Source organism: Albimonas donghaensis, from assembly GCF_900106695.1.
Lineage (GTDB): Bacteria > Pseudomonadota > Alphaproteobacteria > Rhodobacterales > Rhodobacteraceae > Albimonas > Albimonas donghaensis.
The window spans coordinates 281,616-393,632 of sequence record NZ_FNMZ01000004.1; the positions used below are offsets into that span (position 1 = coordinate 281,616).

General features: G+C 71.3%; 98 protein-coding genes and 1 other RNA gene (1 of these 99 cut by a window edge). 42 read left to right on the plus strand and 57 right to left on the minus strand.

The genetic code is table 11. From position 1 onward, the window contains the following. Window positions 1-69 precede the first annotated feature (69 nt). Entirely contained in the window at window positions 70-2,001 is a 1,932-nt protein-coding gene (locus tag BLV24_RS13395; RefSeq protein ID WP_092682558.1) for a DNA polymerase III subunit gamma/tau, read from the minus strand. 302 nt (window positions 2,002-2,303) lie between these two features. Continuing rightward, an RNA gene (ffs, locus tag BLV24_RS13400) (signal recognition particle sRNA small type) lies at window positions 2,304-2,400 on the minus strand. 146 nt (window positions 2,401-2,546) lie between these two features. Here ffs and nudC point away from each other — a divergent pair. Both nudC and BLV24_RS21620 read left to right on the plus strand, forming a co-directional pair. Continuing rightward, window positions 2,547-3,599 (plus strand): NAD(+) diphosphatase, encoded by a 1,053-nt coding sequence (gene nudC, locus BLV24_RS13405; protein ID WP_245710559.1) that lies wholly within the window; start codon window positions 2,547-2,549, stop codon window positions 3,597-3,599. A gap of 143 nt (window positions 3,600-3,742) precedes the next feature. Beyond that, on the plus strand, window positions 3,743-3,925 hold the full coding sequence (locus BLV24_RS21620) for a hypothetical protein (protein WP_143040312.1): 183 nt from the start codon (window positions 3,743-3,745) through the stop codon (window positions 3,923-3,925). Window positions 3,926-4,218: 293 nt separating this feature from the next. Here BLV24_RS21620 and BLV24_RS13410 read toward each other — a convergent pair whose 3' ends face one another. Then, on the minus strand, window positions 4,219-5,073 hold the full coding sequence (locus tag BLV24_RS13410; RefSeq protein ID WP_092682560.1) for a prephenate dehydratase: 855 nt from the start codon (window positions 5,071-5,073) through the stop codon (window positions 4,219-4,221). A gap of 248 nt (window positions 5,074-5,321) precedes the next feature. On the opposite strand from BLV24_RS13410, the gene BLV24_RS13415 reads away from it, so the two are divergent. The 3 genes from BLV24_RS13415 (at window position 5,322) to BLV24_RS13425 (ending at window position 7,647) form a co-directional block, all read left to right on the plus strand. Further along, a complete protein-coding gene (locus BLV24_RS13415) occupies window positions 5,322-5,828 on the plus strand; it encodes a c-type cytochrome (RefSeq protein WP_245710561.1) in 507 nt (168 codons plus the stop codon). A 372-nt stretch (window positions 5,829-6,200) separates the two neighbouring features. Beyond that, on the plus strand, window positions 6,201-6,587 hold the full coding sequence (locus BLV24_RS13420) for a DUF2852 domain-containing protein (RefSeq protein WP_092682562.1): 387 nt from the start codon (window positions 6,201-6,203) through the stop codon (window positions 6,585-6,587). A 232-nt stretch (window positions 6,588-6,819) separates the two neighbouring features. Continuing rightward, on the plus strand, window positions 6,820-7,647 hold the full coding sequence (locus BLV24_RS13425; protein ID WP_092682564.1) for an arginyltransferase: 828 nt from the start codon (window positions 6,820-6,822) through the stop codon (window positions 7,645-7,647). 47 nt (window positions 7,648-7,694) lie between these two features. Here BLV24_RS13425 and BLV24_RS13430 read toward each other — a convergent pair whose 3' ends face one another. The 9 genes from BLV24_RS13430 to BLV24_RS13470 all read right to left on the minus strand — a co-directional run bounded on the left by BLV24_RS13430 (window position 7,695) and on the right by BLV24_RS13470 (window position 17,769). Next, window positions 7,695-8,882, minus strand: a complete 1,188-nt coding sequence (locus tag BLV24_RS13430) for an FAD-dependent oxidoreductase (RefSeq protein WP_176954748.1) — start codon at window positions 8,880-8,882, stop codon at window positions 7,695-7,697. A gap of 139 nt (window positions 8,883-9,021) precedes the next feature. Further along, on the minus strand, window positions 9,022-9,408 hold the full coding sequence (locus BLV24_RS13435; RefSeq protein ID WP_218133409.1) for a PaaI family thioesterase: 387 nt from the start codon (window positions 9,406-9,408) through the stop codon (window positions 9,022-9,024). A gap of 79 nt (window positions 9,409-9,487) precedes the next feature. Next, complete coding sequence (locus tag BLV24_RS13440; RefSeq protein WP_092682568.1) at window positions 9,488-10,339, minus strand: protein NO VEIN domain-containing protein; 852 nt, start codon at window positions 10,337-10,339, stop codon at window positions 9,488-9,490. Between the two features lie 109 nt (window positions 10,340-10,448). Next, complete coding sequence (gene acs / locus BLV24_RS13445; RefSeq protein WP_092682570.1) at window positions 10,449-12,404, minus strand: acetate--CoA ligase; 1,956 nt, start codon at window positions 12,402-12,404, stop codon at window positions 10,449-10,451. A 118-nt stretch (window positions 12,405-12,522) separates the two neighbouring features. After that, window positions 12,523-13,293, minus strand: coding sequence for an ABC transporter ATP-binding protein (locus BLV24_RS13450; RefSeq protein ID WP_176954763.1), 771 nt, complete (start codon window positions 13,291-13,293; stop codon window positions 12,523-12,525). A 2-nt stretch (window positions 13,294-13,295) separates the two neighbouring features. Further along, window positions 13,296-14,057 (minus strand): ABC transporter ATP-binding protein, encoded by a 762-nt coding sequence (locus tag BLV24_RS13455; protein WP_092682574.1) that lies wholly within the window; start codon window positions 14,055-14,057, stop codon window positions 13,296-13,298. Window positions 14,058-14,064: 7 nt separating this feature from the next. Further along, a complete protein-coding gene (locus BLV24_RS13460; protein ID WP_092682575.1) occupies window positions 14,065-15,240 on the minus strand; it encodes a branched-chain amino acid ABC transporter permease in 1,176 nt (391 codons plus the stop codon). Window positions 15,241-15,244: 4 nt separating this feature from the next. Beyond that, window positions 15,245-16,273 carry a branched-chain amino acid ABC transporter permease gene (locus tag BLV24_RS13465; RefSeq protein ID WP_092682577.1) on the minus strand — a complete coding sequence of 343 codons (1,029 nt, stop codon included), beginning with the start codon at window positions 16,271-16,273 and terminating at the stop codon, window positions 15,245-15,247. A 152-nt stretch (window positions 16,274-16,425) separates the two neighbouring features. Next, window positions 16,426-17,769: a substrate-binding protein gene (locus BLV24_RS13470; RefSeq protein WP_092682579.1), complete on the minus strand. Its 1,344-nt coding sequence runs from the start codon at window positions 17,767-17,769 to the stop codon at window positions 16,426-16,428. A gap of 371 nt (window positions 17,770-18,140) precedes the next feature. Between BLV24_RS13470 and BLV24_RS13475 the strand changes: the two genes are divergently transcribed. Together BLV24_RS13475 and BLV24_RS13480 are read left to right on the plus strand one after the other, a co-directional pair. Further along, complete coding sequence (locus tag BLV24_RS13475) at window positions 18,141-19,712, plus strand: short-chain fatty acyl-CoA regulator family protein (RefSeq protein WP_092682581.1); 1,572 nt, start codon at window positions 18,141-18,143, stop codon at window positions 19,710-19,712. 247 nt (window positions 19,713-19,959) lie between these two features. After that, a complete protein-coding gene (locus tag BLV24_RS13480) occupies window positions 19,960-20,589 on the plus strand; it encodes a thiamine phosphate synthase (protein WP_176954749.1) in 630 nt (209 codons plus the stop codon). Between the two features lie 102 nt (window positions 20,590-20,691). Here BLV24_RS13480 and BLV24_RS13485 read toward each other — a convergent pair whose 3' ends face one another. The 3 genes from BLV24_RS13485 to BLV24_RS13495 form a co-directional block, all read right to left on the minus strand. Beyond that, on the minus strand, window positions 20,692-21,618 hold the full coding sequence (locus BLV24_RS13485; protein WP_092682585.1) for a lysophospholipid acyltransferase family protein: 927 nt from the start codon (window positions 21,616-21,618) through the stop codon (window positions 20,692-20,694). Next, on the minus strand, window positions 21,615-22,397 hold the full coding sequence (olsB, locus tag BLV24_RS13490) for an L-ornithine N(alpha)-acyltransferase (RefSeq protein WP_092682587.1): 783 nt from the start codon (window positions 22,395-22,397) through the stop codon (window positions 21,615-21,617). Before olsB ends, BLV24_RS13485 begins: the two co-directional genes overlap by 4 nt. A gap of 165 nt (window positions 22,398-22,562) precedes the next feature. Then, window positions 22,563-22,736, minus strand: coding sequence for a DUF3553 domain-containing protein (locus tag BLV24_RS13495; protein ID WP_092682589.1), 174 nt, complete (start codon window positions 22,734-22,736; stop codon window positions 22,563-22,565). Window positions 22,737-22,790: 54 nt separating this feature from the next. Between BLV24_RS13495 and BLV24_RS13500 the strand changes: the two genes are divergently transcribed. After that, entirely contained in the window at window positions 22,791-23,474 is a 684-nt protein-coding gene (locus tag BLV24_RS13500; protein WP_176954750.1) for a histidine phosphotransferase family protein, read from the plus strand. Between the two features lie 349 nt (window positions 23,475-23,823). Here BLV24_RS13500 and BLV24_RS13505 read toward each other — a convergent pair whose 3' ends face one another. The 3 genes from BLV24_RS13505 to BLV24_RS13515 are packed head-to-tail and all read right to left on the minus strand — an operon-like array spanning window position 23,824 to window position 25,948. Further along, window positions 23,824-24,351, minus strand: a complete 528-nt coding sequence (locus BLV24_RS13505) for a gamma carbonic anhydrase family protein (protein WP_092682593.1) — start codon at window positions 24,349-24,351, stop codon at window positions 23,824-23,826. Continuing rightward, window positions 24,351-25,052 carry a guanylate kinase gene (gene gmk, locus BLV24_RS13510; protein ID WP_092682595.1) on the minus strand — a complete coding sequence of 234 codons (702 nt, stop codon included), beginning with the start codon at window positions 25,050-25,052 and terminating at the stop codon, window positions 24,351-24,353. The genes BLV24_RS13505 and gmk overlap by 1 nt, the downstream gene beginning before the upstream one ends. Next, entirely contained in the window at window positions 25,049-25,948 is a 900-nt protein-coding gene (locus BLV24_RS13515; protein ID WP_092682597.1) for a YicC family protein, read from the minus strand. The genes gmk and BLV24_RS13515 overlap by 4 nt, the downstream gene beginning before the upstream one ends. A gap of 441 nt (window positions 25,949-26,389) precedes the next feature. On the opposite strand from BLV24_RS13515, the gene BLV24_RS13520 reads away from it, so the two are divergent. Then, window positions 26,390-27,151, plus strand: coding sequence for a PAS domain-containing protein (locus BLV24_RS13520; protein ID WP_176954751.1), 762 nt, complete (start codon window positions 26,390-26,392; stop codon window positions 27,149-27,151). Between the two features lie 211 nt (window positions 27,152-27,362). On the opposite strand, the gene BLV24_RS13525 is transcribed toward BLV24_RS13520, so the two are convergent. The 3 genes from BLV24_RS13525 to BLV24_RS13535 all read right to left on the minus strand — a co-directional run bounded on the left by BLV24_RS13525 (window position 27,363) and on the right by BLV24_RS13535 (window position 29,545). Further along, window positions 27,363-28,160 (minus strand): DUF1638 domain-containing protein, encoded by a 798-nt coding sequence (locus BLV24_RS13525; protein ID WP_218133410.1) that lies wholly within the window; start codon window positions 28,158-28,160, stop codon window positions 27,363-27,365. Between the two features lie 117 nt (window positions 28,161-28,277). Beyond that, the gene (locus tag BLV24_RS13530; protein WP_092682601.1) at window positions 28,278-28,985 is read right to left on the minus strand and encodes a cobalamin B12-binding domain-containing protein; all 708 of its coding nucleotides are present in this window, start codon (window positions 28,983-28,985) and stop codon (window positions 28,278-28,280) included. A gap of 128 nt (window positions 28,986-29,113) precedes the next feature. Beyond that, complete coding sequence (locus BLV24_RS13535; RefSeq protein WP_092682603.1) at window positions 29,114-29,545, minus strand: SufE family protein; 432 nt, start codon at window positions 29,543-29,545, stop codon at window positions 29,114-29,116. A 273-nt stretch (window positions 29,546-29,818) separates the two neighbouring features. Between BLV24_RS13535 and BLV24_RS13540 the strand changes: the two genes are divergently transcribed. Continuing rightward, complete coding sequence (locus tag BLV24_RS13540) at window positions 29,819-30,397, plus strand: hypothetical protein (protein ID WP_092682605.1); 579 nt, start codon at window positions 29,819-29,821, stop codon at window positions 30,395-30,397. A gap of 117 nt (window positions 30,398-30,514) precedes the next feature. Here the strand turns inward: BLV24_RS13540 and rnd are convergent, their stop codons facing one another. Continuing rightward, window positions 30,515-31,681, minus strand: a complete 1,167-nt coding sequence (rnd, locus tag BLV24_RS13545) for a ribonuclease D (protein WP_092682913.1) — start codon at window positions 31,679-31,681, stop codon at window positions 30,515-30,517. 76 nt (window positions 31,682-31,757) lie between these two features. Continuing rightward, window positions 31,758-32,552: a sulfotransferase family 2 domain-containing protein gene (locus tag BLV24_RS13550; protein ID WP_092682607.1), complete on the minus strand. Its 795-nt coding sequence runs from the start codon at window positions 32,550-32,552 to the stop codon at window positions 31,758-31,760. Between the two features lie 254 nt (window positions 32,553-32,806). Here BLV24_RS13550 and BLV24_RS13555 point away from each other — a divergent pair, with 254 nt between their 5' ends. Beyond that, a complete protein-coding gene (locus BLV24_RS13555; protein WP_176954752.1) occupies window positions 32,807-34,444 on the plus strand; it encodes a helix-turn-helix domain-containing protein in 1,638 nt (545 codons plus the stop codon). Here the strand turns inward: BLV24_RS13555 and aspS are convergent. The 5 genes from aspS to BLV24_RS13580 all read right to left on the minus strand — a co-directional run bounded on the left by aspS (window position 34,428) and on the right by BLV24_RS13580 (window position 39,419). Beyond that, a complete protein-coding gene (gene aspS, locus BLV24_RS13560) occupies window positions 34,428-36,209 on the minus strand; it encodes an aspartate--tRNA ligase (RefSeq protein ID WP_092682611.1) in 1,782 nt (593 codons plus the stop codon). The two genes, BLV24_RS13555 and aspS, sit on opposite strands and share 17 nt — an antisense overlap. 148 nt (window positions 36,210-36,357) lie before the next feature. Beyond that, window positions 36,358-36,753, minus strand: a complete 396-nt coding sequence (locus tag BLV24_RS13565) for a hypothetical protein (protein WP_092682613.1) — start codon at window positions 36,751-36,753, stop codon at window positions 36,358-36,360. Next, entirely contained in the window at window positions 36,750-37,460 is a 711-nt protein-coding gene (locus tag BLV24_RS13570) for a CPBP family intramembrane glutamic endopeptidase (RefSeq protein WP_092682615.1), read from the minus strand. The genes BLV24_RS13565 and BLV24_RS13570 overlap by 4 nt, the downstream gene beginning before the upstream one ends. Window positions 37,461-37,711: 251 nt before the next feature. Continuing rightward, a complete protein-coding gene (locus BLV24_RS13575) occupies window positions 37,712-38,428 on the minus strand; it encodes a YiaD family glycine zipper/OmpA-like lipoprotein (protein WP_143040313.1) in 717 nt (238 codons plus the stop codon). A 361-nt stretch (window positions 38,429-38,789) separates the two neighbouring features. Further along, window positions 38,790-39,419, minus strand: a complete 630-nt coding sequence (locus BLV24_RS13580) for a nucleotide-binding protein (protein ID WP_092682617.1) — start codon at window positions 39,417-39,419, stop codon at window positions 38,790-38,792. A 254-nt stretch (window positions 39,420-39,673) separates the two neighbouring features. Here BLV24_RS13580 and BLV24_RS13585 point away from each other — a divergent pair, with 254 nt between their 5' ends. The 5 genes from BLV24_RS13585 to BLV24_RS13605 all read left to right on the plus strand — a co-directional run bounded on the left by BLV24_RS13585 (window position 39,674) and on the right by BLV24_RS13605 (window position 44,880). After that, window positions 39,674-41,041 (plus strand): DUF1800 domain-containing protein, encoded by a 1,368-nt coding sequence (locus tag BLV24_RS13585; protein ID WP_092682619.1) that lies wholly within the window; start codon window positions 39,674-39,676, stop codon window positions 41,039-41,041. Between the two features lie 15 nt (window positions 41,042-41,056). Then, the gene (locus BLV24_RS13590; RefSeq protein WP_176954753.1) at window positions 41,057-42,247 is read left to right on the plus strand and encodes a DUF1501 domain-containing protein; all 1,191 of its coding nucleotides are present in this window, start codon (window positions 41,057-41,059) and stop codon (window positions 42,245-42,247) included. 180 nt (window positions 42,248-42,427) lie between these two features. Beyond that, entirely contained in the window at window positions 42,428-43,150 is a 723-nt protein-coding gene (locus tag BLV24_RS13595; protein WP_092682621.1) for a GNAT family N-acetyltransferase, read from the plus strand. Window positions 43,151-43,559: 409 nt separating this feature from the next. Beyond that, entirely contained in the window at window positions 43,560-44,171 is a 612-nt protein-coding gene (locus BLV24_RS13600; protein ID WP_092682623.1) for a nitroreductase family protein, read from the plus strand. A 4-nt stretch (window positions 44,172-44,175) separates the two neighbouring features. Then, window positions 44,176-44,880, plus strand: a complete 705-nt coding sequence (locus BLV24_RS13605) for an EI24 domain-containing protein (protein WP_245710563.1) — start codon at window positions 44,176-44,178, stop codon at window positions 44,878-44,880. Window positions 44,881-44,915: 35 nt separating this feature from the next. Here the strand turns inward: BLV24_RS13605 and BLV24_RS22875 are convergent, their stop codons facing one another. From BLV24_RS22875 to mce, 3 genes are all read right to left on the minus strand, one after another. Further along, a complete protein-coding gene (locus BLV24_RS22875; RefSeq protein WP_281242924.1) occupies window positions 44,916-45,041 on the minus strand; it encodes a hypothetical protein in 126 nt (41 codons plus the stop codon). A gap of 166 nt (window positions 45,042-45,207) precedes the next feature. After that, complete coding sequence (locus BLV24_RS13610) at window positions 45,208-45,504, minus strand: DUF1467 family protein (protein WP_092682627.1); 297 nt, start codon at window positions 45,502-45,504, stop codon at window positions 45,208-45,210. Beyond that, window positions 45,501-45,905: a methylmalonyl-CoA epimerase gene (gene mce, locus BLV24_RS13615; RefSeq protein ID WP_092682629.1), complete on the minus strand. Its 405-nt coding sequence runs from the start codon at window positions 45,903-45,905 to the stop codon at window positions 45,501-45,503. The genes BLV24_RS13610 and mce overlap by 4 nt, the downstream gene beginning before the upstream one ends. Before the next feature lie 374 nt (window positions 45,906-46,279). Here mce and BLV24_RS22880 point away from each other — a divergent pair, with 374 nt between their 5' ends. Next, window positions 46,280-47,602, plus strand: coding sequence for a calcium-binding protein (locus BLV24_RS22880; RefSeq protein ID WP_092682631.1), 1,323 nt, complete (start codon window positions 46,280-46,282; stop codon window positions 47,600-47,602). A gap of 181 nt (window positions 47,603-47,783) precedes the next feature. Beyond that, window positions 47,784-48,806, plus strand: coding sequence for a ketol-acid reductoisomerase (ilvC, locus tag BLV24_RS13625; RefSeq protein ID WP_092682633.1), 1,023 nt, complete (start codon window positions 47,784-47,786; stop codon window positions 48,804-48,806). A 237-nt stretch (window positions 48,807-49,043) separates the two neighbouring features. On the opposite strand, the gene BLV24_RS13630 is transcribed toward ilvC, so the two are convergent. Beyond that, a complete protein-coding gene (locus BLV24_RS13630) occupies window positions 49,044-49,235 on the minus strand; it encodes a hypothetical protein (RefSeq protein WP_092682635.1) in 192 nt (63 codons plus the stop codon). Between the two features lie 312 nt (window positions 49,236-49,547). Here BLV24_RS13630 and BLV24_RS13635 point away from each other — a divergent pair, with 312 nt between their 5' ends. Both BLV24_RS13635 and BLV24_RS13640 read left to right on the plus strand, forming a co-directional pair. After that, window positions 49,548-50,174 (plus strand): hemerythrin domain-containing protein, encoded by a 627-nt coding sequence (locus tag BLV24_RS13635; RefSeq protein WP_092682637.1) that lies wholly within the window; start codon window positions 49,548-49,550, stop codon window positions 50,172-50,174. A 208-nt stretch (window positions 50,175-50,382) separates the two neighbouring features. Further along, window positions 50,383-52,422 carry a calcium-binding protein gene (locus BLV24_RS13640; protein WP_092682639.1) on the plus strand — a complete coding sequence of 680 codons (2,040 nt, stop codon included), beginning with the start codon at window positions 50,383-50,385 and terminating at the stop codon, window positions 52,420-52,422. A 37-nt stretch (window positions 52,423-52,459) separates the two neighbouring features. Here BLV24_RS13640 and BLV24_RS13645 read toward each other — a convergent pair whose 3' ends face one another. Next, complete coding sequence (locus tag BLV24_RS13645; RefSeq protein ID WP_092682641.1) at window positions 52,460-52,996, minus strand: DUF4864 domain-containing protein; 537 nt, start codon at window positions 52,994-52,996, stop codon at window positions 52,460-52,462. 121 nt (window positions 52,997-53,117) lie between these two features. Between BLV24_RS13645 and BLV24_RS13650 the strand changes: the two genes are divergently transcribed. From BLV24_RS13650 to BLV24_RS13660, 3 genes are all read left to right on the plus strand, one after another. Next, window positions 53,118-53,546: a YeeE/YedE family protein gene (locus tag BLV24_RS13650; RefSeq protein WP_176954754.1), complete on the plus strand. Its 429-nt coding sequence runs from the start codon at window positions 53,118-53,120 to the stop codon at window positions 53,544-53,546. A gap of 11 nt (window positions 53,547-53,557) precedes the next feature. Continuing rightward, window positions 53,558-54,001 carry a DUF6691 family protein gene (locus BLV24_RS13655; RefSeq protein ID WP_092682645.1) on the plus strand — a complete coding sequence of 148 codons (444 nt, stop codon included), beginning with the start codon at window positions 53,558-53,560 and terminating at the stop codon, window positions 53,999-54,001. Window positions 54,002-54,079: 78 nt separating this feature from the next. Further along, window positions 54,080-54,874, plus strand: a complete 795-nt coding sequence (locus BLV24_RS13660) for a hypothetical protein (protein WP_092682647.1) — start codon at window positions 54,080-54,082, stop codon at window positions 54,872-54,874. 770 nt (window positions 54,875-55,644) lie between these two features. On the opposite strand, the gene BLV24_RS13670 is transcribed toward BLV24_RS13660, so the two are convergent. After that, window positions 55,645-57,231, minus strand: coding sequence for a lysine--tRNA ligase (locus BLV24_RS13670; protein WP_092682651.1), 1,587 nt, complete (start codon window positions 57,229-57,231; stop codon window positions 55,645-55,647). A gap of 320 nt (window positions 57,232-57,551) precedes the next feature. On the opposite strand from BLV24_RS13670, the gene BLV24_RS13675 reads away from it, so the two are divergent. After that, window positions 57,552-57,992: a tellurite resistance TerB family protein gene (locus tag BLV24_RS13675; protein ID WP_092682653.1), complete on the plus strand. Its 441-nt coding sequence runs from the start codon at window positions 57,552-57,554 to the stop codon at window positions 57,990-57,992. Between the two features lie 184 nt (window positions 57,993-58,176). Here the strand turns inward: BLV24_RS13675 and BLV24_RS13680 are convergent, their stop codons facing one another. Further along, window positions 58,177-60,276 (minus strand): D-alanyl-D-alanine carboxypeptidase, encoded by a 2,100-nt coding sequence (locus BLV24_RS13680; RefSeq protein WP_092682655.1) that lies wholly within the window; start codon window positions 60,274-60,276, stop codon window positions 58,177-58,179. A gap of 183 nt (window positions 60,277-60,459) precedes the next feature. Further along, window positions 60,460-61,080 carry a nicotinate-nucleotide adenylyltransferase gene (locus BLV24_RS13685; RefSeq protein WP_281242925.1) on the minus strand — a complete coding sequence of 207 codons (621 nt, stop codon included), beginning with the start codon at window positions 61,078-61,080 and terminating at the stop codon, window positions 60,460-60,462. A gap of 192 nt (window positions 61,081-61,272) precedes the next feature. Here BLV24_RS13685 and BLV24_RS13690 point away from each other — a divergent pair, with 192 nt between their 5' ends. The 7 genes from BLV24_RS13690 to BLV24_RS13720 all read left to right on the plus strand — a co-directional run bounded on the left by BLV24_RS13690 (window position 61,273) and on the right by BLV24_RS13720 (window position 71,475). Beyond that, window positions 61,273-62,238 carry a bifunctional helix-turn-helix transcriptional regulator/GNAT family N-acetyltransferase gene (locus BLV24_RS13690; protein ID WP_092682659.1) on the plus strand — a complete coding sequence of 322 codons (966 nt, stop codon included), beginning with the start codon at window positions 61,273-61,275 and terminating at the stop codon, window positions 62,236-62,238. A 229-nt stretch (window positions 62,239-62,467) separates the two neighbouring features. Beyond that, on the plus strand, window positions 62,468-64,135 hold the full coding sequence (gene ettA, locus BLV24_RS13695) for an energy-dependent translational throttle protein EttA (protein ID WP_092682661.1): 1,668 nt from the start codon (window positions 62,468-62,470) through the stop codon (window positions 64,133-64,135). 24 nt (window positions 64,136-64,159) lie between these two features. Beyond that, on the plus strand, window positions 64,160-64,993 hold the full coding sequence (locus tag BLV24_RS13700; protein ID WP_092682663.1) for a GIY-YIG nuclease family protein: 834 nt from the start codon (window positions 64,160-64,162) through the stop codon (window positions 64,991-64,993). Between the two features lie 394 nt (window positions 64,994-65,387). Beyond that, window positions 65,388-67,040, plus strand: coding sequence for an ABC transporter substrate-binding protein (locus BLV24_RS13705; RefSeq protein WP_092682665.1), 1,653 nt, complete (start codon window positions 65,388-65,390; stop codon window positions 67,038-67,040). A 184-nt stretch (window positions 67,041-67,224) separates the two neighbouring features. Then, window positions 67,225-68,175: an ABC transporter permease gene (locus tag BLV24_RS13710; protein WP_176954755.1), complete on the plus strand. Its 951-nt coding sequence runs from the start codon at window positions 67,225-67,227 to the stop codon at window positions 68,173-68,175. A gap of 20 nt (window positions 68,176-68,195) precedes the next feature. Continuing rightward, entirely contained in the window at window positions 68,196-69,347 is a 1,152-nt protein-coding gene (locus BLV24_RS13715; protein ID WP_092682667.1) for an ABC transporter permease, read from the plus strand. 4 nt (window positions 69,348-69,351) lie between these two features. After that, on the plus strand, window positions 69,352-71,475 hold the full coding sequence (locus tag BLV24_RS13720; protein ID WP_092682669.1) for a dipeptide ABC transporter ATP-binding protein: 2,124 nt from the start codon (window positions 69,352-69,354) through the stop codon (window positions 71,473-71,475). A gap of 261 nt (window positions 71,476-71,736) precedes the next feature. Here the strand turns inward: BLV24_RS13720 and BLV24_RS13725 are convergent, their stop codons facing one another. The 3 genes from BLV24_RS13725 to BLV24_RS13735 form a co-directional block, all read right to left on the minus strand. After that, on the minus strand, window positions 71,737-72,213 hold the full coding sequence (locus tag BLV24_RS13725; protein ID WP_092682671.1) for a hemerythrin domain-containing protein: 477 nt from the start codon (window positions 72,211-72,213) through the stop codon (window positions 71,737-71,739). A 232-nt stretch (window positions 72,214-72,445) separates the two neighbouring features. Then, on the minus strand, window positions 72,446-73,507 hold the full coding sequence (locus BLV24_RS13730; protein WP_092682673.1) for an alcohol dehydrogenase: 1,062 nt from the start codon (window positions 73,505-73,507) through the stop codon (window positions 72,446-72,448). A 25-nt stretch (window positions 73,508-73,532) separates the two neighbouring features. Next, window positions 73,533-74,315: a glucose 1-dehydrogenase gene (locus BLV24_RS13735; RefSeq protein WP_092682675.1), complete on the minus strand. Its 783-nt coding sequence runs from the start codon at window positions 74,313-74,315 to the stop codon at window positions 73,533-73,535. Window positions 74,316-74,793: 478 nt separating this feature from the next. On the opposite strand from BLV24_RS13735, the gene BLV24_RS13740 reads away from it, so the two are divergent. Continuing rightward, window positions 74,794-75,726, plus strand: coding sequence for an alpha/beta fold hydrolase (locus BLV24_RS13740; RefSeq protein WP_176954756.1), 933 nt, complete (start codon window positions 74,794-74,796; stop codon window positions 75,724-75,726). A gap of 61 nt (window positions 75,727-75,787) precedes the next feature. On the opposite strand, the gene BLV24_RS13745 is transcribed toward BLV24_RS13740, so the two are convergent. The 4 genes from BLV24_RS13745 to BLV24_RS13760 form a co-directional block, all read right to left on the minus strand. After that, window positions 75,788-76,501, minus strand: a complete 714-nt coding sequence (locus tag BLV24_RS13745) for an ABC-type transport auxiliary lipoprotein family protein (RefSeq protein WP_092682679.1) — start codon at window positions 76,499-76,501, stop codon at window positions 75,788-75,790. Further along, window positions 76,498-78,744 (minus strand): MCE family protein, encoded by a 2,247-nt coding sequence (locus BLV24_RS13750; RefSeq protein WP_092682681.1) that lies wholly within the window; start codon window positions 78,742-78,744, stop codon window positions 76,498-76,500. Before BLV24_RS13750 ends, BLV24_RS13745 begins: the two co-directional genes overlap by 4 nt. Before the next feature lie 89 nt (window positions 78,745-78,833). Next, window positions 78,834-79,637, minus strand: a complete 804-nt coding sequence (locus BLV24_RS13755) for an ABC transporter ATP-binding protein (protein ID WP_092682683.1) — start codon at window positions 79,635-79,637, stop codon at window positions 78,834-78,836. Further along, window positions 79,637-80,767, minus strand: coding sequence for an ABC transporter permease (locus tag BLV24_RS13760; protein WP_092682685.1), 1,131 nt, complete (start codon window positions 80,765-80,767; stop codon window positions 79,637-79,639). Before BLV24_RS13760 ends, BLV24_RS13755 begins: the two co-directional genes overlap by 1 nt. 499 nt (window positions 80,768-81,266) lie before the next feature. On the opposite strand from BLV24_RS13760, the gene BLV24_RS13765 reads away from it, so the two are divergent. The 3 genes from BLV24_RS13765 (at window position 81,267) to BLV24_RS13775 (ending at window position 85,230) form a co-directional block, all read left to right on the plus strand. Beyond that, on the plus strand, window positions 81,267-81,884 hold the full coding sequence (locus tag BLV24_RS13765; protein ID WP_092682687.1) for a hypothetical protein: 618 nt from the start codon (window positions 81,267-81,269) through the stop codon (window positions 81,882-81,884). Between the two features lie 122 nt (window positions 81,885-82,006). Then, window positions 82,007-83,992, plus strand: a complete 1,986-nt coding sequence (locus BLV24_RS13770; RefSeq protein WP_092682689.1) for an acetoacetate--CoA ligase — start codon at window positions 82,007-82,009, stop codon at window positions 83,990-83,992. A 107-nt stretch (window positions 83,993-84,099) separates the two neighbouring features. Then, window positions 84,100-85,230: a DUF3616 domain-containing protein gene (locus BLV24_RS13775; protein WP_092682691.1), complete on the plus strand. Its 1,131-nt coding sequence runs from the start codon at window positions 84,100-84,102 to the stop codon at window positions 85,228-85,230. 104 nt (window positions 85,231-85,334) lie between these two features. Here BLV24_RS13775 and BLV24_RS13780 read toward each other — a convergent pair whose 3' ends face one another. The 13 genes from BLV24_RS13780 to BLV24_RS22010 all read right to left on the minus strand — a co-directional run bounded on the left by BLV24_RS13780 (window position 85,335) and on the right by BLV24_RS22010 (window position 101,606). Next, on the minus strand, window positions 85,335-86,642 hold the full coding sequence (locus tag BLV24_RS13780; RefSeq protein ID WP_092682693.1) for a TRAP transporter large permease: 1,308 nt from the start codon (window positions 86,640-86,642) through the stop codon (window positions 85,335-85,337). Further along, window positions 86,635-87,171 carry a TRAP transporter small permease gene (locus BLV24_RS13785; protein WP_092682695.1) on the minus strand — a complete coding sequence of 179 codons (537 nt, stop codon included), beginning with the start codon at window positions 87,169-87,171 and terminating at the stop codon, window positions 86,635-86,637. The genes BLV24_RS13780 and BLV24_RS13785 overlap by 8 nt, the downstream gene beginning before the upstream one ends. 93 nt (window positions 87,172-87,264) lie before the next feature. Continuing rightward, on the minus strand, window positions 87,265-88,422 hold the full coding sequence (locus tag BLV24_RS13790) for a C4-dicarboxylate TRAP transporter substrate-binding protein (RefSeq protein ID WP_176954757.1): 1,158 nt from the start codon (window positions 88,420-88,422) through the stop codon (window positions 87,265-87,267). 70 nt (window positions 88,423-88,492) lie between these two features. Beyond that, window positions 88,493-89,650: a C4-dicarboxylate TRAP transporter substrate-binding protein gene (locus BLV24_RS13795; protein ID WP_092682699.1), complete on the minus strand. Its 1,158-nt coding sequence runs from the start codon at window positions 89,648-89,650 to the stop codon at window positions 88,493-88,495. Window positions 89,651-89,800: 150 nt separating this feature from the next. Beyond that, window positions 89,801-91,144 carry an acyl-CoA dehydrogenase family protein gene (locus BLV24_RS13800; protein ID WP_092682701.1) on the minus strand — a complete coding sequence of 448 codons (1,344 nt, stop codon included), beginning with the start codon at window positions 91,142-91,144 and terminating at the stop codon, window positions 89,801-89,803. A gap of 4 nt (window positions 91,145-91,148) precedes the next feature. Beyond that, window positions 91,149-91,532 (minus strand): DUF6285 domain-containing protein, encoded by a 384-nt coding sequence (locus tag BLV24_RS13805; RefSeq protein WP_092682703.1) that lies wholly within the window; start codon window positions 91,530-91,532, stop codon window positions 91,149-91,151. After that, window positions 91,532-92,566: a phosphotransferase family protein gene (locus tag BLV24_RS13810; RefSeq protein ID WP_245710564.1), complete on the minus strand. Its 1,035-nt coding sequence runs from the start codon at window positions 92,564-92,566 to the stop codon at window positions 91,532-91,534. The genes BLV24_RS13805 and BLV24_RS13810 overlap by 1 nt, the downstream gene beginning before the upstream one ends. Window positions 92,567-92,568: 2 nt before the next feature. Beyond that, the gene (locus BLV24_RS13815; RefSeq protein ID WP_092682705.1) at window positions 92,569-94,140 is read right to left on the minus strand and encodes a fatty acid--CoA ligase; all 1,572 of its coding nucleotides are present in this window, start codon (window positions 94,138-94,140) and stop codon (window positions 92,569-92,571) included. A 290-nt stretch (window positions 94,141-94,430) separates the two neighbouring features. Beyond that, the gene (locus BLV24_RS13820; protein ID WP_092682707.1) at window positions 94,431-96,905 is read right to left on the minus strand and encodes a CaiB/BaiF CoA-transferase family protein; all 2,475 of its coding nucleotides are present in this window, start codon (window positions 96,903-96,905) and stop codon (window positions 94,431-94,433) included. Window positions 96,906-97,211: 306 nt separating this feature from the next. Further along, window positions 97,212-98,342, minus strand: a complete 1,131-nt coding sequence (locus BLV24_RS13825) for a C4-dicarboxylate TRAP transporter substrate-binding protein (protein WP_176954758.1) — start codon at window positions 98,340-98,342, stop codon at window positions 97,212-97,214. Between the two features lie 128 nt (window positions 98,343-98,470). Continuing rightward, on the minus strand, window positions 98,471-99,616 hold the full coding sequence (gene dctP / locus BLV24_RS13830; protein WP_092682711.1) for a TRAP transporter substrate-binding protein DctP: 1,146 nt from the start codon (window positions 99,614-99,616) through the stop codon (window positions 98,471-98,473). A gap of 128 nt (window positions 99,617-99,744) precedes the next feature. Further along, window positions 99,745-101,058, minus strand: a complete 1,314-nt coding sequence (locus BLV24_RS13835) for a TRAP transporter large permease (RefSeq protein WP_092682713.1) — start codon at window positions 101,056-101,058, stop codon at window positions 99,745-99,747. After that, entirely contained in the window at window positions 101,055-101,606 is a 552-nt protein-coding gene (locus BLV24_RS22010; RefSeq protein ID WP_176954759.1) for a TRAP transporter small permease, read from the minus strand. The genes BLV24_RS13835 and BLV24_RS22010 overlap by 4 nt, the downstream gene beginning before the upstream one ends. 615 nt (window positions 101,607-102,221) lie before the next feature. Here BLV24_RS22010 and BLV24_RS13845 point away from each other — a divergent pair. Next, window positions 102,222-104,912, plus strand: coding sequence for a winged helix-turn-helix domain-containing protein (locus BLV24_RS13845; protein ID WP_143040315.1), 2,691 nt, complete (start codon window positions 102,222-102,224; stop codon window positions 104,910-104,912). 57 nt (window positions 104,913-104,969) lie between these two features. Here BLV24_RS13845 and BLV24_RS13850 read toward each other — a convergent pair whose 3' ends face one another. Continuing rightward, window positions 104,970-105,812 carry an IclR family transcriptional regulator gene (locus tag BLV24_RS13850; protein WP_176954760.1) on the minus strand — a complete coding sequence of 281 codons (843 nt, stop codon included), beginning with the start codon at window positions 105,810-105,812 and terminating at the stop codon, window positions 104,970-104,972. A gap of 172 nt (window positions 105,813-105,984) precedes the next feature. Here BLV24_RS13850 and BLV24_RS13855 point away from each other — a divergent pair, with 172 nt between their 5' ends. The 6 genes from BLV24_RS13855 to BLV24_RS13880 all read left to right on the plus strand — a co-directional run. Then, window positions 105,985-107,526: an ABC transporter substrate-binding protein gene (locus BLV24_RS13855; protein ID WP_092682719.1), complete on the plus strand. Its 1,542-nt coding sequence runs from the start codon at window positions 105,985-105,987 to the stop codon at window positions 107,524-107,526. Between the two features lie 107 nt (window positions 107,527-107,633). Beyond that, a complete protein-coding gene (locus tag BLV24_RS13860) occupies window positions 107,634-108,551 on the plus strand; it encodes an ABC transporter permease (protein WP_092682721.1) in 918 nt (305 codons plus the stop codon). A gap of 103 nt (window positions 108,552-108,654) precedes the next feature. Further along, complete coding sequence (locus BLV24_RS13865) at window positions 108,655-109,494, plus strand: ABC transporter permease (RefSeq protein WP_218133424.1); 840 nt, start codon at window positions 108,655-108,657, stop codon at window positions 109,492-109,494. Further along, window positions 109,491-110,480 carry an ABC transporter ATP-binding protein gene (locus BLV24_RS13870; RefSeq protein WP_092682725.1) on the plus strand — a complete coding sequence of 330 codons (990 nt, stop codon included), beginning with the start codon at window positions 109,491-109,493 and terminating at the stop codon, window positions 110,478-110,480. Before BLV24_RS13865 ends, BLV24_RS13870 begins: the two co-directional genes overlap by 4 nt. A gap of 68 nt (window positions 110,481-110,548) precedes the next feature. Continuing rightward, window positions 110,549-111,508: an ABC transporter ATP-binding protein gene (locus BLV24_RS13875; protein WP_092682926.1), complete on the plus strand. Its 960-nt coding sequence runs from the start codon at window positions 110,549-110,551 to the stop codon at window positions 111,506-111,508. Between the two features lie 16 nt (window positions 111,509-111,524). Next, window positions 111,525-112,017, plus strand: partial view of an amidase gene (locus BLV24_RS13880; RefSeq protein ID WP_092682727.1) — the start only. 935 nt of this gene lie beyond the right edge of the window; 493 of the gene's 1,428 nt are visible here — the first part of the coding sequence; its start codon is at window positions 111,525-111,527; its stop codon lies beyond the right edge, outside the window.

A 112,017-nucleotide genomic window follows, 5' to 3' on the forward strand; every position in this document is an offset into this window, starting at 1 on the left:
AACCTCGCGCGGCGCGGCAATGTCGGATCGCGGATCGAATGCCCTGCGGACGGCTCCGCGAGGCGCGGATCAGGGGCGTTCCTCGAAAACGTCGACCGGGTCCCAGCCCTCCCAGTCGTCGTCGTCCGGGGTCTCCTCCCATTCCGGGGCGGTCTGGGTCTCCTCCGCCGGGGCCTCGGCGCCGAAGGCGCGGGTGGCGAGGATCTCGGCCTCCGGAAAGGCGTCCATGGCGGCGCGGACCAGCGGGTGTTCGCGCAGGCGGGCATGCAGGTCGTCGCGCTCGGCGTCGCGCTGCTCCGCGACCGTGGGGGCGCCGCCGGAGGCTTCGACCGACACCATCCAGCGGGCGCCGGTCCACAGGCGCAGACGCTCGGCCAGGTCGGCGGCGAGGCTCTGGGGCGCCGAGGGCGACGGCTCGAAGGCGATGCGTCCGGGCTGGTAGGACACGAGCCGCAGCCCGGTTTCCACCGTCACCAGAAGCCTTGCGTCGCGCTTTTCGCGGATCAGGGCGAGCACGTCGTCGAAAGCGGGCAGCGCGGCGACGGCGGCGGAGACCTCGGGCTGCGGGGTCGGCGCCGGGGCGGCGTCGCGCGGTTCCGGCGTGGCGGAGGCGAGCGTCGGGCGCGGAGCCTCGGCGCGGGGCGCGGAGGCCTGCGCCGGCGCATGGGCGGCGGCGGGCGCCGCGACCGCCCGGAAGGCCCCTCCCGACGCCTGGGCGCGGGCGCCGCCGCCATTCCCTCCGCCGCCGCCCCCGCTGCCGCCGCCGCCGCTGCCGCCGCCGCCGCCCGGAGGCGACCCGGGCGCGGCGCCGGCCGGGGCGCCGCCCTCGGCGGTCAGACGACGGATCAGGTCCTCGGGGCTCGGCAGATCGGCGACATGGGTCAGGCGGATGATCGCCATCTCCGCGGCCATCATCGGGTTGGAAGCGGCCGCGGCCTCCTCCATCGCCTTGAGCAGCATCTGCCAGGCGCGGGCGAGCGGGCGCAGGGCGAGGCGCTCGGCATAGTCCCTGGCCCGCGCCCGGGCGTCCGGCCCGGCGGTGGGGTCGTCGGCGGCTTCCGGCGTGATCTTGGCGATGGAGATCCAGTGCGTGACCTCCGCCAGATCCCGCAGCACCGCCAGCGGATCGGCGCCTTGCGCATATTGCTCCGACAGCTCCGACAGCGCCGCGGCGCAGTCGCCCCGCATCACCGCCTCGAACAGGTCCAGCGTGCGCCCCCGGTCGGCGAGGCCGAGCATGGAGCGGACCTCATCCGCCGACGTCTCCCCCGCCCCGTGGGCGATGGCCTGATCGAGCAGGGAGAGCGCGTCGCGGGCCGACCCTTCCGCCGCCCGCGCGATCAGGGCCAGCGCGTCCTGGGCGACCTGCGCGCCCTCCTTCTCCGCGATGCCGGAGAGATGGGTCATCATCACCTCCGGCTCGATCCGGCGCAGGTCGAAGCGCTGGCAGCGGGAGAGGACGGTGACCGGGACCTTGCGGATCTCGGTGGTGGCGAAGATGAACTTCACGTGCTCGGGCGGTTCTTCGAGCGTCTTGAGCAGCGCGTTGAAGGCGGAGGTGCTGAGCATGTGCACCTCGTCGATGATGTAGACCTTGTAGCGCGCCGAGGCCGCCCGGTAGCGCACCGCGTCGATGATCTCGCGCACGTCGCCGACGCCGGTGCGCGAGGCGGCGTCCATCTCCATCACGTCCACATGGCGGGATTCGGCGATGGAGACGCAGGGCTCGCAGACCCCGCAGGGGGAGACGGTGGGGCCGCCCCGCCCGTCCGGCCCGATGCAGTTCAGCCCCTTGGCGACGATGCGGGCGGTGGTGGTCTTGCCCACCCCGCGCACGCCCGTGAGGATGAAGGCATGGGCGATGCGGTCGCTTTCGAAGGCGTTGCGCAGGGTGCGCACCATCGCCTCCTGCCCGATCAGGTCGGCGAAGGTGGCGGGGCGGTATTTGCGGGCCAGCACCTGATAGGCGGGCTTCGCCTCGGGAGACGCGTCGTCGGCCATGTGGGCTCCGGCCTCGATGGGGGCGGGTCCGGCGGGGGCCGGGCGCCCCGGAAGGGGTTGAGGCGGAGGGTATGGGGCGGGCGGGCGGAGGGCAAGGCGGCGAGGGCGCCGCGTCCGAGGTTCCGCGGGTTCGGGCCGGGCGCCCGCGGCGCGCTGAAGCGGGGGCGCGGGTGGCGACGGGCGCGGGGCGGCGGGCGCGGTCAGCAGAGGCGCGGTCAGCAAAGGCGGGGGGGGATGCGCGGCGCGGCCCGGAAGCCCGGCCCCGGACACGACAAAGCCGCCCCCGAGGGAGCGGCTTTGAGGGTGAGAGGCTGGAACGCGACCCAAGCGGGACTCGTTGCGGCTGCTTCCTTCCGGACCTGACCGGGTTGGCGAGGCGCCTGCCCACGCCAACCTCTCAAGCCGGGAGATACTGAAGACGGCCGCCGATTTCAAGCCCTGCGGGTCGGGTTTCGCCCGCCGGCCTCACCCGCCCCCGCCTTGCGCGTTCCCGACGGACCGGTCCATATGTACGCAAAGCGAATGACAAGGGGAGAGCCCGGACGATGAGCGAGACCACGCCCGCGAAGATGCCGGAGCCGATGATCCCGGAACACGAGATCACCTTCGCCGGAGGCGTCCGCGACCGCGCCGACCGCATCCGCGACAACGCCGTCATGGTCCGCCGCTTCTGGGACGATTCCGCCGCCCGCGTGCTGCCGCTGTGGCGCGGCAAGCCCCTGCTGGTGGAGCCTGAGGGCCCGGACGGGGCCGAGCCGCAGGCGCCGGTCAGCCTCGGCTGGCTGCCCACCGATCACCCGGTCCTGGAGGGCCTGGAGCTCGACCCCGTTCTGCTGGGGCTGGACGATCCCGAGGGGCGCCCCTCGGGCCGGTTCGCCGTGGATTTCTCCGCCTGGTCGGACCCCGCCGCCCCCGACGGCCCGCCGTCGAGCTTCCGCGACCCCACCGCCAACCGCCACCCGGACCTGCCCGCGGATCATGTCTTCGTCGACACCCGCATGGCGATGGCCCGGCTGACCACCCAGGACGCCGCCGACGTGGCCGCGGCCAAGGGGGTGCTGGAATGGCACCTCTCGCACCCGTTCTGCGCCAAGTGCGGGTCGCGCTCGAAGATGTCCCATGCCGGCTGGCGGCGCGACTGCCCCGCCTGCGGCGCCCAGCATTTCCCGCGCACCGACCCGGTGGTGATCATGCTGGTCGTGCGCGGCTCCCGCGTGCTGGTGGGTCGCCAGCAGGCCTGGCCGAAGGGCATGTTCTCCCTGCTCGCGGGCTTCATGGAGCCGGGCGAGACGCTGGAGGCCGCCGTGCGCCGCGAGGTGGACGAGGAGGCGATGATCCGCGTGGGCCGGGTCGCCTATGTCGCCTCGCAGCCCTGGCCCTTCCCCGCCTCGCTGATGTTCGGCTGCGCGGCGGAGGCGCTGGACGAGGACATCCGCATCGACCCCAAGGAGCTGGAATCGGCCATGTGGGTGGAGAAGGACGAGATGCGCGAGGCGCTGGCCGGCCGCCATCCGGTGATCGCCCCGGCCCGGCACGGCGCCATCGCGCGTTTCGTGCTGGAAGCCTGGGTCGAGGGCCGGATTCCCGATTTCGGCTGAGCGCCGCCGGGCGTTTTTTCCGCGCCGCCGGGTTCACAGAGCGCCGGCTCCCCCCTAGGTTGCGTATCCGGGCCGGTCTGCGGGCCTTTCCGCGGGCCGGTCCGGATATCGATGACCAGACCAGATGGAAGGGAGACCCCGCCATGCGTATGGAAGATGTCGAGATCCAGGCCCGCTCGCTCTATGAGCAGCTGGGCCCCCGCGCGATCGCCACCGCCGCCCAGCGCGCCGTGCGCCATGAGGAGATCGGCGAGGCCGAGGAGGCCGAGCGCTGGCGCCGCATTCAGGCCCGCCTGACCGAGAAGCGCGGCGCCCACCAGAGCTGACCGCCGCGAACGCCCTTCGGCCCTCGCCGCGTCGGCAGCGCCGCGCCGGGGCGGGCCCTCCCGACCCGGGCGCCGGCCGCGCCTCCCATGTCTGACCCCTGGGAGGCGAACCCCGAAGCATGGCGTTCCCGCATGGCGCTCCGGCAGCGGACATGTCTCACGTCGCGCGACGCTCACGACGCGCGACGGCGTTCGGGCTCTGTCCGCAAGCACGCGACCCGGAGCCGGGGGCCCGACGCCCCCCCCGAGCCCCCCGGCTTCCGCCCGGTCCCATCCCGGAGCGCGGCGTTGGATCAGACCTTCTTCACCCGCTCCCGGTAGGGATGCGACGGGTAGACGCCCAGGATCCGGCGATGCGAGGTGAAAAAGCCCAGCTCCTCCATCGCGTTGCGCACCGAAGGGTCTTCGGGATGCCCCTCGATGTCGGCCAGGAACTGCGTGGCGGTGAAGGACCCGCCGGCCATGTAGCTCTCCAGTTTCACCATGTTCACGCCGTTGGTCGCGAATCCCCCCATCGCCTTGTAAAGCGCGGCGGGCACGTTGCGGACCTCGAACAGGAAGGTGGTCAGCACCTTGGGAGCGGAAGGTTCGGCCTCGATCTTCTGGCGGCTCATGACCAGAAAGCGGGTGGCGTTGTTCTTGTTGTCATGGACGTCGCGGGCGAGGATCTCCAGCCCGTAGATCTCCGCCGCCAGCTCGGAGGCGAGCGCCGCGCGCCCCGGCTTCGTGGCCTCCGCCACCATGCGCGCGGAGCCGGCGGTGTCCGCCCCGGTGATCGGGCGGATGCCGTGACGGCCGAGGAAATCCCGGCACTGCCCCAGCAGCACGGTGTGGGACATGGCCTCGGTCACGTCCTCCAGCCTGTCCCCGGGGCGGCCCATCAGCTGGATGGCCACGGGCACGAAGGTTTCGCCGATGATGAACAGGCCCGAGCCCGGCAGCAGCGCGTGAATGTCGGCGACCCGGCCATAGGTGGAGTTCTCCACCGGCAGCATGGCGAGTCGGGCCTCGCCGGAGCGCACCGTGGCGATCGCCTCCTCGAAGGTGGCGCAGGGAATCGGCTCGAGGTCGGGATAGGCCTGGCGACAGGCGAGATGCGAGTAGGCTCCCGGCTCTCCCTGGAAGGCGATGCGGTCTTGCTGGCTCATGGTCTCCCGCTTCGGGCGTGATCCGCCGCCGATGCAAGACGTCTTGCAACGGATTGGAACCGCCCTCTTTCCGGTCAATGGGTCGCGCCTTATACGCCTTGCGGGCGGGGTCGGGAAGCGGCTAGGAAATCGCAACCCAGCCGCGCCCCGGGCGCGACCGCTCCGACCCTGCGCGCCTGTCGCGGATGGGGTCGACCTGGCGGCCCCCGGCGGAAGCGGGGCCAGGACTGAAAAGGGGTCAGGACGCTATGGACTCGATGGAGATCAACAAGATCATGGGAGCCGTGGTCGGCTCGCTGCTGATCTATCTCGGCGTTCAGTTCTTCGCCGACCAGATTTTCCACCCCGCCGGACACGGCGATGAACACGACTACGCCTATGCCCTCGAGATCGAGGAATCCGGCGGCGGCACGGAAGAAGAGCAGGTCGATTTCGGCGCCCTTCTGGCCGAGGCCGATCCGGCCCGCGGCGAGCGGGTGTTCGGCAAGTGCAAGGCCTGCCACAAGCTGGACGGCACCAACGCCACCGGCCCGCATCTGGACGGCGTCGTGGGCCGCGCGGTCGACGCGGTGGACGGCTTCGCCTATTCCGGCGCGCTGGAAGCGGTGGTCGACACCTGGTCGCCGGAGAACCTGCAGCACTTCCTGGCCAACCCGCGCAAGTTCGCGCCGGGCACCGCCATGGGCTTCGCCGGCCTTCCGAAGATCGAGGACCGCGCCGCGCTGGTCGCCTATCTTCAGACCCAGGGCGGCTGACGCCGCCATCGCGGCCCGCGCCTTCGCGGATCGCCTTCGGATCGAAAACGCCCGCCGGTTCCCCCGGCGGGCGTTTTCCGTTTTCGCCGTCCTGTTCCGCCCGCGCCCCGGATCGCCCTGCGATCCGGCGGCCCGCCGACCCCGCCCCGCTTCGGGCGGGCGAGGCGGGCCGCCCTCCCTCCCCGCGCTCCGGCCCCCGCCACGCGCCCCGCACACGCGTGCGACGGAGCAGTCCGGGTCATGCGTGGAAAATTCGAGGGCGCCTCTTGCAAGGCGGCCCGGATCGCCCATCTATGTAAATGTGATTTACATTCACATCGCGCCATGGGGGCGCATCGTGCCGCCAAGGCGCATCGAGACACGGGGATAGCAATGGACAGGATCAAGGATCTTCTGAGACGAGGCGAGGCCACGCTGGACCACTGGGGCAAACCCGGCTGGATCGGCGCGATGGTCTTCCTCTTCATCCTGGCGTGGCCGCTGGGCCTCGCCTTTCTCTTCTACATGATCTGGAGCGGACGTATGGGCAAGGGCTGCAACTCGCGCTGGAAGCGCAACCGTCACGGCGCCTATCAGTCGAGCGGCAACGCCGTGTTCGACAGCTACAAGGAAGAGACGCTCAAGCGGCTCGAGGAAGAGCAGACCGCCTTCCAGGACTTCATGGAGCGGCTGCGCCGCGCCAAGGACCAGGCCGAGTTCGACCAGTTCATGGACGAACGCCGCCGCGGGCCGGCGCCTTCCGGCGAAGCCACCGCCTGACGCGCCCGCCCCAAGCGGGCGACGCCGCGCCCGGCGACCCTCGCGGTCGCCGGGCGCGCGCGCGTTCGCAGCCCCCCCGACGGCGGCAAAGCCCCGACGCCCGGTCCGTCGATCCGTGTCGCCCGCGACGCAGGGCGCCCGCCGCCATCACCCATGGGATCGCGGCGATGATGACGAGACGGTGACCCCCTGCTAGGGTCGCGACTCGACGCCCCATTTCGCGCAGAGGTCCATGAGCCACCATCAGGGAAAGATCGCGCCGCAGTTCTTCGTGACGGCTCCCCAGCCCTGCCCCTATCTCGAGGGCCGGGCGGAACGAAAGCTCTTCACCACCCTGCGCAATCCGGACGCCGCCGCGGTCAACGACTTCCTGTCGCTGCGCGGCTTTCGTCGTTCGCAGGGCGTCGTCTACCGGCCCTCCTGCGCCGGCTGCAACGCTTGCCTGTCCACGCGAATCCCCGTCGACGGCTTTCAGCCCGGCCGCACCCATCGGCGGGTGATCGCGCGCAACGCCGATCTCGCCCGCGTCGCCGTGGGCGCGCAGGCGACCGAAGATCAGTACGAGCTCTTCCGCCGCTATCTCGACCATCGCCACGCCGATGGCGGCATGGCCGAGATGGACGAGTTCGAGTTCTCCGCCATGATCGAGGAGACGCCGGTCCGCACCCGCGTCGTCGAATACCGCCGCGCCCCGGATCGCGAGGCCGGGGAACGCGGGCCCGACGTGCTGGTGGGCGCCTGCCTGACCGACGTGCTCTCGGACGGGCTGTCGATGGTCTACTCGTTCTTCGATCCGGCGGAGGAGCGGCGCTCGCTCGGCACCTACATGATTCTCGACCATCTGGAGATCGCGCGGGCCGCGGGTCTGCCCTATGTCTATCTCGGCTACTGGGTCCCGGGTTCGCCGAAGATGGATTACAAGGCGAAGTTCCGGCCCTTCGAGATCTACCAGGCCGACCAGTGGAAACGCGTCGACGCGCCCGAGACGGTGAAGGCCGAGGTGCATCCCCTGGCCGTCGACCCGATCGCCGAGCAGGTCGCCAAGCTGATGAACGGCTGAGGCGGCTCGCCCCCTCCCCGTCGCGCCCCCCTGCTCGGCCGCCCGTCTCAGCCTTCCGGGCCGAAGCCCGAATCGTAGCCCTCCGCCGCCAGGTCGCCGCCCAGCGCCAGCAGCGCGCCCAGTCGGCCGATCTCGTCCGAGCATTTGGCGCCCGAGCCGTTGCCCACCGTCACCGCATAAAGACACTCTCCCGCCTGATGAATCAGCGGCGCCTTCCAGGCGTTGAACGAGGTCACGCAGGCGGCCGAGCCCAGCGAGGCGTAGCGCAGCCCCGGCATCAGCTCGCACAGCATTTCGGTGAGCTTGTCGCGCACCGCGAGGTCGCCTTCGGTGCGGAACCACTCCGCGATCTCGGCATCCGTGGTCAGGGGCTGATCCATCGGGTCGCCGCCGATCTTCATGTACCACCTGCCATCGGGATAGGGCAGCGGCGGCAGCAGATAGGGGGCGGCGCGGGGATCGTCGGGCTCCCATACCAGGGTGGGCATGGCGGCGAGGCGCGCGCGCTCGGCTTCGTCGATCTCCAGCAACGCCACGGTTCGGGCGTAGACGTCGATCTTCGGACGCTGGGGCAGCAACTCGCGGGACCAGGCGCCGGCGGCGATCACCGCTCTGGGCGCGCGGAACACGACCCCGTCGGCGCAGCGGACGCTCGCCTCGCCGGCGGTCTCGTCGATGGCCACGACGTGGGAGGCATGGCGCGCGGCGCCCCCCGCCGTGGCGAGCGCGATCTGGGCGCGGACCAGCGCCCGCGGGTCGATGCAGCCGGCGCCGCTCGGCTCATGCAGGGCGACCGTGCCTTCGGGGAAGGCGAAGAAGGGGAAGGTCTCCGCCAGCGCCGCGCCCTCGTAGCGGACATGGGGGATGGATTGCGCCTCGGCCACCGCGAGCGTGCTGGCCATGAAACCGGTGTTGGAGCCGTCCAGCGGCCCGGCCATCATGCCCCCTGTCTCGCGGAAGAAGGGGATGCCCGAGGCGGCTTCGATCCCCGCATAGCGCCCGATGGCGCGGCGCGACAGGCGGGCCCAGTCGCCGCGCGCGTCCAGCGCCCGCGTGATGCGCCCCGAATCGTGGTGGCTGGCGAAGGGGGCGGCGTGGGTGGCGCGGGACACCGGCTCGTCCGGGCCGAGCAGCAGGACCTTCGCCCCGGCCTCGGTCATGTGGCGGGCGCAGGCGGCGCCCATCATGCCGGCGCCGATGACGATGGCGTCGAAGGTGTCGGGGGTTGCGGTCATGGGGATCTCCGGCGCGGACGGGCGCGGGGATGCGGCCCGAGGGATCATCATGGCGATGGGCGCGGCGGCGGAAAGGGGGCGCGTGGGGGAAATCCCGCGCCTGGCGCCGAGGCCACCCCGCCCCGCCCCGCGCCGCCTGTCAGAGCACCAGCTGCGTCTGGGTCACCAGCGCCACGTCCTTGCCGTCGGCCCGCGTTATCCGGGTCTGCCAGACCGAGAGCCGGGCGCCGATCTTCACCGGGGTGGCGACGGCGGTGACGGTCTCGCCCTCCGGCCCGGCGCCGAGGAAGTTGGTCTTCGATTCGATGGTGGTGGTGCTCTTGCCCTCGGGCAGGTTCAGCACGGCGCCGATCGCGCCCACCGCATCGGCGAAGGCCATCACCGCGCCGCCATGCATGATGTGACCCGCGGTGCAGAGATCCGGCCGGATCACCAGCGTCGCCGTCACCTTGTCCCTGGTCGCCTCGACCACCTCGACGCCCATCAGCTTCGAGAACGGCATGCGGTCGGCCATGTTCGCGGTCATCTCGCCACTCCTCCCATGTTGTTTCGGCCATGGGAGGGCGCCCCGCGCAGCGAAGCAATGACCTTGCAGGTCATCGCGATCAGCCGAATTCGGCCCGGTAGCTGGTGGCGATCAACGACACATGGTTTTCGAGCGGCGGCCGCAATTCGAACGCGCCCGGCTTGCGGTCGATATCGTGCAGACGCATCAGCACCCAGGCGTCGCGGCGCGCCTCGGAGACCCGCAGCTCGTTGCGCGAGATGTGGAAGGGCGTGCGGTTCCAGCCGCGCGTGGTCTTCACCTCGATCAGCCGCGGGCGGCCGTCCTGCTCGAAGCTCTCGATGTCGTAGCCCGCGCCATCGCCCCGGGTCTGGGAGGTCCAGTCCACGCGGCGCGCGAGGTCGTCCCGTCCGACGGTGCGCAGGGCGGCGCGCTCATGCTCCAGCGCCATCTCCTCCCCGGCCCTGCCCAGCGCGCGGTTGCGCTCGTCCCGCTCCGCCGCCCCGAAGCGGCGCGCCGTAGCTTCAGCTTGCTCGGCCTCCTTGGGTTGAGCTTGATTGGTCAGAGTAGGCGCAGCGCGGAACAAAAGCGTGGGAAACTCCGCGAAGCCGGCGGTGCCGCCAATTCGCATCGCAGCATCCCATACCGGCGGGCGTTCAACCCAATCCGGATGAAGCGCGAGCCAGCGGGCGACAGCGTCTTCGAGCGATCTCTGGTAGTTGAACAGCGGCTTGTAACCGGCGATTCGTGTTTCGCCTGCTGACTGAAGAATGGCGCTGATGTTACGGTGCTTGTATTCGATCGCAGTTTCCGGCCGACCGATACGTGCGCAAAGCTCCCGCCTGTGCTCGCTCTTGTTGAGCCGCCGCCCCGCGCGTTCCTCTTCAAGCATGGCGAAGTAGTCCGCCACCGTCAGGTCATTGTCGTTGTCGCTCCAGGGTCCATCGCTCATTGTGCCAAATCAGGACAATGGGCATTCTAGGTCAACGAAAAAAGCGCCCCCGACGAAAAAGGCCGGCCGCGTGGATCACGCGGCCGGCCCGGTTCGGAGGCGGGAACGCTCAGGCGCTCGCGGCCTGCTTGTGGACCGAATTCGCCACCAGGTCGTCGACCACCGCCGGCTCCGCCAGGGTCGAGGTGTCCCCGAGATTGCCGGTGTCGTTCTCGGCGATCTTGCGCAGGATGCGGCGCATGATCTTGCCGGAACGGGTCTTGGGCAGGCCCGGCGCCCACTGGATCACGTCGGGCTTGGCGATGGGGCCGATCTCGGTCCGGACCCAGTTCGCCAGCTCGGTCTTCAGGGCGTCGGAGGGCTCGACCCCCTCCATCAGCGTCACGTAGCAGTAGATGCCCTGCCCCTTGATGTCGTGCGGATAGCCGACCACCGCGGCCTCGGCGACCTTCTCATGGGCGACGAGGGCGCTTTCGACCTCCGCCGTGCCCATGCGATGGCCCGAGACGTTGATCACGTCGTCGACCCGCCCGGTGATCCAGTAATAGCCGTCCTCATCCCGCCGGCAGCCGTCGCCAGCGAAGTAGTAGCCCTTGAACATCTCGAAATAGGTGGAGATGAAGCGCGCGTGGTCGCCCCAGATCGTGCGCATCTGGCCGGGCCACGAGTCCTTGATCGCCAGCACGCCGGAGACCGCGCCCGAAAGCTCGTTCCCCTGGTCGTCCAGCACCACCGGCTCCACCCCGAAGAACGGGCGGGTCGCCGAGCCGGGCTTCAGCGGCGTCGCGCCGGGCAGCGGGGAGATCAGGATGCCCCCGGTCTCGGTCTGCCACCAGGTGTCGACGATGGGGCATTTCCCCTTGCCGATGACCCGGTGATACCAGGACCAGGCCTCCGGATTGATCGGCTCGCCGACCGAGCCGAGGATGCGCAGGGACGACAGATCGCATTTCGTCACCCACTCGTCGCCCTTGCCCATCAGGGCGCGCAGGGCGGTCGGGGCGGTGTAGAAGATCGAGACCTTGTGCTTGTCCACCACCTGCCAGAAGCGCGAGGCGTCGGGGAAGGTGGGCACGCCCTCGAACATCAGGGTCGTGGCGCCGTTGGCCAGCGGCCCGTAGAGGATGTAGCTGTGCCCGGTGACCCAGCCCACATCCGCCGTGCACCAGTAGACCTCGCCGTCCTTGTAGTCGAAGACGTGCTCATGGGTCATCGCGGCGTAGACGAGGTAGCCGCCTGACGTGTGCACCACGCCCTTGGGTTTGCCCGTGGACCCGGAGGTGTAGAGGATGAAGAGCGGATCCTCGGCGTCCATCTCCTCGGGCGGGCAATCGGCGGAGGCGGTCTCGGCCAGGTCCTCGTAGCGGAAATCCCGGCCCTCGACCCAGTCGATCTGGCCGCCGGTGCGGGTGCAGACCAGCAGCTTGACCGAATCCTTGCAGCGGCGCAGCGCCTTGTCGGCATTGGATTTCAGCGCCGTGGCGCGGCCGCCGCGGGGGGCGTGGTCGGCGGTGATGACCAGCCTGGCCTCGGAATCGTTGACCCGGTCGGCCAGCGCGTCGGGCGAGAAGCCCGCGAAGACCACCGAATGGATCGCGCCGATCCGCGCGCAGGCGAGCATGGCGTAGGCCGCGACGGGGATCATCGGCAGATAGATCACCACCCGGTCGCCCTTGCCGACCCCCAGCCCCTTCAGCACGTTGGCGAAGCGCGATACCTCGTCCTTGAGCTGGGAATAGGTGATGTGCTGCGCGGCCTCGGACGGATCGTCGGGCTCGAAGATGATGGCGGTCTGGTCGCCCCGGGTCGCGACATGGCGGTCGATGCAGTTGGCGGCCACGTTCAGCGTGCCGTCGTCGAACCAGCGGATCGAGACGTCGGGGTAATCGTAGTTGACCGCCTTCACTGTCGAATAGGGGCGGATCCAGTCGATGCGCCGCCCGTGATCGTCCCAGAACGCGGCGGGGTCCTTCACGGAGGCGGCGTACATCGCCTCGTAGCTCTCCGCGGTCACCGAGGCGCTCTTGGCGACGTCGGGGGACACCGGAATCACGGTCTCGGTCATGGGGCGTGGTCCTCCTGAATGTCTCTCGGACGCGCGCCGTCGGGCGTCGCGCGCCCATTCGTTAACGGATGGGGCGGTTGAGGTCGCCCCATCCTTTAGGGTCAGATGGCCCCTCGGCTCAGATCGCCAGATATTCCTGGCGCAGCGCGGCGTCGTTGAGCACCGCTTCGGCGGTTCCGTCGAACACCACCTGTCCCATGTCGAGAATGATCGCACGGTCGGCAAGCTGCAAGGCGGCGATGGCGTTCTGTTCGACGATCACCGTGGTGATGCCCAGTTTCTTGATCTCGGCCAGCGTGCGCTCGATCTCCTGCACGATCACCGGAGCGAGGCCCTCATAGGGCTCGTCCAGCAGCAGCAGCTTGATGTCGCGCGCCAGCGCCCGGCCGATGGCCAGCATCTGCTGCTCCCCGCCCGAGAGGGTCACGCCCTCCTGCATCCGACGCTCGCCCAGACGGGGGAAAAGTTCGTAGATGCGTTCGATCGACCAGCCGATGGGCGGCGCGATCTGGGCGAGCCTGAGGTTCTCCTCCACCGTCAGGCCGGCGATGATGCGCCGGTCCTCGGGCACCAGGGCGATGCCGTGCTGGGAGGCCTCGTGCGCCTTCATCGAATGCACGGGCTTGTGGTCCAGCCAGATCTCCCCGTGCTTCAGGGCCGGGTCGTCGAGCCGCGCGATGGTGCGCAGGGTCGAGGTCTTGCCCGCCCCGTTGCGGCCCAGAAGGGCGACGATCTCGCCCTCGTGGATGTTGAAGTTCACGCCCTGCACGATGTAGCTCTCGCCATAATAGGCGTGCAGGTCCCAGGCGGAGAAGTAGGCCGGCGGCGTGCCGGAGCTGCGCGGGTTCGGGGTTTTCCTGACCGCGGCGAAGGCGGCGTCGTCGACGATGCTCACAGGTGCGCTCCTCCGAGATAGGCTTCCTGGACCTTGGCGTTGCCCTTGATGTTCTCGGGCGCGTCCTCGACGATCACGTGGCCCTGCGCCAGCACCGAGATCCGGTCGGCGAGGCTGAACACCACGTGCATGTCGTGCTCGATCACCACCTTGGTGATGTTGCGCTCGGAGCCGATGCGCTTGAGCAGGTCGATGGTGGCGTTGGTGTCGGCCCGCGCCATGCCGGCGGTGGGCTCGTCCAGCAGCAGCAGCCGGGGCTCCTGCACCAGGCACATGGCCATCTCCAGCCGCCGCTTGTCGCCGCGCGACAGCGACCCGGACGGCATGTTGCGCCGGTCCGCCATGGCCACGTCGGCAAGCGCGCGCTCGGCCTTGTCGCGGATCTCCGCCTCCCGGCTCAGCGGGTGCCAGCCATGCAGGCGGAAGGCGCCGTCGCGCTGCGCCAGCGCCGGGATCATCACGTTCTCCAGCACCGTGAGATCCTCGAAGATCTCCGGGGTCTGGAACACGCGGGAGACGCCCGCCTGGTTGATCTCGTGGGGCTTCTTGCCGATCAGGCTCTGCCCCGCGAAGGTCACCGTGCCGGTGTCGGGCACGAGACGCCCGACGAAACAGTTGAGCAGCGTGGACTTGCCGGCGCCGTTGGGCCCGATGATGGCGTGGACCGTGCCCTCCATCACCGTGAGGTTGACGTCATCGAGCGCCTTGAGGCCGCCGAAGCGCTTGTTGACGCTCTGAACTTCGAGGATCGGGGTCATGGCGCCCTCACTCTGCGGGGGCGGGACGCGACTGCGCCTCGCCGGACTGCGGGTCCGCCTTGGAGCGGGAGGTGAAGAGCCGGCCGATGCGCTGGGCGCCCTCGATCAGCCCGCCGGGCAGGAAGGTCACGATCAGCATGAAGATCAGGCCGAGCGTCAGGTGCCAGCCCTCCCCGACGAACAGCCCGAGCACCGCGGAGACCGCGTTGTTGAGCCCGTCGGGCAGGAAGGCGAAGACGCCGTGCAGGGTCGAGTCGTTGATCGCCGAGAAGATGTTCTCGAAATACTTGATCAGCCCCGCGCCCAGCACCGGCCCCAGCAGGGTGCCCGCGCCGCCGAGAATGGTCATCAGCACCACCTCTCCGGAGGCGGTCCACTGCATCCGCTCGGCGCCCGCCAGCGGATCCATCGCCGCCAGCAGCCCGCCGGCCAGGCCCGCGAACATGCCCGAGATCACGAAGGCCGCCAGCGTGTAGGGCTTGGTGTCGAGCCCGGTGTAGCTCATCCGGTTCTGGTTGGACTTCACCGCCTTCAGCATCATCCCGAAGGGCGAGCGGAACAGGCGCATGGAGATCCAGAAGCTCAGGATCAGGATCAGCGCGCAGACGTAGAAGCCCATGTTGAACTGCAGGGTCATGCCGGCGAGCGACGTCTCCCAGGTCGAGATCATGTCCAGCCCGAAGAGATTGGAGGCCGGGGCCTGCCCCTCCGCCGCGGCGTCGAGGATGCGGGGGTCGGACAGCGTGATCTGAAGCCCGGTCTCGCCATTGGTGATGGGCGTGAGCACCGAATAGGCGAGGTTGTAGCACATCTGCGCGAAGGCCAGCGTGAGGATCGAGAAGTAGATCCCCGACCGGCGCAGCGAGATGAAGCCGATGACCAGGCTGAACAGCCCCGCCACGATCACCGAGAAGATGACGGCGGGAATGATGTTCATGCTCAGCAGCTTGAACATCCAGACCGCGGCGTAGGACCCGACGCCCAGGAAGGCCGCATGGCCGAAGCTGAGATAGCCGGTCAGGCCGAACAGGATGTTGAAGCCGATCGCGAAGATCCCGTAGATCGCGAATTTCTGCAGGAGGTCCGGGTAGCCCGCCCCGAAGGGGGCGAGGATCACCGGGCCGGCGAGCACCGCGATCGAGAAGACGATCAGCAGCAGGGTGTCGGAGGTCTTGGTGTTCATGGGATCAGGCCTCCATCACGCCCTTGCGGCCCAGCAGGCCCCGGGGGCGGGTGAGCAGGATGACGACGGCCACCAGGTAGATGATGATCTGGTCGATGCCGGGGAGGATCTGCTTGACCTCGTTCATCGAGGCGAAGCTCTGCAGGATGCCGAGCAGAAAGCCCGCGGCGACCGCGCCGGGCAGCGAGCCCATGCCGCCGACCACGACGACCACGAAGCTCAGGACCAGGAAGTCCATGCCCAGGTGGTAGTCGGGCGACAGGATCGGGGTGTACATGACCCCCGCCAGCCCCGCGACGACGGCGGCGAGCCCGAACATCAGCGTGAAGCGCTTGTCGATGTTGATGCCCAGCAGGCCGACGGTTTCACGGTCCGCCATGCCGGCGCGGACCACCATCCCGAAGGTGGTGAAGCGCAGGAAGCAGAACACGGCGCCCAGCACCGCCGCGGCGAAGAGGAAATAGACCAGCCGCCACAGCGGATAGACGATCACGCCGGCCTCCATCCCGAAGGCGGCGCCGAAATCGGCCATGCCGGACAGGGTGTCGGGGGCGGGCTGGGGAATCGGGTTGGCGCCGAAGAAGGCCTTGATGATCTCCTGCAGCACGATGGCCAGGCCGAAGGTCACCAGGATCTGGTCCGCATGGGGGCGCTTGTAGAAGTGGCGGATCAGACCGCGCTCCATCACCAGGCCCACCAGGAACATGAAGGGCAGCGCCAGCGCGATCGAGACCGGCACCGACCAGTCGATCAGCCAGGTCCCGGCGTCGCCGAACCAGGCCTCCGCATAGGGGGTGCGCAGCTCCAGCGGCGTGCCCCAGGCGGTCTTCTCGGTGTCGGACAGGACGATCTTCTGGAGGGTCAGCAGCTTGTTGATGGTCACGGCGCAGAAGGCGCCCAGCATGAACAGCGCGCCATGGGCGAAGTTCACCACGCCCAGCGTCCCGAAGATCAGCGTCAGACCCAGCGCGATCATCGCGTAGGCGGAGCCCTTGTCGAGCCCGTTCAGAATTTGGAGTAGAATCGCGTCCATCGCGCCGGCTCCCGTTGGCTGGCCCGTTCGTGGGGGTCACCGATTTCGCGGGGTGGGGATCGCCGGCGACGGGGAGGAGATCCGCGGCCGACGACCCCCGATGACGCCGACCGCGCGAGGGGCGCGGCCGACGTTTCGCACTCAGGCGCGGATCACGCGCCCGGGTTGCACTTGCCCAGCTCGCCGCCGGCGAACATGGGATGGTCGACCGGGTAGGTCACCTGCTCGGCCGGGGTGACGTCCACGACTTCCAGAAGGTCGAACTGGGAGGTCGGGTTGTCCTTGCCCTTCACGACCAGCACGTCCTTGAAGCACTGGTGATCGCCGGCGCGATACAGCGTCGGGCCATTGCCCAGGCCGTCGAACTGGTAGTCCTCCAGCGCCTCGGCGATGGCGCAGGGGTTGAACGACCCGGCGCGCTGGGCCGCGTCGGCGTAGAGCAGGGTCTGGCAGTAGGTGGTGTGCGCGGCCTGGGACGGCGGGAAGCCGTATTTCTGACCGAAGGAGCGCACGAAGGCCTGGGAGCCCGCGTCCTGCAGCGACCAGTGCCAGTTGGTGGAGCCGAAGATGCCCTTCACCGCCTCGCCCGCGCCCTGCGCCATGAGGCGGGAATAGAGCGGGACCACGATCTCGAACTGCTTGCCGTTGACCTGCTTGTCCTTAAGGCCGAACTGCACCGCCTGGGTCAGCGAGTTGACCATGTCGCGGCCGTAGTGGTTCAGGATCAGCACGTCGGCGCCCGAGTTCAGCACCGGGGTGATGTACTGCGAGAAGTCGCCCGCGCCCAGCGGGGTGCGCACCTTGTTCACCGTCTCCCAGCCGAGCCCCTCGGTGGCGGCGGCGATCGACTCCTCCTGGGTCCAGCCCCAGGTGTAGTCGGCGGTCAGGTGATAGGCCTTGCGGTCGGCCCCGTACTGGGCCTTGAGCACCGGCGCCAGCGCCGCGCCCGACATGTAGGCGTTGAAGAAGTGGCGGAAGCCGTTGGCCTTCTTGTCCTTGCCGGTGGTGTCGTTGGAATGGGTGAGGCCGGCCATGAAGATGACGCCCATCTCCTGGCACAGGCCCTGCACCGCGATGGCGACGCCCGAGGACGAGCCGCCGGTGATCATGATGGCGCCGTCACGCTCGATCATGCGCTTGGCCGAGGCGCGGGCCGCGTCGGACTTGGTCTGGGTGTCGCCGGTGACGAACTCCACCTTCTTGCCGTTGATGCCCGAGCCGCTCAGCGCCTTGGAGGAGAAGGTGGCGAGCATGCCGCCGTCGCCGCCGCCGTTGAGATGCTCGACCGCCAGCTCGTAGGCCCGCAGCTCGTCCGCGCCCTCCTCGGCGTAGGCGCCGGTCTGGGGGACGTTGAAGCCGAGGGTGACCGTGCCGCCCGTCGGCTCGTTGGTATAGGCGTAGGCCGGGCGCGACCAGACCATGGGCGCTGCGATGCCGGCGCCCGCGACCGCGGAGGTCTTGAGCAGGCCGCGGCGGCTGATGGTGAATTTCGTCATGTAATCCTCCCGTTGAGGACCGGGTTTCGCGACCCGGCCAGTTCCGTTCCGATCAGCGTCCCGGGACGCTGATCGCCGGGGGTCCTGGCCTGCCGACGCCGCGGTCGCCTCCCTGGCTCGCGGCGTCGGCGCGTCGGGGCTCGAACCCGGGGCTGACCATGGGCCGAGTTGTTCAAGATGTCAACAAGTGCCTGTTATTGTTGGATTTTTTTGTTGATTTTTGACGTGCTGCACATGCGAACTTGTCAATTCTCAACTTGCGGCATAAAAAAGGCACGCGGCGCAACGGCTTGCGCCCTGCAAGATGAACGGGCCGGCCGGCCGTTTCGCATCGCAACAGGAACTCGCCCCTGGCGGGAGGACCCGCGCCCATGCCCACCACCATGATCGGCCTGCGAATCCGCGAACGCCGCCGCGCCGCGGGCCTGCGCCAGGTGGAGCTGGCGGAGCGGATGGGAATCTCCGCCTCCTATCTCAACCTGATCGAGCGCGAGAAGCGGCGCGCCTCTCCCGACCTGGCGGCGCGGGCGGCGCGGGCGCTGGGGGTCGATCCTTCGGAGCTTGACGGCGCGGTGGAACGGCGGCTCGCCGACCGCATGGCGGAGATCGCGGCGGACCCCGAATATTCCGACCTCGGGCTGGACGCCGACGCCGCCCGCGACCTGCTGGGCCGTCATCCGGGCTGGGGGCGGGCGCTGGCCCGGGCCTGGGCCTCGCGGCGGGAGGCGGCGCGCACGGTGGAGGCGCTGTCGGACCGGCTGACCCATGACCCGTTCCTGTCGGATGCGGTGCACCGGATGCTGACCCATGTGGCCGCCATGCGCTCGACCTCCGAGATCCTGGAAGGCGTGGACGACATCGAGCCCGCCCAACGCCGGCGCTTCCACGAGATCCTGCTGACCGAATCCACCCGCGCCTCGGAAGTTTCGGAGAACCTCGCCCGCTTCTTCGACGCTGCGCATCAGGGGGCGGAGGCCTCGACCCCCGTGGAGGACGTGGAGGAGGCGTTTCTGGATGCCGGCAATCGTTTCGCCTCGCTGGAGCCGCCGGAGCCGGTCGGCGGGGCGGACGCGCATCCCGAGGCGATCTACGGGGCCCTGCGCGCGACCCTGCCCGGGGGCGGCGCCGCGGTGGCCCCGCCCGAGGCGCCCCCGGTGGTCCGACGGCGCGCGCTGGGCGAGGCCGTGGCCCGCCAGCGGCTGGCCGGCGCCATCGACGCGGAGATCGACGCCCGCCCCCGCCTGCGCGACGGCGCGGCGCGGCGGCGGGCGGAGGCGGCGCTGATCGAATACGCGGTGGACGCGATGCTGATGCCCGTGGCGCCCTTCGCCGAGACGGGCCGGCGCCTGGGCTGGGACCTGGACGCCATGGCGGCGAGCTTCGGGGTCAGCTTCGACGCCGCCGCGCGCCGTCTGACCTCGCTGGGCGGGGTCGCGGCGACGGGCGTCGGTTCGGGCGGCGTCGGCTCCGGCGGCGGTGGGGCGATCGGCGGCGGTTCGGGGGGCGGCGGTTCGGGGGGGGGGGGGGCGCCCTCGCTCGCCACCGGCGCGCCGCGGGCGGCCTATGTGCGGATCAACGCGGCCGGGGTGGCGCTGCAACGGCGCCTGCTGCCCGAGATCACCCTGCCCCGCCACGGCGCGGCCTGCCCGCTCTGGGCGCTTTACCGCGCGCTCTCCCAGCCCGGCGTCACCCTGCGCCAGCTCGCCGAGTTCCCGTCGGGCGAGCGCGCGGTGTTCGTGGCCCGGGCCGAGCCGCCGGAGGCCCCGGCCTGGGGCCGCCCGCTCCAGCAGCAGGCGAGCCTGATCGCCCTGCCCGGCGAGGCCGCCGCCGCCACGGTCTACGCCCCCCGCCCGCGCGAAACGCCGGAGCCGGTGGGGCCCAACTGCCGTGTATGCGCCCGCGAGGATTGCCGCTGGCGCGCCGAGGATCCGGTGATCGGCTGAGGGGGCCCGCGGGCCGGCCTGTCCTTTCGCCCCGATGGCCCCCCGCCCCCCAATGGCCCCGCCCCCCGGATGGCCCCCCCCGGATGGCCCCGGCGCGTCCGATGCCCCGGCGCCCCGGAGGCCGCGCCCCGAAACGGGGCGCGGCCGGGCGAGCCGGAGGGGGCTCGACGCCCCCTCCGGCTCGATTTCGCGCGACGCCCGCCGCTCGCCTCTTCCCTTCCGCCCGCGTCCGCGCTATCGGCCCGCCATGACCCAAGAGCCTGAAGACGCCGCCCGCCTGATCCTCGTCACCCCGCCCCGCGCGGCGCTGGAGACGTTGACCGCCGCCCTGCCCGACGCGCTGGCCTCCGGCCTGGTGGCGACGGTGCGGCTCGACATGCCCGGCGCGCCGGAGGACGAGATCCGCCGCGCCGCCGACGCGCTGCGGGTGATCTGCCACGCCGCCGACGTCGCCCTGGTGATCCGCGACCATTTCCGGATGGTCCGGCCGCTGGGCCTCGACGGCGCGCAGGTGGACCTGAAGGGCGCGTCGCTCAAGAAGATCCGGGCGGAGATGGGCGAGGACGCCATTCTCGGCGTCGCCTGCGGAACCTCGCGCCATGACGGCATGGTGGCCGGCGAGGCGGGGGCCGACTACGTGCTCTTCGGCCCGTTCCGCGCGCCCGAGGGCCTCGGCGCCGGCGAGACCGCGCCCATGGAGCTGTTCGAGTGGTGGGGCGAGATGATCGAGACCCCCTCGATCGCCGAGGGCGGCGTGACCGTGGAGGACGCGGGCGCGCTCTCCGCCCATGCCGATTTCATCGCGCCGGACGTCTCGGTCTGGGACGGCGATCTCGTCGCCAACCTGCGCCGTTTCCAGGCCGCTCTGGACGACTGACCTCCCGCGCAAGGCGAGCGTGGAGCGACCGCGGGGGGCATCGAGCCCCCCGCGCCCGCCCTCGCGCGAGCGCTCGGTCAAACGGCGCCGGCGCGCGGCAATTCAGCGGTCGGCGGGTTGCGGGGGCTGCGGAATGCGGGCGACCACGCCGGCGTTCACCGCCTCCCAGCTCCTGATCGCCAGGGCCTTGCGGTCGGGCATGTCGGCGATGCGGATGGGGTCATGGAAGACCACGTCGGCCTCGCCCCCGAAGCTCAGCGTCAGCACCGACCAGACATGCGAGCCGAAATCCATGTCCCGCCACCAGCCGTAGAACACGTCCGGCAGGCCGGATTTCGGGTTGGGCCGGTAGATCACGCTCACCGGCTGCACCCAGGCCACGTCGCGCAGCTCGGGCGCGGTCAGCGCGGCGAAGAGCGTCGAGCGGAAGGGCAGCACCCGGCGTCCGTCGGTGGACGTGCCCTCGGGGAAGAACAGCAGCCGCTCGCCGGCCAGCATCCGGGCGCGCAGTTCGGCCTCCTGAGCGCGGGCGGCGGAGCGCTTGCGCTCGATGAACACCGTCCCGCATTGCTGGGCGATCCAGCCGACGCCGGGCCAGCCCCGCACCTCGGCCTTGGAGACGAAGGTCAGCCGCGCCGCGCCCACCAGCACGAAAATGTCGGACCACGAGGCGTGGTTGGCCACCAGCGCCCCGCCATGGGCCATCGGCGTGCCCTCGACCCGCACGCGCAGGCCGACCAGCCGCCCCACGACGCGGCCCCAGAACCGCTGCACGACGACCCTGCCGCGAAAGCGCGGCGCCAGCCGCTCCACGCCCTTCAGGCCGAGGTAGAGCCCCAGCAGCACCGCGGTGACCAGCACCGCCGCCAGCAGCCGCGCATAGGCGGCCAGCTTGCGGAGCGGCCCCGGGCGCGGCAGCTCCGGCGGCTCGGGGCCGAGCCACTGGAAATCGTCGCCGGTCTGCTTCGAAGCCTTCCCCGACCCCACGGGAGGCGCGGCCGGCGCGGCCGTTTCCGGCCGCTCGCTCACGCGCCCTTCTCCCGCCCGTAGAAGTCGCGATAGCGCGCGACCATGCGGGTCGTGTCCATCAGCAGGCACACGTCGACGGTGTTGAAGTCGTGATCCACGAAGGCGCCTTCGCCCACCGAGCCGCCGAGCCGCAGATAGGCCTTGATCAGCGCCGGGATCTGGCGCGTGGCCAGCTTGCGGTCCACCGCCTCGGCCGGCATGCGGTTCATCTCGGTATAGCTTTCCTCCAGCGCCCGGACCCGCAGGTCCTCGGGCGCCAGGTGATTGTGGTGCAGCAGGCTCAGCGCATGGGCCAGCGGCTCGGGATCGGCGCCGTGGAAGGACGCCACGCCGAACATGATCTCGATCCCGCGCGCGGTGACGTATTCGCCCAGGCCCGTCCACAGCAGGTGCATCGCCGCCCCGCCGCGCACTTCGGCGCCGACGCAGGAACGGCCGAGCTCGACCACCTCCCGGTCCAGCCGCTCCAGCTTGCCGAGGTCGTATTCCGTGGCCCCGTAAAACCCGATTCCGGCCCGGGCGCGTTCCCGGGTCATCAGACGGTAGGCCCCCGCGACCCGATCCAGCGGATCGTCCGAGGCGCTTTCGTTGTCGATCAGGACCAGATGTTCGAAATGCGCGTCGTATTCGTCGATCTCGCGACGCAGCGCGCGCTCGTTGTCCTTGGCCGAGGCCCCGAGCTCCTCGACGAAGACGCGGTATCGCAGGCGCTGGGCGCCGGCGATGTCGATCTCGTCCCGCGCAAGGCGGACCGTGAAGCGACCGGCGTCGATCTCCATGCGGCAAGCTCCTGTCTGCGCCGGTCTGCGGCGCGCGCGCGGACCATATGGAAAGGCGCTTCCCGGCGCAACGGCCCGCCCTGCGGTCGGTTGACGGATTCGTGACGCCGCGCCGCCACGCCCCAGACGCGAGTCATTGACCCGCAGCACGCCCTGCGCGAGCATTCAGTCGTCGAACAGCAGTTCCAGCTCGACCCGGGAGCCGTCGATGACCTGCTTGCCCGCGTGCTCGAAATTCACCGTGATCCGCCGGCCGATCACGGATTGCACCTGTCCGACGCCCCAATCCGGGGCCGCGGGAAGGCGCACGCGGGCGCCGGGTTCGAGGAATTCATTCATTTTTAACCTCGTGGGCCCAGCGTCCGGCCGTTACGTTTCAAGGAGATGCGCGACATGACCGACGCCGCCCCCCTGCGCCCGCAGAACGTGAGCGCCGCCCTGCCCGACCCGGCGGAATTCGGCGCGATGCTGTGCTCGCGCATATGCCATGACCTGATATCCCCCGTCGGGGCGATCGGCAACGGGGTGGAGCTGTTGCAGGAGCTTGACCGCGGCGCGACGGAAGGGGCGGAGCTTCAGCTGATCGGCCACAGCGCGCAGATGGCCTCGGCCAGCCTGCAGTTCCTGCGCATCGCCTTCGGGGCGGCCTCGCCCGGGGACGTGATCGGCATGTCGGCGGTGCAGCGCACGGCGCGGCTGTGGTTCTCGTTCCAGCGGCCGGAGCTGCTCTGGGTCGACGCGGGGGGGGAGACGACGCGATCCTGCGCAAGGTTGCTCTTCAATTTCCTGCAGATAGCCGCATCCAGCCTGCCGCGGGGCGGGGAGGTGTCGGTGGTCGCCACCCGGGATTCGGCGGGGGAGAGCCTGCTGGAGGTGACGGCGGCGGGCCCGGTCGTGTCCCCTTCGCCCGAGGCCGGGGCCTGGCTTGCGGGCCGGGCGACGGAGACGCCTGCCGGGCCGCGCGACGCCCATTACCTTGCCGCCGCGGCCCATGCCCGGGCGGCGGGCACGGTGATCTCGCTTCACAAGGACGAGACCTGCCTGCGCCTGACCGCCGACATGCCCCCGGGGGTCTGAGCCGGTGGCGGCGGCGGCCCCGTGGGGCCCTCGAAAGGGCTGGAAAGCCGGAAGCCGCGGCAAGGAAGCGACATCCGCTCGCCCGGATCGCGAGCGCGCGGGGCGCCGATTCGCGTGGACCAAGGTCCGCCGTGGGGCGGCGCGGCGGCATTGACGAACGGCGCCTTTCACCGAACCGGCGAAGACAGGCCGACGCGCCCTGTCCGGAGACATGACTTGGGGGGGCCGGCGCCCCGCCCCCTTCACCCGGGGCGCCGCGCAGCGTCGGCCTGGGGTCTTCACGGTCGTGTCCGGCGCCTCGTCGGACGGAAGGCCGGGGCGGCCGCCGCCCCGGCTCCCGGCGCCCGGCTCAGACCTCTTCCAGCGTCTCGCGGAAGTGGCGCATGTTCTCGCGGTAGCGCTCGGCGGAGGCGCGCAGGCCGTCCTTCTCCTCGTCGGTCAGCTCGCGCACCGGCTTGGCGGGGGCGCCCAGCGCCATCCAGCCGGCGGGGATCTCCTTGCCCTCGGTGACCAGCGCGTTGGCGCCGATCAGGCAGCCCTCTCCGATCACCGCGCCGTTCAGCACCACCGCGTTCATTCCGATCAGCGACCCGTCGCCCACGGTGCAGCCATGCAGGATCGCCTTGTGGCCCACGGTCACGTCGGCGCCCACGGTCAGCGGCACGCCCGGATCCGCGTGCAGCACGCAGCCGTCCTGGACGTTGGAGCCCGCGCCGATGGTGATCCGCTCCTTGTCGCCGCGCAGGACGGCGTTGAACCAGATCGAGGCGCCTTCGGCCAGCGTCACCGCCCCCATCACCTGGGCGCCCGGGGCCACCCAGAAGTCACGGTCCTCGGGCAGTTCGGGCTCCACTCCGTCGAGGGCGAAAATGGGCATCAGCTTCTCCTGTCCTGGAATTCGCGGTTCAGACCCTGCACGAAGCCCACCAGCCCCGGCCGGCGCGCGCGGCGCAGGCGTTCGGCGGCGAGGATGCGGCGGATCTCCTGCTCGCAGCGGTCGAGATCGTCGTTGATCAGCACGTAGTCATAGGCGTCCCAGTGGCTGATCTCGTCGCGGGCGCGGGCCATGCGATGCGCGATCACCGCGTCGGGGTCCTGGGCGCGAGCGCGCAGCCGGCGCTCCAGCTCGGCGATGGAGGGCGGCAGGATGAAGACCGAGGCCACGGCCTCGCGCAGCGCCGAGTTGCGCAGCTGCTGCCCGCCCTGCCAGTCCACGTCGAACAGCACGTCGCGCCCGGCCTCCAGCGCCGCTTCGACCGGCGCGCGGGGGGTGCCGTAGAAGTTCCCGAAGACCTCGGCATGTTCCAGCAGCTCGCCGGCTTCGACCATCGCCTCGAACTGCTCGCGCGTGCGGAAATGGTATTCGCGTCCGTCGACTTCGCCCGGCCGCGGGGCGCGGGTGGTCGCGGAGATCGAGAAGGAGAATTCCGGATCGTCGGCCAGAAGCCGGCGCGAGATCGTCGATTTCCCCGCCCCGGAGGGCGAGGACAGGATGAACAGGATGCCGCGCCGGGTCTCGGCCTGGCGACGGGCCTCGGCGACGTCGGAAGCGGGGGCGGAAGCGGGGGCGTCGGTCATTCGATGTTCTGCGCCTGCTCGCGCATCTGGTCGATGACGGTCTTGAGCTCCAGCCCCGCCTCGGTCAGGAACGTGAAGTCGGCTTTGGAACACAAGGTGTTGGCCTCCCGGTTGAACTCCTGGACGAGGAAATCGAGCTTGCGGCCCACCGGCCCGGCGGCGGCCAGCAGCCGTCGCGCGGCCGTCGCATGGGCGCGCAGGCGGTCGAGCTCCTCGCGCACGTCGCCTTTCACCGCCAGCAGCGCCAGTTCCTGGGCGAGCCGGTCGGGGCTGAGCTCCGCCGGGGCGCCGGCGGCCTTCAGCGCGTCGATCTTGCGGGTCAGGGCGGGGCCGGCTTCGGCTGCACGGGCGTCCGCCGCGGCCTCGGCCTGGTCGGCCAGCGCCTCGACCCGGTCGACCTGGGCGGCGAGGATGTCATGCAGGGCGGCGCCCTCGGCCTCCCGCGCCGCGATCAGGGCATCGAGCGCGGCCTCCCCGTCGGCGAGGATCAGCGCGTCCTGGGCGGCGCGGGCCTCGGGGCCGGCGTCGGCCTCGTCCTCGGCGGGCTCCATCACGCCCGGACGCAGGATCAGCGCGTCAGGGGCGATCGGGGCGACCGCGAGCCCGACGGAGCGCGCCGCTTCCGCCGCCTCCATCGCGGCGGAGAGCCAGGCGCCCAGCGCGGCGCGGTTGATTCGCATCGCCGGCTGACCCGTATCGCGCGAGATCCGCAGCGAGGCCGAGACCGAGCCGCGCCCCAGCCGGGCGGCCGCCGAAGCGCGGAAGGCTTTCTCCACGCCGTCGCGTCCCTCGGGCCCTTTCCAGCGCAGATCGAGGCCCCGTCCGTTGACCGAGCGCAGCTCCCACCGCCAGGCGGCGCGTCCATCGCCGCCCTCGAGGCTCGCGAATCCGGTCATGCTCTGCACCTGCGCGGCCCTCCGAACGCCAGCCCCGCGCCCCTTGGCGGGCGCGCGTGGCGGACCATAACGGCCCCCCGCCAAGGGGGCAATCGCGCGGCCCATCCCCTTAGTTTCATTGGGCGAGCCGCCGGGGTCTCAAAGGGCCGGCCCTCAGGCGCCAAAGGTCGAGACCACCGCGCAAAGGTATAGTCCGGGCCCATTAACGATGATCGCCGGGACGTTAACCCAACGCTCGCTCGGTATATCGACAGATTTGGGTAAAAGTTTCCTTGAAGCGAGCGGGTTCGGTCGCCGCGGCGGGGGCGTCGCGGCCATCCCTGAAAGGGGGGAGGCGGAACCTGGAACGGGACCAAGGGCCGTGACGCCGGGGGCGTCTGCATTGGCACTGGATGGGGTTAAACGAAAATGATACGAAATTATCGGAAAATCGATAGCGTCATGGAAAACCCGAACACCCAGACTCTGTATCGCTACTGGAACGAACTCCGCGCGGGGCGTGATGCGCCCGGCCGGTCGGAGGTCGATCCGCGTCGCATTTCCGGCTCTCTCGAAACCATGTTCATTCTCGAAGCCCGCGACGACGGGCAGATGCGGTTCCGCCTGGCCGGCACCCGCCTGTGCGAATGGCTGGGCATGGAAGCGCGGGGCTGCATGGCCGAAGCGGTGATGGCGCCGGGGCATGAGCAGGAGCTCTCCGACCTGGCCCGCCGGGTCCTGCGGTCGCCGGGCGTCGGCGTGATGCGGCTTCGGGCGGTGGACAACGCCGGCACCGACTGGTCGGGCGAGGCGCTTTTGCTGCCGCTGCGCTCGGAGCTGGGGGATCTCGCCCGGGTGATGGGCTGCGTGAACCTCGACGCGGTGGACCGCCGGCGCAAGCCGCAGCCGCCGCTGCGCCTGCGCAGCCTCGGCAGCCGGCTGACGCCGATCGAGATCGATCCCGGCCTCGCCGCGCAGGACGCGTCCGCGCGCATGGCGGCCGATCCGCTGGGCGCCCTGCGCGCCCCGGACGGCGGCAAGACCGGCGGCCCGTCCCGCGGCTTCGCCGAAGCGCCCGCCGGTTTCGGCCACGCCCCCCGCGAGGACGCGGTGGAGCATCGCCCGCAGCTCACGGCGATCGAGGGCAATCCCTCGGCGCCCCGTGACGCCGACCCGACGGCTCCGCGCCGCGGACGGCCCAACCTTCGCCTCGTCAAGGACTGACCGGGACGAAGCGGGCCGGGACGTCCCGTCAAGGGACCTGACCCCCGATCATGCCGTCGTGGCGGCGCGCGTCCCTCTGGGGGGGATGAGCGCTGGTGTGTGGACGGCCGGCATGGTTGACCCGTAAGGGATGAGGCGGCGCGCTATTGGGGAAGCGAGGCGCCTCGCGCGATACGCCGCGTTGTCCCGGCCCGACCCGAATGCGCGTCGCTCAGTCCGAAGCCGGCTGGGCGGCGCGCGCCAGGAAATCACTCAGATCACCGTAGCCGGTGAGGCGACGCTCGTGCAGAAGGCCGAGCCGCGCCGCGGCTTCGCGGCCGAGCCGCTCCAGCTCCGGGTCCTCGACCTGGGCGAGATGGACCAGCCGCTCGTAATTCCCGAACAGCATGTCCCGAAGCTCCGGCCGCCGGTCGAGCCCCATGGGCCGCCAGACGAAGGCGTCGAACTGCCGGACCAGGAAATCGGTCAGGTAGAAAGCGGTCATCTCGGCGTCGCCGCGGGCCGCGAAGGCCGCGTTTCCGTCGAAAAAGCTGTAGCAATGGGGGCCGGGGATCATCTCCACCCCCAGCGCGTCGCAGCGCGCCTGCAGCCGGCCGCCGGTGCCGCAATCGGCGTAGACCACGAAGGGGTCGCGGGCGGCGGCGCGTTCCTCGGCCACGGCGCGGGCGACTTCGTCGGGGATCAGCTCCGGGCGCAGATGCAGCTTTGCGGGCAGGCAGCGCAGGTGCAGATGGGTCCAGCCGTTGACCCGGATCAGCGCCAGGATCTCATGCGCCAGCGCCCCGCAGGCGATCAGCGAGGCGCCGCCCGAAGCCGGGCTCGCGGCCGGCGCGTCGCAGCCGGTCTCGGTCAGGGCGTCGTCGGCGGGCGCCCCGGCCTGCGCCGCCTGCCGGGCGGCCCGCGTCCCGGCCGCGGCATGGGCGGCGGCCCGTGCCGCGGCGCGCCCGCCGGCCCCGCCCCGGCGGGCGGGGCGGGCGGCGGGACCGGGGGGCTCGGCGTCCTGGGTCATGGCATCCCTCCTGCGCCGCCCGCCCCCGAAGGACGCGGACGGCGCGGAGACAGGGTTGGCGAGACCGGGCCGGAAAGCTCGGTCAGGAGGCTCAGTCGGGCGTTCAGTCGGGCGGGCTCAGTTGGCGTGCGCCTGGTTGTGCTTGCGCGCGGCGACCAGGGTCTTGGCCGTCTCCACCGCCACGGCCGCGTCGCGGCAATAGGCGTCGGCGCCGATGGCCCGGCCGAATTCCTCGTTCAGCGGCGCGCCCCCGACCAGCACCACGTAGTTGTCGCGCGTGCCGTTGGCCTTCAGCTGGTCGATGACCACCTTCATGTAGGGCATGGTCGTGGTCAGCAGCGCCGACATGCCGAGGATCTGGGCGTCCTCACGCTCCAGCGCCTCGATATAGGCCTCGGCGGCGTTGTTGATCCCGAGATCCACCACGTCGAAGCCCGCGCCCTCCATCATCATCGACACCAGGTTCTTGCCGATGTCGTGGATGTCGCCCTTCACCGTGCCGATCACCATGGTGCCCATCTTCGGGGCCCCGGTCTCGGCCAGCAGCGGACGCAGGATGTTCATGCCGGACTTCATGGCGTTGGCGGCCAGCAGCACTTCGGGCACGAACAGGATGCCGTCCCGGAAATCGTCGCCCACGACCTTCATGCCCGCGACCAGCGCCTCGGTCAGCAGCCGGTAGGGCGTCCAGCCCCGTTCGAGCAGGATGTTGACGCCCTCCTCGATCTCGTCCTTGAGACCGTCGTAGAGGTCGTCGTGCATCTGCTGGACCAGCTCGCCGTCATCGAGCTCGCTCAGGACGATATCGTCATCTTCATCGGCCATGGAGCGCCCTTCCTGTCCGCCGCCCAACGCCCTGCCAATCTAGGGCCGGCGCGGGCTCCGCGAGAGGTCAAACACGACGCAACAATCGGGCATTGGCGACGCCGCGGGCGCTCCGGCCGCCTTCGGGGTCAGCCCTGGGCGGCCTGGGCGGAGGCCAGATCCCGCAGGCGGGTGATCATCGCGCGCAGTCCGTTGGAGCGCTGGGAGGACAGCGCCTGGTCGAGCCCGAGCCGCGCGAACTGGGCCTGGGCGTCGGTGGCGAGGATCTCCGCGGCCGGCCGGTCGGCGAGCAGCGTGTGCAGCAGCGCGATCAGCCCGCGCACGATCAGCGCGTCGGAATCGCCGGTGAAGCCGAGCGCGCCGTCCGGCCCGATCCTGGGCGCGATCCAGACCTGGCTGGCGCAGCCGTCGACCTTGGTCTCCGGGCCCTTCAGGGCGTCGGGCATGGGGGGCATCTTCTTGCCCATCTCGATGACGTAGCCGTAGCGGTCCTCCCAGTCCTCCAGGAACTCGAAGTCGGCGACGATATCCTCGAAAGCGGCGGGGGGGGCGACGGTCATGGCGGGCTCCTTGTTCCCGGCTCACGTAGTCCGGGCGGGCCCCCGCCGCAAGCGCCGCGCCCGGGCGAGGACGGGGGACGCCGGGAGGGACGGGAAATCGGGGGGAGGCCGGGGCGCCCCGCCCTCTCCGCGAAGCCGCCGTGAAACGGACGCGGGGCGCCCCCTTCCCTTTCGCCGCGCCCTGTGGCGTGATGCCGGCCGCTCCGCGCCGCCCCCGCCCTGTCGCGAGATGGGCGAGCGCGAGAGACCGAACAACCGATGAGGAGACGCCGCATGACCACCGCGCCACGGGACGAGCATCACGGCCTGACCGCGCCGTCCGGGCCGTCGGGGCCGTTCGGGCGCCGCGGCGGCCGCGCGCGGACGCGACGGCTGCTCGCGGCCGGACTGGCCGGAGCCGCGGCGCTGACGGCGGCGGGCTGCGAGACGATCAGCGAGAACACGCCCGATGTCGGCTTCACCCTGCTGGAGCCGAGCCAGAAGCCCAAGCCGGAAGCCCCCGACGTGATCGCGGAGGCCATCCGCCGCCCGGTGGCCGAAGTCGGCGCGCTGGAGCTTGGAAAGATGCGCAACGGCACGCTGCTGACCGCCCATGGCGCGGCCCCGACCATGGGCTGGTTCCAGCCGGCGCTGCTGCCCCGCGGCGACGGGCCGAGCCCGGACGGGTTCCTGGAATTCGACTTCGTGGCCGCGCCGCCGGAGCTCAACGGCGGCGCCGCGATGCCCGTCGGCACGCCCGTGCAGCGCAGCCTGCGCGCGGATCGCCCGATCCTCGATTCCGCGCTGGCCGGCGTGGCGGGGCTTCGGGTCTATTCCGCGACCGGCGTCGCCGCGGTGCGCCTGGCGCCCTGATCCCGGGGCCAGGCGCGCGGGGGGCGGCGGCGCCTCCTCTCTCTCCGAAAACGCGAAAAGCCGCCGGTCGCCCGGCGGCTTTTCGCGTCTCCTCCCCCCGGCGTCGCGCCGGCGGGGTCAGTCGTCGAACTCGACGATCTCCACTCCGCCCCCATGGGCGCTGAGCGCGATCTCCCCGCGCTTGAGCTGCAGGGCCAGCTCCCCGAACGCCGCCCGACGCCATCCCGACAGGGCCGGCACCTGGGGCTCGTCCTCCCCCGCGATGGCGGTCAGCTCGTCCGACGAGGCCAGCAGCTTGGGCGCCACGCCCAGATCCTCGGCCCGGCTCTTGAGCAGAACCTTGAGCAGGTCGACCAGCGCCTCCGAGGTCTTGCGGGTCGGGCGCGGGGCCTCCTTGGGGGGCAGCGCGTCCTCGGGCGTCTCCATGCCCTTGCGCACGGCCTCCAGGATCTCCGCGGCCACGTCGCCCTTGCGGCCTTCGCGCTGCAGCAGGCGCAGGCGCGACAGCTCCTCCGCCGTGCCGGGGCGGGCCGAGGCCACCTCCAGCAACGCGTCGTCCTTCAGCAGGCGCGACCGCGGCACGTCCTTCTCCTGGGCCCGCCGCTCCCGCCACTCCGCCAGGGCCGCGGCGACCGCGAGGAACCGGGGCGAGGAGGAGCGGGTCTTGAGCCGACGCCACGCCTCCGTCGGCTCATTGCGATAGGTGTCGGGATTGGTGAGAACCGCCATCTCCTCCGCCACCCAGGCGGCGCGGCCGGTGCGGTTGAGCCGCGCCTCCAGCACCTCGTAGATCTGGCGAAGATGGGTGACGTCGGCGAGCGCGTAGTCCAGCTGCTTTTCCGACAGGGGCCGGCGGGCCCAGTCGGTGAAGCGCGACGACTTGTCGAGCCCCTCCTTGCAGATCTTGCGGACCAGCGTCTCGTAGCCCACCTGATCGCCATAGCCGCAGACCATGGCCGCGACCTGGGTGTCGAACAGGGGCGTGGGGATCAGGTCGCCCAGCTTCCAGAAGATCTCCAGATCCTGGCGGGCGGCGTGGAACACCTTCACCACGGAGGTGTTCTTCATCAGCTCGAACAGCGGCGCGAGATCCATGTCCGCGCCGGCGATCGGGTCGATCAGCGCGGCGCAGTCCTCATCGCCCGGATAGGCGACCTGGGCGAGACAGAGTTGCGGCCAGTAGGTCCGCTCCCGCAGGAACTCGGTGTCGACGGTGATGTAAGGGTGTTCGGCGCAGCGCGCGCAGAACGCGACGAGCGTTTCCGTGTCCGTGATAACCAGCATCGCCTGCGTCGCCATCCTCCGCGCGTGCGTTCCATCCTGAAATCCGTCAGACGCTATAGCCTGCCCGCGACGGGGTTCACAAGGCGTGAAACTCTTCCGTCACATGGCGGACCAGCGCCGCGTCCCCGGGGTTGAGCGCCCGGATGCGCGCGACCAGCGCTTCGGGCAGGTCCGCAAGCCCCGCCCGCCCCTTCGTCGCCCGCGTCACCGGCAGGGGGGAGAGCGGTCGGCCCAGCGCCTCGGCGATGCGGTCCATGAAGGCGGGAAGCTCGGGCACGGGGGCGGCGAGCCACAGTTTCTCGTCCACCGCGCGGCGGGCCGCGTCCGCGTCGGGGCGCCCTCCGGCGAGCTGCCGGCACTGGTAGTCGCGCTGGTATTTCTCGGGGGCCTTCTCGATCGCCGCCACGAAATCCTCCAGCGGCAGGTCGTAGAGCGCGTGGTCCAGGCAGTCCGAGCGCGCCCGGTCCCGCTTCTTCGCCATGAACGCGTGGTCGGAGACGAAGCGGTCGGCCGGGTCGCGCACCACGGTGATGTAATGCTTGGGCCGCGGCGAGGGCGGCTCGGTCCCCAGGATCATGTGGGCGGCGAAGAAGGCCTGATCCTCGGCCAGATGCACCGGCCGCCCCGTCGCGCGCCGGGCGAGGATGGCGAGGTCCTCGCCCAGGTTGATGGCGGCGCGGCGCAGGGGGCCATGGATCGCGAGCACCCCGGTCTCCGCCCGCTCGGCCGAGCCCCAGTGGGTCCGGTGCGGCGGATGGGCGCCCAGCGCCTCGAACAGCACCGAGGCGAGCGCGGTGCCGGCGGTCTTGCGGATGTGCACGAACACGATCTGGTCGGTTTCGGGGTTCGGCGTGACCTTGCGGTAGAGCATGTTTCGACGTTCCGGGCGCGGTTTCCCCGGTTGTGCCACGGGCGGCGGCCGGGGGCCAGCACCCCCCTTGCATTACCGATACTGACGACCTATGTTTCGGTAACAAACCATAACCTCAGTGCCGGAACTCAGCCAATGCTGCCCCTCCCTTGGTATCTGCTCCTCGCTACTGCTTTTCAGACCCTTGGCTCCCTTCTCGATGCGCTGCAGAACCTCGGTATCTTGTAACTTCGCAGCATCGAGAGATCTTCAGAGTGTCGGATTCGAATGGCGAGAGCTTTGGCCAGCGCTTCGGAGCGCTGGTCCTAGCTGCGCGTGAAGCGAAAAACTGGTCACAAGAGATGCTGGCTGCCGAGGCTCTCGGAAATCCAGATCGAAAAGGCGCCGTATCGCAGCTTGAGACGGGCAAGGTGCCGAAGCCCCGCTACGGTACCGTACGGAACTACGCTAGGGCGCTCGGCCTGACCGACGCGCAGATCGAGGCCTGCCGCCCGCCCGACTCGCCCGAGCCGAACCGGACGGTCACGGACGAACTGCGGCTGTCCAAGGAGATGCTGAAAACCTTAGCTTGGGATTTTGGCCATGCGAACCCGCGCGCCGCGGTGGCGGAGTACGAGGCGTTCCTGCGCGACAAGGCGACGGAACTGCGGGCGCTGCAATCGCGGATCGAGGCGATGGGCGCGGCGGAGGGGCGGATCGCCAACCTTATGGGCGCGGCGGAGGGCGCGCTGGAGGCGGGCGATTTTCCGGAGGCCGACCGCCTGCTCGCCGACGCCGAGGAGATCCAGCAGACCGAGCACACCCTCGTCCAGGTCCGCAAACAGGCCCACATCCGCGAGACCCGCGGCGACGCGGCCCTGCTGAACAACGACGCAGGCACGGCGTTCGTCCACTACGACGCCTCCGCCGCGATGTTCGATCCGTTCGACAGGTTGGAGGGGGCGGAGCGGCGCCACCGGCTGGCGGAACGCCTGTATCGGCATGGGCTGCGCTTTGGCGGATCAGGCCTGCAGGGCTCCGAGGCGCTGCTGCATCTCAACCTGGACACCTACACCGAAACCGAAACGCCGGTCGAATGGGTGAAAACCCAGAACAGTCTCGCCATCGCCCTCGGGACCCAGGGTGCCCGCGCCGGCGGCGAGGCGGGGATGCGCCTCCTCTCCCGCGCCGTCGAGGCCTGTGAGGCCGCCCTGCGCGTCTACACCGAGGAAGCCCATCCGGTGCAATGGGCCATGACGCAGAACAACCTCGCCATCGCCCTCCGGAGCCAGGGCGAGCGCGCCGGCGGCGAGGCGGGGATGCGCCTCCTCTCCCGAGCCGTCGAAGCGTATGAGACCGCCCTGCGCGTCTACACCGAAGACGCCCATCCGGTGCAATGGGCCATGACGCAGAACAATCTCGCCAACGCCCTCCGGAACCAGGGCGAGCGCGCCGGCGGCGAGGCGGGGATGGGCCTCCTCTCCCGGGCCGCCGAGGCCTGTGAGGCCGCCCTGCGCGTCTACACCGAGGACGGCCATCCGGTGGACTGGGCCATGACGCAGAACAACCTCGCCATCGCCCTCAAGACCCAGGGCGCGCGCGCCGGCGGCGAGCCGGGGATGCGCCTCCTCTCCCAAGCCGTCGAGGCCTATGAGGCCGCCCTGCGCGTCTACACCGAGGACGCCCATCCGGTGGACTGGGCCATGACGCAAGAGAATATCGGGCGCGCCTTCATGGCGATGGCCGAGGCGGCGCCGGGGGAGGCGGAGGCGCGGTTGCGCGCGGCGGTGGCGGCGTTCGACCGGGCGTTGACGGTCTTCGATCCGGAGACGATGTCCTTCAGATACGAAGCGGCGACCTCGGCCCGCGCCGAGGCCGCCGCGCGTCTGGAGGCGCTCAGTCCCGCGGGATGACGCGGAGGCCGAGTTCGCGGAGCTGCTCGTTGGTCGGGGCCGCGGGGGCGCCCATCATCAGGTCCTCGGCCTTCTGGTTCATCGGGAACATGATCACGTCGCGCAGGTTCTCCGCCCCCGCCAGCAGCATCACGATCCGGTCCACCCCCGGCGCGATCCCGCCATGCGGCGGCGCCCCGAACTTGAACGCCGAGATCATGCCGCCGAAGTTCTCGTCCACGAACTCCCGGCTCTGCCCGGTGATCTCGAAGGCCTTGTACATGATCTCCGGCTTGTGGTTCCGGATCGCGCCCGACGACAGCTCCACCCCGTTGCACACGATGTCATACTGGTAGCCCAGCACCGAAAGCGGGTCGTCGCCCTCCAGCGCCTCCATCCCGCCCTGGGGCATGGAGAACGGGTTGTGCGAGAAGTCGAGACGCCCGGCTTCCTCGTCATATTCGAACATCGGGAAGTCGACGATCCAGGCGAGCTCGAACCGGTCCTCGTCCAGCAGCTTCAACTCCTTGCCGATGACGTTGCGCGCGCGCCCCGCCACGTCGAGGAAGGAGGACGGCTTGCCGGCCAGGAAGAAGGCCGCGTCGCCCAGCCCGAGGCCCAGCTGCACGCGGATCGCCTCCGACCGCTCCGGCCCGATATTCTTGGCGAGCGGGCCGGCGGCGACGGTCTCGCCCCCTTCCTCGCGCCAGAAGATGTAGCCCATGCCCGGCAGGCCTTCCTTCTGCGCCCAGGAGTTCATCCGGTCGCAGAACTTGCGCGACCCGCCGGTGGGGGCGGGGATGGCGCGGACCTCGTTCCCCTCGGTCTCCAGCATCTGCGCGAAGATCTTGAAGCCGGAGCCCGCGAAGTGCTCGGACACCACCTGCATCTCGATCGGGTTGCGCAGGTCGGGCTTGTCGGAGCCGTATTTGAGCAGGGACTCGGCGTAGGGAATGCGCGGGAAGGTCCCGGTCACCGGCCGGCCGCCGCCGAATGTCTCGAACACGCCGCGCATCACGGGCTCGATCGCCTGGAAGACGTCTTCCTGGGTCACGAAGCTCATCTCGATGTCGAGCTGGTAGAACTCGCCCGGGGACCGGTCGGCGCGGGGGTCCTCGTCGCGGAAGCACGGCGCGATCTGGAAATAGCGGTCGAAGCCGGCCACCATGATCAGCTGCTTGAACTGCTGCGGCGCCTGGGGCAGCGCGTAGACCTTGCCCGGATGCAGACGGGACGGCACCAGGAAGTCGCGCGCGCCCTCGGGCGAGGAGGCGGTGAGGATCGGGGTCTGGTATTCCAGAAAGCTCTGATCGGTCATCGAGGACCGGAGGTGCGAAATCACCTTCGAGCGCAGGATGATGTTGTTGTGCAGCTTCTCCCGGCGCAGGTCGAGGAAGCGATACCGCAGGCGGGTCTCCTCGGGATATTCGACATCCCCGAAGACCGGCAGCGGCAATTCGCCCTCGACGGCGCCCAGCACTTCCATGTCGCGGGCGTAGACCTCGATGTCGCCGGTATCGAGCTTGGGGTTCTTCAGGTCCTCGGCCCGGGCCTTGACCGTGCCGTCGATGCGGATCACCCATTCGGCGCGCACATCCTCGATCCCCTTGAAGGCGGGGCTGTCGGGGTCGGCGATGACCTGGGTGATGCCGTGATGGTCGCGCAGGTCGACGAACAGCACGCCCCCGTGGTCGCGGACCCGGTGGACCCAACCGGAGAGGCGGACCTCCTGGCCGACATGCTCGGCACGGAGCGCGGCGCAGGTATGGGAGCGGTAGGCGTGCATAGGGGGCGTCCTCGGGCGACGGTCGGAACAAGGGCTCGACGGTGGCGGTCGGGTTCCATGCTGGCGGGCGGAATGTCAAGAGCGCAGGGGCCGCTTCCGCCGCCGCGCAGGCGTTTCGGGCGCGGGCGGAACACGGGCGCCGGGCGGCTCAGTAGCGGAAATCCCACTGGTCCAGGTGGACCCCGGCGGCGCCGCGGAGGATGACCTCTCCGCCCTCGAAGGCCAGCGCCAGGTCGCGGCCCTGGATCGAGGGGGTCAGATCCCAGGGCGTCAGGCCGAGCCCTTCGAGGTTGATGACGTCGCGCCCCTTCTCGAAGTCGAGAATGAAGCCGCGGCCGCCGGTCAGCCGGAACTCGAACCGGTCGTCGGCGGCGAGACGCGCGAGCGCGTCCGGGATGTCGGCGGCCTCGGGCGGCTCGGCCCCGAGGAGGGCTTCGGGGGGGGCTTCGGGGGCGGCTTCGGGCGGCTCGGAAGCGTCCCGCCGCGCGGAGGGCCCGTCCGTCTCCGGCGCTCCGGCCCAGTCGGCATGGCGGCGGCGGGTCACGGGCTCACCGCGCCATGATAGAAGAAACGCCCGAGGCCGGAGGTGAACAGGATCATCCCCGCCAGCGCGTGCAGCACCACGGCCCAGAGCAGGTTCCCCCGCGGCCGCGACAGCCACGCCATGGCGAAGATCGCCCCGCCCGAGACGGTCAGCGCCAGCGCCACCCAGTTCCACAGGAACAGATGCGCGAGCCCGAAGACCAGGCCGTTGACCGCCACCGCCACCCGCCGGTCGGGAAAGAGCGCGCCGTAGCGGCGGAAGAACAGGGTGCGGAACAGGATCTCCTGCGGCAGGGCCGACAGGAAAGGGTAGAGCAGCATGATGGTCAGCCACAGATCGGGCGCGCGGCGCGGCAGCCCCAGCATGGCGTGAGGCATCAGCCAGGCGACCAGCCCGAAGGCGAACGCCGCCGTCACCGCGACGAAAGCCGCGGTCAGCAGCGCGCCCGTCCGCCCCGGCCCGAAGGCCGGGCCGCGCAGCAGCTCCGCCCATCGGAAGCCCGGCGTGATCGCCAGCAGAACCAGCCCCGCGACGGACGACCCGATCAGCACCGTCCACATCATGCTCGGCGTCAGGGCGAAGGCGAGCAGCAGCGGCAGGCCGAGATAGAGCGCCCCGAACTCGATCGCGAGCCGGTGGCGGCGCCCTCCGCCGTCGCCCGGCGCCGTCGCCGCGGCGGCCTCGGCGGAGGCGAGCCCGACGCTCATGCGCGGGCTTTCGACAAACGGAGCGGTCGCGCGGTCGGGGTCATCGGCGGGCCTTTCCTGCTCGGCCTGCCGGCGGGATCGCGGGCGGCGCGTGGGGATAGAGGTATTTCATGGCGGCCCCGGCGCAAGGCCGAGGCGCCGCGCATCAACGCGAACGCCGCCGACCGGGGTCCGGTCGGCGGCGCTTTGCACGATCCGTCAGGGCGAACCGGAGGCAGGCCCCCCGATCAGCCCTCCGATCAGCTCTCCGATCAGCTCTCTGTGGCGGGCACGATCTTGATCTCGACCCGGCGGTTGGCGGCGCGGCCGTCGACGGTCTCGTTGCTGGCCACGGGCTGGGTCTCGCCCATGCCGGCGGTGGCGATGCGGGCGTTGGCGACGCCGCGCTGGATCAGCTCGGCCGCGACCGAGCGGGCGCGGCGCTGCGACAGCTGCATGTTGTAGGACGCGTCGCCGGTGGAATCGGTGTGGCCGATCACGTCCACATAGCTCGACGGATACTTGTTGAGCGTGCGGGCCACCCGGTTCAGCGGACGCTTGAAGTTGTTGGTGACCTTGTCGCTGTCGGTCTGGAAGGTCACGCCGCCGGGCAGCGTCACCAGCAGGGCGTCGCCGGTATTGGTCACGGTGGCGCCGGTGCCTTCCAGGTCCTTCTGGAGCTGCCGCTCCTGGCTGTCCAGGTAGGTGCCCGCGGCGGCGCCGGCGAGCATGCCGATGCCCGCGCCCACCAGCGCGTTGCGGCGATCGTCGCCGCCCACCAGCAGCCCGGCCGCGGCGCCGAGCCCCGCGCCCAGCGCGGCGCCGGTGCCCTGGCGGCGGGTGACGCCGTTGTCGTTCACGGTCTCGGCGCAGCCGGCCAGCAGGGCCGCGGCGCACATCGCCATGCCGGCGACGCGCAGCGAACGGCGCGAACGGGCCGGAGCGGCGACGGCGGGGGTTCGAGCGGGGACGGCGAGGGTGTCGATCATGCGTAGGCTCTCCTGTCGCGTCATTCGGTTCTGTCGCCGGACGGCGACCGCCGCCTTCTCCGCCCCCCGGCCCCACGTTGGGGATTGGGGGAGAAGAACGGCAGGGGGCGCGGTCCGGGCGCTCGGGGCAGTGACACCCCAAATAAGGCAAGCGAACGGCGGCTCAACGGCGCCGAGCGGGTAATCCCACGGACCTCATGGGGCCGGCGGCCACCGGAGGCCGGAATTTTCGCTTATTTATCAGTATGCTGCCATGCGCCACGTCTCTGCGTCGCCACGCGAAGAAAACACGAGGGGGGATCGGGCGGAAAGACCGGGGGGAGGCGCCGCCCCCCCGGCCCTCATCCCGCCCCGCCCCCGCTCAGCCGGTCAACGCGTCGAGGATCGGGGTCCACTGGTCGCGCAGCGGCGCCAGCGCCCGGGTCGGCCGGTCGAAGATCGACAGGCCCTGCGCCGCTAGATCCCCATAGGCCGAGCGGTCCGAGATCCGCGCCAGCGGCGGCGAGCCCAGCTCGGCGAAGGCGGCGTCCAGCTCGTTCGCCGCCCGGGTCCGCGCCCGCACCCGGTTGGCCACGAGCCGCACCATGGTCTTGCCCTTGCGGATGCGCTTGAGGTCCTCGATGTCCTTGAGGAACCGCCGCGTCGCGTCGAGGTCGTAGAAGGAGGGCGCCAGCGGGATCAGCACCGCCCTGGCCTCGGCCACCAGGTCGGCGGCCCTGGCGCCCCGCAGCGCGCCGGGCGCGTCGATCACCAGCCAGTCGAGCCCCTTGGGCCGATCCCCCGCCGCCGAGGCCTTGGTCCAGTCCAGCGCCGTGATCGGGGCGGCGTCGGCGGGCCGGCGCTTGGTCCAGCGCAACGCCGATTTCTGCCGGTCCGCGTCGGCGAGCCCGACCGAGGCCCCCCGCCTCGCCAGCGCGGCGGCCAGCGTGGTGGCGAGCACGGTCTTGCCGCAGCCGCCCTTGAGGTTGGCGATCAGAACCGTGCCGGTCATGCGCCCGCCCTCCCGGTCATCCGGGGGGGTCGTATCGTCGCTCGCGGGATCATGCCCGTCCTCCCTGGCTCGGACCCGGAATGCTCCCGGCCCGGCGGCGACCCGACCGGCCGCGCGCGCTCCCTCGTGAAATCGCCTGATTTCCTCCACAGGCTGACCCCAATGACCTATCATTCGCAACCCGTGCCGGCGTCCCCCGAAAGACGCCCGCGACAATCCTCCCAGCGGATGCCCGCGACAATCCGGAGCCGCCGATGACCCCGCCGCGTGACGCCGTCGCCGCCCTGCGCTTCGGCCTCGGCTTTCGCCCCGGCCAGAACCCCGAAGCGGAGCCCGCGGCGATGGTCGCCCAGCTCGCGGCGCTGGCCGGCGCGCGGCCGCTGGTCGGCGACGCCGAGACCCTCGCCCTGCGCAAGGAGCTGATGGAGTTCCGCCGCATCCGCGCCGCGACCCGCGGCAAGGCGGTCGGCGACGACATGCGCGCCCGGCTGGAGGAGGAGCGGCGCGAGCTGCGCCTCGCGGTGGAGGACGCGCTGCTGGCCTCCATGGGCCGCGCGGTCGCCACGCCGCACGGTTTCGCCGAGCGCATGGCCCGCTTCTGGCGCAACCATTTCGCGGTCGCCATCAAGTTCCGCGGCCATGCGCCCTACGTGGCCGGGTACGAGGATCAGGCCATCCGCCCGCATGTGGCGGGGCGTTTCGCGGACATGCTCAAGGCCGTGGTCCGGCATCCGGCGATGCTGATCTACCTGGACCAGTACAAGTCCGCCGGCCCCAATTCCCGCGCCGCCGAGCGCCGGGAGCTCGGCCTGAACGAGAATCTCGCCCGCGAGATCCTGGAGCTGCACACGCTCGGCGTCGGCGCGGCCTACGGGCAGGCGGATGTCGACGCGCTGGCGCGGCTGCTGACCGGATTCGCGGTGCGGACCAGGGGGCGGAGCTACGAGTATCGCCGCGCCTGGGCCGAGCCCGGGCGGTTCGAACTGCTTGGCCGCGCCTGGGAGGGCGGGTCCGAGGCGCAGACCCTCGCCGCGCTCGACGCCATCGCGTCGCATCCGGCGACGGCGAGGCGCCTGTCGCACAAGCTCGCCCGGCATTTCCTGGCCGACGAGCCGCCCGAGGCGCTGGTCAAGGCGCTGGAAGCCGCGTGGCGCGACAGCGACGGCGACCTGACGGCGGTGTCGCGCGCGCTGGTCTCGCACCCGCTGGCCTGGTCCTCGCCCTTCGCCAAGGTCCGCCAGCCGCAGGAGGCGGTGATCGCCGCCCTGCGCGCCGCCGGCGCGGGTCCCGCGGATATCGGCCCCGGACGCGCCTATGGCCGGGGCCTGACGCTGGGCGCCGCGGCGCAGATGGGACAGGGGCTGTTCGACATGCCCGGCCCCGACGGCTGGCCCGAGGAAGGCGCCGCCTGGATCACCCCCGGCGCCATGGCCAAGCGGCTGGACTGGGCGACGCGGATGGGCGCGGCGATGGCGGATGCCGGGCTGGACCCGCGCGACCTGGCCCGCGCCGCCCTGCGCGGCGCCCTGTCGGAGAAGACCGCCTGGGCCATCGCCGCGGCCTCGCAGAAGCGCGAGGGCTTCGCGCTGCTGCTCGCCTCGCCCGATTTCAACCGCCGCTGAAGGAAGCGCAAGGAGATGACCGATATGGACCTCACCCGACGCGCCCTGCTTCGCGGCGGCCTGACGCTGGGCTGCTCGGCGGCGGCCTTCCCGCTGATGACCCGCGTGACCTTCGCCGCGGCGCCGGGCGACAACCGGCTGGTGGTGATCGTGCTGCGCGGCGCGCTGGACGGGCTGGCGGCGGTGGAGCCCTACGGGGACCGCGACCTCGCCGCCATGCGCCCGACGCTGACCACCGCCGGCAAGAAGGGCTCGGTCGATCTCGACGGGCGCTTCGCCATGCATCCGGCGCTGTCGCCGCTGGCGCCCCTATGGGGGGCGGGAGAGCTGAGCTTCGTGCACGCCGTCTCCACCCCCTATCGGGACAAGCGCAGCCATTTCGACGGCCAGGACCTGCTGGAGAACGGCGGCGGGCGGGCCGACGGGGGCATGACCTCGGGCCGCGACGGCTGGCTGAACCGGGCGCTGGGGCTGCTGCCCGGCGCCAAGGCGCAGACCGCCATCGCGGTGGGGCGGGAGAACATGCTGCTGCTCGACGGCGACAATCCGGCGCTGAGCTGGTCGCCGGACAGCGACCTGGCGCTGACCCCGCAGGCGCTGGACCTCTACCGCATGATCTCGGCGCAGGACCCGCTGTTCGACGCCGCCGCGCGGGAGGCCGCCGCGCTGGACGCCGAGCGCGACATGGCCGGCGGCGAGGCGGCGCGGCGGGTGGATGCGGCGAGCCTCGCCGCGCTGTCCGCCGACATGCTGCGCGGAGAGGCGCGGATCGCCGCCTTCTCGCTGGGCGGCTACGACACCCATCGCGACCAGGACCGCACCATCCGCAAGCCGCTGGGCCAGCTGGCGGAGGCGATCACGACGCTGAAGGCCGGGCTCGGCCCGATCTGGGAGCGGACGGCGGTGATGTGCGTGACCGAGTTCGGCCGCACGGCGCGGGAGAACGGCAGCCGCGGCACCGATCACGGCACCGGCGGGCTGATGGTCTATGCGGGCGGGGCGCTGTCGGGGGCGAAGGTGCACGGGGACTGGCCGGGGCTGAAGCCCTCGGATCTTTACCAGGACCGCGACCTGGCGCCCACCGACGACCTGCGCCGCCACGCGGCCTGGACCCTGCGCGGGCTGTTCGGGATGGAGATCCCGGCGCTGGAGCGCGAGGTGTTCCCGGGCGTGAGCATGGGGTCGGAGTCGCGCATTCTGGCATGAGGGGGGGCGGGCCGTCGGGGGCGTCGAGCCCCCTCCGCCCCGCGCCCCGCTGCGCGGGGCGGGCGCCCCGTAGCGGAGGGCGCGCCCGATTGACCCGGCGGCGCGGCGCGCGCCTTATGCGCGTCGCGCCCACGCCCCCGCCGCCTCTCATCCGCCGCCTCTCATCCGGACCTTGCCCCCATGCCCGACGCCAACGCCTACGGCCAGCCGGTCGGCGACCTCCTGCCCGACTGGACCCCGCCGCCCCCGCCCCCGCATGAGACGCTGACCGGCCGGTGGGCGACGCTGGAGCCGCTCGACGCCGCGCGTCATGGGCCGGAGCTCTGGTCCGCGGCGCGGGCCGAGACCGACGGCTCGCGCTGGACCTATCTGCCGGTGGGGCCGTTCACGGACGAAACCGCGTTCCGCGCGCAGTTGGAGATCCAGGCGGAGAGCCGGGATCCGCTCTACTTCGCGATCCGCTCGGCGGCGACGGGGCGAGCGGAAGGGTTCTGCTCGCTGCTGCGCATCACCCCGGCGGCGGGGTCGATCGAGGTCGGCTTCATCTGGTACGGGCCGCGCCTGGCGCGCTCCCCGGCGGCGACCGAGACGCAGTATCTGCTGGCCCGGCGGGTGTTCGGGCTGGGCTATCGGCGCCACGAGTGGAAATGCGACGCGTTCAACGCGCCCTCGCGGGCGGCGGCGCTGCGCTACGGGTTTTCGTATGAGGGGTTGTTCCGGCAGGCGGTGGTGGTGAAGGGGCGCAACCGCGACACCGCGTGGTATGCGATGACCGATGGCGACTGGGCGGGGCTGGCGCCGGCCTACGAGGCCTGGCTGGACCCGGCGAATTTCGACGCGCAGGGCGGGCAGAAGCAGGCGCTTTCCGCGCTGACCGCGCCGCTGTTGTCGGCCCGCGGCTGAGCGGACGAGACCCGGAGCGGAACCGGAGCGGAACCGGAGCGGAACCGGAGCGGAACCGGAGCGGAACCGGAGCGGAACCGGAGCGGAACCGGAGCGGAACCGGAGCGGCGGGGGCGTCGAGCCCCCGCCGCCCCGCGCCCCGCTTCGCGGGTCGGGGCGCCGCCCTCGCCGCGGGCCCGCAGGCGGGGACGGCCGGGAGGGGCGATGCGAAGCGCAGCGAAGCGAGGGCCGCCCGCGCCGTCACCGGCCCCCCCCTAGCCGCACCCTGCCCCTCGCCGCGCCCCCCGCCGCGCCCTTGACAGCCGGCCCGCCCCGACCGACCTAGACCCCTGAGCCATTCCCGACCGGGCCGCCCGCGCGCCTGCGCCAGCCACTCCCGTCCGTCGCCCTCCCGACCTCCGGAGCCTCCATGCAAGACGCCGCCGACACGCGCCCCGACCCGACCATCGCCCCCGATCCGGCGGCGCTCGCCTTCCTGCTCTCGCGCCGCTCGCGCATCGCCAAGACCCTCGCCGCCCCCGGCCCGGATCGCGAGACCCTGCGCACCATCCTCACCGCCGCCGCCCGATCCCCCGACCACGGCAAGCTGGAGCCCTGGCGCTTCATCGTGCTGGAGGGCGGCGCCTCCGCCGCCATGGGCGCCCTGACGCGGCGCCTGGGCGAGGCCCGCGGGCTCGACCCCGACCGTCTCCACCGCGCCGCCGAGCCGTTCGAGATCGCGCCCGTGACCCTCTGCGTGGTCGCGGCCCCGAACGCCGAGGCCTCGGTGCCCGAGGTCGAGCAGATCCTGTCCGCCGGCGCCGTCTGCCTCGCCGCGCTCAACGCCGCGCTGGCCTCGGGCTGGGCGGCCAACTGGCTGACCAACTGGATGGCCTTCGACCGGGAGTTCCTGGAGACCGGCCTCGCTCTCGCCCCGCATGAATTCGTCGCGGGCTTCCTGCATATCGGCACGCCCACCGTGGCCCCCAAGGACCGCCCGCGGCCCGACCTGGAGGCCAAGACCGAATGGCGCGAGGACTGACCACGTGATCGGCGATTTCCTCAAGGCCATCGGCCAGCTCGGCGATCCGCGCTTCCTGCGGGTGTTCGGCATCTCGGTCGCGCTGACGCTGGCGCTGCTGGTCGGCGCGCTCTTCGGCTGGTCGTGGCTGGTGGGGATGATCCCGGACGCCGACCTGACCCTGTTCGGGGCGGACCTGAGCTTCCTGGACGGGCTGGCCGCCGTGCTGGCCTGGACGGCCGGCGCCATCGGGGCGGTGTTCCTGATGTTCCCGGTGGCGGCCGTCTTCATCGGCCTCTTCCTGGAGGACATCGCCGACGCGGTGGAGGCTAGGCACTTCCCCCACCTTCCCCCCGCCGGCCGCATGGGCTGGGGAGAGACGCTGGCCGACGGCCTGGTCTTCGCCGGCGCGCTGCTGCTGGCCAACCTGGTGGGGCTGGTCTTCTACCTCTTCGCCGGACCGCTGGCGCCCTTCGTGTTCCTCGCGGTCAACGGTCTGCTGCTGGGCCGGCAGTATTTCGAGCTGGTGGCGGCGCGGCGCATCGGCGCCAGGGCCGCCCGCGCGCTGCGCAAGCGGCATGCCGGCCCGATCTGGCTGGCCGGCGGGCTGATGGCGCTGGGGCTGTCGGTGCCGCTGATCGGCCTCGCCATCCCGGTGCTGGGGGTGGCGAGCTTCACTCACATGTATCACCGCATCGCCGCCAACCCCTCGGAGACGGGGCGCGCATGATCCCTGAGCGCCGCCCCCGGATCGGGGGAAGCGCGTCAGGAGCCGACGGTGGGCGCGGGCTTTTTCTGAGAGCTGCAACCCTCGGTGGCGGAGGCCGGAAGCGCGGCGGTCAGGGCCGCGGCGATACCGGCGCAGACGACGGCGAGGCGAAGGATCTTCATGGCGGCGCTCCCATCAGGACGTGGACATTGACCCTAGGGTAGCACGGCGATCCGCGCGCCGCGATCACGGGCTCGGGAGCGTTCGCCCGTTCGCGCCGGCGCTCGCCCGCCCCCCCGCGAAGGGCCCCGCTGCGGAAGGCCCCGCCGCGAAGGGCGCCGCCCCGCCTTACTGCGCGGCGGGGGCGGCGTCCCAGGTCGGCTTGATGTCGGACACGAAGTCCAACTCGTCCAGCGTGTAGCCGCCATAGGCGATGAACAGCACCACCGCCAGCCACAACGGCGCGGTGACCGCGGTGGTGATCCACAGCTTGCGCTTCAGCCGAAGGTTCGCCGGCGCCGAGGCCGGGGTCCCCGGCACCACCTCGCCCATGTCGCCCTGGCTGCGCATGCCGAGGGGCAGCGAGATATAAAGCGTCATGAACCAGATCACGGCCCAGAGCACGATCGCGCCGGTGATGGTCATACCTGTTCAAGCTCCGTCAGGGTGCCGTTGAAGTCCTTGGGATGCAGGAAGATCACCGGCTTGCCATGGGCGCCGATCTTGGGCTCCCCGTCGCCCAGCACCCGGGCGCCGGCGGCCTTCAGATGGTCGCGGGCGGCGATGATGTCCTCGACCTCGTAGCATACATGGTGGATGCCGCCCGACGGGTTCTTGTCGAGAAAGCCCTGGATCGGCGAGTTCTCTCCCAGCGGGTAGAGCAGTTCGATCTTGGTGTTGGGCAGTTCGATGAAGACCACGGTCACGCCGTGATCGGGCTCATCCTGCGGCGCGCCGACATCGGCGCCCAGCGCGGTGCGGTATTGCGCGCAGGCGGCCTCGAGGTCGGGCACGGCGATGGCGACATGGTTCAGGCGGCCGATCATGCGGGGGCTCCTCCGGGGGCGTGGTCTTTCTGGCTCGGTCTTGTTTCCGGCTGGAAGTACGGTTGCGCGCGCCCGCGCGCAAGGCGGTGCAGCGTCACGGCTGCGCGGGGAGCGCGGAGGGCCGATTCGCCGCCGCTCGGCGCGCCCCGCGGCCCCGCGGCCCCGAGCCCCTAAAACCCTAAAACCCTAATCAAGCGCCGATTGCCCGGCCCCCGTCGCCGCCCTAGGGTCCGCCCGCGGCATCGAGGGGCCGGGGAGGTTTCGGGGCGGACGGTCCGTCCGACCGTCCGGCCAACGGGCGGGCCGACGGTCCGGCCTACGGGCGGGCCATCGTCCGGTCGGGCGCCCTGCCCCTGCTCGAAAGGCGCGCTGCCATGCCTCCGTCCCGTCTCAGGTTCCAGGTCTTCGCGCCGCTGGACAGCCCGGTCCAGCAGCTGGTGTCGGAGCGACTGGCCTCCGCCTGGCTCTGGCATGGCGACTCCCTGGGATACGCGGCCAGCTTTCAGCGCTTTCCCCTCTCCGACCCCATGGGGACGACCCTGCGCGTCGAGTCCCCGGGCATCCTCTGGCGGATCGGCGGCTTCACCGGCGCCGCGCCCATCGACGCCATCCATCTGTCGCGGAGCCCGACGCAGGCCCCCACCGGGCCGGGCGACGCGCGGATCACCGGCTTCGCGATCAGCCCGGACGGGTTGCAGGCGCTGCTCGACGACGCGCAACTCGGCCCTCATGACGACATCGCGGGGGCCATCTCCTCCGCTCTTTTCGACGGCCGGGCCCAGAGCTTCCGTGGCGGCGGCGAGAGCGACGTGGCCGCGGGCGGGCGATTGGGCGACCGCATCCGCACCGGAGGGGGCGACGACATCGTGCAGGGTTCGGCAGGCGCCGACCGTATCCGGATGGGACGGGGCGAGGACGATGTGCTGACCTATGCCGGGTTCGACGGCCCCGCCCTGCGCTATGCCGACGGCGTGGCGCGGCTCGGCGGCGACCGGCAGACCGTCCGGGGGGCGGAGACCGTGGTCGCCACCGCCCGCGACGACCGCATGACCGGCGGCGCCCGCGACGACCGTTTTTTCGGCGGGCCGGGCGACGACCGCATCAAGGGCGGCGGCGGAAGCGATTCCCTGCATGGGGAAGACGACGCCGACCAGCTTCGCGGGGGCCGCGGCGCGGACGCCCTGTTCGGGGGCGCGGGCGACGACGCCCTGTTCGGCGGGCGCGGCCCGGACCGGCTCCATGGCGGCGGAAGCGCGGAGGACGCGGCGCTCTCCGGCGACGACCGGCTGTCCAGCGGACCGGGCGACGACCTGCTTCAGGGCGGCGACGGCGCGGACCGGCTGCGCGGCGGGACCGGGAACGACGCGCTGGACGGCGGCGCCGGCGACGACCGGCTGGAAGGCGGGCCCGGCGACGATGTTCTGACCGGCGGCGCGGGCGCCGACATCTTCCAGTTCCGCGCCGGCGATCCGGGCGCGGATACGGTCACGGATTTCGGCCCCGGCGACGCGCTGCTGCTGCGCGTCGCGACCGCGGCCGCGGCCGCGCCCACGGCCTCCGCCGACGGGCGCGGCTCGGTCTTCGCGCTCGGCGCGGGCATGGCGGTGGTCGAGGGCGTCGCGCCCGAGGCCTTCGCCCCCGCGGAGGCGGTCGGGGACCCGATCGCCGGGGACGGCTTCCTGGCGACGCTGATCTGACGGCGCCCCGCCGCGTGCTCCGCCCGCCCGCCAGCGCCAAACTGCGCCGATCCCGCCCTTCCCGGCCCGTCGCGGCTGGACAAAGCGTCGCCCCTCGTCTACGCCGCGCACGGAAATTGCGGCGGGACGCGCCCGCACGCAGCGAACGGAAATCAAAGCCCGAAAAGCGAGGGGGAGACCCATGCGCGTCTATTATGATCGCGATTGCGACATCAACCTGATCAAGGACCTGAACGTGGCCGTGGTCGGCTACGGCTCCCAGGGCCACGCGCATATCCTCAACCTGAAGGATTCCGGCGCCAAGAACATCGCCGTCGCGCTGCGCCCCGGCTCCGCCTCCGCCGCCAAGGCCGAGGCCGAGGGCCTCGCGGTGAAGTCCATCGACGAGGCCGCCAAGTGGGCCGACGTCATCATGATGGCCATGCCCGACGAGCTGCAGGCCGAGACCTACTACAAATACATCCACGACAACCTGAAGGACGGGGCCGCCATCGCCTTCGCCCATGGTCTGAACGTGCATTTCGGCCTGATCGAGCCGAAGCCCGGCGTGGACGTGATCATGATGGCCCCCAAGGGCCCCGGCCACACCGTGCGCGGCGAGTTCACCAAGGGCGGCGGCGTGCCCTGCCTGGTGGCCGTTCACCAGAACGCCTCCGGCCGCGCGCTGGAGATCGGCCTGTCCTATTGCTCGGGCATCGGCGGCGGCCGCTCGGGCATCATCGAGACCGACTTCAAGGAAGAGTGCGAGACCGACCTGTTCGGTGAGCAGGCGGTGCTGTGCGGCGGCATCGTCGAGCTGATCCGCATGGGCTTCGAGACGCTGGTCGAGGCCGGCTACGCCCCCGAGATGGCGTATTTCGAGTGCCTGCACGAAGTGAAGCTGATCGTGGACCTGATCTACGAAGGCGGCATCGCCAACATGAACTACTCGATCTCCAACACCGCGGAGTTCGGCGAATACCACTCGGGCCCGCAGATCCTCCCGCGTGAGGAGACCAAGGCCCGCATGAAGAAAGTGCTCACCGACATTCAGGACGGCGCGTTCGTCTCCGAGTGGATGCGCGAGTACAAGGCCGGCGCGCCGATGTTCAAGGCGATCCGCCGCAACAACGACGCCCACCAGATCGAGGAAGTCGGCGCCAAGCTGCGCGGCATGATGCCCTGGATCGCCGCCAACCGCATGGTGGACAAGGCCAAGAACTGATCCGGGCCCGCATCCGGACCGGCGCGGCGGGGGCTTCGCGGCCCCCCCGCCTCGGTCCGGGCGCGTCAAGGTTCGGCGAGGGTCGGTTCGGCGAGGGTCAGGCATGAAAACGGCGCGCCCGGGTTTCCGGGCGCGCCGTTTTCATGCGGGGCGACTTTCATGCGGGGCGACGGCGCCCCGGCGGCGGCTCGGCGCGACGCGCGCCCGGATCAGCCCGTCGGCCTCATCGCGAAACGCTCATTCCGCGCGCGTGCAGGTCCGGCCCTGGGCGCCGACCAGCGACCCGCGCCGCGCGAGGGCCACGCTGAGCGTCGCCGCGCCGCCGCCCGCGACATAGCTCATCGCCGCGATGGCCAGGCCGGCCTCGAGCGCGAACGCCAATATGACCGCGACGAGGCCGGATAAGACGCCTAAAAGAACACAAGCCATGGTCGGATCCGATACTGATACGCGGGCGGACCGGGGAGATACGCACAGGCCCCCGACCGAGCGGCCGACCAAGCCGCCAGCCCCAAGGCTAGGGGGCGGCGGATGAACCTCACCGTAACATTAACGCTCCGGAGCAACGTTTCGCCTTTTTTGAGCGAGGTTTCCGGAATCGCATCCGGCGCGATACGGCGCATCTTCTCCATTTCAGGAACAATCCGTGTCCTTGGCCGCGCCCCCCCGAGCCGATAGGCTTCGCAGGCTGCCCGCCTGCGCGCCGCGCCTGTCCGAAAGTCGCCCCCATGCCGTTCCGCGATGACTGACGAGCCCGTCGACACACCCGACCCCGGAGCCGACCCCGGTCCCGAAACCGGGCCCGGCGGCGACACCGGCCTCGCCACCCGTCCCGGCTTGCCCGAGGACCTGCGCTACCTGCTCGGCGCGTATCCGCGGCGGATCTGGGGCGACCATCCCAATTTCGGCCCCGTCACCAGGTTCTACCTCGACCGTCACGCCATGTTCCGCGAGGCGATGAGCGTCATGCAGCGGCTGACCGACGAGGCGCTGGACGGCGCCCGCCCCCCCGAAGCCTGGAGCCATGACTTCGGCCGCATCGCCGGCTTCTTCCTCAACCAGCTGCATGAACATCACCATATCGAGGACATCCACTACTTCCCCGCCCTGGTGCGGATGGAGCCCGGCCTGAAGCGCGGCTTCGACATCCTCGACCGGGATCACCACACCATCCACGACGCGCTGGACCGCTTCCAGGACGGCGCGACGGCGGCCCTGCGCGCGTTGCAGGCGGCCCCCGCCGACCCCAAGCGACCGATGGCCGATATCGGGGCCGAGCTGACCCGCATGGACCGGCTGCTGGTCCGCCATCTCTTCGACGAGGAGGAACTGGTGATCCCGACCATGCTCCACCGCGGCGAGGTGTGAGCCGGTTGCGCGGGCGCGGGCCCGGCCGCGCGAACGAGTCCTAAATGTAACGCTGCGTCGCCTCGGCGGCCCCGGCGGCCGCGGCCGTGACGATCGGCCTTGTTCGCGCGGGCCGGACGCCGATAATCCGAGGGATCAGGGGGGCGCGCACGGGCGCCTGTTTTCGGCGGAGCCGGCTCCGCCAGGATCAATCGGGAGCACCGGCGACATGGCCGATTTCATCGTCACCACCGGCGAGGACGTTGTCGACGACACCGACAACCGCCTGTCCCTGCGCGAGGCCTTCGCGCAGATCAACGCGGCCGACTCCGCACAGCGCCAGCGCATTCTCTTCGCCGACGGCGTGGACCGGGTCGAGATCTTCGACGAAGGCCTGTTCCTGAACGCCCCGAACCTGGTGATCGACGGCGACGCGGACGGCGATGGCATCGGCGACGTCACCCTGACCGGGGAGGTCGAGGGCGCCTTCATGATCGGCGCCGCCGGCGACGCCGCGCTGACCCTGCGCGACATCGCCTTCGAGGACGTGACGGTGGTCGCCCCGGACGTGGCGGACGGCCGGGACGGGGCCGATGGCGCGGACGTGAACGGCGCCCGCGGCCGGGCCGGCGCCGAGGGCGACGGAGGCCGGTTCCTCGGCCTGATCAAGGCGGCCGGAGACTTGGCTCTGGACGGCGTGCGGATCTCCGACGCCGCCATCCTGGGCGTGGATGCCGGCGATGGCGGCGACGGCGGCGACGGCCAGGACCGCAACGCCCGCCCCCGCGCGGATGGCGACGGCGCCGACGGGCGCAATGGCGGGCACGGCGGCGACGGCGGCGATGGCGGAACCGGCAACAACGTGGCGGTGATCGTGGCCAACGGCGCGCTTTCGGCGACCGACAGCGGCATCGACGACTCCGTGCGGCTGATCGCCGGCGACGGCGGGAACGGCGGCGAGGGCGGCGCGGGGGGCGACGGCGGCGCCGGGGGCGCGGGCGGCGGCCAGTCCAACATCGCCGGCGGCGATGGCGGCGACGGGGGCGACGGCGGTCTGGGCGGGGACGGAGGCGACGGCGGCGACAGCGGCGCCGGCGGCTACGCCATCGCCGGGATCTACTTCACCGGCGAGGCGGATGATCTCGACGTCTCCGGTCTCGCCATCGGCGGCGGCATGGACGCGGCCGCGGGCGCGGCCGGCGACGAGGGCGAGGGCGGGTCCCGCGGGCGCGGCGGCGAAGGCGGGGCCGGCGGCGCCGGGGGAACCTTCGCCGACAACGGCGCCAACGGCCGGGCCGGCGCCGACGGCGATGCGGGCGCCGACGGGCAGGCCTTTTTCGCCGGCGCCTCGGTGGCCGGCGTCTTCCCCCAGATCGACGGGGTCGAACCCGCCGACGCGCTGGTCTACGCCGCCGGCCTCGGCGGCCCGGTGACCGAGGGCGAGAGCCTGACCTTCGCGCTGGTCCGCACCGGCGCCTCCGACGTCGCCATCTCCGTCACCTGGACGCTGGAAGGCGGCGAGGGCTTCGGCGCCGGCGACGTATCGGCGCTGACCGGAGTGGAGACGTTCGAGGCCGGCGGCCCCGACGTGATCGAGGTCGAGATCTCGGCCGTGCTCGACGACGTCCGCGAGGATGACGAGCGCTTCGCCTTCGTCATCTCCGAGGTCACGCCGGCCGAGGGCTCGGACGACGCCGTGGCCATCGGCACGGAGGCGGTCTCGGCCCTGATCGAGAACGCCCGCGGCGCCCCGCAGGAGGTGCTGACCGGCGGCCGGGGGCGCGACGTGCTCAAGGGCTCGCGGCTGGACGAGGACCTGCTGGGCTTCGGCGGCCGCGACAAGCTGGTCGGCGCGCGGGGGGAGGATCTGCTGAAAGGCGGCCGGGGCAAGGACAAGCTCAACGGCGGCGGCGGCGACGACGTGCTGGTCGGCGGGCTGCACCGGGACAAGCTGATCGGCGGGCGCGGCGACGACATGTTCGTCTTCGAGGCCCTGCGCCATGCGGGGCGCGACGGCAAGGGCGACAGGATCGTCGACTTCGGCCGCGGCGGCGACCTGATCGACCTGTCGGGCATCGACGCCGACGCCATCGCGCGCGGCGACCAGGCCTTCGCCTTCATCGGAGCCGGGGATTTTTCGGAGACCGCAGGAGAGCTGCGCCAGAACGGCGACCTGATCGAAGGCGACGTGAACGGCGACGGCGCGGCGGATTTCGAGCTGCGCCTGCTCAACAGCGTGGTGATGACCTCGGACGATTTCGTCCTTTGACCCCGCGGTCCGGGGCGCGCGCCCCGGACCGTTCGCCTCAGGCGCCGGCCTCGGGCGCCTGGCGCAGGCGCACCCCGTCGATCCGCCAGGCGCCGTCGATGCGAATCATGTCGTAATCGGCGACATAGGTGGTCCCGTCCGCCGCGGTGATCACCACCGCCTGCCGGTAGCCGTCGCCGATGCGGTCCAGCCGCGCGAAGGCGTATCCGCCGGGGCGCCAGACCATCGGATAGGCCTCGCGCACCATGCGCCCGAAGTTCTCGGGAGACCCGAACATCCGCCGGATATTGGGCGAGGCGTAGCCGAAGGCGCGGGGCAGGTCCTCGGCCCGGAAGGCGTCGAACTGGCGGTCGATGGCCTCGCGGATGCGCGCGGCGGCCGCGATCTCCTGGGCCGGCGCCCGTGAGGCGGGGAGCGTGACGGCGACGCCCGCGGCCGCCGTCAGCAGCGCGGCGCCGAGCCCGCGCAGGGCCTGCCGTCGGCTCGGGCTGCGGGCGACGCCCGGACCGGCGAGCGCTCCGGCGGGCGCTTCGGGGATCCGGTCGGGGATCTGATCGGGAACGGGGTCGGTCATCTCGGCCTCCTGCGCGACGGCGCTTCGATTTAGAATGGAGCGAAATCACGTCACGGCAAGCTTGCGATGCGCCGGGCCTGCCCGTATATATTCTGAATATCGAATTTGTGGAGACGTGGCGATGTCGCCGGACTGGATCAACGGATTGCTGGGCGGCGCGATGATCGGCGCCTCGGCGGGCCTGCTGCTGCTGGCCAACGGCCGCATCGCGGGCGTCAGCGGCATCGCCGGCGGGCTGGTGGACCGCGTGCTGGGCGGCGCCGGCGCCCGGCTCGTGACGGCGGAGAACGCGCTTTTCGTGCTGGGCCTGCTGGTCTCGCCGGCGATCTTCGCGCTGCTGGGCGGAGAGATCGCGATCGAGCTCGTCGCCGGCGGCCCGGCCCTGGTGGTCGCGGGGCTGCTGGTGGGCTTCGGCGCGCGGCTGGGCTCGGGCTGCACCTCGGGGCACGGGGTCTGCGGGTCGGCGCGGCTGTCGCGCCGCTCGATCGTGGCGATGGCCACGTTCATGGCGACCGCGGTGGCGACCGTGGCGCTGGTCCAGGTCTGGTGAGGAGCGACGCCATGCGGATGATCGCGGCTTTGGCGGCGGGTCTGGTCTTCGGGCTGGGGCTGCTGGTTTCGGACATGGCCAACCCCGCGCGGGTGCTGGCTTTTCTTGATGTCGGCGCGATGGCGGAGGGGGTCTGGGACCCGACGCTGGCCTTCGTCATGGCCGGCGCCATGGCGGTCAGCGCCACGGCCTGGGCCCTGGCTCGCAAACGGCCGGAGGCGGTCTGCGGCGGCGCGATGCCCGGGCCGGCGCGGCAGGTGATCGACGCGCGTCTGATCGGCGGCTCGGCGCTGTTCGGGATCGGCTGGGGGCTGGCCGGGATCTGCCCGGGGCCGGCGCTGACGGCGCTGGGGATCGGCGGCGGCGGCATGGCGGTGTTCGTCGCCGCGATGCTGGTCGGCATGGCCGCCTTCGGGGCGCTGGAGCGGCGCGCGCCCCGGGCCGGAAACGCCTGAACCGGCCCGGCTGGAAACCAACGCTTAACCATATTTGGACACCATGGCCCGGTCCTCGGCAGAAGGCGGAGACCAGCCATGCGATTCCCTCGGGTGCAGCCCCTCGGCGCCCGCCTCGCCCTGCGGCGGGCGCCGTTTTCAGCCTGGTTCACGGCATGGTTCGCGGCCTGGGCCTTGGCTGCGGGCCTCGCCGCCTTTCTTGCGGTCATGCCCGGCGGCGCGGCGGCGGGGGCGTGGACGGCGCGGGAAGGCGCCTCCTTCACCTCCATCAGCAACGGCATGGACCCGGACGGACGCACCGGCTTTCGCCGCGACCTTTATTACGAGCATGGTTGGGCGGAGGCGGTGACCGTCGGCTTCAACGTCAATCAGCAGCAGACCTGGCATGACGAAGCCTTCTCGGGCCGGGTCGAAGGCTTCCTGCGCCAGCGTATCTGGGAGGGGGCGAAAGGCGACGTGGCGGCCGTGCAGGTGGAGTTCGGGGGCGGCATCGGCAAGGCCGAGATCGACGATCGCCCGGACAGCGCCGCGCGGGTCCTCTACGGCCGCGGCTTCGGCGGTCCGCTGGAAGGGGCATGGGTCGAGGGCTCGCTGGGCTGGCGGCGGGAGACCGGGGGCGACTCGGACCGGGCGCTGGCCGTGGCCGCGGCGGGGCTGCACCTGACCCGCGACACCATGGCGATGACGGCGCTGGAGGCGGACATGCGCGGCGACCGCGCCTCGGAGGACTGGGAGGTGCTGCGTCTCACCGCCACCGTGGCGCATGAGTTCCGCCCCGGCGCCCGCATCGCCTTCCGGATGGCGACCCCGCTGATCGGCCGACGGATGGAGGAGGGCGTGAACCTGCGCATCGGAGTCTGGCGGAATTTCTGAAGGCCTGCGCCGCGGCGCCCTCGGCCCTGGCGATGCCGGGATGGGGCGTCCCGCCCGGGCCCGGCCAACGACGGCTGCGCGCCGAACGTATCGACATTCCGGGCGGCGAGGCGGCGAGGCCGCGAGGCCGCGAGGCCGCGAGGCCGCGAGGCCGCGAGGCCGCGAGGCCGCGAGGCCGCGAGGCCGCGAGGCGGCAGACCGCGCTCAGGTCCGTGGCGCAAGAGGGCTCGTCGCTCCGATTCGCGCAGTCGCCGGCCCCGCCCGCTGTCGCCGGCCCCAGCTTGCCTTGCTCGCTGGCCGCCTGCCCCGCCCCGCCCCGGCTCGCCCCGCCCCGGCTCGCCTTGCCTTGCCTTGCCTTGCCTTGCCTTGCCTTGCCTTGCCTTGCCTTGCCTTGCCTTGCCTTGCCTTGCCTTGCCTTGCCTTGCCTTGCCTTGAGGATCCGCCACCTGGTCGAAACGCCAAGTCGAGAACAGCATGATCCCCGCCTTGAAGCGAAGATGCGCCCCAGGGGACCGGCACGGGCTGTCCGCATGAAGACAGCCGCTCGGGCTTTTCACGGCCGCCGGTCCCATGTCCGAGCGGTCCGCGGCCCGGCCGTCACCGTCCTCAAGCGCGCATCTCGATCAGCCGCCCCCCCTGCGGGCCCAGGCGAGGCCCCCCAGGCTCACCCGGCCTCCCCCGAAACGCAAACGGCCCGCCTGAAGGGGGCGGGCCGCGCAGGGTCTTCGGGATCGGCCCGCGCCCCCGAAACCGGGGACGGGACGGGCGGCTCAGGCGGCCGCCAGCAATTCCCCGGCCAGCGCGCGGTCGATCAGGTCCGCCGTCTCCGTCACGCCATAAAGCGCCACGAAACCGCCGAAACGCGGGCCCTGGCTCGCGCCCAGAAGCACCTCGTAAAGCGCCTTGAACCAGTCGCGCAGCGGCTCGAACCCGTGGCCCTTGCCGATCTCGAACACCAGGTTCTGCAACTCCGCCGCATCGGCCTCGCCCTCCCAGCCCCGCAGCCGCGCGGCGAGGTCGGCCAGCGCCGCCCGCTCCCGCGCATCCGCCTCACGGAACACCTTCGAGGGCTTCACCTTGTCGTGGTAGTAGGCCACCGCCCGGCCCACCGCCGCGTCCAGTCCGGGATGCGTCTCCGGCGCGGCTTCCGGCGCATAGCGGCGGATGAAGCCCCAGAGCACCTCGCGGTCCTCCGCCCCCGACACCGAGGCGAGGTTCAGCAGCAGCGGGAAGCCCACCACCATGTCGTCCGCCGGCGGCCGCCCGTGATGGATATGCCAGGCCGGGTTCGACACCTGCCCCGACAGCTCCTGGTCCGGATAGGCGCGCAGGTGCTGGTGGTATTCCTCCACCGTCTTGGGGATCACGTCCCAGTGCAGGCGCTTGGCGGTCTTGGGCTTCTGGAACATGAACAGCGACAGGCTCTCGGGCGAGGCGTAGGCCAGCCATTCCTCGATCGACAGCCCGTTGCCCTTGGACTTGGAGATCTTCTGCCCCTCGCCGTCGAGGAACAGCTCATAGCCGTAAAGCTCCGGCGCCGGCCCGCCGACCGCCTTGCAGATCTTCAGCCCCAGCGCGGCCGAGGGGATCAGGTCCTTGCCGTGCATCTCGTAGTCGACGCCCAGCGCCATCCAGCGCATCGCCCAGTCGGGCTTCCACTGCAGCTTGCAGGCGCCCCCGGTGACCGGGATCTCCACCCGCTCGCCATCGGGCTCCTCATAGACGATCGTCCCCTTCTCCACGTTGCGCTCCAGCGTCGGGACCTGGAGGACGTGGCCGGTCTTCGGCGACACCGGCAGGAAGGGCGAATAGGTCGCCTGCCGTTCGGCCCGCAGGGAGGGGAGCATCACCTCCATCACCTTGTCGAACCGCTCGAGGATCTGCAGCAGGGCCGCGTCGAAGCGCCCCTCGCGGTAATAGTCGGTGGAGGAGGCGAATTCGTAGTCGAAGCCGAAATCGTCCAGAAACGCGCGCAGGCGGGCGTTGTTATGCGCGCCGAAGCTGGGATGCGTGCCGAACGGATCCCGCACCCGGGTCAGGGGCAGGTTGAGATCCTCTTCCAGCATCTCGCGGTTGGGCACGTTGGTCGGCGCCTTGCGCAGGCCGTCCATGTCGTCGGAGAAGCACAGCAGGCGGGTCGGGATGTCGGAGATCGCCTCGAACGCCCGGCGCACCATGGTGGTGCGGGCGACCTCCCCGAAGGTGCCGATATGCGGCAGGCCCGAGGGGCCGTAGCCGGTCTCGAACAGGACATAGCCCTTTTCGGGCGCCTTTTTCTCGAACCGTTTGACGAGTTTGCGCGCCTCTTCGAACGGCCAGGCCTTGGAGGCGAGGGCGGCGGCGCGCAGCTCGGACATGATGACGGTCCTTCGAGAAAGAAACGGGATTTCGCAGGCGCCCCCCATACGGCCGCCCCGCCCCGCCCGTCAACTGCGCGTTGCGCGCAGGGGGCGCAGCGGGCGGTGGGGGCGGCGGGGTGAGCGGGCGGCGAAACCGGCCCCCCCGCGCGGACCCGCCCCCGGCGGCGTCCCCCGGCCCCATGCCCCGGGGGGGGAGAGCGCGCGCGCCGCAGCCTCCGCGCCTTGCCGGGGCCGGGGGGCGCGCCCTATGTTCCGTGCGACGCGCCGCGGCGCCCGGCCTCCGGGCGCGCCCAACGACCATCTCGCACGAGGCTCCCATGTCCCTGTTCACGCCCCAGGACGCGCTTGTCGCGACCATGGTGACCACCTCCGCCGCCGATGAGCGGATCAGCTCGAACGAGCTGCTGTCGATCGAGCGCACGGTGGCGGCCCTGCCCGCCTTCGCGGGCTACGACAAGGATCGGCTGGCCTATGTGACGCGGACCGTGTTCGACATGCTGTCGGAGGATGACGGGCTGGACGCCATCCTGGGCATGATCATCGAGGCCCTGCCCCGCGCGCTGAACGAAACCGCCTACGCCTTCGCCTGCGATCTGGCGGCGGCGGACGGCACGGTGAAGATGACCGAGCTGCGCTGGCTGGAGATGCTGCGCCACGAGCTGGGCGTCGGTCGTCTGGCCGCGGCGGCGATCGAGCGCGGCGCCCGCGCCCGCCACCAGCGCATCCCCGAAGAGCCGGCGGAGAGCGTCGAGCTCTGATCCGCGGAAACGTCCCGGTCGGGCGCGGTTTCGGGGGGCGGAAGCCGGCCCTCGACCCGCCCGCGAGTGGCGGCGCGGCGCCGGGCCGGCCCTGCGAGGGGGCGCCGAGGGGCGCCGTCTCCCGCGGCCGAGGACGCCGCCCAGAAGACAAGCGGGCGGATCATCCGGTGGATAGGCCGGCGGGTCAGTAGGCCGCCGCCCAGCCCCGGACCATCTTGCGCTCCATCTCCCGCGCCCGGCCGAGCCAGCCGCGCGAGGGGCCGGAATCGTTGGTGTCGGCGAGACTGTCGCGCCGGGCCAGGTCTTCCGAGAAAATGGCGAAGGCCAGTTTCCGCCCCGAGGCGGCGTCGATGTAGCCCGCCAGCCCCCGCACGAAATACATGGTGCCGGTCTTGGCCACGGCCGAGGCGGAGGCCGGGACCTTGGTCTCGCCCTTGCGCGGGTCGAGCCGGTATTCCTTGATCAGCGGACGCAGCGCGCCGGCGCGCGCGCGGCCGTCGCCGAACCGCTCCACCGCCCGCAGGAACGCGGCGGTGGCGACGGGGCTGACCCGGCTGTCCTCCGACAGGCCCGAATGGTTGCGCAGGTCGAGCGCGATCCCCGACGCGGGCCCGGCGGCGTCGGGCGTCTTCGAAAGCCCCGCGGCCGAGACCGGGCCCGCGACCCGCGCCGGCCCCGCGGCGGCGCCCCGGGCCAACATGGTCGCGGCGATCCCCGCCGACAGCGCCGGACGCGCGGACCCCGGCCCGGCCAAGGCCAGCCCGGCGCCGGAGCCGCCCATGCCGGTGGCCGGCCCCGCGCCCGCGCCCGCGCTCGCGCTCGCGACCCGCAGCGGCGCTTCGGGCGCGGCGGGCGGCGGCGACGAAAGCCCCGCCCCCGCCGCGGCCCGCGACCGGGCCCAGCGCGACATGGCGGCCCCGCTCTCGGCCAGGTCGCGGGCCGGGCCGACACGCGATGCGGTGGCGCCCAGGCCCACCGCCTCGGCGGTCAGGTTGGTCGAGTATTTCAGCATGTCCTGCACGATGGGCGCGAGCTCCCGGCTCCGGCGCAGGGCGAGGGTGACGCCGCCGCCGGGGGCGGCGTCGGTCTCGGGCGCCGGCAGGTCCAGCCCGGCGCCGGCGGCGAAGCTGCGGAACACCTCCGCCGCGTGCAGCGCGGGCCGGCGCACCGGCAGCCAGCGCTGGCCGTCCTTGCCCAGCGCCCCGGAGGCGACGGTCCAGACCTCCCGCGCCGGCTCGTCGCGCCGCTCGAACGCGCCCCGCGCGGGCGCGCCGAGCCCGATCGCCACCCGCTGCGCGGCGGTGCGGGACCGGGCGCCGCGGGCCTCCATGCTCAGCTCATAGCCGCCCGTCCCGCGCTCCCACGCGAAGAGCACGCGGTTGAAATCCAGGTTCAGCGCCGAGACGGAGGGGTTGTAGGACGCCTCCTCCGGCTGTTCGGGGTCGATATAGGGGATCGAGGGCCAGCCCGAGACGTCGGCCACGAAGCGGCCGGACACCTGCTGGAGCCCCCTTGCGCGGGCCTGGGCGGCGAGTTCGGCCAGCGCGTCGGTGTCAAGCTCCGGATCCCCCGCGCCGACCAGCGCGAGGTCGCCCGCGACCCGGCCGTTGACGGGGGCGGCGGAGGCCTGGATCCGGGTCTCGAACCGGTGCTCGGGCCCCAGCGTCTCCAGCGCGTAGGCGGCGGAGAACAGCTTGGCGACGGAGGCCGGGGGGAAGGCGCCGTCGCCCTCGCGGGTCTCCAGAAGCTCGCCGGTTTCGAGGTCCATGAGCGCGAAGCCGATGCGCCCGGTCAGGCGGGCGGAGGCGGCGACGGGGGCCGCGATCTCCAGCGCGCGGGCGGGGGCCTCGGCGCGGGGCGAGCGGCCGCCGGCGACCGCGGAGGCCTCCTTGGCCGTGGTGGGCTTCGAGACGATGGCGAGCGAGGCCTGCATGGCCGCGGGCCGCGCGGCGCCGGGGCTGGGGCGCGGCGGCGGAGGGGCGGCGCGGCTCGGCGCCTCGGCCGCCGCGGGCGCGGGGGCGAGCAGCAGGGCCGCGCCCATGCCCGCCCCGAATCCCGGAGCCAGCGCCGGCGCCGCGGCGAGGCCCAGCGACAGCAGCGCCGCGCCGGCGCCCCGGCCCCGGCCCCGACGGAAGGGCCCGGCGAGATCCGGCGCATGGCCGCCCCCCGGGCGCGAAAACGCCCCCGGCGACAGCGCGGCAGGCGTGATGGCGGCGGCTCGGACCCGGCGCCCGAAAGCGCGGAAGGCCCCGAAAGCGCGGAAGGCTTGGACGAGGTGCGTCATGATCGGGGCGCGCCCCTCTCCTCATCTGCGTGGGGATGGCGGGGGGAAGACATGCGATTGGCTGCGTCTGCTCGGGCGCGAGTGTGCCCGAAACGCGGCGCACGCTCAAGCTTCCCGTTGCGCATCAGGCGGTTCCGGCCCGCGGCTCAGACGGCGCTTCCGCCTGCCGGAAGGGCGCTTCGGTCAGTCCGCGGGGCCGCCGCGCGTCGGCCAGCGCCCCGCGGCCCGGATGCGGGTGGAGGAGTGGTCCGACATCGCCCCGCCCGCCATCGCCCAGGCCGGGGCCTGGCGCAGGGCGAGCGCGCCCTCGGACCCCGCCGGCAGCCGCGCGGAGGCGAAGCGCCGCGCCATGGGCGAGAGCCCCGCGCGAAGCTGGGCGCCCGGACGCCCCAGCACGCCGATGGGGGTCGTGCGGGCGATCTCGGCCCAACGGTCCCAGCGGTGGAAGGCGGCGAGATTGTCCGCACCCATCAGCCACACGAAGCGCACGCCCGGATAGCGGGCGCGCAGGCTGCGCAGGGTGCGGGCGGTGTAGCGGGCGCCGAGCCGGGCCTCGATATCGGTGATCTCGACCCGCGGGTGGCGCATGACGGCCCGGCAGGCCTCCATGCGCAACGCGAGGTCGGCCGGCCCGCGGGCCTTGAGCGGGTTGCCGGGCGAGACCAGCCACCACACGCGGTCCAGCCGGAACCGGGCCAGCGCCTGGCGGGTGATATGCACATGGCCGGGATGCGGCGGGTCGAAGGAGCCGCCGAGCAGCCCCACCCGCAGTCCCGGAACCGCCCTGGGAAATCCCTGGAACACGCCGGCTGGTCCTCCCTTTCGGGCCCGATCCTGTCGCCGGGGCGCCGCTGGGTGGTTTGTCGCCAGAGCCCGCGGCGGTGTCAATCGAGCGGCGCGGAGCGGCCGGGCGGACTTGCGGCCGCGGACCATCTGACTTAAGTCAGAAACTATTCCTGACCTGAGTCAGGCAATCGGCTGCCCCGGAGACGGACGATGCCCCAGGATCACGCCCCCGAGACGCCCCCCGCCGATCCGCCCCCCGCCGATCCGGGCGACATCGCCCGCTTGCGCCGCTTCAACCGCGCCGCCACCAGCGCGGCGGGAGTGCTGGACGCCTCCTTCCTCGGGCGCGGGCGGCCGCTGGGCGAATCGCGGATGCTCCACGCGCTCGGCCCCGACGGGGACGAGGTCGGCGCGGCGCGGGCGCGGCTGGGGCTCGATTCGGGCCTGGCCTCGCGCCTGCTGCGCTCGCTCGAGGCGGAGGGGCTGATCGAGACCGTCCGCCACCCCGAGGACGGGCGCCGCCGGATCGCCCGCCCCACGGCCCGCGGCCGGGCCGAATTCGCGGCCTATGAGCGGCTGTCCGACGCCCACGCCTCGGCGACCATCGCCCGGTTCGGACGGGCCGCGCCGGACCTGCTGGCGGCGATGGACCGGCTCGCCTGCGCGCTGGGGGCGGATCGGATCGCCCTGCGCGTGGCCGACCCGGAAAGCCCCGAGGCCAAGGCCTGCATGGCCGCCTATTACGCGGAGCTGGACCGCCGCTTCGCCTCGGGCTTCGACGTGGACAGTTCCGGCGACCCGGAGGCCGCGTCGATGCGGGCGCCGCGCGGCGCGTTCCTGCTGGCCGAGTTCGACGGCGCCGCCATCGGCTGCGCCGGGCTCGCGGGGCCGGAGGCCGCGCCCTCCGAGGGGGGGGACGGCGAACAGGACGCCGGGCGCACCGGGGAGATCAAGCGGGTCTGGATCGCCCCGCAGGCCCGCGGGCTGGGCCTGTCGCGCCGGCTGATGAGCCTGGCCGAGGACGTGGCGCGGGGGCTCGGCATGACCCGCCTGCGGCTCGACACCAACGGCGCGCTGACCGAAGCCGCAGCGCTCTATCGCCGGATGGGCTGGCGCGAGATCGAACGCTACAACGACAACCCCTATGCGGAGCTGTTCTTCGACAAACCGCTCTGACGCGCGCGCCTTCCGACGTTCCGAAGCCGCGGCCCCGACGGCTCGCCCGGCCGCGCCCGCGCGCCGCCGCGGCGCGTCCCCGGATGCGCCCGGCCGCACGGTTTCCCGGCCCCTGCGTCACCACAGGACCCCCAGGGCCCCGAAACCGCCCCCCGACGCCATTGCACCGCCCCCGCGCCCTAGGTAGAACCCCGCGCGAAACCCCTAGGCTGCGAGAGGATCGAGGACCATGGCCTCCTACCAGTACGTCTATCACATGGACGGCGTCTCCAAGGCCTACCCGGGCGGCAAGAAGTGCTTCGAGAACATCCGGCTGAACTTCCTGCCCGGCGTCAAGATCGGCGTCGTGGGCGTCAACGGCGCCGGCAAGTCGACCCTGCTGCGCATCATGGCCGGCATCGACAAGGACTTTCAGGGCGAGGCCTGGGCCGCCAAGGGCGCCAAGGTCGGCTACCTGCCCCAGGAGCCGCACCTCGATGAGACCAAGACCGTGCGCGAGAACGTCATGCTCGGCGTCGCCGAGAAGACCGCGCTGGTCGAGGAATACAACGCCATCGCCATGAAGATCGCGGAAGACTACACCGACGAGCTCATGGAGAAGATGACCGAGCTCCAGGACCAGATCGACGCCCAGAACCTGTGGGACATCGACAGCCAGGTCGACGTGGCGCTGGAAGCCCTGCGCTGCCCGCCGGACGACGCCAACGTCGCCGAGCTTTCGGGCGGCGAGAAGCGCCGGGTGGCCCTGTGCAAGCTGCTGCTCGAAGCGCCCGACATGCTGCTGCTCGACGAGCCGACCAACCACCTGGACGCCGAGACCATCTCCTGGCTCCAGAAGCACCTGATCGAGTACAAGGGCACGATCCTGATCGTGACCCATGACCGCTACTTCCTCGACGACATCACGTCGTGGATCCTGGAGCTCGATCGCGGCCGCGGCATGCCCTACGAGGGCAACTATTCCCGCTGGCTGGAGCACAAGGCCAAGCGGCTGGAGCAGGAAGCGCGCGAGGACAAGTCCCGCCAGCGCGAACTGGGCCGCGAGCTGGAATGGGTGCGGTCGAACCCCAAGGCCCGCCAGGCCAAGTCCAAGGCCCGTCTGACCCGCTACAACGACCTCGCCAACCGGTCGGAGCGCGAGCTGGTCGGCGTCGCCCAGATCATCATTCCCAACGGCCCCCGGCTGGGCGGCAAGGTGATCGAGGTCGAGAACGTCAAGAAGGGCTTCGGCGACAACCTGCTGATCGACGGCCTGTCCTTCACCCTGCCGCCGGGCGGCATCGTCGGCGTGATCGGGCCCAACGGCGCCGGCAAGTCGACGCTGTTCCGGATGCTCACCGGGCAGGAGACGCCGGACGACGGCTCGATCACCTTCGGCGACACGGTGAGCCTGAGCTATATCGACCAGTCCCGCGACGCGCTCGATCCCAACAAGAACGTGTGGGAGGAGATCTCGGACGGGCTCGACATCATCAAGCTCGGCCAGGCGGAGATCCCGTCGCGCAACTACGTGGGCGCGTTCAACTTCAAGGGCTCCGACCAGCAGAAGAAGGTCGGGCTGCTCTCGGGCGGTGAGCGCAACCGCGTGCATATGGCCAAGCTGCTCCGCTCGGGCGGCAACGTGCTGCTGCTCGACGAGCCGACCAACGACCTCGACGTGGAGACGCTGCGCGCGCTGGAAGACGCCCTTCTGGAATTCGCGGGCTGCGCGGTGGTCATCTCGCATGACCGCTGGTTCCTCGACCGGATCTGCACGCATATGCTGGCCTTCGAGGGCGACAGCCACGTGGAATGGTTCGAGGGCAACTTCGAGGACTACGAGAAGGACAAGATCAAGCGCCTGGGCCCGGACTCGGTCGAGCCCAAGCGGATCAAGTACAAGAAGTTCTCGCGCTGATCGGCGCGCGGGGGCGGGCGCGGGATGTTCGATTTCACCGAAATCGTCGAACGTCTCGGGCGCGTCCCCGCCGCCACGCGGCTGTTGCGGCATGACCGCGTGGGGCTGGCGCACTGGCGCAAAGGCCGGGATCGCTTCGGCGCCTTCGTCAGCTACCAGCTCGCCGCCAACTCGCCCTATGCGAAGGCCGAAGCGGCCTGCCATTTCGTGCCCGGGCCGCCCGCGCCCGGCGGCGGGTTGACGGCGCTGTTCGTCGGCGCCACCCGCATCCTCGGCAAACGGCCCTGGGACGGCGTGGCGCGACCTGCGCTGGATCATCCCGACGTTATCGAGACTTCCGACAAGCCCGTCGAAGTGTTCGACCTCGCCTGGATCGAGTCGTTCGAACCCTGGGAGGGACGCATCCTGATCGACTGGGGCGGCTCGGCTCGGGCCTGGTCGCAATGGGCCCATCGGCAGCGCAAGCCGGTGCTGGAGCTGCGCGCCTCCGCGGCCGACCGCCCCTTCCCCGGCTTCGTGGATTTTCTCGAGAACGTCCGCGACGTTCCCGAACTGCCGCAGGCCTGGCAGGGGGCGCTGGCCTCCGTCGGCGGGGTCTACCTGCTGGCCTGCCTCGAAAGCGGCCGGCTCTATGTCGGCTCCGCCACCGGCGTCGAGGGGTTCCTGTCCCGGTGGACCGCCTACGCCGCGGACGGGCATGGCGGGAACCTGCTGCTCAAGGAGGCGAGCAAGCGGGACTACATGGTCTCGGTGCTGGAAGTCGCCTCGCCCGCCGCTTCCCAGGCCGACCTGCTGGCGCGCGAGGCGCTCTGGAAACGGCGGCTCGGAACCCGGGCGCATGGTCTCAACGCCAACTGACGCGTCTCGGAGCGTGTTCACGGCGCTCCGCTCGCCGGCCGCCGCGCTTCGCGGCGCCCGTTTTGACCATGATCGATTACCCCGCACGGGCTGTTGACCCCTCCCGCCCCTCGGTGCGATCCTGAACGGGCTCCGCGCGTTCCGCGTCGGACGCCCGCTTTCGCCGCGCCGCACGGCGCTCCGCCCCCGCAGGCCCGCCGGCCCGCATGTCGCGAACCGTTCATGCCCGGTCGCAAACCGGCCCTGCGCGCAGGGCGCCGCATGGCGGGCGGCCTCAGGCCGGCGGCCGATCATGACCCAACGTCACGGTCCTGCCGGCGACCCTTCGCCCGGGACCGCCCCATATAAAGCCGACCGCCCCGACGCGCCCGGCGCCCAACAGGAGAGACCCGAGATGAGCCGCGACACGATCAACGGCCGCCCCCTGCACCCCGCCATCGACACCTATGCCGACGAGGCCCGCGAAGGGCAGCTCCCCCGGCGCGAGTTCCTGGCGCTGGCCACCGCGCTCGGCGCCACATCGGCCGCGGCCTACGGGATGCTGGGGCTCGCCGCCCCCTCCCCCGCCCGCGCCCAGTCCGCCGGCGGCACGCTGCGCTGCCAGATGGAGATGAAGCCGGTCAAGGACCCGCGCGCCTTCGACGGCTCGGAGATGGGCAACGTCGCCCGCGGCCTGATCGAGACCATGGTCCGCTACACCAAGGACTTCACCTTCGAGCCCTGGCTGCTGGAAAGCTGGGAGGTCTCGGACGACGCCAAGACCTACACGCTCAACGTCCGCAAGGCCGTGAAATGGTCCAACGGCGACGACTTCACCGCCGATGACGTGATCTACAACCTCAACCGCTGGTGCGACGCGAAGGCGGAGGCGAACTCCATGGCCTCGCGCATGGCCTCGCTGATCGACCCGGAGACCTCGCGCGCCGGCGAGGGCGTGATCGAGAAGATCGACGACCACACCGTCCGGCTGAACCTGCGCGTCGCCGACATCACCGTCATCCCCAGCTTCTGCGACTATCCCGCCCTGCTGGTGCATCCGACCTTCGACGAGACCGGCGCCGACATCCTCGCCTCCAGGATCGGGACCGGCCCCTACATGATCGACCGCATGGAGGTCGGCGTGGGCGCCACCCTGACCAAGCGCGGCGAGTGGTGGGGGGGCGACGTGCCGCTCGATACCATCGAATATGTCGACTACGGCACCGATCCCTCGGCGCTGGTCGCGGCCTTCGAGGCCGACGAAGTGGACATGTCCTACTGGTCCAACGGCGAATTCATCGAGATCTTCGACAGCCTCGACCTGAAGAAATGGGAGACCGTCACCGGCGGCACCCTGGTCAGCCGCATGAATGTCGAGGCCGAGGTCGACGGCAAGAAGATCTACGCCGACCCGCGCGTGCGCCAGGCGATCCTGATGGCGGTGGACAACGACGTGGTGCTGGAACTGGGCTATGCCGGCCAGGGCCAGGTCGCCGAGAACCACCATGTCGGCCCGATGCACCCGGAATATTTCCCCCTGCCCAGGAAGACCCGCGACCCCGAGGGCGCCATGGCCCTGATGACCGAAGCCGGCATGGCCGATTACGAGCATGAGCTGATCTCGATCGACGACGACTGGCGCCGGGCCACCACCGACGCCATCGCCGCCCAGCTCCGCGATGCGGGGATCAAGGTGAAGCGGACGATCCTGCCCGGCTCGACCTTCTGGAACGGCTGGACCACCTACCCGTTCAGCTCCACCGACTGGAACATGCGGCCGCTGGGCGTGCAGGTTCTGGCGCTGGCCTACCGCACCGGCGAGGCCTGGAACGAGGCCGCCTGGTCGAACCCCGACTTCGACGCCAAGCTCGCCGAGGCCATGTCGATCGCCGACGCCGAGAAGCGCCGGGAGCTGATGGAGGAGATCGAGACGATCCTCCAGGACGCGGCCGTCATCATCCAGCCCTACTGGCGCAACCTCTACCGTCACACGAAGCCCAACGTGATGGGCGCGGACATGCACCCGACGCTGGAGCATCACCACGACCTGTGGTCGATCGAGGCCTGACCGACCGGCCGCGCCCCCAGGGGCGACGCGCCTGACACGGGGACCGCGCCCGCCGCGGTCCCCGCCGCCCCCCGCCCCACGCCGCCCCCGCCCCACGCCGCCGCAGGCCCCCGGCCGCCAACCCGCCCGAGCCGCCGCGCGCCCCCGCCCTTCGCCGGGACCGCCGCCGCCAGGAGGACCGCCCTTGATCGGCTTTCTCGTCAAGCGTCTCGGCCTGATGGCGCTGACCGCGCTGGTGCTGACCTTCGTGGTCTTCGCGCTGACCAATCTCGAACCCAACCTGGAGAAGCTCGCGAAGGAGCAGAACTTCTCCCGCATGTCGGACGAGCAGGTGGCGAGCTGGCTGGAGAAGGAGGGCTACAACCGCCCCCTGGTCAATCGCTACGCGGAATGGGTGATCCAGGCCGGCTCCGGCGATCTGGGCCAGTCCACCCGCTTCCGCGAGCCGGTGGCCTCGATCCTCGGGCCGCGGCTGTGGCTGACCGCCAAGCTGATGTTCTGGGTGATGATCGTGATGGTGCCCTGCGCGCTGGCGCTCGGCGTGCTGGCCGGGATGCGCGAGGGGTCGCGCACCGACCGGACGCTGTCCACCGTCGCCATCGCCTCGACAGCCACGCCGGAATACGTCTCGGGCGTGATCCTGGTGACCATCTTCGCGTCTTCGGCGGTCGGGCTGAAATGGCTGAAGGGCTCCGCGACCTCGGCGGCCGAGAACATCACCTTCGAGAATTTCGCCCTGCCCGTCGCCACCATGGCGCTTTACGGCATGGGCTATATCGCCCGCATGACCCGCGCCTCCATGGCCGAGGTGATGACCGCGCAATATATCCGCACCGCCCGGCTGAAGGGCGTGAGCTTTCCCCGCATCGTGGTCGGCCATGCGCTGCGCAACGCGCTGATCGCGCCCTTCACGGTCATCATGCTCCAGTTCCCGTGGCTGCTGACCGGCGTGGTGATCGTCGAGACCCTGTTCAACTACAAGGGCTTCGGCTGGCTGCTGGTGGAGGCCGCGTCCAACAACGACATCGAACTGCTGCTGTCGTGCTCGGTGGTGGCGGTGGTGGTGGTGCTGGCCACCCAGCTGATCTCCGACATCGGCTACGTGTTCCTCAACCCGCGCATCCGCGTGCGCTGAGACGAAGGGGGGAGGGGATCATGGAACCGCTCGGATGGGGCGCGATCTTCGCGCGGATGGCGCTGGCGTTCTGGCCGGTCTGGCTGTCGCTGGCCGCGGTCTTCGCGCTGTCCATCGGCTTGAGGCGCCGGCTGGGGCTTTACGGCCGGCTGTTCGACAGTCCGATGGGGATGATCGGGCTGGCGCTGGTGCTGTTCTGGGTGTTCGCGGCGGTCTTCGCCGACGTCATCGCCCCCTTCGGCCCGCTGGAGCAATATTCCGGCATGAAGAACATCAAGCCCGGCGCCTTCCTCGGCGACGACGGCGGGGTGTTCCTGCTGGGCGGCGACAACCTCGCGCGCGACGTGTTCTCACGCATGGTCCACGGCGCCCGCACGGTGCTGGAGATCGCGCCCGCCGCCACGCTTTTCGCCTTCATGGTGGGGATCACGCTGGGCCTGCCGGCGGGGTTCTTCGGGGGGACCGTGGACACGGTGCTCAGTTTCCTCGCCAATCTGGTGCTGGCCTTCCCGGTGATCCTGCTGTTCTACCTGCTGGTCACGCCCGAGATGCGCGAAACCGCGATCCCCACCGCGCTGGCGGCGACGCTGTTCGTCTTCCCCATCGTGTTCTTCCTGCTGCTGTTCTGGTCCCGCTACGGCGAGGACCCGGCCCGCGCCGCCCCCTTCATCGGGACCACGCTGGTTCTGGGGCTGTGGGTCTATTCGGGGCTCGCCTTCAACGCCGATCCGCTGGGCGTGTTCTCGATGGATCCGAACCTGCTGAACATCTTCGTCTCGGTGGTCTTCGTGAACGCTCCGACCGTGTTCCGCATCGTCCGCGGCCTGGGCATGGACATCAAGACCCGCGACTATGTCGCCGCCGCCCAGACCCGCGGCGAGGGCGCGTGGTACATCATGCTGTGGGAGATCCTGCCCAATGTCCGCGGCCCCCTGATCGTCGATTTCTGCCTGCGGCTCGGCTACACGACCATCCTGCTCGGCACGCTCGGCTTCTTCGGCCTCGGCGTCAGCCCGGAGAGCCCCGACTGGGGCATGACCATCAACGAGGGTCGGCGGCTGCTCTCGATCTACCCGCATCCCGCCCTGCCCCCGGCGCTGGCGCTGATCTCCATGGTGCTCGGGCTGAACCTGCTGGCCGACGGGCTGCGCGAACAGTCGATGAAGGATTGAGCCGATGACCTCAGACGGCGCCCCCTCCGACGCCTGGGACGGTCCGATCCTGGAGATCGACGACCTCTCCATCTCCTTCTTCACCCGGTCGGGAGAGATCCCGGCGGTGATGAACTTCTCCTGCGCGGTCCAGCCCGGCGAGGCGATGGGGCTGGTGGGCGAATCCGGCTGCGGGAAGTCCACGGTGGCGCTCGGCGTCATGCAGGACCTGGGGCGCAACGGGCGGGTGACGGGCGGCGCCATCCGCTTCAAGGGCCGCGATCTGGGCGCCATGTCGGAGCGCGAGCTGCGCGCGCTTCGCGGCTCCGAGATCGCGATGATCTACCAGGAGCCGATGGCCTCCCTGAACCCGGCGATGAAGGTGGGCGCGCAGCTTGCCGAAGTGCCGATGATCCATGAGGGCAAGTCGGCGGCCGAGGCCCGCCGCATGGCGCTCGACATGATCGCCGCGGTGCGCCTGCCCGACCCCGAGCGCATCGCGAGGGCCTATCCCCACCAGCTGTCCGGCGGCCAGCAGCAGCGCATCGTCATCGCCATGGCGCTGATGTCCAAGCCCGCGCTGCTGATCCTGGACGAGCCGACCACCGCGCTCGACGTGACGGTGGAGGCGGGGATCGTCGATCTGGTCAAGGGGCTGGGGCGGGAGTTCGGCACGGCGCTGCTGTTCATCTCCCACAATCTCGGCCTGGTGATGGAGACCTGCGACCGGCTCTGCGTCATGTATTCCGGCGAGGCGGTGGAGACGGGCTCCATCGCCACCGTCTTCGACCACATGCGCCATCCCTACACGCAGGGCCTGTTCCGCTCGATCCCCCTGCCCGGCGCCGACAAGACCGCGCGGCCGCTGATCGCCATTCCGGGCCAGTTCCCCCTGCCCCACGAACGCCCGCGCGGCTGCAATTTCGGCCCCCGTTGCGGATATTTCGAGGCCGGGCGCTGCGACCGCCGCGACATTCCCATGGACGACATCCCCGGCCGCGACCGCCACGAGAGCCGCTGCCTGCGCTGGCGCGAGATCGACTGGGAGGCCGGGCCGGACATCGAGGCCGGCGCCGGCCCGGTGGCGCCCGGCGAGGTGGTGCTGAAGGTCGACGGGCTTTCCAAGCGCTACGCCGTGGCGACGGGCGGGATTTTCGGCGGCGGCGAGACCCGCGTGGTCAAGGCCAACGAGACGCTCAGCTTCGAGGCGCGCGAGGCCGAGACCCTGGCCATCGTGGGCGAGAGCGGCTGCGGCAAGTCCACGCTGGCCAAGGTGCTGATGGGGCTGGAGGACGCGAGCGAGGGGACCGCCGATCTCGAAGGCGTGGACCTCGGCGCCACGCGGGTGGAGAAGCGGACGAAGAAGACGCTGGGCGCGATCCAGATGGTCTTCCAGAACCCGTTCGACACGCTCAACCCCTCGCATTCCATCGGCGCCCAGATCATCCGGGCGCTGGAGAAATTCGGCGTGGGGACCACGAAGGCCGAGCGCGAGGCGCGCATGTTCGAACTGCTCGACGTGGTGAAGCTGCCCCGCGCCTTCGCCGCGCGCCGTCCCCGGCAGCTGTCGGGCGGGCAGAAGCAGCGCATCGGCATCGCGCGGGCCTTCGCGGGGGACGCGCGGGTGGTGGTGGCGGACGAGCCGGTCTCGGCGCTGGACGTCTCGGTGCAGGCGGCGGTGACGGGCCTGCTGACCGACATCCAGCGGGAGCGGCGGACCACGATGCTGTTCATCAGCCACGATCTCGGCGTGGTGCGCTACCTCGCCGACCGGGTGCTGGTGATGTATCTGGGCCATGTGGTGGAGATCGGGACCACGGATCAGGTCTTCGCCCCGCCCTATCACCCCTATACGGAAGCGCTGCTGTCGGCCGTGCCGGTGGCGGACACGCGGGTGAAGCGCAAACGGATCGTGCTGGACGGGGACATCCCTTCGGCGATGAACCCGCCGCCGGGCTGCCCGTTCCAGACCCGCTGCCCCCGCAAGGCGGATGTGCCGGGGAACCTGTGCGAGACGGAAATGCCGCCGCTGCGCAGCCTCGCGGAAGGGCATCAGGTGAAGTGCCACCTGGCCGACGACATCCTCGCCGCGATGGCGCCGGTGATCGAGCTGGCCCCCGCCGAGGAAGACGCCGCCCCCCCCGCCTGATCGGGCGCCCCCCGCCCCCCGGCCGCGCTTTCCCCCCGCAGCGGAGGGAGCCGCGCGCCGACCCGGTCAAGGGCGGCGCCGCGGCGCCCGCGCGGCGTGCGGACCGGGGGCCTGCGACCCCGCCGCCTGCGGCCCGCGTCGGTCACCGCCCCGCGGCCTCGCCACGAGCGACCCGGCTTCAACGCCGCGCGGGCGCCCCGTCGCCACGGGCGGAAGGGTCGACGCGCGGCTTCCTCCCGAGGAGCGGACGCGGCGGAGGGGTCATTCCTCGAGGCTGTCGGCGGCTTTCTCGTCGACCAGCATGCGCTCCGCCTCCTTGCGGGCGCCGAAGTCCTTCGCGAAGCGCTCGGCCTGTTGGTCGTCGAACACCGCGCGGGCCTGGGCGAAGATGTCCTCCTCCTCCTCCTCCATGTGATGCTCGTAATCATGGCGGAGCTGCTTGAACTTCGCGAGCCAGGCCGGCGAGGACATGTCCATGCCGTTCAACTCCTCCATCAGGTCGTCCATCTCCTTGTGCTCGGCGACCGAGTGGCGGGCGTCGTCCTGGCCCTCCGGGCGCTCCATCAGCTTGGAGTAGAAGGTCTCCTCCTCCGCCGCGGCATGGGACTTCACCTCGTAGTAGAACTGGGTCCAGAGCCGGCGACGCTCCGCCGAGTCGCCCGAGGTCTCCCCGATCGCGCCCAGCAGGCCGCGATGCTTGCCGTGGTCCTCTTCGATGGTCTTGTAGATGTCGGTCATGTCCGCGCTCCCTTCGACTTGCGGCGGCTGGTCGGAGACGGACCCGCACGGCCCGCAAATCGTCAGCTAGCGGCGGGCCGGGCGCGAATGCGGCGAAGCCGGGGCGATTTGTCGGCGGCGCGCGCGGGGCCGGCCCCCTGCTCGCGCGGGAAAGCCGCTCCCGAACGCGAACCGCCCCCGGACGCGAGGGTCCGGGGGCGGCGATCTGATCTTCGAAACGGGCGGGGGGCCGTCAGTCGGTGGTCAGCACCACGCGGCCGACCACGTTGCCCTCCAGCAGGTCGACGACCGTGTCATAGGCCTTTTCCAGCGGCCGCTCGGTGATCGGCACCGACTTGACCTTGCCGGCCTTCACCAGCTCCATCAGCTCGCGCAGGTCGTTGCAGGACCCGACATAGGAGCCCGCGACGGTCAGCGCCATCTGGGGCAGCTTGGGCAGCGGCGCCTTGAAGGTGCCGCCATGCAGGCCGACGATCACGTATTTGCCGGCCTTGGTCAGCCCCTCGAAGCCCAGCTTCGACGTCGCTTCGGCGCCCACGGTGTCGAGCACCGCCATCAGCTTGCCCTCGGAGGCCTTGCGCAGCTCATCCAGCGCGCCCTCGCCCGCATCGCGCACGTCGATGGTCCGGTCCGCGCCCATGTCCACGGCGGCCGAGAGCTTCTCCTGCCCCATGTCCACCGAGATCACGTTCTTGAAGCCCATCGCCTTGGCGATGGTGATGGCGGCGAGCCCCAGCCCGCCCGCGCCCATCACCGCCAGCCACTCGTCGTCGCGGATCGGCTTGAGCTTCTTGAGCGCGGTGAACACCGTCACGCCCGAGCACGCGTAGGGCGCCGCAACCGAGGGGTCGACATCGCCGATATCCACCAGGAACTTGGAATGGGGCACAACCACATGGGTGGCGAACCCGCCGGGACGCACCACGCCCAGCGCGGCCATCTTGGCGCAGAGGTTCTCGTCCCCCTCCTCGCAGGCCGCGCATTCGCCGCAGCCGATCCAGGGATGCACCAGCATGGTCTTGCCGATCGGCGCGTCGGTCGCGTCGGGACCGGCGGCGACCACTTCGCCCAGGATCTCGTGGCCCAGCGTGTGCGGCAGCTTCATGCCGCGGTCTTCCATCTTGAACTTCTGACCGTCGCCGTAGTCGAAGAAGCCCTCCCAGATATGGACGTCCGAGTGACACACGCCGGAGCGCCGGACCCGCACCACCACTTCCGTGCCGGTGGGGGTCGGGTCCTCGCGGTCGATGGCCTCGAAGGGCTTGCCGAATTCGACGAGCGCGTAGCTGCGCATAGGGGTCTCCTCCCGTGGATTGGTCTTAGATCGTGCGGCCGCCGTCGACTTCGAGCACCACGCCGGTGATGAAGTCGGCCTCGTCCGAGCAAAGGTAGAGCGCCGCGTTGGCCACGTCGCGCGGGGTCGACAGGCGGCCCAGCGGGACGGTGGCCTTGAAGGCGGCGCGCTTCTCCGGCGTGTCCTCGCCCATGAAGGTGGCGAGCAGCGGCGTCTCGCCGGCCACCGGGGCGATGCAGTTCACGCGGATGTTGTCGGAGGCGAACTCCACCGCGAGCGAGCGGCTCAGCAGGTTCACCGCGCCCTTGGTGGCGTTGTACCAGCTCAGCCCCGGCCGGGGCCGGATGCCGGCGGTGGAGCCGATGTTGAGCATCACGCCGCCTCCCGCCGCCCGCCAGCGCGGCACGATGGCCTGGGAGAAGTTCCAGATCGACTTGACGTTGACCGCGAAGACCTTGTCGAACTCGGCCTCCGTCACGTCGAGCGCGGGCATGTTGCGATGCGACCAGCCGGCGTTGTTGACCAGGATGCGGGCCGAGCCCATGCGCGACGCGGCCTCGTCCACCGCCGCGGCGACGGACGCCGGGTCCGCCACGTCGCAGCTCAGCGCGAAGGCGCCATGGCCGATGGTCTCGGCGACCTCGGCGGCCTTGTCGGCCTGAAGATCGAGCAGCGCGACGGTCGCGCCCTCGGCGGCGAAGCGCTCCGCGATGCCGAGCCCGAAGCCCTGCGCGGCGCCTGTCACCAGGCAGGTCGCGCCTTCCAGGCGCCCCGCTCCCGTCCCTGCTCCGGTCCCTGTTCCGGCCATCGCCATACCTCCCCGTATGTCTGTTATGGGGCGAACCTGCCCCCCGCGGCGAAGAAGATCAAGCGACTTGCCCCCCGGGCGGGGCGCGGGGCGCGGCGGTGCGGGCGGCGGCGAAGGGGGGGAGGAGGCGGGGGGCGCGACGCCACCCCGCACTTGACGCTGCCCCTTGATGACGCGTTCCATGCGCGCTCCCCGCAAGCGGCGCTTCGCGGGGCATTTCAGAACTCCCGCGTCCGGGCGCCGCGCGTCGCGACGGCGTAGCGAGGGGCGCGCATCCCGCTCGGGAACCCGCCTTGCGCCGGACGACCCCGCGCGAGGGCGGGCTCGGAGGGCGGGACCATCCCGCCGGGCATTTCCCGGCGGTCGCGGATGGGGGCGCTGACCTCCCGCATCGGCGACCCTTTCGGGGAAAACGCGGTCGGATCGCCGGCGGCGGAACAGAGGTGGGACCTTGATGGCGTTTGCAGTTGCGTTGCTTTTGACCTTGGCCGTTTTCGTCGGCCTCATGATGTGGCGCACCCGCCGCATCGCCGCGCAGGCCGAGGCCGCGGTTCCACGGGCGGGCCGCTACACGCCGGTCAACGACGGCGGCATTCACTGGGTCGAGGATGGCGAAGGCCCGCCGATCCTGATGCTGCACGGGCTCGGCGGGACGCTGGGCCATTTCACCTATGGCGTGACGCCCCTGCTCAAGGACCGCTATCGCTGCATCGCCATCGACCGTCCGGGCTGCGGCTGGTCCGAGCGCGACACCGACGACTTCGCCCACCTGACCCATCAGGCGCGGATGATCGTGGAGTTCATGAAGCGCGAGGGCATCTCCCGCCCGCTGGTCGTCGGACACTCGCTGGGGGGAGCGCTGGCGCTGGTCCTGGCGCTGCGCCATCCCGAAGAGATCTCGGGCCTCGCGCTGATCGCGCCGCTGGCCTATCCGCAGCCCGAGATTCCCCCGGTGTTCCGCGGCCTTGCGGTGCGCGGCCCGCTGATGCGCCGGATCGTCGGCGCCACTTTCGCCGTGCCGATGGCGGTGCGCATGGCGCCCAGGACCCTCGCTGCGATCTTCGCGCCCGAGCCGGCGCCGGAGGACTTCGCGCTGAGGGCCGGCGGGTTGCTGGGCCTGCGCCCCAAAGGGTTCGTGGCGCCCTCGGCCGACCTGACGGTCAACAGCGACCTGAACGAAATCGCCGAGGACTGGGGGAGCATCACCGCGCCGGGCGGCGTGCTTTATGGCGAAGCCGACGCCATTCTGGACCCCCAGGCGCAGGGGGCGGCGCTGGTGGCGCGGGTCCCCCGGCTGAGCCTCGATCTGCTGGAGGGGCGCGGCCACATGCTGCCGATCACCGCCCCGCGCGAGACCGCGGAGTTCATCGCCCGCATGGCCGACCGCGCCGGGCTCGCCCGCGCCGCCTGACCAGGGGCCGGGGCTGGCGCCGCCCGCCCCCGCTCCTGGCTCCGGTCTTCGGCCCTCGGGCTCAGTAGCGCCGCTCGAAGCGGTTCGACTTGTTGACCCGGTCGATCTCCTGCACCGTCCAGACCACCGCCTCGCGCAGGGTCCGGCCCAGCGCATCGTCGAAGGCCAAAGCCACGTCGCCGAACTCGTTGGACCCGGCCTTGCGCCGGGCCGAGAACGACCGCGAGGACACGATCAGCGACTCCGGCTGCTTCACGATCTTCAGGTTCAGCCGCACCAGCACGTCCACCGGAAGGTCCGGCGCCTCCGCAAGCGGGTCCGGCGACAGGTTCTCGGGCAGGATCGCCTGGAATTCGCGCAGGTCGCTCAGCAGCGTGTAATCCGCCCGCAACCCGACCGAGGACCGGCCGACCGAGGTCAGCGCGCCGGTGTTCTCGAAGCTCTCGATCATCAGCCGCTGCACCACCAGCGGCGCCCGGTCCACCCAGCGCGCGATCGGGAAATACTGCAATTGCAGGGGGCTCGGCTTCACCGCGATGCGGTCGGTGTTGACCGAGGCGTCGGCGGTCGGCTCCTCCACCACCAGCTGGCTGTCCACCGAGGGCATGGCCGCGGGGAAGGTGCTTTTCGGCGTCAGGGCGTAAAGCTCGATGGGATTGGCGGCGTTGGTGATGCGCCCGATCTCGGCGCAGCCCGAAAGGCCCGCGGCGGCGGCGACGGCCAGGACGGCGGCGCGGAGCGGAAGGCGACGCCGGGAGGCGTGGGAACGGATCATCGACGGAACTCCGAGGACTGGGTGCCGAGCAGGAAGCGCGCGGGATCACGCTCCACCTTGGCGCTGAGACGGGAGAGGTTTTCGACCAGGCGCCGGCCTTCCTCGACGAAGCGGGTGAACTGCGGCAGGCCGTTGCGCAGGAACTCGTTCACTTCGTAGGTGTTCTGCTGCAACAGCCCGTCGAGCGAGCCGATCAGCTGGTTGGCGGTGGCCGAGGCCTCGCGGATCTGGGCGGAGGTCAGCTCCACGTCCGAGGTCACCCCGTCCACCGCGCCGTTGAGCGTGGCCATGGAGGTCCGCAGATCCGCGACCGCCGCCTTCACGTCGCCTTCCAGCAGGCCGTTGACCTCGGTGAAGGTGGTCTCCGCCGCGCCCAGCGCGCCCTCCGCCCGCCCCATGGTCACCGAAATCGCAGCGAGCGTGTCGTTGGCGTTGGCGAAGGTCTCGGTGGCGGTGGTCACGGCGCCCTCGGCGCCGCTCAGCAGGGTCTCGACCCGGGCGACCAGCCCGTGCCGCTCGCCGGTCATCGAATCCACGGCGCCGGAGACCTTGTCGACGATCACGTCGATCTCGCCCGCCACGCGCTGCACGGTGGCGTTGGCGGTGGCGGCGGCCTCGCGCACGTCGGCGACGATGGCCGGCACGTCGTCGCGCACCACCCGGTTGACCCCGTCCACGGCGCTGCGGACCTCGGTGATGGCGGTGCGGGCCTCGGCCACGAGCGCGGCGCCTTCGGTGGTCACGACGGCGGAGATCTCGGCGGTCGCGGCCTGCACGCCGGCCATGGTCGCGGTGGCCTGGTCAAGCGCGGTGTCGGCTTTGGCCAGCGTGCCGCGGGCGGCGACGATGCCGGCGCCGGCCTCGGTCATCAGGGCGCCGGCCTGGCCCGACAGCGCGGTCACCTGCGCGTCCACATTGGCGGCGGCGGCGCGGGCGTCGTCGATCAGGCCTTCGGCCTTGACGGTGGCGGCGCGGGCCTCGGCGATCAGCGGCGGCAGGTCGTTGGCCATCAACCCGCGGGCGCTTTCCAGCGTGCCCCGCGCCTCGGCCGCCAGCGCCGCCGCGTCGCCCGTCACGAAGGCGTCGACGCTGGTCGAGGTCTGCTCCAGCGAGGCCATCAGCGTGTCGGCCCGCGCCATCGACTGGCGCAGGTCCGCAAGCGTCGTCTCGGCCTCGCGCAGACGCGCGGTGGCCTCGGCCCCGGCCTGGGCGAACTGGTCGAGCGTCGCGCCCGCCTTGCCGCCGACCTCGGCCGCGGTGGCCTGCAGGGCCTCGGCCACCGCGGTCATGCGCTCGGCCGTCTCGGGGATGGTCCGGGACATGATCACGTCGGCCGACGCGAAGGCCGCGCTGGCCTGCGTCTCCAGCCGTCCGGCGGTGTCCTGCACGCCCTTCACGGCCTCGGTGGTCTGGGCCAGCAGCGCCGGCGCCTGCTCCTTGAGGATGGTGTCGGCCGAAGCGAAGGCCTGCCCCGCCGTCTCCAGCGTGGCGTTGGCCGCGTCCATGGTCCCTTCCGCCTTGCGCACCGCGTCGGTGGTGGCGGCGAGCGTCTTGTCGGCCTCGGCCAGCGTGGTCTCGGCCGCGCCCACCAGCGTCTCCAGCCGCGAGGAGAACTGGCGCAGCTGCTCGGACGCCTCGCCGGCCGCCGCGGTCATGGAGCTCACGTCGGTCAGCACCTGGTCGAGCTTGCCCGACGCGCTGGCGACGTTGGAGAAGATCTCCTCCACGCTGCGCTGGTTGTCGTCGGAGGCGAAGCCGTTGACCTGCTCGATCAGCTCGATGGCCCGGTTCAGCAGCTCCGGCGCCCCCTGGAACAGGGACTGGAAGGCCGAGGGCTTGGACGGGATCACCGGCCGCTCGCCGCCCGCGCCCGCGGTCAGCGCCGGGGCCGAGGCGGTGCCGCCGGTCAGCGAGACATAGGACACGCCGGTCACGCCCTGGCTTTCCAGCGTCGCCTCGGTGTCGGTCTTGATCGGAACCGTGGCGTCGACTTCCAGCGTCACCCGCACCTTGGACGGATCGGTCGCATCCAGCGCCACGCCGGTCACCTGCCCGATAGGCAGCCCGTTATAGCGCACATCCGCGGCGTCCCCGAGCCCGGAGACGTCCTGGAACATCACGTCGTAATAGGCGTAGCGCTTGTCGACCTCGACCTTGGCGAGCCAGAGCAGGAAGCCCAGCGCGCCGATGAGTCCGATCAGCGTGAAGGCGCCGATCAGGACGTAGTTCGCCCGCGTCTCCATGCGCGTATTCCTTTCCAGCGTGCCCGGATCCTTCGATCCCGGGCGGGTCTAGCGTTCCCGGATCCCGCGATCCCGGACGGCGCGCGCGCTCATCCGCCCTGGGCGGCGCGCGCTCTCGGGCCGTGGAAGTATTCGCGGACCCAGGGGTGGTCCACTTCCATCATGTCGGCCATGGTCCCCGTCACCAGCACCTTCTTTTCGGCCAGCACCGCGATGCGGTCGCAGATGGCGTGAAGGCTGTCGAGATCGTGGGTGACCATGAAAACGGTGAGCCCCAGCGACTGCTGGAGCTGGCGGATCAGCTCGTCGAAGGCCGCGGCGCCGATCGGGTCGAGCCCGGCCGTCGGCTCGTCCAGAAACACGATCTCGGGTTCCAGCGACAGCGCCCGCGCGAGGCCCGCGCGCTTGCGCATGCCGCCCGAAAGCTCCGACGGGAACTTGGCGCCGGCGAAGCTGGGCAGGCCGACCAGCGTCACCTTCATCGCCGCCAGCGCGTCCATGAGGCGCTGGGGCAGCTTCAGATGCTCGCGCATCGGGGCCATGATGTTCTGCGCCACGGTCAGCGAGGAGAACAGCGCCCCGTCCTGGAACAGCACGCCCCAGCGCTTTTCGATCTCCGTGCGTTCCTCGGCCGACACCCGCAGCACGTCCTGGCCGAACACCTCGATGGAGCCCTCCGCCGGCCGGTTCAGCCCGGTGATGGTGCGCAGCAGCACCGACTTGCCGGTGCCCGAGCCGCCCACGATGCCCAGCACCTCGCCGCGCATGACGTCGAGATCCAGCCCGTCATGCACGGTCTGCGTGCCGAAACGGTTGACCAGTCCGCGCACGCGGATGATCGCGTCGCGCTCGGCCGGGACGGCCTGCGCCGCGGGGGCGGGAGCGCCGTCCATCACAGGCCCATCTCCGAAAAGAAGATCGAGAACACGGCGTCGATGATGATCACCGCGAAGATCGCCATGACCACCGCCGCGGTGGTGCGCTGACCGACGCTTTCGGCAGAACCGCCGACCAGCATCCCCTGCCAGCAGCCCACCACCGCGATGATGATCGCGAAGAAGGGCGCCTTGATCATGCCGATGGCCAGCTGCCAGACCCCGGTGGTGTCGTAGAGCCGGGTGACGAACATGCCCGGGCTCACGCCCAGTTCGATCCACGCCATCAGCCCGCCGCCCAGCAGGCCGGCCATGTTGGCGATGAAGCCGAGGACCGGGAGCATGATCAGCAGCGCCAGCGTCCGGGGGACCACCAGCACCTCGATCGGATCGAGGCCCAGCGTGCGCATGGCGTCGATCTCCTCACGGATCTTCATGGAGCCGATGGAGGCCGCGAAGGCCGAGCCGGAGCGCCCCGCGACGATGATCGCCGTCAGCAGGATGCCCAGTTCGCGCAGCAGCGACACCGCGATCAGCGTGACCACGAACACCTCCGCCCCGAATTGCTGGAGCTGGCTGGCGCCCTGAAAGCCCAGCACGATGCCGATCAGGAACGACATCAGGAACACGATGGGGAAGGCGTTGAAGCCCACTTCCTGCATGTGATGCACCAGCGGCGCCGCGCGCATCCGCCAGGGCCGGACCAGCAGGCCGGCGGTCCGCGCCAGCGTCACGCCCAGGAAGGCGAGCAGGTCGAGAAAGCTCGCCCACGCCCCCGCCACGCCCTCGCCGACCCCGGCCACCCAGTTGAGAAAGCCGCTCGGGGCGGGAGGCGCGGGCTCGATCTTCGCCAGCGCCTTTTCCACGGTCTCGATCAACGAGGCCTCGGCCGGGCCGGTCCCCTCGATGGTGACCTGCGCGCCCTCGGCGGTCAGCCGGTCGCGCAGGGTGATCAGCAGCCACGCGCCGGCGGTGTCCAGCGCCTCGACCCGCGACAGGTCGAGCGCGATCGGGCCGGGCCGGGCCTTGACCGCCGCCGCGGCGCGTTCCAGGGGCGCGAGACCGGCCACCACGAGACGCCCCGCGAAACGCAGAACGGCCCCGTCGCGGGTGTCTTCCAGGGTCAGGTCGGTCTGTGCGCCACTCATGCGGAGACCTTCGCCGTTGCCCGGGATAACCGCAACCCTTGGCGAGGCGCGGGCGCGCGATGGCGCCCCCGCCCGGCGCTTTCGCGCGCCGGAGCGACGATCCGGGCCGCGACGCCGCGCGCGAACGCATCCCCTGAGTTGCATGAAGAGACGGTGAACGATTCCAGGTTGCGCAATCTGATCACCTGAGCTTAGCATTGACCATAGGTAATGGATTGGCGTTTCGAGATACCGATTTCAGCCTGCCCCGCGACGTCCAGCGTTGAGTGCGGTCGCGACGGGGCGACAGAAATGGGGAATTCCGATGTCGCGATTCCGCGCCATTCTCATCGCCGCCGGCGCCAGCCTGATGCTGGCCGCGCCGGCCCATGCGATCGTCACCTTCTAACAGGGATTCGAGACCGACACGGCGGGCTTTTCCACGCCGACCGACTACGGAGCCATCACGCTCGACACCGCATCGCCGCCGGGCCCCCATGCGGGCGCGCAATACGCGCGGGTGACGGCGACCGCCTCCGGTCCCTACACCTTTTACGAGGGCCCGAGCACATCGTTCAACAAGGGCTGGACGGCGCGCGCCGCGATGTATCTGGACCCGAACTGGGCGGCGGGCGAGGGTTTCGAGTTCAGCCTCGGGATGGGCAGGCAGGACAACACCAACCTGCGCGACTTCATCTTCCATGTCGCCAAGGACGCGGACACCGGGACGCTGCTGGTCAACGCCTCCAACAACACCGATTTCGATGTGCCCGACGACCTCGACACCGCCGCGAAGTTCGCCGGAACCTCGGCGACGATCGGCGCGGCCGGCTGGTATGTCTTCGAACATGACTTCCAGGACCAGGGCGGCGTTCTGGCCGGGGTGCTCAACGTCTACAACGCCGCGAACGCGCTGATCTTCTCGCGCACGCTCAGCAATCCCGCCGACGACATCGCCGGCACGGTGGGCGGGCATCGCTATGGCTGGTTCACCACCATCAACGTCGCCGGGGGGCTTGCGATCGACAGCGTCTCGATGGCCACGGAGCCGGCGCCCCTGCCCGCCGCGGCCCCGCTGCTGGCGGCGGGCGTCGGGCTGCTGGGGCTCGTCCGCGTCCGCCGCCGCCGCAGGGGCTGATCCGCGACGCACCGCTCCAGGGCGGCGCCGCGGCGCCGCCCTTTCCCATCCGCGCGCACCTGCCTATCCTCCGCGCCGAAACCGCCCCGTCCGTGGGCGCATGGCCAGGGAGACGCGCCGCGATGTCCGAGGAATTCCCCGAAGCCCCCGTCATCTGGACCCCCACGCCCGAGACCGTGGCGGGCGCCGAGATGACCCGCTTCATAACCTGGCTGCGCGAGGCCCGCGGGCTGGATTTCGCGGACTATCCCGCGTTGTGGGACTGGTCGACCACCGACATCACCGGCTTCTGGACCGCGATCCGGGATTTCTGGGGGCTGAAGATCTCCGATCCGACCGGGCCGGTTCTGGACCGCGAGATCATGCCCGGCGCCCGCTGGTTCGAAGGCGCTCGGCTCAACTACGCCGACCAGATCTGGCGGCATCTGGAAACCCGGGGCCGCGACGCCCCCGCCATCCGCTGGCGCACCGAGGTCGCCTCCGGAACCCTGAGCTGGGGCGAGCTGGCCGACCGGGCCGGCGCGCTCGCCGCGGCGCTGCGGGCGCGGGGCGTGGTTCCCGGCGACCGGGTCTGCGCCATCCTGCAGAACGGGGCGGAGACCATGGTGGCCTTCCTCGCCACCGTCTCCATCGGCGCGACCTGGTCGCTGACTTCGCCGGACATGGGCCGCACCGCCATCCTCGACCGTTTCCGCCAGATCACCCCCAAGGTGCTGATCGCCGCCGACGGCTACGTGCATGGCGGCAAGTCGGTCCCGCGGCTCGACCTGGCCGCCGAGGTCGAGGCGGGCCTGCCCGATCTCGCCGCCACCATCCTGGTAGGCAAGCTGCCGGAGCGGCCGGACTGGCCCGCCCATGCGCTCGACTGGGACGACCTGACCGCGGGCGGCGACGGGCCGCCGGAGACGGAGCAGGTGGAGTTCTCCCACCCGCTGTGGATCGTCTATTCCTCCGGCACCACCGGCAACCCCAAGCCCATCGTCCACGGGCATGGCGGCGCCCTGCTGGAGATGATGAAGTTCCCGCTGCACAACGACGTGAAGCCGGCCGACACCTTCATGTGGCTCACCGCCTCGGGCTGGATCATGTGGAACTGCCAGCTCGCCCCGCTCTGCGCCGGGGCCACGCTGGCGATCTTCGACGGCGCCCCCAACCGTCCCGACATGGGCGAGCTGTGGCGCTACGCGGCGGAGACGGGGACCACCTATCTCGGGGCCGGGGCGGCGTTCTTCTCCGCCTCCATGAAGGACGGCGTGATCCCGCGCGAGGCCGCGGACCTCTCGGCGCTGCGCAGTCTCGGCGCCACCGGATCGCCGCTGGCGCCGGAGGCCTATGACTGGATCCAGGCCAATGTGAAGCGGGACGTGTGGATCGTCCCGATCTCCGGCGGCACCGATTTCGCGGGGGCCTTCGTGGGCGGCTGCATCCTGATGCCGGTGCGCAAGGGGGAGATGCAGTGCCGCTTTCTCGGCGCGCGGGTCGAGGCCTGGGACGAGGACGGCCGCCCGCTGGACAACGCCGTGGGCGAGCTGGTCTGCACCCGGCCCATGCCCTCCATGCCCCTGATGTTCTGGGGGGACGAGGACGGCGCGCGCCTGCGCGAAAGCTATTTCGAGACCTATCCCGGCGTCTGGCGCCACGGCGACTGGATCCGCATCACGCCCCATGGCGGCGCGGTGATCTACGGGCGCTCCGACGCCACCATCAACCGCCGCGGGCTGCGCATCGGCTCGTCCGAGATCTACCGGGCGGTGGAAGAGCTTCCGGAGGTCATGGACAGCCTCGTCGTCGACCTGGAGATGCTGGGCCGCGACAGCTTCATGCCGCTCTTCGTGGTGATGCGCGACGGCCATCCGCTGGACGAGGCCGCGCGGGGCCGGATCCTCGACGCCATCCGCCGCGCGGTCTCCGCCCGCTACCTGCCCGACGAGGTGGTGGAGGTGGCCGAGATCCCGCGCACGCTTTCGGGCAAGAAGCTGGAAGTGCCGGTGAAGAAGCTGCTGCTGGGCGCCGCCCCCGAAAAGGCCGCGAACCGCGACAGCATGGCCAATCCGGACGCGTTCGAGGCCTTCATCGCCTACGCCGACGCGCGGGCCGCCGCCGTCTGAGCCCCCGGCCCGAGGCGCCGCGGGGCGGAGGGAACGCCCCCTCCGCCCTTGCCGCGGGCCCGATGCGGCCGACATGACAGGGGACCCCGAAGCCGCACGGAGCCCCCATGTCCCGCACCTCGACCCGCCATCCCCGTCCCGCCGATCCCGAGACCGGCCCCTCCGGCCTGCCTCGCGGGCGGGCGCCCTCGGGAACGCTGAAGCTGCGCTTCAAGCGCATCGAAGACATCGCCCATGTCTCGGACCCGATCTGGAAGGACGTCAGCTCGGTCGCCGTGGCGGGCCGCTCGATCTTCTGCGCCTGCGACGAGACGTCGAGCGTCGAGCGGGTGCTCCACGCCCCCGAAAAGGGGGAGGCGGCGGCCCATGCCTCCTTCCCCATCGGCGCCGTCTTCGACTTGCCCGACGGACCGGGCGGGGAGATGGATATCGAGGGGCTGGATGTTTCCGACGGCTGGCTGTGGGTGACGGGCTCTCATTCGCTCAAGCGCAAGGACCCGAAGCCGGGAAAGCTGCGGCGGATGGAGAAGACCTCCTGGGATCCGAACCGGGCTTTCCTGGGCCGGCTGCCGCTGGCGGATCGCGGCGCGGGGGTGTTCGAGCCGGTGGCGCAGGACGGCGCGCGCCGGGCGCGAATGGTGAAGCTGGGCGGGAGCCGCGACAGCTGGCTGCGCAAGGCGCTGCGCAAGGACGGTCTGCTCGGCCCCTTCGCGGACCTGCCCTGCAAGGAGAACGGGCTGGACATCGAGGGGCTCGCCGCCCGCGGCAGGACCGTGCTGCTGGGCCTGCGCGGCCCGGCGCTGCGGGGCTGGGCGCTGATCCTGCGGCTGGAGATGAAGGAGACCAGGGACGGTTTCCTCAAGCCTCGCAAGCTGGCGGACGGGCGGCGCTACGCGGTTCATGCGGTGGACCTGGGCGGGCACGGGGTGCGCGACATGTGCTGGGACGGGGAGCGGCTGCTGATCCTGTCCGGCGCGACCACCGACCTGACCAGCCTGCAATCGGTCTGGACGCTGGACCGCTTCGACCCCGGGCGCGAGGTCTGGGAGGCCGGGCGCGTGGGCCGGGAACTGGACCTGCCGGCCCTGCGCGCGGCCGACAATGCCGAGGGCATCGCGCTGCTGGGCGACGCCGGCGAAGGGCGCCGGCTGCTGGTGGCGCATGACTCGCCCCATCCCGACCGCACGCCCCCCAAGACCCAGAGCCTGACGGCGGATCTTTTCGACTATCCCGGCTGAGGCGCGACCACGCGAGGAGGGGGCGGAAAGAGCAAGGGCCCGCCACGAGAAAGGGGGCCGGGCGAACCCGGCCCCCTTGAGAGCATCCCGCGAAGACCGCCCGCCTAGCCGGCGAGGTTGGGCAGATACAGGATCAGGTCGGGGAAGGCGCTGAGCAGGCCCAGCACGAACAGGTCCATGATCAGGAACCAGAACACGCCCCGGAAGATCTGCGAGGTGGTGACCAGATCCCCCACCACGCCCTTGATGACGAACACGTTCATCCCGATGGGCGGCGTGATCATGCCGATCTCCAGCAGCTTGCACAGGATCACGCCGAACCACAGCGCGCTCCAGCCCGCATCGTCGACGATGGGCAGCATGATCGGCAGGGTCAGCAGCATGGCGCCGATCGGCTCCAGGAACATGCCCAGGATCAGGTAGACCATGACGATGCCCAGCAGCAGCAGCGTCGGCGAGGCGCTGATCGAGATGATGCTCTCGGACAGGTAGTCGCCGGCCCCCGACAGGGTCAGGAAGCGCGTCAGCAGCGTGGCCCCGACCGCGATCACGATCAGCGCCGCGGTGGTGACCATCGTCTCCTGCGCCGCCAGCCTGAAGCGGCCCCAGGTCAGGTCGCCGCGCAGCAGGGCCACCAGGCAGGCGAGGAAGGCGCCGATGGCCCCGGCCTCGGTCGGGGTGAAGACGCCGCCGAACAGCCCGCCGAAAATGCCGATCATCACCAGCAGGATCGGCCAGGTGTCCTTCAGCGCCTCCAGCCGCACCGACAGCGGCTCCGCGCCCTGGTAGGCGGGGGCGAGCGCCGGGTTCAGCTTCACCCGGATCAGCACGACCAGCACATAGCCGATGGCCGACATGATGCCCGCCGCGATGCCGCCCAGAAACAGGCCCGAGATCGATTCCTGCGCGATCACGCCGTAGAGGATCAGGATGATCGAGGGCGGGATCAGCGCGCCGATGGTGCCGGCGACCGCGACGGTGCCGGTGGCGAGCTCGGGGTCGTATTTCTGGCGCATCATCTCGGGCACGGCGATCTTGCCCATGGCGGCCGAACACGCGATCGACGAGCCCGACACCGCCGCGAACCCGGCCGAGCCGAAGATCGCCGCGATCGCCAGCCCCCCCGGCAGCGCCGAAGTCCAGACCTTGGCCGCGTGGAACATGCCTCGCGTCAGGTTGGTGTGGTAGCACACGAAACCCAGCAGCAGGAACATGGGCACCGACGACAGCACCCAGTTGGCCGCGAAGCTGTAGGGCATGGTGGCCAGCGCCCCCCAGGCGATCCGCCAGCCCATCATCCACCACAGCCCGCCGAAGCTGACCGCGATCAGCGCGACCCCGATCGGCACCCGCAGGGCGATCAGGCCGAAGAGGATGCCGAGTCCGGCGAGCCCGATCTCGACTTCAGTCATTATAGGTCCCCTTGACGCTTTCCATGCCGACGAACCCCGAGGGCTTGCCCGCGATCAGGGTGAAGAGCTTCCACAGCGACACGACCGCCATCAGGCCGCAGCCGATGGGCAGCGCGTAATAGGTGGGCCAGATCGGGATGGTCACCATCCCCTGCTGCAACGCCGCCCCGGTGGAGAACTTGTTGCCCGCCTCCATCCAGGTCCGCACCGCCAGCAGCGAGAACGCGCCCACCGCGGTCGTGTAGGCCAGCCCCGACAGCCAGGGCTGGAAGCCTTTGGGCATCAGGTCGGCGACGACCTCCACCGAGATATGAGCATCGCGCGTCTCGGCGACGGCCAGCGCCGAGAAGGCGAGGAACACCATGTAGTAGTTGGACACGATGGTGATCGTGCCCTCCACCGGCGTGTTGAACACGTAGCGTCCGACCACGTCGGCCACCACGTGCAGCATCATCAGCGTGACGCAGAGCAGGCCGACCGCGGACGCGGCCGACACGAGCATATTCAGGATCTGTGCGATCCGGCGCATGAAGACCTCGCCTTTCAGGTTGGGGTTGAGGGGTTCGTCAAACGACGACGGCCGGCGGAGGGATCCGCAGGCCGCCGCAGGGTCGCCGGGGTCTTACTGACCATAGGTGGCGACGTCGATCTTCGACTGGACATTCTCCCAGAGCACCTCGGCGAGCTGGTCGCGGGTCTCCACGCCCTCCATCCGGGGCAGCCATTCGTCGATCAGCTTGCGCAGGGTCGCGGTCTTGGCGGCCGCGTCCTTGATCTCGAACCGCTCCTCGTAGGAGGCGCCCAGCGACGCGAGGTCCTCCTCGATCCAGGCCTTGCTCTTGGCGACGAGGGCGGGATCGGCCTCGTAGATCTCGATGCCCTGTTCGGGCGCGAGCTTGCCGACATTCTCCTCGCCATCGTCGAAATAGGCCATGATGCCGTCGCCCGACAGGTAGGCCGCGGCGTGCAGAACCTGGGACTTCTCGTCATCCGAGAGGCTCAGCCAGGTGTCGCGGTTCATCTGCCCCATGCCGAAGGCGAAGGAGGAGCCGGGAACGCCGGTGGTGATGTGCTCCACCGCGTCGATGAAGCCGAACTGGGTCAGCTCGGCGGGGTTGGAGGCGGTGCAGTCGAGCACGCCCTGGCTCAGGCCCTCGAAGGTCTCGTTGATCGACATCGACACCGGGGTCGCGCCCATGGCGTTGGCCCAGCGGGTCCACCAGGCGCCGCCGGCGCGGATGCGCAGACCCTTCATGTCCTCGACCGTCGTGACCTTCTTCATGCACTGAAGGATGTAGGCCGAAGTGCCGAGACCCGCGAGGAACACCTGGTTCTGGGCCAGGGTCTCTTCCCGGCATTCCGGGCAATGCAGGGCGACGTATTCGGACACGGCGCCGAGATAGGCCAGCGTCGCCTGCTTCTTGTTCCCGTCGACCAGCTCCGACAGCGCGGCGAGCTCGGCGGCCAGGTTGGTCTCGGGATATTCGGCGAGGAAGTAGGGCCAAAGCACCGTGGCGATATCGGCGATGCCGTCGCGCAGACCGGTGTTGGATTCCATTAAATTGAGCAGCGACAGCGGATAGATCTTCGCGGTCACCTCGCCGCCGGAAAACTCGTTGAGCTTCTCGGCGAAGTAGTTGGCGGCGTTGTCGCCCAGCGAATTGGGCGGCGAGCCGACGGCGAAGCGCAGGTTGGCGGCTTCGGCCGGAGCGCCGGCGGCGCCCAGCGTGGCGGCGGCGCCGAAAGCGGCCAGCGCGGCGGCGCGGATGGTGGACTTCATGGCGGTTCTCCTCCCGTTTTTTTCGTTGGGGACGCCCCGCCCGCTTCTGCGTCGGGCGGGGCGCATCAGATCACTGACCGTAGGTGGTCACGTCAACCTTGGACATGATCTCGGTCCAGTACAGGTCGGCCAGCTGCTCGGTGCTGGTGACGTCCTTGGTCAGGCCGTCCCACTTGGTGATCAGTTCTTTCATCTTGGCGGTGTAGGCCTCGCCGTTCTCCAGGCCGAACCGCTCCTTGTAGGACGCGGCGAGCGTGGTCGGATCCGACGCGACATGGGCGCGCGACTTCTCCAGCAGATCGGCGGAAGCCATGGCGACGGGGATGTCGCGCTTCTTCATCTCGGCGATGCCGGCCTCGGATTCCTCGATGTAGACGTAGGTGATCTTGGCGGCGAGCCCGGCGGCGGCCTTCAGCAGGGCCTTGCGCTGATCCTCGGAGGCGCCGTCCCAGGCGTCCTTGTTGATCACCGCGGTGGCCGACGGGAACTGCGAGCCCGGCGCGCCTTCGGAGAGGAACTCGACCACGTCGATGAAGCCGAAGTTGAACAGCTCCGGGTTCGAGGAGGCCGAGCAGTCGAGCACGCCCTGGCTCAGGCCCTCGAAGGTCTCGTTGATCGACATCGACACGGGCGTGGCGCCCATGGCGGTGGCCCAGCGCGCCCACCACGCGCCGCCGGCGCGGATGCGGGCGCCCTGCAGCTCTTCCAGCGAGTTGACCTGCTTGTTGCAGATCAGGTGATAGCGGGTGGACGACCCGCCGCCCAGGAACACCGCGTTCTGCGCCTTGAATTCCCCGAGGCATTCCGGGCAGTTGAACAGCAGCCATTCCTGGTAGGCGCCGGCGAAGACGATGCCCACGCGGTCGCCGTCCTCGACCGTGAGGTCGGTGAGCGCCGCCAGCTCGGTGCCGAAGTTCGAGGCCGGGAACTCGGTCAGGAAGTAGGGCAGCAGGATGGTGGTCAGGTCGGCGATGCCGTCGCGCACGCCCGAGGTCGACTCGAGGAAGTTGAGCAGCGACAGCGGGTAGATCTTGGCGGACATCTCGCCGCCGGTCTCGGCTTCCAGCACCTCGGAGAAGGTGTCGAAGGCGCCCGCGGCGTTGGTGTTCGGCGGCCAGCCGATGGCGAAGCGCAGCGTGTCGGCCGAGGCGGTGGTGGCCGCGCCCGAGGCGGTGATCGCGGCGCCGAGGCCGAAGAGCCCGGCGGCGATGTTGCGGTTGAGTTTCATCTGGTGTCGCTCCCTGTTGGTCCTGCGCCGGGGCGAGCCCCGGCCGTTCTGTCGTCCGACCCCGCGTCAGTCGGGGCGGGTGGGTTCCGCGCGCCGGGCTCCTCCTCCCGACGCGCGGATTTCATGGGGCGGCGCGGCCCCGGCCGCGGCCTACTGGGCCGCGTGGCGGCTCATGTCGGCCGGCGCCGCGGCGCTGCGCGGCGTCGGCTCCGGGATCGCGCCGCGGCGCTCGCCCAGATAGCCGAACAGGTAGGCGCCGACCTTGCGCATCTGGATCTCTTCCGAGCCTTCGGTGATCCGGTAGCGGCGGTGGTGGCGGAAGATGTGCTCGAACGGCTTGTGGCGCGAATAGCCGATGCCGCCATGCACCTGCATGGCCCGGTCCGCGGCCTCGCAGCACAGCCGGTTCGCCCAGTAATTGCACATGGACACCTTGTCCGAGAGCTTCTTCTCCACTTCCGGATGGGGCATCGAGTCCATGTCCCACGCGGTCTTGCGGATCAGCAGGCGCAGCATCTCGGCCTGTGTCGCCAGCTCCACCAGCGGGAACTGGATGGCCTGGTTGCGCGCCAGCTCCGTGCCGAAGGGCTTGCGGTGGCGGGCGTAGCGGATCGATTCCTCGATGCAGTAGCAGGCCGCGCCCAGCGACGAGGCCGCCTGGCGGATCCGGTTCTCGTGCACGAAGGCCTGCGCAAGCGCGAGCCCCCCGCCCATCGGCCCGAACACCGCGTCATCGGGCACCCAGAGGTTCTTGAAGCGCAGGCGCGGGTGGTCGGTGGGCATGTTGAAGGTCCACAGGAACTCCTCCACATGCAGGCCCGGCGTGTCGGAGGGCGTGAGGAAGGCGGTGATGCCCTTGGCGTCGCCCGCCTCGCCCGAGGTCCGCGCGAAGATCACGCAATGCGTGGCCTCGTGCATCCCGGTGATCCACATCTTCTCGCCGTCGATGCGCCAGCCCTTCACGCCGTCGCGGGTCTCCTCGACCGCGCGCGTCTCCATGTGGGTGGCGTCGGAGCCGTGGTCGGGCTCGGTCAGGCCGAAGGCCATCCGGTATTCGCCCGCGAGCGAGCCCTTGATGAACTTCTCCTTCTGCGCGGGCGTGCCGAAGTCGCGCAGCATGACGATGACGGGGAAGTTGCCGACCACCGAATGTTCGTTCTGAAGGTCGTTGAACAGGCCCAGCCCCTGCGAGGCGAGATGCTCGCGGATCACCGCCATCCACAGGTTCGACCCGCCGTCGCCGCCGAACTCCTTGGGCAGGGAAAAGCGGTAGAACCCGGCCTTGTCGGCGCGGCTCTTGGCTTCCTTCAGCAGCGCCTCCCATTCCGGGCGCGGCAGGCCGCCGGCCTCGAAATCGGTGCGGGCCCATTCCCGGCGATGGTCGAAGAAACGCTCGTTGTCGTCCTGGGCCTGAAGCGGCTTGATCTCCGCCTCGATGAAGGCGTCCAGACGCGCGAGATAGTCCACCAGCTCGGGCGGCAGCGAGAAATCCATGACGTTATCCTTCCTGGGTCTCCGCCGTTCGGACGCGGCGGTAGGGGGCGAATTTGGGCTGATCGACGGCGAGCTTGTCGAGCGTCGTGGTCCAGAGATGATCGGCCAGCCCCGGGGTGGCGAGGTCGATCTCGCCGGATCTGATGCGTTCGGACAGGGCCGCGGTCAGGTCCTCGATCCCCCCGCCCCGGCCCAGCAGGGCCGTCAGCCGGGCGTGTTCCGCGGTTTCCGCGGGGCCGGCGTCGAGCGCGCGGGCGACGAGGCCGAGCGCGTTGGCGGCCACCTTCGCCTCAAACGCCGCGTGCGGCGGCAGATTGGGAACCGCCACGTCGCGCAGCCAGTCGATGACGGCGCCGAGAACGGCGTCGGGCTTCGGAAAATCCTGCATCAGATCTCCCTCCCGGTCAGGTCGGCGATGATCAGCAGTTCCGTCTCCGAGGCGCGGCGGGCGATGACGTGCCGTTCGACCGAAAGGTCGACGCCGGCGCGGATCCAGGCGCCCATGCTCTCGATGATGACGCCCCAGTGGAGCGCGCCGAAGGTCTCCCACCAGCGGGCGGTTTTGGGGTTCACGGTCTCGCCGCCGGCGGCCTCGTAGGCGGCCCACATGTCCTCGCGCGCGCCGCAGCCGCCGACGGGCCCCTCGCCGCCGAAGCGCCAGGAGCCCATGCAGACCCAGCCGAAATCGGACATCGGGTCGCCCCAATGCGCCAGCTCCCAGTCCAGCACGGCGCGGACCCGGTCCGGGCCGAACAGGATATTGCCCATGCGGAAGTCGCCATGCACCAGCTTTGGCGCCCGGGCTTCGGGCGCGGTGGCGGCCAGATGGCGGAAGGCGAGGTCGAAGACCGGCCGCGCCTGGCCGTATTTGGCGTGCCGTTCGGCCAGCATCGCGAGCGAGCTTTCCGGCGTGCGGGTGTCGAGCCCCAGCCCCGACCCGTCGATGCGGTGAATGGCGGCGAGGATGCTCCCGGCCTCGGCCGCGAAGCCGGCGCGGGCCTCGGCGAAATCGGGCTTGCGCAGGATGCGGGCGGGCAGCGTCTCGCCGGGCACGCGGTCCATGACGAAGCCCTCGCCGGCGCCGTCCTCGGGCGTCAGCAGATGCGCCACGCCGGGAACCGGAGCGCCCAGCGCCGCGGCCCGTTCGATCAGCGCGGCCTCGGTGGCCAGCGGCACGCCCGCGGCGCCCGGACGGGCGGCGGGCGGACGGCGGCGCAGGATCAGCGGGCGGTCCGCGCCCCCTCCGGTCGCGCGGAAGGCCCATGTCTCCTGGCTCGCGCCGCCGGACAGGCGGGTCAGGTCCTCGATCTCCGTCGCGCCGGGGGCCAGACGCGGCGCGAGACGCGTCAGCGCCTCCGCCAGCGCGGCCTCATCGGCGGCGCGGCTCCGGGCCTCCGCCTGATCCTGGTCCTGAGCGGCCACGGTCAATTGACCTGCCGATCACGGCCCTCCCAATAGGGGGCGCGCAGGTCGCGCTTCAGCAGCTTGCCCGACGCGTTGCGCGGCATCTCGTCGATCACGTCCACCGATTTGGGGCACTTGAAGGCGGCGATGCGGGTGCGGATCCAGGCCTCGACCTCGACCGGATCGACCTTGCGCCCGGCCTTGGCGGTGACGATGGCCTTCACCGCCTCGCCCCATCTGGGGTCGGGCACGCCGATCACCGCGGCCTCCCCCACATCGGGATGGGCGTAAAGCGCGCTCTCGACCTCAGCCGGATAGACGTTCTCGCCCCCCGACACGATCATGTCCTTGATGCGGTCGTGGATATAAAGGTAGCCGTCCGCATCCATGTAGCCGGCGTCGCCCGAGCGCAGCCAGCCGTCGGGCAGCATGGTTTTCGCCGTGGCCTCGGGGTTGCGCCAGTAGCCCGGCGTGACGTTGCCGCCGCGCACCGCGACCTCGCCGATTTCGCCCACGGGCAGCGTGTTCCCCTCCGGGTCGATCACCCGCAGCTCCGAGCCCGGCATGGCCCGGCCGGCGGAGCGCATGCGGGGCGAGCCCTCGCGCGGGTGGTCCGAGGGGGGCAGCAGGCAGATGGTGCCCGTTGTCTCGGTCATGCCGTAGCACTGCGCGAATTCGCAGCCCAGCACCTCCATCGCCTCCTGCAACAGGGGCAGCGGCATGGGCGCGGCGCCGTAGGACACGTGGCGCAGGCGGGAGAAATCGGTGGTCGCGGCGCGGGGGTCGCGGACGACGATCTGCAGGGCGGCGGGCACGATGAACATGCGGCTGACGCCGTCGTCGCGGATGAAGTCCAGCACCTGGTCGGGGCGGAATTCGCGCGCGATGATCGAGGGCGCGCAGTTGGCGAAGCCCAGCACCCACCAGCCGATTCCGCCGATATGGGCGAAGGGCATGGCGACGAGGCTGACCTCGTCCTCGGCCCAGGTGTCGTAGCTCAGGTCATGGCCCAGCGTCTGCCGGCGCTGGCCCAGCAGGTTGGCATGGGTGGTCATCACCCCCTTGGGCAGCCCGGTGGTGCCCGAGGTGAACAGCACCAGCGCCACGTCGTCGGGGGTCACGCGGTCGTCGGGGAACCCGGCGGGCTGCGCGTCGCGCCAGGCGGGGAAGTCGGGCCATTCGGGCTGGCCGCCCTCCATGGTCACGAGACGGATGCCGGGGGGAAGCTCGGCGCGGATGCTCTCGACCGCGGCGATGAACTCGGGCCCGACGAAGAGCATGTCGGCGCCGAAACCCGCCACGATCTGGGCGATCTCGGGGGGCGCGAGGCGCCAGTTGATCGGCCCGAAGACCACGCCGGCGCGGGCGGCGCCGAGGAACAGCTGGAAGGCGAGATCGGAATTCTTGCCCAGATAAGCGACGGCCTTCGCGCCCTCGGCGTCGAGCGCCCGGGCGACCTGGTCGCCCTGCGCGTCGAATTCGGCGAAGGTCGCCTCGCGCCCTTCGAACCGGGTGGCGAGGCCATCGGGTTTGCGGCGGGCGTTTGCGCGCGCAAGGGCGCCCAGCGTGCTCATCGCGGCGACGTCGATCATCCATTTCCTCCCTGCGGGGGCTTCGAGGCCCCTCTGCGCCGGTCGTTTTATCCATGATCGCGCACCGTGCGCTAGCGATCAATCGTTCCCTTAACGACTTCGGCTCCACTTTAATTACGCACTTAAGGCGCCCTGGTAAAGCAGTTTGTCCGACACAAATCGGCGCCGCGTGAAACCATCTCTCGAACGGCGACGCCTGACATCGGTCAGGCGCGGGCAAGGGAAAAAGGGCAAGACGCGGCGGCGGCGCAGGCGGATGTGAAGGCGGCGTTGCAGGCGGGGGCGGCGGCTCAGGACAGCGCGCCCGCCGCCTCCAGCGCCGCGATGCGTTCGGGATCATATCCCAGCGTCTCGGCCAACGCCCAGTCGCGGTCCCGCCCGAAGGTCGGCGCGCAGCGCGCCGGCGCGCCGGGCGTGGCCGAGAGGCGGAAGCGGCAGGCCTCCACCCAGGTCTCGCCGGCCAGCGGATGCGGCAGGGAGATCCAGTGCCCGTCATGCGAAAGCTGCGGATCGGCCCAGAGATCCGCGTAGTCCGCGACCCGGTGCGCCGGAACCCCGGCGGCGAGCAGCGCCGCCTCCGCCGCCTCCGCCCCGCGCGCCGCGGTCCATTCGGCGAGGCCGGCGTCCAGCGCCGCCTCCGCCGCCTTGCGCCCCGCGAGATCGGCCAGCGCCGGGTCCGCGGCCCAGTCCGCGCGCCCGAGGGCGGCGGTCAGCGCCCGCCAGTCGGCGTCGTCGCGCACCGCCAGCGCCAGCCAGCGCGGCGCCCCGTCCGCGCCGGGCGCGCAGGGGAACACGCCATGCGGGGCCATGCCGGGATCGCGGCAGCCGTCGGCCTCAGCCACGCGCCCGGTGGCGGCGTAATCCGCCGCGGCGGGGGCGAGGAACTGGATCCCCGCCTCCCCCTGCGACAGGTCCAGCCAGCAGCCCCGCCCGGTCCGCCGCCGCCAGTCCAGCGCCGACAGCACCAGCGCCAGCCCGTAGCGCGGTCCGACGAAATCCGTGTACGGCCCCGACGGCCCCACCGGCATCCGCCCCGGAACCCCGGCCAGCGCCTGCGCGCCGGACATCGCCGCGCCGACATTGCCGAACCCCGCGAGCTTCGCCCAGGGCCCGGTCTGCCCCATCAGCGAGGAGCTGAGCAGGATGATCTCCGGGTTGATCTCGCGCAGGGCGTCATAGCCCAGCCCCCAGGCGTCCATCCGGCCGGGCGCGAAGCTCTCCACCACCAGGTCGGCCCATTTCACCAGGTCGCGCACCACCGCGCGCCCCGCCTCCTGCGTCAGGTCGAGGCAGAGGCCCCGCTTGCCCGCATTGCAGTTCTGGAACAGCGCCGACAGGGCCGGGTCGTAGACGCCGTCCTTGTAGGGGCCGGAATTGCGCCCCGCCTCGATCCGGCGGGAGCTTTCGACCCGCAGCACCGTCGCGCCGTGATCGGCGAGGTTGCGGCCCACCATCGGACCGGCCACCACCCAGGCGAGGTCCAGCACCTTCAGCCCCGCCAGCGCCCCGCCCGCCTTCGCCGGGCGGACGGGCGCGCGCTCGGCGTCCGGGCCGCCGAGCCAGTCGTTGAGCACCTCGTCGGAATGCTCGCCCTTCGCCGGCGCGGGGCGGGGGCCGGCGAAGGCCGGGACTTCCGTGCGCGCCAGCGGGCCGGGAAGCGTGATCTCCCGCCCCTCGGCGTCGGCGCTGGTCTCCCAGAAATCGCGGGCGGCGAGATGCGGGCTCTCGACCAGGTCGCGGATCGTGGCGATGGGGGCGAGCAGGAGGCGGCGGGCGATGGCCGTCTCCACCGCCTCGACCGCGCCGATGCCGGCCAGGAAGGCGGCGGTCTCGGCCTGCAGGGTCTCGATGGCTTCATCGGGGATCTCGCCGGCCAGCAGGCGGGCGGGCAGCGTGCGGAAATCCCAGGCCGCGAAGCGTTCCGACAGGGCGCCGCGTTCATGCATCCAGGCGAAGAAGGCGTTGGTGAAGGCGCCGGTGGCCGGGCCCATGGCGAAGGGCATCTCCAGCAACCCGTCGCGTCCCCGCCACTTGGATTTCATCGGGCCGCGGCGGGACGAGCCCGGAGCGGCGAAGCTGGGGCGCAGGGCGAAGCCCGCATGGCCGATGGCGGGCGCGAGGCTGGCCGACAGCGTGCATTGCGTGGCCGAGCGCAGGGCGGAGACCTCGACCCCCTGCCCCCGCCCGGTCTCCAGCCGCGCGAAATGGGCGACGAGCGACCCCCCCACGGCGTCGGCGGCGGCATGGGCCCAGGCCTGCGGCACGGACATGCGCACCGGCGGGTCGCCGTCGACGGCGGTGGGCAGAAGCGGCCCCCCCGCGGCCCAGAGCGTGAGATCCGTGGCGGGGTCGGCCGCGCGCGGTCCGGTCAGCCCGAACGGGGTGATCCGCACATGGATGGCGGCGGGATTGGCGGCCTCGATCACCTCGGGCCCCAGCCAGGCGGGCTCGCCCGGCGCGCGGGATTCCAGCACGAAATCGGCCCGGGCCACGAGGTCGCGCAACAGCTCGCGATGGGCGCTGCGCTCGGGGTCGAGCACCAGGCTGCGCTTGCCCGCCCCGTGCGCGGCCCAGGTCATCGAGCGGCCGTCGGGCGCGAAGGGGCCGATGCGGCGGGCGTCGACGCCCTCGGGCGGCTCCACCTGCACCACGTCGGCGCCGAGCTGGGCGAAGATGCGCCCGGCCAGCGCGCCGCGGTGATCGGTCAGGTCGAGCACGCGATAGGGAGAGAGGAACCCGGTCCGGGCGCCGTGGGTCTGGGACATCGGGGGGGTCCTGCGCTGACAAGGGGGGGGCGCCGTGGAAATCCGGGCGGCCGGCGCGCCGCCGTTTCGTCCCCCGTCGCGACGGCGGCGGGGCGTTGCGGCACGCCTGGGAACGCGCCTCCGGCTGGCGATGCCGCGAGACGCGGGCGACCCCGACGCTAGCCGCGCCGCGCGCCCCGGACTTGCGCGCAAAGCGGGTCGCCGCCGCCGTCGCCGCCCCCGCCGAGACCCCTGTCCAGAGCCCGGACGACGGAGACGGCCCGGGCGAAAAGGGGCGCCCCCGAAGGGCCGCCCCTCGGGCCGGGATCAGCGCTCGACCTTGTCGTAGACCTCGCGCTGCAGGGCGGCGGTGAAGCCGGCGCGGTCGCCGCCCTCTTCCGCGACGATGGCGGTCCACTTCTCGATCAGGTCGAGCGTCAGGTCGGCCAGGCCCTGCGGGTTCACGGCGCCGCGCTTCTCGCCGGTCTCCACCGCGGCCTTGAGCTCCTCGACCTTGAAGGCCTCGATGGCGTCGAGGATGTCCTGGTCGGGCGCGACATAGGTCACGCCATGCTCTTCCACGGCCAGCTTGCGGGCGAGCTCGGTCTCCTCGGTGTAGACGAAGGCGTAGTCCGCGGTCATCCCGGCGAGGGTGGCGTCGAAGGCCTCGCGGGTTTCGGGGGCCATGTCCTCATACTTGTACTTGTTCATGAGGATCAGCACGCCGTGATAGGTGCCCAGCGGCAGTTCCAGCACGTATTTGCCGCTGTCCCACCAGTTGTAGTCCTTCATGAAGGTCTCGACGCCGGTGGTGCAGTCGACCTGGCCGCGCTCCATGGCCTCGTAGGTGTCGGTGAACTGAAGGGCCACGGGGGTCGCGCCCAGGGCCGCCATGACCCGGGCGGGGGCGCCCGAGGCGCGGACCTTCTTGCCCGAGAGATCGGCCAGCGACGTCACCGGCTCCTTGCACATCAGGTATTGGGGCGCGATGGCGCTGGAGGAGATCAGGACCGTGTCGGTCTCGGCGAATTCCTCGACGCAGCCCGGACAGTTCAGCATCCGCGCCTCGGAGGCGACGCCGGTCATCACGCGGATGTCGGTGCCGGGCAGCGCGATGGAGGTGATGACCACCGAGCTGGGGAACTCGCCGGGCGAATAGACGTCGGGCATCAGGCCCATGTCGATCAGCCCGTCGCGGATGGCGCCGGGGATGGCGGCGTTCTTGGCGACCGCGCCGCCCCACTGCATGGTGATCTCGTAGTCGCCGCCGGTGGCGTCCTTCACGGCGTCGATCCACGGCACGATGACGGTGTCGGCGGTGGAATGGGTCGAGGGCACATGGGTGCCGTAGACCAGCTCGTCCGCGCCGGCGGGCGCGGCGGCCACGGCGGCGAACGCCAGGGCCGAGGCGGCGGCCAGCGGCCGGGCGATGCGATGGGTCCGATGGATCCGGGTCATGTCTGGGTCCTCCCTGGGCTGTCGCCGGCCCTCCCTGGGCGGCGGTGTCGTCATGGTTCGGCGCGGTCCCGGTCCCGCCGGAACGCGCCTGGCCCGGGACGTCGCCTGCGCGACGCCCCGGCCCGGGTTCAGCGATCGAGCCCGGAGTAGATCTCGCGATCCAGCGCCGCTTCGAAGGCGGCCTGGTCCTCGCCCGTCTCGGCGACGATGGCGGTCCACTTCTCGGTCAGCTCGGCCAGGCGGGCGGCCTTGCCGGCGGCGTCGGCGGCGCCGCGCTTGTCGCCATTGGCCACGGCCTCGGCCACCTCGCCCTCCGCGAAGGACGCCTTGGCGTCCAGAAAGTCCTGGCCCGGCGTCACATAGGTCACGCCATGCTCGGACATCGCCTCGTCACGCACGGTCTTGGTCTCGTTGTAATAGGCGAAGGCGGTGTCGGCGGTCAGCTTGGCCTGCAACCCGAGCACGGCCTCCTTGCCCGCGTCAGACAGGCTGTCGAACTTGCTTTTCGACATGACGGTGAGGGCGCCGTGATAGGTGCCGAGCGGCAGGTCGAGCACGTATTTGGCGCTGTCCCACCAGGAATAGTCCTTCATGAAGGTTTCGATGCCGGTGGTGCAGTCGACCTGTCCGCGCTCTAGCGACTCGTAGGCGTCCGAGGTCGGCAGGGCCACGGGGGTGGCGCCCCATTTGGCCATCACGCGGGCCAGCGGGCCGGTGGCGCGGACCTTGCGGCCCTTCAGGTCGTCCATGCTGGCGAGCGGCTCGCGGCACATCAGATACTGGGGCGGCAGCGACGAGGCCGACAGCAGGAAGGCGTCGAACTCGGCCAGCTCCTCGTCGCAGCTTTCGCAGCCGATCAGCCGGGCCTCGGAGGCGACGCCGGTCATCACCCGGTTGTCGGTCCCGCCCATGACGATCGAGGTGAACATCACCGAGTTCGGCAGGTCGGCGGCGGCGTAGACATCGGCCATGAAGCCCATGTCGATCAGCCCGCCCTCGATGGCGCCGGGAATGCCGGATTCCTTGGCGACGGCGCCGGCCCACTGGGGCTGGATCACGACCTCGCCGCCGGTGGCCGCCTCCACGCCCTTGAAGAAGGGCACGACCGCGGCGTCGGCGGTGATGTGCGAGGACGGGATATGCGTGCCGTAGATCAGCTCGACCGCCTGGGCCGGGGCGCCGGCCATCAGGGCGGCGACGGCGGCGGCGGGCGCGACGCGGGCGATGCCGCGCGGGAAAAGGGTGGGGAGACCCTGGCGGAGAACGGGAGTCATCTGGCGTTCCTCTCTGCCGGCGCGACCCTTCTGTCGGGGCGTGCGTCCGGCGGGTGATCTGCGGGAAAGTCGCCGGAGGGGAAGACGCCCCCTCCGGCCGGCCGCGACATGCGGCGTGGAAAGCGGGCTCAGCGCTGGATCAGGCTGGGCAGCCAGAGGCTGAGCTCGGGGAAGGCGACGAGCAGGGTCATGATCACGATCTCGGCGGCGAGAAACCAGATCACGCCCTTGAAGATCGCGCCCAGCGGGACCGCGTCGCCGATCGAGGCTTTCACCACGAAGACGTTCAGTCCGACGGGCGGGGTGAGCATCCCGATCTCGATCATCTTGACCACGATCACGCCCATCCAGATCAGGTCGAGCCCGGCCGCCTTGAACAGCGGCAGCAGGATCGGCAGCGTGATCAGCATGATCCCGATCGGGTCCAGGAAGGCGCCGAGGATCAGGTAGACCACGACCAGCACCGCGATCACCATCAGCGGCGTGAACTCGATCGTGTCGGCCAGCCCGTTCATGTAGCTCGGGAAACCCGACAGCGCGAGAAAGCGGGTCAGCAGCGACGCGCCCAGCGCGATGAAGAAGATCGAGCCGACGCCCTTGATCACGTCCATCGCCATCTCGGTGGCCGTGGTCCGGGTCAGCGTGCCCCGGACGGCGCACAGGATGATGGCGGCGGCGGCGCCCAGCGCGGCGGCCTCGGTCGCGGTGGCGAAGCCCGAATAGATCGACCCGATCACCGCCACGATCAGCACCGGCACCGGCCAGATCGAGCCCAGCACCCGGATCTTCTCGGACATCGTGGGCAGGCGGGTGTCGCGGGGCGCCATCTCCGGCTTCCAGATGGCGATGCCGAGGATCAGCGCGGTGTAGCAGGCCGCGGTCAGCAGGCCCGGGATCACCCCCGCCATCAGCAGATCGCCGATGGAGGTCTGGGTGTACCAGCCGAAGATCACGAAGATGATCGAGGGCGGGATCAGCGCCCCCAGCGTGCCCGAGGCCGCGACCACGCCGGTGGCGAGCGAGGGGTGGTAGTTCGACTTCAGCATCTCGGGCACCGCGATGCGCGACATGGCGGCGGAGGACGCGACCGACGACCCCGAGGCCGCCGCGAAGACCGCGGAGGCCAGGTTGGTGGCGACCGCGAGCCCCCCGGGCAGCCGCCCGAACCAGACCCGCATCGCCTCGAACAACGATCCCGTCAGCCCGCCGCGGAACGACGCCGCCCCCATCAGCAGGAACATCGGGATGGCCGACAGCGACCAGTGGGCGCCGAATTCGTAGGGGGCCGTGCGCAGCGCTCCCCAGGCGGCGTCGAAGCCGCGCACATAGGTGATGCCGCCGAAGGAGACGATGCCGAGCGCGATGGCGATGGGCACGCGGATGATGAACAGGACCAGCAGGATGCCGACCGCGATCAGGACGATGGTGAGCGACTCGTTCACGGGTGGCTCTCCCCGAGGTCGTGATGGTCGCGGTTCACGCCGCGCTCCCGCCACCCGGTCAGTTCGGCGATCAGGCCGACCAGCGCCGCCAGCGCCACGAAGAAGGCGCCGGCCGCCATCACCCAGAACGTCTCCCAGATCGACAGGTCGAAGAAGATCACGTCGAGATAGGCGTTCTTGGAGGTCTCGCGCAGGGCCTGCTGGAAGGCGGCGACGGTGAAGGCGCCGGTCAGCAGCAGGGTCAGCACCAGCGCGATCCGGTCGCAGACGCGGACCCAGGACGCCGGCAGCAACTGCGAGAAGACGTCGACGGTGATGTGCTCCCGCGCGCGCTGGACCAGCGCCAGCGGCAGGAACACGACGGCGGTCATGTAGTAGTGGGCGACGATCTCCAGCGTTCCGGCGATGGGCGCGCTGAACAGCCAGCGCGAGAACGCGTCGGCGCAGATATGGATCATCATCGCCCCGAGCGCGAGCAGCGCGCCGCCGGCGCCGATGCGCGCGAGCCAGAGCGCCGCTCGGTCGAGCAGCCCGAATACGGTGGTCAAGTCGTCCTCCCTTCGCCGGCGCCTTCTTGTGGTCCGCGCGCCGTGCAAGCCTTCCCACGCTAACGAAGGGCCGGCGCCGGGGGATCGTCGGAACCGACGATTTCGGGCGGAAGGCCCCGACGGAAGCCGGGTCCGCAGGGCCCCGGAATGCTGCGGGAACTCTGCGAAAGCGGAGCGTAAGCGGGAAGGCGGAGAGGCGCAGGGGGAGGCGCGCCGCAACGACGCGCGCCGCGTGTGTTCCGCATTGCGGGACTGGACCCGAGCCGGCCAAGGGTCCAGCTTGCGGCCCGGACGTCGCCCGGGCCTGTCTCCCGGCCCGGCGATTCGGGAGGTCCGACGGGAGAGAGGATGACCCGGCGAGCAGAAACGACCTTGCGTCCGGCCGCGCGCGCCGGCGCGGCGCCCAGCGTCGGGCCCGCCGCGGGCGACGGCACGGACCCGCGCCCCGATGCCGGCATGCCGACGCCCGCCGCGGCGGCCGTTTCCGCCCCCGGCGCCGCCTCGCCGCCCCTCCGTCCCGCCGAACCGCCGCGCCCCGATCCACCGCATCGCGCCCCGCCGCGCCCCATCCCGCCGCGGCCCGTCACGCTGGGCAAACTCCGCCCCCCGAGGCTGATGGCCGACCATGTGGCGCGCGCGGCGCTGGCGGCGCGGGTCTGCGCGCCGGGCGGACCCGCGCTGACCCTGATCCGCGCCCCCTCCGGTTTCGGCAAGACCACGTTCATGGCCGAGATGCGCGAACATCTCTCCGCCGCCGGACTGGCCTGCGCCTGGCTGACGCTGGACGCCGCCGACAACGACGCCCTGCAGCTTGCGGTCAGCCTCGACGCGGCGCTGGACGACATCGGGCTCGACCGCGACGCCCCCGCCCCGCCGCCCTCGGAGGCCGCCGGCCGCGGCTTCGCCCTGCTCGACCGCGCCGCCCGCCTGACGGGGCCCTTCGCGCTGTTCCTCGACGATTTCGAGGCGATCCGGGAGGACGCGGCGCTGAGCCTGGTCAAGGAGCTGATCCAGGCCCTGCCCCCCGGCGCCCGGCTCGTGGTCGGGTCCCGCACGCCGCCGGCGCTGGGGCTCGCCCGGCTGCGGGCCCGCGGCGCGCTGATGGAGGCCGACGCCGCCGACCTGCGCTTTTCCGAAGCCGACGCCCACGCCTTTCTCGCGCGTCGCTGCAAGCTGCCGCTGACCCATGCCGAGCTGATGGGCCTGCACCGCAAGACCGAGGGCTGGCCGGCCGCCCTGCGGCTCGCCGCCGTGGCGCTGGAGCGGCGGTCGCGGGCGAGCGATTTCGTGACCCGGTTCACCGGATCCGAGGGCGCCGTGGCCGACTATCTGGCCGAGGACGTGCTGGCCGGCCAGCCGCCGGAGCGGCTGGATTTCCTGCTCCGCACCTCGATCCTGCGCCAGCTCGACCCCGATCTGTGCGACGCGCTGCATCCGCCGGGCGGCTCGGCCGAGATCCTGGAGACGCTGGCCTCGGGCAACATCCTGCTGTCGCCGGCGGAGGGGAAGGAGCGCAGCTATCGCTATCACAGCCTGTTCGCCGATTTCCTGCGCGACCGGCTGGAGCGCCGCATGCCCGGCGCCGCCCCCGCCCTGCACGCCGCCGCCGCGCGCTGGTATGCGGAGGCCGGACGCCCGGCCTCGGCCATCGACCATTGCGTGGAGGGGGGCGACGCGGAGGGCGCCGCCTTCCTGCTGGAACGCCACGCCCGCGGCTATCTGGAGCAGGGGCGCGTGCGCCTGCTGGCCCGCTGGTTCGAGGCGCTGCCCGACGCGGCGCTGGACAGCCGTCCCGGCCTGCGGCTGGTGCGCATCTGGACCGCCTGTTTCACCCGCGCGCCCCAGGACACGCTGGCCATGCTGGAGGCCTCGGCGCTGGAGGCCTCCGACGACCCCGCGTTGCGGGCGGAGGCCCGGGCCGTCCGCCCGCTGCTGCTGTCGATGATCGACGACTATCCGGGCGCCTACGCCGCCGGGCGCCTCGCGCTGGACGACCAGCCCCTGCGTTCGCGCTATGCGGCCGGGGTGCTGGCCAACTGCATGACGAACGTGTTCACCGTGGTCGGCGCGGTGGACGAAGCCCGCGCCAACCTTGCGCGCGCGCGAAGGGCGACCTCCCCCGACGCGGCGCCCCCGGAGCCGCCGGAGCCCGGCGCCAACGCCTTCAACATCATGTATGCCGAGGCCACCGAGGGCATCATCGACCTCAACGAAGGCCGCTGCCGCGACGCCGCCGCCCGCTTCCGGCTGGCGCTCGCCGCCAGCGGGAGGACCGGGGCGGGCCGCGCCGACGGCAACGGCTACGCCGCGCTTCTGCACGCGGTCGCGGTCTACGAGGCCAACGACCTGCGCCAGGCCGCGCATCTGCTGCATCTGCATCTGCCCATGGCGCGGGACGTGGGTTTGCTGGATCACCTGATCCAGGGCCATGTCATGCTGTCGCGGATCGCCTTCGAGGACGGCGAGCTGGACGAGGCCTACGACCTGCTGGGCGAACTGGAGCATCTGGGCCATCGCCGCGCCCTGCCCCGCGCCGCGGCCTCCGCCCGGCTGGAGCGGGCCCGCGCGCTGATGAACCGGGGCCAGGCGGAGGCGGCGCGCGAACAGGTCGCGCTCGCCGGCGACCCCGCGGTCTGGGACCGGGCGCGGGGGCTGCGCTATCGGGCCAACGACCTGCTTTATCCCGAACTGTCCTCGCTGCGGCTGGACCTGGCCGAGGGCCGGGGCGCCGAGGCCCTGCCGCGCCTGCGGCAGGAGATCGCCGCCGCCCGCGCCGACCGCCGCCTGCGTAGGGCCGGCGCCCTGCGTCTGCTGGAAGGCGCGGCATTGCATCAGGCCGGCGCGCCCCACGACGCCGCGCGGGTGCTGCGCGAGGTGCTGAGCGAAGCCGCGCGCGAGGGCCTGATGCGCCTGATCCTCGACGAGGGCGCGCCCGTCGCCGAGGCGATCCGCGCCGCGGTCCCCACGATCTCGCCCGCCGACGCGCCGCTCGCCCCGGATCCGCATTTCCGGTCCTGGCTTCAGGACCTGACCGCGGCCCTGCCGCAACCCGTCCCCGCGAACCGGTCCGCGGCGGAAAGCGGAACGGGGCGCGGCCTCGCGGCGCCGCTGGACGCGCTGACCCAGAAGGAGACGCAGATCCTGGCGCTGCTGGCGGAGGGCTATTCCAACGCCGCCATGGCCGCGAAGCTCTGCGTGTCCGACAGCACGGTGCGCACCCATCTGCGCAACATCAATTCCAAGCTCGATGCGTCCTCGCGCACGCAGGCGGTGGCGGTGGGGCGGCGGCTCGGCCTGATCGGCTGACGCCGGCCTCCCCGCATCCGCGCCCCCTTCCGCGCCCCGTCCGCCTCCACCTCCGCGTCAGTAGCGCGGGGCCGAGATCAGCCGCGCGGCCTCCATCACCTTGGGCGCCAGTTCCGCGCGCACCCGGTCCAGCGTCCAGGACGCGGTGGAGACCGAGCCCTGCACCGCCCCGATCGGCGCGCCGTCGCGATCGGTGATCGGGGCCGAGACCGCGAGCTCGCCCATCAGCACCTCCTGGTCGGTGGCCGCGAACCCCTCCCGCCGGGCCTGGTCGATCCGCTCCAGCACCTGGTCGCGATCGGTCAGGGTCATCGGGGTCAGCGCCGCCAGGGGGCGGGCGTCGAGCAGCCGCGCCACGTCGTCGGGCGACATGCGCGACATCATCGCCCGCCCGCCCGAGGCGCAATAGGCCGGCTGCCGACGCCCGACCAGCGCCGAGGCGACGTTGGCCCGCCGCGCCGGAAGACGCGCGGTGTAGATGAAATCCGTCCCCTCCAGCCGCCCCATGTTGATGGTCTCGCCGCAGGCCTCGCGGGTGTCGATCAGGTGCAGAAGCCCGGCATTGGTCAGCGGATCGGCGCTGAGGAACCCATGGGCCAGGTCCAGCGCCCGCACGGTGACCGCATAGCGCCGGGTCTCCGGATCCTTGGACAGGTAGCCCAGCGCCGCCAGCGTGTGGGTCAGCCGCTGCGCCGCGCTCTTGCCCAGGCCCGACGCGGCGGCGATTTCGGTCAGGCTCATCGGCGCGTGACGGTGGGAGACGATCTCCAGCACCCGCATGGCGCGCTCGACCGCGGCGATGAAAAGCGGGTCGGCGGCCGCCTCCGGCCCGAGCGAGGCGCCTCCCGGGCGCCCAATATTGCCGCGCGCCCCGGATGGTTGCCCACGTTCTCCGCTCATGCCGATCCTCCCTGCCGAGCTCGCCACCAATTGATTGACGCTCAAATCCGAATCAGCAACTCTGATTATCGCACTACACATCCAAGGTATCGCACATCAATAAACGGGTCACCAGAGCGGGAACCAGCCGCCGCCGCCCGACCGGATCGCGCTCAACAGGGATCGACGCAACATGACCACCTTCCTCGCCCAACGCTCCGCGCGCCGCGCGCTGCTCGGCGCCGCCGCCGCCGCGGCGCTGGCCGCGCCGCTGACCCCCGCCCTCGCCGGCAAGGCCGACGACACGCTGACCTTCGCTTTCGAGCAGGAGGTGGAGGCGCTGAACTTCTACCAGTCGACCTCGCGCGACGGCGTGATCCTGTCCCGGCTGATCTGGGACACGCTGATCTGGCGCGACCCCTATACCGGCGACTACAAGCCCCTGCTGGCGACGTCCTGGACCTGGGTCGACAACGTCACCATCGACTTCGAGCTGCGCGAGGGCGTGACCTTCCATAACGGCGAGACATTCGACGCCGACGACGTGGTCTTCACCTTCAACTACTTCCCCTCCCCCGAGGCCAAGACGAAGTCCCAGCAGACCGTGTCCTGGATCAAGGGCGCCGAGAAGCTGGGCGACTACAAGGTCCGCCTGCACCTGAAGAACCCGTTCCCCGCCGCGCTCGAATTCCTCGCGAGCCCGCTGCCGATCTATCCCGACGAATACATGGCCGAGGTCGGCCAGGACGGGATGGAGAAGAACCCGATCGGCACCGGCCCCTACAAGGTCGCGAACGTCGTGCGCGGCGAGACCATCGAATTCGTCAAGAACGACGGCTACTTCCCCAACGACGCCAAGGGCGCGCCGCAGATCGGCAAGCTGGTCATGCGCACCCTGCCCGACAAGAACACCCAGCTGGCCGAGCTGATGACCGGCGGCATCGACTGGATGTGGAAGGTCGAGGTCGACCAGGCCGAGGGCCTGCGCTCCATGCCCGACCTGACGGTGGTGGACGCCGAGACCATGCGCATCGGCTATCTCGGCTTCGACGCGGCCGGCACGTCGGGCGATCATCCGCTGACCAACGTCAAGGTCCGCCAGGCGCTGTCCCACGCCATCGACCGCCAGGCCATCGTCGACAACCTGTTCCCGGGCGGCGCGCGGGTGGTGAACTCGGCCTGCTTCCCCGAGCAGTTCGGCTGCGAGCAGGACGTGACCGCCTACGACCACGACCCCGAGAAGGCCAGGGCCCTGCTGGCCGAGGCCGGTTTCCCCGACGGGTTCGACATGACGCTCGACGTCTACCGGAACCGCGAGATGGCCGAGGCCATGATCGGCGACCTCGCCAAGGTCGGCGTCGACGCCACGATGAACTACGGCAAGTACGCCGCCATCCGCGACGCGGTGCGTTCGGGCGGGTCGCAGGCGGGGTATCTGACCTGGGGCTCGAACTCGATCGGCGACATCTCGGCCTCGACCTCGGTGTTCTTCAAGGGCGGCGCCGACGACATCTACCAGGACCCGGAAGTCACCGAGTGGCTGACCACCGGCGACACCTCCACCGATCCGGAGGTCCGCAAGGACGTGTATTCGAAGGCGCTCAAGAAGATCGCGGCGGAGGCCTACTGGCTGCCGCTGTGGTCCTATCCCTACACCTACGCCTTCACCTCGGATCTCGACTTCACGCCGACCTCGGACGAGATCCCGCATTTCGCCCTGGCGCGCTGGAAATGAGCGTCGGCGCGCGGGCCCGGTCCGCGCGCCGTTTCGCGACCCCGGCGGGCGGCCTTGCGGGCGCCCGCCTTCCCCGCGCCGCGCGCGGCATAGGAACCTGACCTGACATGCTGGGCTTTCTTCTCAAGCGGGCGGCGCTGGCGCTCGCGGTGGCGGTCACCGTCTCGATCATCAGCTTCCTGCTGCTGCGCGCCTCCGGCGACATCGCGGTGGCGGTGGCGGGCGAGGGCGCGACCGAGGCGGATATCGAGGCGATCCGCATCCAGTTCGGCTTCGACCGGCCGCTGATCGTGCAGTATTTCGAATGGGCCGGGAACGCGCTGACCGGGGACCTGGGCCAGTCGGTCTATTTCCGGGTGCCGGTGGTGGAGCTGATCGGCGAGCGGATGCCCGTCACCATGGGGCTCGGCGCGCTGGCGCTGGTCTTCGCGGTGGCGCTGTCGATCCCGCTGGGAGTGGCGGCGGCGCTCAGGCCCAATTCCATCATCGACCGCCTGTCTCTGTGGATCGCGGTGCTGGGCCAGGCGATGCCGAGCTTCTGGTTCGCGCTGCTGCTGATGCTGGTCATGGGGGTCTGGTGGCGCTGGCTGCCGATCTCGGGCGCGGGGGGCTTCGATCACTACATCATGCCCGCCATCGCGCTGGGCTATTACGCGACGCCCGCCATCATGCGCCTGACCCGCGCCGGCATGATCGAGGTGCTGGAGAGCGACTATATCCGCACCGCCCATGCCAAGGGGCTGGGGACCGGCAAGGTGCTGTTCAAGCATGCGCTGCGCAACGCGGTGATCCCGGTGGTCAGCCTGGCCGCGGTGCAGTTCGGCTTCATGCTCTCGGGCTCGATCGTCATCGAATCCATCTTCGCGCTGCCGGGGGTCGGGCACCTGGCCTGGATCTCCCTGCAGCGCTCCGATTTCACCGTCGTGCAGGGGATCGTCCTGATGCTCTCGGTCATCTATATCCTGATGGCGCTGGTCGCCGACCTGTTCAATGCGTGGCTCGACCCCCGGATCCGGGTGGCCTGAGACCATGACCGACATGCAAGCCGCGCCCGCCGCCAGCCCCACCGCCCCCGCCCCCGGCCCCGGCAAAGTCCCCGGCAAAGCCCCCGCCGGCCCCTGGGCGCGCATGCGCCGCCGGTCCCTGCGCCACGGAGGGGTGATGTTCGGGGCGATCGTCCTTCTGGGCTTCATCGCGATGGCCTTCCTGGCCCCGCTTCTGGCCCCCCACGATCCGCTGTCGCAGAGCCTCTCGACCCGGCTGATCGACCCGTTCTGGGGCGCCAAACCCCATCCGGACCACCTTCTGGGCACCGACCAGCTGGGCCGCGACTATCTCAGCCGGATGATCTACGGGGCGCGGATCTCGCTGACCATCGGGCTGGTGGCCATGGTGATCTCCGGCGTGATCGGCACCGCGATGGGCGTCGCCGCCGGCTATTTCGGCGGGCGCATCGACCATTTCGTGACCTTCGTGGTCACCACCCGCCTGTCCATGCCGGTGATCCTGGTGGCGCTGGCGGTGGTGGCGGTGGCGGGATCGTCGCTGACGGTCGTGGTGCTGGTGCTGGGCTTCCTGCTCTGGGACCGGTTCGCGGTGGTCATGCGATCGGCCACGCGCCAGGTGCGCGACCATGAATACGTCGCCGCCGCCCAGGCGCTGGGGATGCCGGTCAGCCGCATCGTGATGTCCGAGATCCTGCCCAACGTGCTCGGCGCGCTGATCGTGGTGGCGACGCTGGAGATGGCCCACGCCATCCTGCTGGAAGCCGCGCTGTCCTTCCTCGGCCTGGGCGTGCAGCCGCCGACGCCCTCCTGGGGGCTGATGGTGTCCGAAGGCCGCAAGGCCATGTTCTTCAAGCCCTGGCTGATCGCCATTCCGGGCGCCGCGCTGTTCGTGCTGGTGCTGGCGATCAACCTGCTGGGCGACGGTCTGCGCGACGTGATGGCGCCGGAGGGACGGTCATGAGCGAGATACCCATTCTCAAGGTCGAGGACCTGCGCGTCTCCCTGCCCGTGGACGGCGGCACGCTGAACGCGGTGCGCGGCGTCTCCTTCGACGTGAACCGCGGCGAGACCCTGTGCATCGTGGGCGAGAGCGGTTGCGGCAAGTCGCTGACCTCGCTCGCCATCATGGGCCTGCTGCCGCGGCGCGCGAAACGCGAGGCGGCGGCGCTGGCCTTCGATGGCCAGAGCCTTCAGGGCATGTCCCCCCGCGGGCTGCGCAAGCTGCGCGGCGACCGCATGGCGATGATCTTCCAGGAGCCGATGACGTCGCTGAACCCCGCCTACACGGTGGGCGACCAGCTGATGGAGGCCCTGCTGACCCATCGCAAGGTCAGCCGGTCCGAGGCCCGCGCCCGCGCCATCGCCCTGCTGGAGCAGGTGGGGATCACCGCCGCCGAACGCCGGCTGGCGCAGTATCCGCACCAGCTTTCCGGCGGCCTGCGCCAGCGGGTGATGATCGCCATGGCGCTGATGTGCGGCCCCGAGCTGATCATCGCCGATGAGCCGACCACCGCGCTCGACGTCACCATCCAGGCCCAGATCCTGCACCTGCTGCTGGAGCTGAAGCGCGAGATGGGGCTGGCGCTGGTGCTCATCACCCATGACCTCGGCGTCGTGGCGCGCATCGCGGACCGGGTGGCGGTGATGTATGCCGGCGAGGTTGTCGAAACCGGGACCGCGGCCGAGATCTTCTCGGACCCGCAGCATCCCTACACCCGCGGATTGCTGTCCTGCATCCCGGTCCCGGGCCGCACCCGACCCGGCGAGCATCTGGGCTCGGTCCCCGGCGTGGTGCCCTCCCTGATCGGGTCGTTCACCGAATGCGGCTTCCGTGAGCGCTGCCCGCTGGCGCGCGAGGCCTGCGCGCGTCCCATCGGCCTGACGCCCCTGGGCGAGGGCCGGGCCGTGCGCTGCGTGCTGGCCGAAACCGAGGAGGCCGCGGCATGACCCCCCCCGCCCCCGAAAACCCGGCCCATGAAGCCCCGGCCCATGAAGCCCCGACCGACGAAACCCCGATGCTCGAACTCCGGAACGTCTCGCGGCAATTCAAGGTCAGCCGCGGGCTGATGAAGGGCTCGACCAACCTCAAGGCCGTCGACGACGTGTCCCTTCAGCTGCGCCGCGGCGAGGTGCTGGGGCTGGTGGGCGAGAGCGGCTGCGGCAAGACCACCCTGTCGCGCATCCTGCTGGGCCTGATGCCGCCGTCCTCCGGCGAGGTTCTGGTGGGCGGAGAGCCGATGTCCGCCGCCGACCGCAAGGCCCGCGCCCGGCGCATCCAGCCGGTGTTCCAGGACCCCTATTCCTCGCTCAACCCGCGCAAGACGGTCAGCCAGATCGTCTCCGCGCCCCTTGAGGTCCACGATGTCGGCGCCCCGGGCGACCGGGCGCGGGTGGTGGCCGAGACGCTGGATCTCGTGGGCCTGCCCCGCCGCGTGGCCGACAGCTATCCCGGCCAGATGTCCGGCGGCCAGCGCCAGCGCGTGGCCATCGCCCGCGCCCTGGTGATGCGTCCGGAGGTGATGATCTGCGACGAGCCGACCTCGGCGCTGGACGTCTCGGTGCAGTCCCAGATCCTCAACCTGCTGCTGGACCTGCAGAAGGAGCTGGGGCTGACCTACCTGCTGATCTCCCACAACCTTGCGGTGGTCGAGCATCTCGCGAACCGGGTGGCGGTGATGTATCTCGGCCGGATCGTGGAAGTGTCGGAGACGGCGAAGCTTTTCGCCGGCCCGCGCCATCCCTACGCCGAGGCGCTGCTGGCCTCGGTGCTGACCCCCGATCCGGGGATGGGGGTGCCGGACACGCAGCTCGGCCTCGCCTATCCGAACCCGATCGACCCGCCCTCGGGCTGCGCCTTCCACCCGCGCTGCAAGGCCGCGACGGACCTGTGCAAGGCCAGGCGACCCGAGACGATCCGCGACGCGGCGGGGCTGGTCGAATGCCATCTCGCCACGCCCGCGCCGCTGCCCGCCTGAACGGATTATCCAGACCATGACCGAGCTCTGCGACCTCGACGCGGTGGAGGCGCGCGCCCTGATCGGGCGGCGCGCCATCACCCCGGTCGAGCTTCTCGACGCCTGCCTCGCCCGCATCGCGGCGGCGAACCCGGCGCTGAACGCGATCACCGCCACCTGCTTCGACCGCGCGCGGGCGGAGGCGGAGGACGCCGCGGCGGCCGTGGCCGAGGGGCGCCCGCTCGGCCCCCTGCACGGGCTGCCGGTGGGCATCAAGGATCTGCAGGACACGGAGGGCCTGCGCACCACCTTCGGCTCGCCGCTCTTCGCGGACAACGTGCCGACGGCGGACGAACGCATCGTGGCCGCGGTGCGGGCGGCGGGCGGCATCGTGGTCGGCAAGACCAACGTGCCGGAATTCGGCGCGGGCGGGAATTCGACCAACCCGGTCTACGGCGCGTCGGGCAACCCCTTCGCGCCGGAGCGGACCTGCGGGGGCTCGTCGGGGGGCTCGGCCTCGGCGCTGGCGG

Bases quoted from the DNA above. Each gene is read 5' to 3' on its own strand.
- BLV24_RS13395 (WP_092682558.1), bottom strand. From the start codon at position 2,001: ATGGCCGACGACGCGTCTCCCGAGGCGAAGCCCGCCTATCAGGTGCTG.
- nudC (WP_245710559.1), top strand. From the start codon at position 2,547: ATGAGCGAGACCACGCCCGCGAAGATGCCGGAGCCGATGATCCCGGAA.
- BLV24_RS21620 (WP_143040312.1), top strand. From the start codon at position 3,743: ATGCGTATGGAAGATGTCGAGATCCAGGCCCGCTCGCTCTATGAGCAG.
- BLV24_RS13410 (WP_092682560.1), bottom strand. From the start codon at position 5,073: ATGAGCCAGCAAGACCGCATCGCCTTCCAGGGAGAGCCGGGAGCCTAC.
- BLV24_RS13415 (WP_245710561.1), top strand. From the start codon at position 5,322: ATGGACTCGATGGAGATCAACAAGATCATGGGAGCCGTGGTCGGCTCG.
- BLV24_RS13420 (WP_092682562.1), top strand. From the start codon at position 6,201: ATGGACAGGATCAAGGATCTTCTGAGACGAGGCGAGGCCACGCTGGAC.
- BLV24_RS13425 (WP_092682564.1), top strand. From the start codon at position 6,820: ATGAGCCACCATCAGGGAAAGATCGCGCCGCAGTTCTTCGTGACGGCT.
- BLV24_RS13430 (WP_176954748.1), bottom strand. From the start codon at position 8,882: ATGACCGCAACCCCCGACACCTTCGACGCCATCGTCATCGGCGCCGGC.
- BLV24_RS13435 (WP_218133409.1), bottom strand. From the start codon at position 9,408: ATGACCGCGAACATGGCCGACCGCATGCCGTTCTCGAAGCTGATGGGC.
- BLV24_RS13440 (WP_092682568.1), bottom strand. From the start codon at position 10,339: ATGAGCGATGGACCCTGGAGCGACAACGACAATGACCTGACGGTGGCG.
- acs (WP_092682570.1), bottom strand. From the start codon at position 12,404: ATGACCGAGACCGTGATTCCGGTGTCCCCCGACGTCGCCAAGAGCGCC.
- BLV24_RS13455 (WP_092682574.1), bottom strand. From the start codon at position 14,057: ATGACCCCGATCCTCGAAGTTCAGAGCGTCAACAAGCGCTTCGGCGGC.
- BLV24_RS13460 (WP_092682575.1), bottom strand. From the start codon at position 15,240: ATGAACACCAAGACCTCCGACACCCTGCTGCTGATCGTCTTCTCGATC.
- BLV24_RS13465 (WP_092682577.1), bottom strand. From the start codon at position 16,273: ATGGACGCGATTCTACTCCAAATTCTGAACGGGCTCGACAAGGGCTCC.
- BLV24_RS13470 (WP_092682579.1), bottom strand. From the start codon at position 17,769: ATGACGAAATTCACCATCAGCCGCCGCGGCCTGCTCAAGACCTCCGCG.
- BLV24_RS13475 (WP_092682581.1), top strand. From the start codon at position 18,141: ATGCCCACCACCATGATCGGCCTGCGAATCCGCGAACGCCGCCGCGCC.
- BLV24_RS13480 (WP_176954749.1), top strand. From the start codon at position 19,960: ATGACCCAAGAGCCTGAAGACGCCGCCCGCCTGATCCTCGTCACCCCG.
- olsB (WP_092682587.1), bottom strand. From the start codon at position 22,397: ATGGAGATCGACGCCGGTCGCTTCACGGTCCGCCTTGCGCGGGACGAG.
- BLV24_RS13495 (WP_092682589.1), bottom strand. From the start codon at position 22,736: ATGAATGAATTCCTCGAACCCGGCGCCCGCGTGCGCCTTCCCGCGGCC.
- BLV24_RS13500 (WP_176954750.1), top strand. From the start codon at position 22,791: ATGACCGACGCCGCCCCCCTGCGCCCGCAGAACGTGAGCGCCGCCCTG.
- BLV24_RS13505 (WP_092682593.1), bottom strand. From the start codon at position 24,351: ATGCCCATTTTCGCCCTCGACGGAGTGGAGCCCGAACTGCCCGAGGAC.
- gmk (WP_092682595.1), bottom strand. From the start codon at position 25,052: ATGACCGACGCCCCCGCTTCCGCCCCCGCTTCCGACGTCGCCGAGGCC.
- BLV24_RS13515 (WP_092682597.1), bottom strand. From the start codon at position 25,948: ATGACCGGATTCGCGAGCCTCGAGGGCGGCGATGGACGCGCCGCCTGG.
- BLV24_RS13520 (WP_176954751.1), top strand. From the start codon at position 26,390: ATGGAAAACCCGAACACCCAGACTCTGTATCGCTACTGGAACGAACTC.
- BLV24_RS13525 (WP_218133410.1), bottom strand. From the start codon at position 28,160: ATGACCCAGGACGCCGAGCCCCCCGGTCCCGCCGCCCGCCCCGCCCGC.
- BLV24_RS13530 (WP_092682601.1), bottom strand. From the start codon at position 28,985: ATGGCCGATGAAGATGACGATATCGTCCTGAGCGAGCTCGATGACGGC.
- BLV24_RS13535 (WP_092682603.1), bottom strand. From the start codon at position 29,545: ATGACCGTCGCCCCCCCCGCCGCTTTCGAGGATATCGTCGCCGACTTC.
- BLV24_RS13540 (WP_092682605.1), top strand. From the start codon at position 29,819: ATGACCACCGCGCCACGGGACGAGCATCACGGCCTGACCGCGCCGTCC.
- rnd (WP_092682913.1), bottom strand. From the start codon at position 31,681: ATGCTGGTTATCACGGACACGGAAACGCTCGTCGCGTTCTGCGCGCGC.
- BLV24_RS13550 (WP_092682607.1), bottom strand. From the start codon at position 32,552: ATGCTCTACCGCAAGGTCACGCCGAACCCCGAAACCGACCAGATCGTG.
- aspS (WP_092682611.1), bottom strand. From the start codon at position 36,209: ATGCACGCCTACCGCTCCCATACCTGCGCCGCGCTCCGTGCCGAGCAT.
- BLV24_RS13570 (WP_092682615.1), bottom strand. From the start codon at position 37,460: ATGAGCGTCGGGCTCGCCTCCGCCGAGGCCGCCGCGGCGACGGCGCCG.
- BLV24_RS13575 (WP_143040313.1), bottom strand. From the start codon at position 38,428: ATGATCGACACCCTCGCCGTCCCCGCTCGAACCCCCGCCGTCGCCGCT.
- BLV24_RS13580 (WP_092682617.1), bottom strand. From the start codon at position 39,419: ATGACCGGCACGGTTCTGATCGCCAACCTCAAGGGCGGCTGCGGCAAG.
- BLV24_RS13585 (WP_092682619.1), top strand. From the start codon at position 39,674: ATGACCCCGCCGCGTGACGCCGTCGCCGCCCTGCGCTTCGGCCTCGGC.
- BLV24_RS13590 (WP_176954753.1), top strand. From the start codon at position 41,057: ATGACCGATATGGACCTCACCCGACGCGCCCTGCTTCGCGGCGGCCTG.
- BLV24_RS13595 (WP_092682621.1), top strand. From the start codon at position 42,428: ATGCCCGACGCCAACGCCTACGGCCAGCCGGTCGGCGACCTCCTGCCC.
- BLV24_RS13600 (WP_092682623.1), top strand. From the start codon at position 43,560: ATGCAAGACGCCGCCGACACGCGCCCCGACCCGACCATCGCCCCCGAT.
- BLV24_RS22875 (WP_281242924.1), bottom strand. From the start codon at position 45,041: ATGAAGATCCTTCGCCTCGCCGTCGTCTGCGCCGGTATCGCCGCGGCC.
- BLV24_RS13610 (WP_092682627.1), bottom strand. From the start codon at position 45,504: ATGACCATCACCGGCGCGATCGTGCTCTGGGCCGTGATCTGGTTCATG.
- mce (WP_092682629.1), bottom strand. From the start codon at position 45,905: ATGATCGGCCGCCTGAACCATGTCGCCATCGCCGTGCCCGACCTCGAG.
- BLV24_RS22880 (WP_092682631.1), top strand. From the start codon at position 46,280: ATGCCTCCGTCCCGTCTCAGGTTCCAGGTCTTCGCGCCGCTGGACAGC.
- ilvC (WP_092682633.1), top strand. From the start codon at position 47,784: ATGCGCGTCTATTATGATCGCGATTGCGACATCAACCTGATCAAGGAC.
- BLV24_RS13630 (WP_092682635.1), bottom strand. From the start codon at position 49,235: ATGGCTTGTGTTCTTTTAGGCGTCTTATCCGGCCTCGTCGCGGTCATA.
- BLV24_RS13635 (WP_092682637.1), top strand. From the start codon at position 49,548: ATGACTGACGAGCCCGTCGACACACCCGACCCCGGAGCCGACCCCGGT.
- BLV24_RS13640 (WP_092682639.1), top strand. From the start codon at position 50,383: ATGGCCGATTTCATCGTCACCACCGGCGAGGACGTTGTCGACGACACC.
- BLV24_RS13645 (WP_092682641.1), bottom strand. From the start codon at position 52,996: ATGACCGACCCCGTTCCCGATCAGATCCCCGACCGGATCCCCGAAGCG.
- BLV24_RS13650 (WP_176954754.1), top strand. From the start codon at position 53,118: ATGTCGCCGGACTGGATCAACGGATTGCTGGGCGGCGCGATGATCGGC.
- BLV24_RS13655 (WP_092682645.1), top strand. From the start codon at position 53,558: ATGCGGATGATCGCGGCTTTGGCGGCGGGTCTGGTCTTCGGGCTGGGG.
- BLV24_RS13660 (WP_092682647.1), top strand. From the start codon at position 54,080: ATGCGATTCCCTCGGGTGCAGCCCCTCGGCGCCCGCCTCGCCCTGCGG.
- BLV24_RS13670 (WP_092682651.1), bottom strand. From the start codon at position 57,231: ATGTCCGAGCTGCGCGCCGCCGCCCTCGCCTCCAAGGCCTGGCCGTTC.
- BLV24_RS13675 (WP_092682653.1), top strand. From the start codon at position 57,552: ATGTCCCTGTTCACGCCCCAGGACGCGCTTGTCGCGACCATGGTGACC.
- BLV24_RS13680 (WP_092682655.1), bottom strand. From the start codon at position 60,276: ATGACGCACCTCGTCCAAGCCTTCCGCGCTTTCGGGGCCTTCCGCGCT.
- BLV24_RS13690 (WP_092682659.1), top strand. From the start codon at position 61,273: ATGCCCCAGGATCACGCCCCCGAGACGCCCCCCGCCGATCCGCCCCCC.
- ettA (WP_092682661.1), top strand. From the start codon at position 62,468: ATGGCCTCCTACCAGTACGTCTATCACATGGACGGCGTCTCCAAGGCC.
- BLV24_RS13700 (WP_092682663.1), top strand. From the start codon at position 64,160: ATGTTCGATTTCACCGAAATCGTCGAACGTCTCGGGCGCGTCCCCGCC.
- BLV24_RS13705 (WP_092682665.1), top strand. From the start codon at position 65,388: ATGAGCCGCGACACGATCAACGGCCGCCCCCTGCACCCCGCCATCGAC.
- BLV24_RS13715 (WP_092682667.1), top strand. From the start codon at position 68,196: ATGGAACCGCTCGGATGGGGCGCGATCTTCGCGCGGATGGCGCTGGCG.
- BLV24_RS13720 (WP_092682669.1), top strand. From the start codon at position 69,352: ATGACCTCAGACGGCGCCCCCTCCGACGCCTGGGACGGTCCGATCCTG.
- BLV24_RS13725 (WP_092682671.1), bottom strand. From the start codon at position 72,213: ATGACCGACATCTACAAGACCATCGAAGAGGACCACGGCAAGCATCGC.
- BLV24_RS13730 (WP_092682673.1), bottom strand. From the start codon at position 73,507: ATGCGCAGCTACGCGCTCGTCGAATTCGGCAAGCCCTTCGAGGCCATC.
- BLV24_RS13735 (WP_092682675.1), bottom strand. From the start codon at position 74,315: ATGGCCGGAACAGGGACCGGAGCAGGGACGGGAGCGGGGCGCCTGGAA.
- BLV24_RS13745 (WP_092682679.1), bottom strand. From the start codon at position 76,501: ATGATCCGTTCCCACGCCTCCCGGCGTCGCCTTCCGCTCCGCGCCGCC.
- BLV24_RS13750 (WP_092682681.1), bottom strand. From the start codon at position 78,744: ATGGAGACGCGGGCGAACTACGTCCTGATCGGCGCCTTCACGCTGATC.
- BLV24_RS13755 (WP_092682683.1), bottom strand. From the start codon at position 79,637: ATGGACGGCGCTCCCGCCCCCGCGGCGCAGGCCGTCCCGGCCGAGCGC.
- BLV24_RS13760 (WP_092682685.1), bottom strand. From the start codon at position 80,767: ATGAGTGGCGCACAGACCGACCTGACCCTGGAAGACACCCGCGACGGG.
- BLV24_RS13770 (WP_092682689.1), top strand. From the start codon at position 82,007: ATGTCCGAGGAATTCCCCGAAGCCCCCGTCATCTGGACCCCCACGCCC.
- BLV24_RS13775 (WP_092682691.1), top strand. From the start codon at position 84,100: ATGTCCCGCACCTCGACCCGCCATCCCCGTCCCGCCGATCCCGAGACC.
- BLV24_RS13780 (WP_092682693.1), bottom strand. From the start codon at position 86,642: ATGACTGAAGTCGAGATCGGGCTCGCCGGACTCGGCATCCTCTTCGGC.
- BLV24_RS13785 (WP_092682695.1), bottom strand. From the start codon at position 87,171: ATGCGCCGGATCGCACAGATCCTGAATATGCTCGTGTCGGCCGCGTCC.
- BLV24_RS13790 (WP_176954757.1), bottom strand. From the start codon at position 88,422: ATGAAGTCCACCATCCGCGCCGCCGCGCTGGCCGCTTTCGGCGCCGCC.
- BLV24_RS13795 (WP_092682699.1), bottom strand. From the start codon at position 89,650: ATGAAACTCAACCGCAACATCGCCGCCGGGCTCTTCGGCCTCGGCGCC.
- BLV24_RS13800 (WP_092682701.1), bottom strand. From the start codon at position 91,144: ATGGATTTCTCGCTGCCGCCCGAGCTGGTGGACTATCTCGCGCGTCTG.
- BLV24_RS13805 (WP_092682703.1), bottom strand. From the start codon at position 91,532: ATGCAGGATTTTCCGAAGCCCGACGCCGTTCTCGGCGCCGTCATCGAC.
- BLV24_RS13815 (WP_092682705.1), bottom strand. From the start codon at position 94,140: ATGATCGACGTCGCCGCGATGAGCACGCTGGGCGCCCTTGCGCGCGCA.
- BLV24_RS13820 (WP_092682707.1), bottom strand. From the start codon at position 96,905: ATGTCCCAGACCCACGGCGCCCGGACCGGGTTCCTCTCTCCCTATCGC.
- BLV24_RS13825 (WP_176954758.1), bottom strand. From the start codon at position 98,342: ATGACCCGGATCCATCGGACCCATCGCATCGCCCGGCCGCTGGCCGCC.
- dctP (WP_092682711.1), bottom strand. From the start codon at position 99,616: ATGACTCCCGTTCTCCGCCAGGGTCTCCCCACCCTTTTCCCGCGCGGC.
- BLV24_RS13845 (WP_143040315.1), top strand. From the start codon at position 102,222: ATGGCCGACCATGTGGCGCGCGCGGCGCTGGCGGCGCGGGTCTGCGCG.
- BLV24_RS13850 (WP_176954760.1), bottom strand. From the start codon at position 105,812: ATGAGCGGAGAACGTGGGCAACCATCCGGGGCGCGCGGCAATATTGGG.
- BLV24_RS13855 (WP_092682719.1), top strand. From the start codon at position 105,985: ATGACCACCTTCCTCGCCCAACGCTCCGCGCGCCGCGCGCTGCTCGGC.
- BLV24_RS13860 (WP_092682721.1), top strand. From the start codon at position 107,634: ATGCTGGGCTTTCTTCTCAAGCGGGCGGCGCTGGCGCTCGCGGTGGCG.
- BLV24_RS13865 (WP_218133424.1), top strand. From the start codon at position 108,655: ATGCGCCGCCGGTCCCTGCGCCACGGAGGGGTGATGTTCGGGGCGATC.
- BLV24_RS13870 (WP_092682725.1), top strand. From the start codon at position 109,491: ATGAGCGAGATACCCATTCTCAAGGTCGAGGACCTGCGCGTCTCCCTG.
- BLV24_RS13875 (WP_092682926.1), top strand. From the start codon at position 110,549: ATGCTCGAACTCCGGAACGTCTCGCGGCAATTCAAGGTCAGCCGCGGG.